This is a genomic window from Kitasatospora sp. NPDC008115 (assembly GCF_042957205.1).
In the GTDB taxonomy this organism is placed as follows: domain Bacteria; phylum Actinomycetota; class Actinomycetes; order Streptomycetales; family Streptomycetaceae; genus Kitasatospora.
Genome location: NZ_JBIBHU010000003.1, coordinates 320820 through 430466 on the forward strand (window position 1 = coordinate 320820; position 109647 = coordinate 430466).

At 73.7% G+C, this 109647-nt stretch carries 91 protein-coding genes, 3 tRNA genes and 2 pseudogenes; 52 read left to right on the forward strand and 44 right to left on the reverse strand.

Annotated elements, in window-relative coordinates; genetic code table 11:
- Window positions 1-221: 221 nt before the first annotated feature.
- The gene (locus ACFZBX_RS05820; protein WP_391531701.1) at window positions 222-1760 is read left to right on the forward strand and encodes a glycosyltransferase family 87 protein; all 1539 of its coding nucleotides are present in this window, start codon (window positions 222-224) and stop codon (window positions 1758-1760) included.
- 10 nt (window positions 1761-1770) lie between these two features.
- Here the strand turns inward: ACFZBX_RS05820 and ACFZBX_RS05825 are convergent, their stop codons facing one another.
- The 3 genes from ACFZBX_RS05825 to ACFZBX_RS05835 all read right to left on the reverse strand — a co-directional run bounded on the left by ACFZBX_RS05825 (window position 1771) and on the right by ACFZBX_RS05835 (window position 4447).
- A complete protein-coding gene (locus ACFZBX_RS05825) occupies window positions 1771-2805 on the reverse strand; it encodes an alanine racemase (protein ID WP_380756475.1) in 1035 nt (344 codons plus the stop codon).
- 57 nt (window positions 2806-2862) lie between these two features.
- Entirely contained in the window at window positions 2863-3981 is a 1119-nt protein-coding gene (locus ACFZBX_RS05830; protein WP_391531702.1) for a lipid II:glycine glycyltransferase FemX, read from the reverse strand.
- A gap of 166 nt (window positions 3982-4147) precedes the next feature.
- Window positions 4148-4447 carry a hypothetical protein gene (locus ACFZBX_RS05835; RefSeq protein ID WP_350543136.1) on the reverse strand — a complete coding sequence of 100 codons (300 nt, stop codon included), beginning with the start codon at window positions 4445-4447 and terminating at the stop codon, window positions 4148-4150.
- 297 nt (window positions 4448-4744) lie between these two features.
- On the opposite strand from ACFZBX_RS05835, the gene rpsF reads away from it, so the two are divergent.
- The 4 genes from rpsF to rplI all read left to right on the forward strand — a co-directional run bounded on the left by rpsF (window position 4745) and on the right by rplI (window position 6522).
- Window positions 4745-5035, forward strand: a complete 291-nt coding sequence (gene rpsF / locus ACFZBX_RS05840) for a 30S ribosomal protein S6 (protein WP_350570360.1) — start codon at window positions 4745-4747, stop codon at window positions 5033-5035.
- Between the two features lie 96 nt (window positions 5036-5131).
- Entirely contained in the window at window positions 5132-5743 is a 612-nt protein-coding gene (locus tag ACFZBX_RS05845) for a single-stranded DNA-binding protein (RefSeq protein ID WP_391531703.1), read from the forward strand.
- A 78-nt stretch (window positions 5744-5821) separates the two neighbouring features.
- On the forward strand, window positions 5822-6058 hold the full coding sequence (rpsR, locus tag ACFZBX_RS05850; RefSeq protein ID WP_030304537.1) for a 30S ribosomal protein S18: 237 nt from the start codon (window positions 5822-5824) through the stop codon (window positions 6056-6058).
- A 17-nt stretch (window positions 6059-6075) separates the two neighbouring features.
- Window positions 6076-6522: a 50S ribosomal protein L9 gene (rplI, locus tag ACFZBX_RS05855; protein WP_380294405.1), complete on the forward strand. Its 447-nt coding sequence runs from the start codon at window positions 6076-6078 to the stop codon at window positions 6520-6522.
- A 101-nt stretch (window positions 6523-6623) separates the two neighbouring features.
- Here the strand turns inward: rplI and ACFZBX_RS05860 are convergent, their stop codons facing one another.
- Window positions 6624-7949 (reverse strand): MATE family efflux transporter, encoded by a 1326-nt coding sequence (locus ACFZBX_RS05860; protein ID WP_391531704.1) that lies wholly within the window; start codon window positions 7947-7949, stop codon window positions 6624-6626.
- 591 nt (window positions 7950-8540) lie between these two features.
- Between ACFZBX_RS05860 and dnaB the strand changes: the two genes are divergently transcribed.
- Together dnaB and ACFZBX_RS05870 are read left to right on the forward strand one after the other, a co-directional pair.
- Entirely contained in the window at window positions 8541-10016 is a 1476-nt protein-coding gene (gene dnaB / locus ACFZBX_RS05865; protein ID WP_391531783.1) for a replicative DNA helicase, read from the forward strand.
- Between the two features lie 75 nt (window positions 10017-10091).
- A complete protein-coding gene (locus ACFZBX_RS05870) occupies window positions 10092-11519 on the forward strand; it encodes an acyltransferase family protein (protein WP_391531705.1) in 1428 nt (475 codons plus the stop codon).
- Here the strand turns inward: ACFZBX_RS05870 and manA are convergent.
- The gene (gene manA, locus ACFZBX_RS05875; protein WP_391531706.1) at window positions 11509-12705 is read right to left on the reverse strand and encodes a mannose-6-phosphate isomerase, class I; all 1197 of its coding nucleotides are present in this window, start codon (window positions 12703-12705) and stop codon (window positions 11509-11511) included. The two genes, ACFZBX_RS05870 and manA, sit on opposite strands and share 11 nt — an antisense overlap.
- Before the next feature lie 325 nt (window positions 12706-13030).
- On the opposite strand from manA, the gene ACFZBX_RS05880 reads away from it, so the two are divergent.
- The 11 genes and pseudogenes from ACFZBX_RS05880 to ACFZBX_RS05930 all read left to right on the forward strand — a co-directional run bounded on the left by ACFZBX_RS05880 (window position 13031) and on the right by ACFZBX_RS05930 (window position 25302).
- A complete protein-coding gene (locus ACFZBX_RS05880) occupies window positions 13031-13792 on the forward strand; it encodes a polyprenol monophosphomannose synthase (RefSeq protein WP_391531707.1) in 762 nt (253 codons plus the stop codon).
- Window positions 13793-13937: 145 nt separating this feature from the next.
- A complete protein-coding gene (locus ACFZBX_RS05885; RefSeq protein ID WP_391531708.1) occupies window positions 13938-15017 on the forward strand; it encodes an MBL fold metallo-hydrolase in 1080 nt (359 codons plus the stop codon).
- Between the two features lie 23 nt (window positions 15018-15040).
- Window positions 15041-16021: pseudogene (locus ACFZBX_RS05890) on the forward strand (NTP transferase domain-containing protein).
- A gap of 5 nt (window positions 16022-16026) precedes the next feature.
- Window positions 16027-17217: a molybdopterin molybdotransferase MoeA gene (locus ACFZBX_RS05895; protein ID WP_391531709.1), complete on the forward strand. Its 1191-nt coding sequence runs from the start codon at window positions 16027-16029 to the stop codon at window positions 17215-17217.
- Window positions 17218-17240: 23 nt separating this feature from the next.
- Window positions 17241-18284 carry a potassium channel family protein gene (locus ACFZBX_RS05900; RefSeq protein WP_391531784.1) on the forward strand — a complete coding sequence of 348 codons (1044 nt, stop codon included), beginning with the start codon at window positions 17241-17243 and terminating at the stop codon, window positions 18282-18284.
- A gap of 10 nt (window positions 18285-18294) precedes the next feature.
- Window positions 18295-18858: a YbaK/EbsC family protein gene (locus tag ACFZBX_RS05905; protein ID WP_391531710.1), complete on the forward strand. Its 564-nt coding sequence runs from the start codon at window positions 18295-18297 to the stop codon at window positions 18856-18858.
- A 51-nt stretch (window positions 18859-18909) separates the two neighbouring features.
- A complete protein-coding gene (locus ACFZBX_RS05910) occupies window positions 18910-19887 on the forward strand; it encodes an NAD(P)H-quinone oxidoreductase (protein ID WP_391531711.1) in 978 nt (325 codons plus the stop codon).
- Window positions 19888-20042: 155 nt separating this feature from the next.
- Window positions 20043-20891 carry a hypothetical protein gene (locus ACFZBX_RS05915; RefSeq protein WP_391531712.1) on the forward strand — a complete coding sequence of 283 codons (849 nt, stop codon included), beginning with the start codon at window positions 20043-20045 and terminating at the stop codon, window positions 20889-20891.
- 161 nt (window positions 20892-21052) lie between these two features.
- Entirely contained in the window at window positions 21053-21667 is a 615-nt protein-coding gene (locus ACFZBX_RS05920; RefSeq protein WP_380756448.1) for a bacterial proteasome activator family protein, read from the forward strand.
- Window positions 21668-21955: 288 nt separating this feature from the next.
- Window positions 21956-23353, forward strand: a complete 1398-nt coding sequence (locus ACFZBX_RS05925; protein WP_391531713.1) for a protein kinase — start codon at window positions 21956-21958, stop codon at window positions 23351-23353.
- A gap of 110 nt (window positions 23354-23463) precedes the next feature.
- Window positions 23464-25302: a protein kinase gene (locus tag ACFZBX_RS05930; RefSeq protein WP_391531714.1), complete on the forward strand. Its 1839-nt coding sequence runs from the start codon at window positions 23464-23466 to the stop codon at window positions 25300-25302.
- Between the two features lie 9 nt (window positions 25303-25311).
- On the opposite strand, the gene ACFZBX_RS05935 is transcribed toward ACFZBX_RS05930, so the two are convergent.
- On the reverse strand, window positions 25312-26400 hold the full coding sequence (locus tag ACFZBX_RS05935) for a phosphotransferase enzyme family protein (RefSeq protein WP_391531715.1): 1089 nt from the start codon (window positions 26398-26400) through the stop codon (window positions 25312-25314).
- A 62-nt stretch (window positions 26401-26462) separates the two neighbouring features.
- Window positions 26463-27125, reverse strand: coding sequence for a response regulator (locus ACFZBX_RS05940; RefSeq protein WP_391531716.1), 663 nt, complete (start codon window positions 27123-27125; stop codon window positions 26463-26465).
- A 380-nt stretch (window positions 27126-27505) separates the two neighbouring features.
- Between ACFZBX_RS05940 and pdhA the strand changes: the two genes are divergently transcribed.
- The 4 genes from pdhA to ACFZBX_RS05960 all read left to right on the forward strand — a co-directional run bounded on the left by pdhA (window position 27506) and on the right by ACFZBX_RS05960 (window position 32496).
- Window positions 27506-28660: a pyruvate dehydrogenase (acetyl-transferring) E1 component subunit alpha gene (gene pdhA / locus ACFZBX_RS05945; RefSeq protein ID WP_391531717.1), complete on the forward strand. Its 1155-nt coding sequence runs from the start codon at window positions 27506-27508 to the stop codon at window positions 28658-28660.
- Window positions 28660-29634 carry an alpha-ketoacid dehydrogenase subunit beta gene (locus ACFZBX_RS05950; RefSeq protein WP_391531718.1) on the forward strand — a complete coding sequence of 325 codons (975 nt, stop codon included), beginning with the start codon at window positions 28660-28662 and terminating at the stop codon, window positions 29632-29634. The genes pdhA and ACFZBX_RS05950 overlap by 1 nt, the downstream gene beginning before the upstream one ends.
- 12 nt (window positions 29635-29646) lie before the next feature.
- A complete protein-coding gene (locus ACFZBX_RS05955; protein ID WP_391531719.1) occupies window positions 29647-31074 on the forward strand; it encodes a dihydrolipoamide acetyltransferase family protein in 1428 nt (475 codons plus the stop codon).
- Window positions 31075-31335: 261 nt separating this feature from the next.
- Window positions 31336-32496, forward strand: a complete 1161-nt coding sequence (locus tag ACFZBX_RS05960) for an alkaline phosphatase PhoX (RefSeq protein ID WP_391531720.1) — start codon at window positions 31336-31338, stop codon at window positions 32494-32496.
- Window positions 32497-32561: 65 nt separating this feature from the next.
- On the opposite strand, the gene ACFZBX_RS05965 is transcribed toward ACFZBX_RS05960, so the two are convergent.
- Window positions 32562-33581, reverse strand: coding sequence for a hypothetical protein (locus ACFZBX_RS05965; RefSeq protein ID WP_391531721.1), 1020 nt, complete (start codon window positions 33579-33581; stop codon window positions 32562-32564).
- A gap of 380 nt (window positions 33582-33961) precedes the next feature.
- Here ACFZBX_RS05965 and ACFZBX_RS05970 point away from each other — a divergent pair, with 380 nt between their 5' ends.
- Both ACFZBX_RS05970 and ACFZBX_RS05975 read left to right on the forward strand, forming a co-directional pair.
- Window positions 33962-35197: a M64 family metallopeptidase gene (locus ACFZBX_RS05970; protein WP_391531722.1), complete on the forward strand. Its 1236-nt coding sequence runs from the start codon at window positions 33962-33964 to the stop codon at window positions 35195-35197.
- Between the two features lie 96 nt (window positions 35198-35293).
- Window positions 35294-36649 (forward strand): nitrate/nitrite transporter, encoded by a 1356-nt coding sequence (locus tag ACFZBX_RS05975; RefSeq protein ID WP_391531723.1) that lies wholly within the window; start codon window positions 35294-35296, stop codon window positions 36647-36649.
- A 63-nt stretch (window positions 36650-36712) separates the two neighbouring features.
- On the opposite strand, the gene ACFZBX_RS05980 is transcribed toward ACFZBX_RS05975, so the two are convergent.
- Together ACFZBX_RS05980 and ACFZBX_RS05985 are read right to left on the reverse strand one after the other, a co-directional pair.
- Complete coding sequence (locus ACFZBX_RS05980) at window positions 36713-37516, reverse strand: Bro-N domain-containing protein (RefSeq protein WP_391531724.1); 804 nt, start codon at window positions 37514-37516, stop codon at window positions 36713-36715.
- 147 nt (window positions 37517-37663) lie between these two features.
- The gene (locus ACFZBX_RS05985; protein ID WP_391531725.1) at window positions 37664-38485 is read right to left on the reverse strand and encodes a maleylpyruvate isomerase family mycothiol-dependent enzyme; all 822 of its coding nucleotides are present in this window, start codon (window positions 38483-38485) and stop codon (window positions 37664-37666) included.
- Between the two features lie 174 nt (window positions 38486-38659).
- Between ACFZBX_RS05985 and ACFZBX_RS05990 the strand changes: the two genes are divergently transcribed.
- The 3 genes from ACFZBX_RS05990 to ACFZBX_RS06000 all read left to right on the forward strand — a co-directional run bounded on the left by ACFZBX_RS05990 (window position 38660) and on the right by ACFZBX_RS06000 (window position 41484).
- Window positions 38660-39457: a carbon-nitrogen family hydrolase gene (locus ACFZBX_RS05990; RefSeq protein ID WP_380759876.1), complete on the forward strand. Its 798-nt coding sequence runs from the start codon at window positions 38660-38662 to the stop codon at window positions 39455-39457.
- A 191-nt stretch (window positions 39458-39648) separates the two neighbouring features.
- Window positions 39649-40719, forward strand: a complete 1071-nt coding sequence (locus ACFZBX_RS05995) for a GntR family transcriptional regulator (RefSeq protein WP_391531726.1) — start codon at window positions 39649-39651, stop codon at window positions 40717-40719.
- Between the two features lie 117 nt (window positions 40720-40836).
- A complete protein-coding gene (locus ACFZBX_RS06000; RefSeq protein WP_380759880.1) occupies window positions 40837-41484 on the forward strand; it encodes a hypothetical protein in 648 nt (215 codons plus the stop codon).
- A gap of 112 nt (window positions 41485-41596) precedes the next feature.
- Here the strand turns inward: ACFZBX_RS06000 and ACFZBX_RS06005 are convergent, their stop codons facing one another.
- Window positions 41597-42382, reverse strand: a complete 786-nt coding sequence (locus ACFZBX_RS06005; protein ID WP_391531727.1) for an SLATT domain-containing protein — start codon at window positions 42380-42382, stop codon at window positions 41597-41599.
- 481 nt (window positions 42383-42863) lie between these two features.
- Here ACFZBX_RS06005 and purD point away from each other — a divergent pair, with 481 nt between their 5' ends.
- The 4 genes from purD (at window position 42864) to ACFZBX_RS06025 (ending at window position 49092) form a co-directional block, all read left to right on the forward strand.
- On the forward strand, window positions 42864-44111 hold the full coding sequence (gene purD, locus ACFZBX_RS06010) for a phosphoribosylamine--glycine ligase (RefSeq protein WP_391531728.1): 1248 nt from the start codon (window positions 42864-42866) through the stop codon (window positions 44109-44111).
- A 625-nt stretch (window positions 44112-44736) separates the two neighbouring features.
- Window positions 44737-46317: a hypothetical protein gene (locus ACFZBX_RS06015; protein ID WP_391531729.1), complete on the forward strand. Its 1581-nt coding sequence runs from the start codon at window positions 44737-44739 to the stop codon at window positions 46315-46317.
- A 226-nt stretch (window positions 46318-46543) separates the two neighbouring features.
- The gene (locus tag ACFZBX_RS06020) at window positions 46544-48085 is read left to right on the forward strand and encodes a N,N-dimethylformamidase beta subunit family domain-containing protein (protein ID WP_391531730.1); all 1542 of its coding nucleotides are present in this window, start codon (window positions 46544-46546) and stop codon (window positions 48083-48085) included.
- 107 nt (window positions 48086-48192) lie between these two features.
- Window positions 48193-49092, forward strand: coding sequence for a phosphoribosylaminoimidazolesuccinocarboxamide synthase (locus tag ACFZBX_RS06025; protein ID WP_391531731.1), 900 nt, complete (start codon window positions 48193-48195; stop codon window positions 49090-49092).
- A 28-nt stretch (window positions 49093-49120) separates the two neighbouring features.
- On the opposite strand, the gene ACFZBX_RS06030 is transcribed toward ACFZBX_RS06025, so the two are convergent.
- The 7 genes from ACFZBX_RS06030 to ACFZBX_RS06060 form a co-directional block, all read right to left on the reverse strand.
- Window positions 49121-49741, reverse strand: a complete 621-nt coding sequence (locus ACFZBX_RS06030) for a response regulator (protein ID WP_391531732.1) — start codon at window positions 49739-49741, stop codon at window positions 49121-49123.
- A 26-nt stretch (window positions 49742-49767) separates the two neighbouring features.
- Window positions 49768-50994, reverse strand: a complete 1227-nt coding sequence (locus ACFZBX_RS06035; protein WP_391531733.1) for a sensor histidine kinase — start codon at window positions 50992-50994, stop codon at window positions 49768-49770.
- A 92-nt stretch (window positions 50995-51086) separates the two neighbouring features.
- Window positions 51087-51917, reverse strand: coding sequence for an ABC transporter permease (locus ACFZBX_RS06040; protein WP_391531734.1), 831 nt, complete (start codon window positions 51915-51917; stop codon window positions 51087-51089).
- On the reverse strand, window positions 51914-52918 hold the full coding sequence (locus tag ACFZBX_RS06045) for an ABC transporter ATP-binding protein (protein WP_391531735.1): 1005 nt from the start codon (window positions 52916-52918) through the stop codon (window positions 51914-51916). Before ACFZBX_RS06045 ends, ACFZBX_RS06040 begins: the two co-directional genes overlap by 4 nt.
- A 149-nt stretch (window positions 52919-53067) precedes the next feature.
- Window positions 53068-53143: transfer RNA gene (locus tag ACFZBX_RS06050), tRNA-Gly, on the reverse strand.
- A 40-nt stretch (window positions 53144-53183) separates the two neighbouring features.
- Window positions 53184-53256, reverse strand: a tRNA-Gly gene (locus ACFZBX_RS06055).
- Window positions 53257-53388: 132 nt separating this feature from the next.
- Window positions 53389-53706, reverse strand: a complete 318-nt coding sequence (locus ACFZBX_RS06060) for an Lsr2 family protein (RefSeq protein ID WP_030304494.1) — start codon at window positions 53704-53706, stop codon at window positions 53389-53391.
- A gap of 468 nt (window positions 53707-54174) precedes the next feature.
- On the opposite strand from ACFZBX_RS06060, the gene purS reads away from it, so the two are divergent.
- From purS to ACFZBX_RS06080, 4 genes are all read left to right on the forward strand, one after another.
- A complete protein-coding gene (purS, locus tag ACFZBX_RS06065) occupies window positions 54175-54429 on the forward strand; it encodes a phosphoribosylformylglycinamidine synthase subunit PurS (RefSeq protein ID WP_391531736.1) in 255 nt (84 codons plus the stop codon).
- Entirely contained in the window at window positions 54426-55103 is a 678-nt protein-coding gene (gene purQ, locus ACFZBX_RS06070; protein ID WP_391531737.1) for a phosphoribosylformylglycinamidine synthase subunit PurQ, read from the forward strand. Before purS ends, purQ begins: the two co-directional genes overlap by 4 nt.
- On the forward strand, window positions 55103-57358 hold the full coding sequence (purL, locus tag ACFZBX_RS06075; RefSeq protein WP_391531738.1) for a phosphoribosylformylglycinamidine synthase subunit PurL: 2256 nt from the start codon (window positions 55103-55105) through the stop codon (window positions 57356-57358). The genes purQ and purL overlap by 1 nt, the downstream gene beginning before the upstream one ends.
- A 68-nt stretch (window positions 57359-57426) precedes the next feature.
- Window positions 57427-58239 (forward strand): sterol carrier family protein, encoded by an 813-nt coding sequence (locus ACFZBX_RS06080; RefSeq protein ID WP_391531739.1) that lies wholly within the window; start codon window positions 57427-57429, stop codon window positions 58237-58239.
- Between the two features lie 26 nt (window positions 58240-58265).
- On the opposite strand, the gene ACFZBX_RS06085 is transcribed toward ACFZBX_RS06080, so the two are convergent.
- From ACFZBX_RS06085 to fbaA, 3 genes are all read right to left on the reverse strand, one after another.
- Window positions 58266-59087: a DUF3152 domain-containing protein gene (locus ACFZBX_RS06085; protein WP_391531740.1), complete on the reverse strand. Its 822-nt coding sequence runs from the start codon at window positions 59085-59087 to the stop codon at window positions 58266-58268.
- A 376-nt stretch (window positions 59088-59463) separates the two neighbouring features.
- Window positions 59464-59877, reverse strand: a complete 414-nt coding sequence (locus ACFZBX_RS06090; protein WP_376086751.1) for a DUF3151 domain-containing protein — start codon at window positions 59875-59877, stop codon at window positions 59464-59466.
- Between the two features lie 57 nt (window positions 59878-59934).
- On the reverse strand, window positions 59935-60957 hold the full coding sequence (fbaA, locus tag ACFZBX_RS06095) for a class II fructose-bisphosphate aldolase (protein ID WP_391531741.1): 1023 nt from the start codon (window positions 60955-60957) through the stop codon (window positions 59935-59937).
- 364 nt (window positions 60958-61321) lie between these two features.
- Between fbaA and ACFZBX_RS06100 the strand changes: the two genes are divergently transcribed.
- Window positions 61322-62044 (forward strand): DedA family protein, encoded by a 723-nt coding sequence (locus ACFZBX_RS06100; protein WP_380764373.1) that lies wholly within the window; start codon window positions 61322-61324, stop codon window positions 62042-62044.
- Between the two features lie 90 nt (window positions 62045-62134).
- On the opposite strand, the gene pyrE is transcribed toward ACFZBX_RS06100, so the two are convergent.
- The 8 genes from pyrE to ACFZBX_RS06140 all read right to left on the reverse strand — a co-directional run bounded on the left by pyrE (window position 62135) and on the right by ACFZBX_RS06140 (window position 72686).
- Complete coding sequence (gene pyrE, locus ACFZBX_RS06105) at window positions 62135-62671, reverse strand: orotate phosphoribosyltransferase (protein ID WP_380227786.1); 537 nt, start codon at window positions 62669-62671, stop codon at window positions 62135-62137.
- Between the two features lie 45 nt (window positions 62672-62716).
- On the reverse strand, window positions 62717-63781 hold the full coding sequence (locus ACFZBX_RS06110) for a hypothetical protein (protein WP_391531742.1): 1065 nt from the start codon (window positions 63779-63781) through the stop codon (window positions 62717-62719).
- Window positions 63782-64135: 354 nt separating this feature from the next.
- Entirely contained in the window at window positions 64136-65785 is a 1650-nt protein-coding gene (locus tag ACFZBX_RS06115) for a polyamine aminopropyltransferase (protein ID WP_391531743.1), read from the reverse strand.
- 136 nt (window positions 65786-65921) lie between these two features.
- Entirely contained in the window at window positions 65922-66449 is a 528-nt protein-coding gene (locus tag ACFZBX_RS06120; RefSeq protein WP_391531744.1) for a DUF2617 family protein, read from the reverse strand.
- Between the two features lie 476 nt (window positions 66450-66925).
- Window positions 66926-68095: a pyridoxal phosphate-dependent aminotransferase gene (locus ACFZBX_RS06125; protein WP_391531745.1), complete on the reverse strand. Its 1170-nt coding sequence runs from the start codon at window positions 68093-68095 to the stop codon at window positions 66926-66928.
- A gap of 119 nt (window positions 68096-68214) precedes the next feature.
- Window positions 68215-68781, reverse strand: a complete 567-nt coding sequence (locus tag ACFZBX_RS06130; RefSeq protein WP_380756271.1) for a YbjN domain-containing protein — start codon at window positions 68779-68781, stop codon at window positions 68215-68217.
- A 183-nt stretch (window positions 68782-68964) separates the two neighbouring features.
- Window positions 68965-71586 (reverse strand): ATP-dependent chaperone ClpB, encoded by a 2622-nt coding sequence (clpB, locus tag ACFZBX_RS06135; protein WP_391531746.1) that lies wholly within the window; start codon window positions 71584-71586, stop codon window positions 68965-68967.
- Window positions 71587-71657: 71 nt separating this feature from the next.
- On the reverse strand, window positions 71658-72686 hold the full coding sequence (locus ACFZBX_RS06140) for a LysR family transcriptional regulator (RefSeq protein ID WP_391531747.1): 1029 nt from the start codon (window positions 72684-72686) through the stop codon (window positions 71658-71660).
- 71 nt (window positions 72687-72757) lie between these two features.
- Between ACFZBX_RS06140 and ACFZBX_RS06145 the strand changes: the two genes are divergently transcribed.
- From ACFZBX_RS06145 to ACFZBX_RS06155, 3 genes are all read left to right on the forward strand, one after another.
- A complete protein-coding gene (locus ACFZBX_RS06145; RefSeq protein ID WP_391531748.1) occupies window positions 72758-73981 on the forward strand; it encodes a TDT family transporter in 1224 nt (407 codons plus the stop codon).
- A gap of 474 nt (window positions 73982-74455) precedes the next feature.
- A complete protein-coding gene (locus ACFZBX_RS06150) occupies window positions 74456-75475 on the forward strand; it encodes a LuxR C-terminal-related transcriptional regulator (protein WP_391531749.1) in 1020 nt (339 codons plus the stop codon).
- Window positions 75462-76385: a LuxR family transcriptional regulator gene (locus ACFZBX_RS06155; protein WP_391531750.1), complete on the forward strand. Its 924-nt coding sequence runs from the start codon at window positions 75462-75464 to the stop codon at window positions 76383-76385. Before ACFZBX_RS06150 ends, ACFZBX_RS06155 begins: the two co-directional genes overlap by 14 nt.
- A gap of 7 nt (window positions 76386-76392) precedes the next feature.
- Here the strand turns inward: ACFZBX_RS06155 and ACFZBX_RS06160 are convergent, their stop codons facing one another.
- The 6 genes from ACFZBX_RS06160 to dnaK form a co-directional block, all read right to left on the reverse strand.
- Window positions 76393-77019, reverse strand: a complete 627-nt coding sequence (locus ACFZBX_RS06160; RefSeq protein WP_391531751.1) for a hypothetical protein — start codon at window positions 77017-77019, stop codon at window positions 76393-76395.
- 546 nt (window positions 77020-77565) lie between these two features.
- Entirely contained in the window at window positions 77566-78576 is a 1011-nt protein-coding gene (locus tag ACFZBX_RS06165; RefSeq protein WP_391531752.1) for a LuxR family transcriptional regulator, read from the reverse strand.
- Window positions 78577-78773: 197 nt separating this feature from the next.
- Window positions 78774-79286, reverse strand: a complete 513-nt coding sequence (locus ACFZBX_RS06170; RefSeq protein WP_380756251.1) for a heat shock protein transcriptional repressor HspR — start codon at window positions 79284-79286, stop codon at window positions 78774-78776.
- A 7-nt stretch (window positions 79287-79293) separates the two neighbouring features.
- The gene (dnaJ, locus tag ACFZBX_RS06175; protein WP_391531753.1) at window positions 79294-80451 is read right to left on the reverse strand and encodes a molecular chaperone DnaJ; all 1158 of its coding nucleotides are present in this window, start codon (window positions 80449-80451) and stop codon (window positions 79294-79296) included.
- A 158-nt stretch (window positions 80452-80609) separates the two neighbouring features.
- Window positions 80610-81245 carry a nucleotide exchange factor GrpE gene (grpE, locus tag ACFZBX_RS06180; protein WP_391531754.1) on the reverse strand — a complete coding sequence of 212 codons (636 nt, stop codon included), beginning with the start codon at window positions 81243-81245 and terminating at the stop codon, window positions 80610-80612.
- Complete coding sequence (gene dnaK / locus ACFZBX_RS06185; RefSeq protein WP_391531755.1) at window positions 81242-83095, reverse strand: molecular chaperone DnaK; 1854 nt, start codon at window positions 83093-83095, stop codon at window positions 81242-81244. Before dnaK ends, grpE begins: the two co-directional genes overlap by 4 nt.
- 277 nt (window positions 83096-83372) lie before the next feature.
- Here dnaK and ACFZBX_RS06190 point away from each other — a divergent pair, with 277 nt between their 5' ends.
- The 4 genes and pseudogenes from ACFZBX_RS06190 (at window position 83373) to ACFZBX_RS06205 (ending at window position 89173) form a co-directional block, all read left to right on the forward strand.
- Complete coding sequence (locus ACFZBX_RS06190; protein WP_391531756.1) at window positions 83373-85595, forward strand: (Fe-S)-binding protein; 2223 nt, start codon at window positions 83373-83375, stop codon at window positions 85593-85595.
- 333 nt (window positions 85596-85928) lie between these two features.
- Window positions 85929-87002: pseudogene (locus ACFZBX_RS06195) on the forward strand (sugar phosphate nucleotidyltransferase); the annotation flags it as partial.
- A gap of 185 nt (window positions 87003-87187) precedes the next feature.
- Entirely contained in the window at window positions 87188-88153 is a 966-nt protein-coding gene (locus ACFZBX_RS06200) for a YIP1 family protein (RefSeq protein ID WP_391531757.1), read from the forward strand.
- Between the two features lie 129 nt (window positions 88154-88282).
- On the forward strand, window positions 88283-89173 hold the full coding sequence (locus ACFZBX_RS06205) for a metal-dependent hydrolase (RefSeq protein WP_391531758.1): 891 nt from the start codon (window positions 88283-88285) through the stop codon (window positions 89171-89173).
- An 82-nt stretch (window positions 89174-89255) separates the two neighbouring features.
- Here ACFZBX_RS06205 and dcd read toward each other — a convergent pair whose 3' ends face one another.
- Window positions 89256-89831, reverse strand: a complete 576-nt coding sequence (gene dcd / locus ACFZBX_RS06210; protein WP_391531759.1) for a dCTP deaminase — start codon at window positions 89829-89831, stop codon at window positions 89256-89258.
- A gap of 82 nt (window positions 89832-89913) precedes the next feature.
- Window positions 89914-90135: a hypothetical protein gene (locus tag ACFZBX_RS06215; protein WP_199839558.1), complete on the reverse strand. Its 222-nt coding sequence runs from the start codon at window positions 90133-90135 to the stop codon at window positions 89914-89916.
- A gap of 277 nt (window positions 90136-90412) precedes the next feature.
- On the opposite strand from ACFZBX_RS06215, the gene ACFZBX_RS06220 reads away from it, so the two are divergent.
- A tRNA-Gly gene (locus ACFZBX_RS06220) sits at window positions 90413-90486 on the forward strand.
- Between the two features lie 59 nt (window positions 90487-90545).
- Here the strand turns inward: ACFZBX_RS06220 and ACFZBX_RS06225 are convergent.
- The 7 genes from ACFZBX_RS06225 to ACFZBX_RS06255 all read right to left on the reverse strand — a co-directional run bounded on the left by ACFZBX_RS06225 (window position 90546) and on the right by ACFZBX_RS06255 (window position 101268).
- Window positions 90546-91769 carry a putative PEP-binding protein gene (locus tag ACFZBX_RS06225; RefSeq protein ID WP_391531760.1) on the reverse strand — a complete coding sequence of 408 codons (1224 nt, stop codon included), beginning with the start codon at window positions 91767-91769 and terminating at the stop codon, window positions 90546-90548.
- Complete coding sequence (locus tag ACFZBX_RS06230) at window positions 91770-93650, reverse strand: FAD/NAD(P)-binding protein (RefSeq protein WP_391531761.1); 1881 nt, start codon at window positions 93648-93650, stop codon at window positions 91770-91772.
- Window positions 93651-93842: 192 nt separating this feature from the next.
- Window positions 93843-95138, reverse strand: coding sequence for an MFS transporter (locus tag ACFZBX_RS06235; protein ID WP_391531762.1), 1296 nt, complete (start codon window positions 95136-95138; stop codon window positions 93843-93845).
- A gap of 80 nt (window positions 95139-95218) precedes the next feature.
- The gene (locus ACFZBX_RS06240; RefSeq protein ID WP_391531763.1) at window positions 95219-98569 is read right to left on the reverse strand and encodes a BTAD domain-containing putative transcriptional regulator; all 3351 of its coding nucleotides are present in this window, start codon (window positions 98567-98569) and stop codon (window positions 95219-95221) included.
- A 76-nt stretch (window positions 98570-98645) separates the two neighbouring features.
- Window positions 98646-98906: a TetR/AcrR family transcriptional regulator C-terminal domain-containing protein gene (locus ACFZBX_RS06245; RefSeq protein ID WP_391531764.1), complete on the reverse strand. Its 261-nt coding sequence runs from the start codon at window positions 98904-98906 to the stop codon at window positions 98646-98648.
- Between the two features lie 413 nt (window positions 98907-99319).
- Entirely contained in the window at window positions 99320-99967 is a 648-nt protein-coding gene (locus ACFZBX_RS06250; protein WP_391531765.1) for a response regulator, read from the reverse strand.
- Between the two features lie 26 nt (window positions 99968-99993).
- Window positions 99994-101268 (reverse strand): sensor histidine kinase, encoded by a 1275-nt coding sequence (locus ACFZBX_RS06255; RefSeq protein WP_391531766.1) that lies wholly within the window; start codon window positions 101266-101268, stop codon window positions 99994-99996.
- 202 nt (window positions 101269-101470) lie between these two features.
- Between ACFZBX_RS06255 and ACFZBX_RS06260 the strand changes: the two genes are divergently transcribed.
- The 8 genes from ACFZBX_RS06260 (at window position 101471) to ACFZBX_RS06295 (ending at window position 109515) form a co-directional block, all read left to right on the forward strand.
- Window positions 101471-102034 (forward strand): heme-binding protein, encoded by a 564-nt coding sequence (locus ACFZBX_RS06260; RefSeq protein WP_391531767.1) that lies wholly within the window; start codon window positions 101471-101473, stop codon window positions 102032-102034.
- Between the two features lie 226 nt (window positions 102035-102260).
- A complete protein-coding gene (locus tag ACFZBX_RS06265; RefSeq protein WP_391531768.1) occupies window positions 102261-102674 on the forward strand; it encodes a hypothetical protein in 414 nt (137 codons plus the stop codon).
- 12 nt (window positions 102675-102686) lie between these two features.
- A complete protein-coding gene (locus ACFZBX_RS06270; protein WP_391531785.1) occupies window positions 102687-103688 on the forward strand; it encodes an NAD(P)-dependent oxidoreductase in 1002 nt (333 codons plus the stop codon).
- Between the two features lie 311 nt (window positions 103689-103999).
- Window positions 104000-105352, forward strand: a complete 1353-nt coding sequence (locus ACFZBX_RS06275; protein ID WP_391531769.1) for an LPXTG cell wall anchor domain-containing protein — start codon at window positions 104000-104002, stop codon at window positions 105350-105352.
- Window positions 105300-105749, forward strand: coding sequence for a TipAS antibiotic-recognition domain-containing protein (locus tag ACFZBX_RS06280; RefSeq protein ID WP_391531770.1), 450 nt, complete (start codon window positions 105300-105302; stop codon window positions 105747-105749). Before ACFZBX_RS06275 ends, ACFZBX_RS06280 begins: the two co-directional genes overlap by 53 nt.
- A 239-nt stretch (window positions 105750-105988) precedes the next feature.
- Window positions 105989-107239, forward strand: coding sequence for a hypothetical protein (locus tag ACFZBX_RS06285; protein ID WP_391531771.1), 1251 nt, complete (start codon window positions 105989-105991; stop codon window positions 107237-107239).
- A 111-nt stretch (window positions 107240-107350) separates the two neighbouring features.
- Window positions 107351-108040: an RNA polymerase sigma factor gene (locus ACFZBX_RS06290; protein WP_391531772.1), complete on the forward strand. Its 690-nt coding sequence runs from the start codon at window positions 107351-107353 to the stop codon at window positions 108038-108040.
- Window positions 108037-109515, forward strand: coding sequence for a hypothetical protein (locus ACFZBX_RS06295; RefSeq protein ID WP_391531773.1), 1479 nt, complete (start codon window positions 108037-108039; stop codon window positions 109513-109515). The genes ACFZBX_RS06290 and ACFZBX_RS06295 overlap by 4 nt, the downstream gene beginning before the upstream one ends.
- Window positions 109516-109647 lie beyond the last annotated feature (132 nt).

Sequence of the window (109647 nt, forward strand, 5' to 3'; positions counted from 1 at the left end):
GCCCCCCGGGGGCCCCGGGGGGGGGGGGGGGGGGCGGGGGTGGGCGTTTCGCCCCCGGGGGGGGGGGGCGCCCCCCCGCCCCCCCCCACCGCCGTTTCGCCGTATTCGGAGCGATTCGTGCCGGTACCCCGGTGCCCCGCGGAGCGGTCACCGCCGTCCGGCCGGGAAAAGGGGCAGGGGCCTCCTCGTACGGGCGGCCGGGGTGCGGCAGGATGTCCGCCATGACGTCCAGCGTTCGTGACGAAGAGGCCCCGGCCGCACCGGCGGCAGGTCCGCAGGCCAACACCGTGGTGGTGCCGGCGGACGAGGATCCGGTCGCGGCGGCCGGCAGCGAGGTCATCGGCGGCCCGCCCGGACGGCGAGCGCTGCTCGGCGTCTCCTGGTGGATCCCGGCGCGCTTCCTGGCGCTGGTGGTGATCGCGGTCTCGGTGCTGGGCATGGCGCAGAAGCTGCCCTGCTACAACGCCGCCTGGTTCCAGCCCGGTTCGCCGCAGTACGTGCACGCCTGCTACAGCGACATCCCGCACCTGTTCTCCGGGCGCGGCTTCGCGGCGGGCCTGCACCCGTACGTGGATCGGATCCCGGGCACCACCGGGGACCTCCAGTTCCTCGAGTACCCGGTGCTGACCGGCCTGTTCATGCAGGTCGCGGCCTGGCTGACGCCCGGCGGCGGCTCCTTGCAGGACCAGGAGCGGTGGTTCTGGACCATCAACGCCGGCCTGCTGATGGCCTGCGCGGTGGTCGCCGTGGTCGCGCTCTCCCGCACCCACCGGCGCCGCCCCTGGGACGCGCTGATGTTCGCCCTGGCGCCGGTCCTGCTGCTGAACGCCACCGTCAACTGGGACCTGCTGGCCGTCGCGCTGGCGGCCGTCGCGCTGGCCTGGTGGTCCGGCTCGCGGCCGGTCTGGGCCGGGGTGTTCATCGGCCTGGCCACCGCGGCCAAGCTCTACCCGCTGCTGCTGCTCGGCCCGCTGCTGGTGCTCTGCTGGCGGGCCGGCCGCTGGCGCGACCTGCGGGCGCTGCTCGGCGGCGCGGTCGGCGCCTGGCTGCTCGTCAACCTGCCGATCATGGTCGCCAACTGGCAGGGCTGGTCGACCTTCTACGTCTTCAGCAAGCACCGCACCGAGGACTACGGCTCGCTGTGGCTGGTCCTCATGCAGAACCGGGGCGTGGGGCTGGCGAACCTGGACACCTTCATCGCCGTCCTGATGGTGCTGAGCTGCGCGGGGATAGCCTGGCTCGGCCTCTCGGCGCCCCGCCGGCCGCGGGTGGTCCAGCTGGCCTTCCTGGTGGTGGCCGCGTTCGTGCTGTTCAACAAGGTGTACTCGCCGCAGTACGTGCTCTGGCTGCTGCCGCTCGCGGTGCTGGCCCGGCCGCGCTGGCGGGACTTCCTGATCTGGCAGGCCTGCGAGGTGCTCTACACCCTGGGCATCTGGTCCCACCTGGGCTTCGTCACCGGGCCCAAGCAGCACGGCATCGGCGAGTCCTGGTACCACTTCGCGATCGTGCTGCACCTGCTCGGCACGCTCTACCTGGTCGGCATGGTGATCCGGGACATCCTGCTGCCGGACCGCGACCCGGTGCGCTGGGACGGCAGCGACGACCCGTCCGGCGGGGTGCTCGACGGCGCCCCGGACGTCTTCGTGCTCGGCACCGCCCGCCGGCTGCGCGAGGAGGAGAGCTACGCCGGATACGCGCCGGCCGGTCCCGAGGGGTGGCTGGAGGAGCCGCCCGCCGCGGAACCGGCCGGGAAGGACTGACCGGGAGGACTCAGCGGTCCACCACGCGGTCGAAGTGCGTGGTGGTGTGCCGCACCTGGAGGCCGAGCTCGTCGCCGACGGCCGGCGGCTCGGCCTCGCCGTCCAGGAGGAGCAGCGAGACCTGCATGTGCGGCGGCTCGGCGAACCAGAGCTGCTTGCCGGCCCAGTGGTAGGGCGACTTCGTCTTGTTGACGGTCGCCAGACCGGCCCGGGCGATGCCCTTGGCGCGCGAGGACATGCCCTGCACGTACTTGGGCGCCTCCAGGCCGATGCCGTGCGCGGTGCCGCCGGCGACCACCAGCAGGTGGCCGTCGGAGGGCGCCGGGTGCTGGCGGTAGCCGTAGCGGTCGCCCTTGCGCACCGGGGTGACGTCCAGCACCGTCGCCCGGACCTCCAGCGCGCCGTGGTCGCCCAGCCAGAGCCGGGTGCCGATCCGGGCCCGGAAGACGGTGTCCGGGAAGCGCTGGGCCAGCTGCTCCATGCCCGCCGCGCCGAGGTGGCTGACGAACACGGTGTGCACCGGGACGCCGGCGGCCCGGGCGGTCTCCACCCAGTACGCGACCTCCTCGACCGGGCTGGAGCCGTCCGGCCGGTCCATCGGCAGGTGCAGCGCGAGGCCCTCGAAGGCGACGCCGTCCAGCTCGGCGGCGACGGTCGTGAGGTCGGCCGCCGAGACGCCGTGCCGGCGCATGGTGGTCATGCACTCCAGCACCACCCGGGCGCCGTGCAGGGCCCGCAGGGCGTCCACGCTCGCCACCGTCCGGATCACCCGGGCGTGCGGCAGCGGCAGCGCCTCCTCGCCCAGCCGGTAGGGGGTGAGGACCAGCAGCTCGCCGCCGTACCACTCGGCCGCGTCGGCGGCCTCGTAGGCGGTGCCGACCGCCAGCACACCGGTGCCGAGGAGGGTCGCCTCCTCGGCCAGGCGGTGGTTGCCCAAGCCGTAGCCGTTGCCCTTCGCCACCGGCACCAGGCCGGGGAACTCGGCCAGGACGGAGCGCTGGTGGGTGCGCCAGCGTTCGGTGTCGAGGTAGAGCGACAGCGTCATCGGGTCATCTCCCAGAGGGTGTTGGGCACGGCTGCTCGGTGGCTCGGAGCGGGCTGCTCAGCGGCGCGACATGTAGAGGTCGAGGGCCTTGTGCAGCAGCTTGTTGAGCGGGAAGTCCCACTCGCCGAGGTACTCGGCGGCCTGGCCGCCGGTGCCGACCTTGAACTGGATCAGGCCGAACAGGTGGTCGTTCTCGTCCAGGGTGTCGGAGATGCCGCGCAGGTCGTACACCCCGCCGCCCAGGGCGTAGGAGTCGCGCATCATCCGCCACTGGATGGCGTTCGACGGCTTCACCTCGCGCTTGTGGTTGGCCGAGGCGCCGTAGGAGTACCAGACGTGCTCGCCGACGACCAGCATCGTGGTCGCGGCCAGCGGCTCGCCCTCGTGGTAGGCGATGTACAGCCGCATCCGGTTCGGGTCCTCGGCGGTGAGGGCCTTCCACATCCGCTGGAAGTAGGCCAGCGGGCGCGGGGTGAACTTGTCGCGCTCGGCGGTCACCAGGTAGAGCTGGTGGAAGACCGGCAGCTCGTCGTAGCCGCCCTGGACCACCTCGACGCCGCTCTTCTCGGCCTTCTTGATGTTGCGGCGCCAGAGCTGGTTGAAGCCCTTCTGGATGTCGTCCAGCGAGCGGTTGGCCAGCGGCACCTGGAAGACGTAGCGCGGCTGGACGTCGCCGAAGCCGGCGCCGCCCTCCTCGCCCTGCAGCCAGCCGGCCTTGCGCAGCCGGTCGGCGACCTCGAAGGCGCGCGGCTCGTACCAGTCGGCCTCGACGTCGCGCAGCCGCTTGGCCTGCTTGGCGGCGATGGCCTCCTTGATGGTCGGGGCGTTCCAGCGGCGGATGACCACCGGCGGGCCCATCTTCACCGAGAAGGCGCCCTGGGACTTCAGGTGCGACAGCATCGGCTGGAGCCAGCGGTCGAGGTCGCGGTCGAACCAGTCGATCACCGGGCCCTCGGGCAGGTAGGCCAGGTAGCGCTTGAGCTTGGGCAACTGCCGGTAGAGGACCAGGCCGGCGCCGACGAGCTGGTTGGCCTCGTCGAACCAGCCGATCGACTCGGAGCGCCACTCGGCCTTCACGTCGCCCCAGGACGGCACCTGCATGTGGCTCGCCGAGGCGCGGCTCCTGATGAAGGCGAGGTGCTCCTCGCGGGTGATCGTCCTCAGGCGCAGGCTCATGCTCGGTGCTCCTCGTCGGTCGGGCTGCGGTGGGCCCCGTCTTCTCGGGGTGACCCTATCGTCCGGGTTCCCGGCGGCGGCGGGCACGGCGGCGCCCCCGCCGCGTACCCGTCACCTGAAGACAAGTACGCCACGGGGGCGCCCGGGGTTCCTCGCGGAGGCGGGGCTAACCCCACAGACCGCCGCGTGCGATGCCGAGGTAGAAGCCGATCGCCGAGGCGCCGAGCGTGATCATCAGCACGAAGCGCTCGGCCGTGGTGACGGAGACGTACATCCCCAGCAGACCGGTGACGATCCCGAAGAGGCCGGTCCACGAGGTCAGCAGGTGCAGGTTGTGGAAGAACGACGTGATGAAGGAGATCGCGCCGAGGACGGCGGTGAGGCCGACCAGGGTGTTCTCCCGCGGGTGCGGGTGTCCGTCGGTGTTCAGGGTGAGGGCGGGCATGCGGTGGACGGTCTGGGCCATGAGTCCCACCTCCGGCGTGGAGACGAACGGGCGGGAAACCCGTTCCGTCCAGATTGCGGCGGTTGGGCGGGTCTCACAACCCCTATGCGTTTTGTTCGTCCGTCCGGGTGCGGGTAGGGTGTGTCGTCTGCACTGGTGTAGTTGTGCCCTCCTCTGCCCTCTTCCGAGTGAACGAGGACGGGCTGTCGTACCCGGCCGCTACGGTGGCCGTGTCGTCACTGCTCCGGTGCCGACGCTGCACAACCCTCCTGCCACGGAGAGACCGTGGCCGCTGAGTCCAAAGGAGGTGGGTTACTCATGCGTCACTACGAGGTGATGGTGATCCTCGACCCCTCGGTCGAGGAGCGCGCCGTTTCCCCCCTGATCGAGAGCTTCATGGCTGTCGTCCGCAACGCGGGTGGCAAGGTCGAGAAGATCGACACCTGGGGTCGCCGCCGTCTGGCCTACGAGATCAACAAGCAGTCCGAGGGCATCTACTCGGTCATCGACCTTCAGGCCACCCCTGAGGTCGTCAAGGAGCTCGACCGCCAGCTGGGCCTGAGCGAGTCGGTTCTGCGGACCAAGGTCCTGCGCCCGGACACCCACTGAGCCACCTCTGAGGCCTTCGGGTCTCGGGTAGCTCGCGACCGCTGTTTCACGTGAAACAGCGGTGAACGGACATCTTCCCGAGAGGTCATCACCACCATGGCAGGCGAGACCGTCATCACCCTCGTCGGCAATCTCGTCGACGACCCCGAGCTGCGCTTCACCCCGTCGGGTGCGGCGGTCGCGAAGTTCCGCATCGCGTCCACTCCCCGCACCTTCGACCGCCAGACCAACGAGTGGAAGGACGGCGAGAGCCTCTTCCTCACGTGCAACGTCTGGCGGCAGCCGGCGGAGAACGTCGCCGAGTCGCTCCAGCGCGGCATGCGCGTCATCGTGCAGGGCCGCCTGCGCCAGCGGTCTTACGAGACCAAGGAAGGCGAGAAGCGGACGGTCTTCGAGGTCGAGGTCGACGAGGTCGGTCCGAGCCTGCGCTCGGCGACCGCGAAGGTCACCCGTGCCAACCGGTCCGGCGGTCCCCAGGGCGGCGGCTTCGGCGGCGGCCCGCAGGGCGGCGGCCAGGGCGGTGGCTGGGGCGGTGGCCAGCAGGGCGGCGGCGGCCAGCAGGGCGGCGGCTGGGGTGGAAACTCCGGCGGCCAGTCCGGCCCCTCCGACGACCCCTGGGCGTCCAGCGCTCCCTCTGGTGGCAACCAGGGTGGCGGCGGCTGGGGTGCCCCGTCCGGTGGCGGCTTCTCGGAAGAGCCCCCGTTCTAAGAGCTGACAGATTTCGTGCGGCCTGGCCGCGGGCGTCGCGAGACGCCCGCCCGGCCGTGAACCCCAATGGAGCACACAATGGCGAAGCCGCCTGCTCGCAAGCCGAAGAAGAAGGTTTGCGTCTTCTGCAAGGACAAGGTCAACTACGTTGACTACAAGGACACGAACCTGCTGCGGAAGTTCATCTCCGACCGCGGCAAGATCCGTGCCCGCCGGGTCACCGGCAACTGCACCCAGCACCAGCGTGACGTCGCCACGGCCGTGAAGAACAGCCGTGAGATGGCGCTGCTGCCCTACACCAGCACCGCGCGCTAAGAGAGGGTGACCGAACAATGAAGATCATCCTCACCCACGAGGTGCCGGGCCTGGGCTCGGCCGGCGAGGTCGTCGAGGTCAAGGACGGCTACGCCCGCAACTACCTGGTCCCGCGTGGCTACGCCATCCGCTGGACCAAGGGCGGCCAGAAGGACGTCGACGCCATCCGTCGCGCCCGCAAGATCCACGAGATCCAGACCCTCGAGGCCGCCAACGAGGTCAAGGGCAAGCTGGAGGGCGTCCAGGTCAAGCTGGCCGTTCGTTCCGGCGAGGCCGGCCGTCTGTTCGGCTCGGTGACCCAGGCCGACGTCGTCGAGGCCATCAAGGCCGCCGGCGGCCCGGCGGTCGACAAGCGCGCCGTCGCGATCGCCTCGCCGATCAAGACCGTGGGCACCCACAAGGTCTCGGTCAAGCTGCACTCGGACGTCCAGGCCAACCTGGACGTCGCCGTCGTCGCCGCCTGAGCCACGACCACGCGTCGGTAGCGTCAGCTCCGTAGCAGTGGCCCGAGGGCCGGTCCCCTTCACGGGGGACCGGCCCTCGGTCGTTCCCGGGCCCGGGGAGTTCAGCTCCGTACGGCGCCGGTGACCAGCCACCTGCCGCCGCGGGCCCGCCAGGCCAGGAAGCCGCCGCGGACCAGCATGAAGAGGTTCATCGCCCACCAGAGCCCGGCGAGCCCGGTGCCGCTGGCGGGCACGGCCAGCGCGGCGGGCGCGAAGACCGCCAGCGTGGCGAGCATCGCCCAGGCCAGGAACGGGCCGTCCCCGGCGCCCATCAGGACCCCGTCCAGGACGTAGACCAGGCCGGAGACCGGCTGGCAGAGCGCGAGCAGCAGCAGGACGGTGTTCAGCTGGTGCTGCACCGCCGGGTCCGGGGTGAACAGCGGGACGTACAGCGGCCGGGCGAGCACCACCAGCAGGCCGAGCAGCACGCCGGAGCCGATGCCCCACTCGATCATCCGCCGGGTGGCGGCCCTGGTGCCCGGGACGTCCCCGGCGCCCAGGTAGCGGCCGATGATGGCCTGGCCGGCGATCGCGATGGCGTCCAGGGCGAAGGCGATGAACAGGAAGACCGTCATGGCGATCTGGTGCGCGGCGATCTCGTCGTCGCCGAGCCCGGCGGCCACCGCGGTGGCGATCATCAGGATGGCGCGCAGGCTCAGGGTGCGGACCATCAGCGGTCCGCCGGCCCGGGCACTGGCCCGTATCCCGGCCGGGTCCGGGCGCAGCGAGGCCCGCTCCCGGCGGGCGCCGCGGACCACCACGACCACGTAGACGGCCGCCATGCCGGTCTGGGCGATGACCGTGCCCCAGGCCGAGCCGGCCACCCCGAGCCCGGCGCCGTAGACCAGGCCGACGTTCAGCCCGAGGTTGGCGGCGAACCCGGCGACGGCCACGTACAGCGGCGTCCGGGTGTCCTGGAGGCCGCGCAGCACGCCGGTGGCGGCCATCACCAGGAGGATCGCCGGGATGCCGAGCGCGCTGATCCGCAGGTACGTCACGGCGTACGGCGCGGCCGTCGGCGAGGCGCCGAGCACGCCGGCCACCTGCGGGGCGAGCAGCAGGGTCAGCGCGACCACCGCGGCGGAGAGCGCCAGCGCCAGCCAGATGCCGTCGATGCCCTGCTGGATCGCGGCCCGGCGGTCCCCGGCGCCGATCCGGCGGGCGACCGCGGCGGTGGTGGCGTAGGCGAGGAAGACGAAGACCCCGGTGGCGGTGGTGAGCGCGGCCGAGGCGACGCCGACGCCGGCGAGCTGGGAGGTGCCGAGGTGGCCGACGATCGCCGAGTCGGCCATCAGGAAGAGCGGCTCGGCGACCAGGGCGCCGAAGGCGGGGACGGCGAGGGCGAGGATCTCCCGGTCGTGCCGGCGGCGGTCGGTGGTGAGGGTCATGGGAACCAGGCTACTCATCCACAGGTAAGTGACACCATGGCATTGGACCACTTACTCGTACGAGCGAACGACTGGGCCGTCCGTGTGTGTGTCCACCGCCACCCGGCTGTGTGTGAAGAATTTCTCATGCACAGGCCCGGGACGGGGGAAGCGCAGGTCAGCGCGTTGACGGTGGATCGATGGTCTGGTTATCCACAGGGCTTTCCACAGGGGCGTCCACAGGTTTGCGGCACTTCTCCACAGTCAGGGGCCGCTCGTCCACACCCCCTGTGGATAACCGCCTTGGCTGAAGGCCGTCCGGCGCCTTAGCGTGGGCCCTCCGTCCGACACTCCCATCCGCCCCGGCGTCCGATTTGTCGGTGCGGTGGCGTAGAAAATGCGGTGGCGCGGAGTCGGGTTCCGCACCGTCCCAGCCACCGGCAAGGCCCGCTCCAACTCGCACCACTCGCTGATCGGGGAACACGCGTGACCGGCCCCCAGTACGACGACCACGACGCCCCGCCGCCGGAGGACGACTGGCAGGGCGCCGACGACCCCTTCCCGGTCGGCGCCTTCGCCGACGGCCCGTTCCCGGACGGCCCCGGTGACCGGCTGCCGGTCTCCCGCGGCCGCGGCGACGGCCAGGGCGGCGGCTTCCAGAAGGGCGGCAAGGGCGGCCCGGGCGGTTCCGGCGGCTTCAAGCGGGACGGCGGCAAGCGCCGCCAGGACGGCGAGGACGAGCGCTCCGGGGGCGGTCTGGACGGCTTCGAGCGCGTCCCCCCGCAGGACCTCGCGGCCGAGCAGTCCGTCCTCGGCGGCATGCTGCTCTCCAAGGACGCCATCGCCGACGTGGTCGAGGTGCTCAAGCCGGCCGACTACTACCGGCCCGCGCACGAGCTGGTCCACGGCGCGATCCTCGACCTGTACGCGCGCGGCGAGCCGGCCGACCCGATCACCGTGGCCGGCGAGCTGACCAAGCGCGGCGAGCTCCAGCGGGTCGGCGGCCCCGGCTACCTGCACACCCTGGTCAACTCCGTCCCGACCGCGGCCAACGCCGAGTACTACGCGCAGATCGTGCACGAGCGCGCGGTGCTGCGCCGACTGGTCGAGGCCGGCACCCGGATCGCCGGCATGGGCTACGCCGCCGAGGGCGACGTCGACGAGATCGTCAACGCGGCCCAGGCGGAGATCTACGCCGTCACCGAGCAGCGCACCAACGAGGACTACGCGCCGCTCGCCGACATCATGGAGGGCGCCCTCGACGAGATCGAGTCGATCGGCTCCCGCAACGGCCAGATGTCCGGTGTCCCGACCGGCTTCGCCGACTTCGACGCGCTCACCAACGGGCTCCACCCCGGCCAGATGATCGTCATCGCGGCCCGTCCCGCGATGGGCAAGTCCACCCTGGCGCTGGACTTCGCCCGGGCCTGCTCGATCCACAACAAGCTGCCGAGCGTGATCTTCTCGCTCGAAATGGGCCGCAACGAGATCGCCATGCGTCTGCTCTCCGCCGAGGCCCGGGTGGCGCTGCACCACATGCGCTCCGGCTCCATGACGGACGACGACTGGACCAGGGTGGCCCGCCGGATGCCCGACGTCAGCGAGGCGCCGCTGTTCATCGACGACTCGCCGAACCTGTCGATGATGGAGATCCGCGCCAAGTGCCGCCGGCTCAAGCAGCGCAACGACATCAAGCTGGTCGTCATCGACTACCTCCAGCTGATGCAGTCCGGCGGCTCCCGCCGGGCCGAGAACCGCCAGCAGGAGGTCTCCGACATGTCGCGAAACCTGAAGCTGCTGGCCAAGGAGCTGGAGGTGCCGGTGATCGCGCTCTCCCAGCTGAACCGAGGCCCCGAACAGCGCACCGACAAGCGCCCGATGGTCTCCGACCTGCGAGAGTCCGGCTCCATCGAGCAGGACGCCGACATGGTCATCCTGCTGCACCGCGAGGACGCCTACGAGAAGGAGTCCCCGCGCGCGGGCGAGGCCGACCTCATCGTCGCCAAGCACCGTAACGGTCCGACCGCCACCATCACCGTGGCCTTCCAGGGCCACTACTCCCGCTTCGTCGACATGACCCGGGACTGACGGCCGGTCACCCCGGTCCGCCGCCGGGGGGCCGGTTTGCGGTGCGGACCGGGTGGGCGGCTAGGGTCCGCACCTGTGAGGATACGGAGAACACGCCCCGCAGCGGGCGACAAGGGCACGGCGGTCCGGGCGGCGGCCGGGAGCAGGCTGGGCTGGCTCGACGCGCTGCGCGGAATCGCCGCGCTGATGGTGGCCCTTCACCACTTCGAACTTGTCAACATCCTGCCGTCCCCGCTGGGCGGGCAGATCTGGTGGCACTTCGACTTCGGGCTCTACGGGGTCATGCTGTTCTTCATCGTGAGCGGCTACATCATCCCGGCCTCGCTCGAACGGCGCGGTGACGTCAGGGCGTTCTGGATCGGCCGGATCTTCCGGATCTATCCGGCGCTGATCCTCGGGATCGCGGTCTCGATGCTGATCCTGCCCGCGGGCGACGGCTCGGTGACGATCTTCCGCACCGGCCACAACCTGATCGCCCTGATCGCCAACGGGACGATGCTCCAGGACTTCCTGGGCGTGTACAACGGCCTGGCCGTGACCTGGACCCTCTGCTACGAGATGGTCTTCTACTTCGTGGTCACCGCGCTGTTCACCGTCAACTGGCACCGCAGGAGCGGTGCGATCGCGGTCGGCCTCGCCGCGGTGGCGCTGGTCTTCGGCACCTCGATCGCCAGCGCGCAGCTCACCGGGGGCATCGGCGAGATCCGCAACCTCGTCGCGGCGTCCGGCCTGATCGTGGTGATGGGCCTGGCCTGCATGCTCAGCGGCAACGCGGTGCTGGCCCGCACCGGTGCGCTCCTGCTGGCCGGCCTCGGTCTCGTCCTGGTGCTCCTCAACAGCCGGGCGCCCGCCTACGAGACCTGGATGATCTTCGCCACGATGTTCGCCGGCACCGTGGTCTACCGGGCCCAGCACGGGCAGATGGAGCGCCTCCCGGCCTGGTTCTGCATCGGCTTCGTGATCGTCGCGGGCGCGGCCGTCGGGTGGATGTACAACAAGAACGGCATGGAGAACAACACCTGGACGGCGAGCTGGATCGCCTGGACCGTCTCGTACCTGGGCGCCTGGCTCACCTTCGGGATCGGGATGGCGCTGCGCGAGCGCAGGTTCCCCAAGGTGCTGACCTGGCTCGGCGCGATCAGCTTCTCGGTCTACCTGCTGCACAACCCGATCCTGCACACCATCCGGCCCATCCTGGGCGTGCCCCCGCTGCCGACCGACACCCTCGGCAAGGTGCTCTGGACCGCGGAGTTCCTCGGTGCCACGGTGCTGGCGAGCTACCTGCTGTACCGGCTGGTCGAGATCCCGTTCCAGAAGCTGGGCCGCCGGGTGACCAAGGCGGTGGACGCCCGCTGGCCCGCGCAGCCGCTCGCGACGGCGGGCGGGACGGCGGTCCCGGCGGTCCCGTCCGACCGCGCGGCCGCTCCGGCGCCGGAACCGGCCCCCAAGGCCGAGCCCGAGCCCGAGCCGGCGGCGCCCGGGGGCGCCGGCGTCAGAGGGTGACGGTCGCCCGGAAGACGGTGGCGGCGCCGCTCAGCACGGTCGCGGCACCGGTGGCGGGGAGGTAGGCCGACTCGCCGCGCGCCAGGTCCAGGACGGAGCCGTCCGCCGAGGTCAGGCGGACGGCTCCGGCGGTGCAGAGCAGGATCTGCGGGGCGTCGCCGCCGACCGTCCGCTCCCGGCCGTCCAGGACGAACCGGGAGAGCCGGAACTCGTCGATCGGCACGGGGTAGAGCTCCTCGCCGGGCGTCCCCCCGACCGCGACCGGCAGCAGCGGGGACGGCGAGCACGAGGCGAACTCGACCACCCTGAGCAGTTCCGGCACGTCGATGTGCTTGGGGGTGAGCCCGGCCCGCAGCACGTTGTCCGAGTTGGCCTGGAGCTCGACGCAGACGCCGTGCAGGTACGCGTGCGGGACGCCGGCGCCCAGGTAGAGCGCCTCGCCGGCGCGCAGCAGGACGTGGTTGAGCAGCAGCCCGGCGATCAGCCCGACGTCCCCGGGGAAGTCCCGGGCGATCCGGGTGTACGGCGCGTACGGCCCGTCCGGGTCCTCGGCGGCGGCCTTGCCGATGGCCTCGGCGGTGTCCCGGACCGCCTCCGCGGCGGCCGGCCCCGACAGCGTGAGGACGGCGGCCAGCGCGCCGCTGAGCGCCTCGGACTCGTCCTCGGCGCTCAGCAGGGCGATCACCGGCGCCAGCGCGGGCACCCCGAGACCGGCCAGCAGCGCGGTCGCGTCGGCGGGCCGGCGGAAGCCGCAGAGGCCGTCGAAGTCGCCCAGCGCACAGATGAGTTCGGGCTTGTGGTTGGCGTCCCGGTAGTTCCGGTGCGGGGCGTCCAGCGGGATCCCCAGGGCGTTCTCGGCGGCGAACCCGGCGCGGGCCTGGTCGAGCGAGGGGTGGGCCTGGATGGAGATCGGGATGCCCGGGGCGAGGACCTTGAGCAGGAACGGCAGGGTGGGGCCGAACCGGGCCACCGAGGCGGCCCCCAGCTCGCCCTCCGGGTCGGCGGCGATCAGCTCGTCCAGCCGGCGCGGCCCGTCGCCCCGGTCCGCCCGGGAGGGGTCGCCGGGGTGGGCGCCCATCCACAGCTCGGCCTGCGGTTCGCCGGTCGGCTCCTGCCCGAGCAGCTCGGGGAGCGCGGTGACCGAACCCCAGGCGTACGGGCGGACGGTGTTGACGAGCTTGTCCATGGGCGCGGTCCTGCTCCTTGCTGCAGTGGCTGGCGGGCCTCGCCGCCGTCAGGCGGCCGCAGGCGGGGGGCGGACGGGTTCGGGCATCCGGGCAAAGGCCGGGCATCGACCCTAGCCGACCCGCACCTCCCCAGGGGAAACGGCGGGCGCGGGCCGGGAGTGCCTCGGGAGGAGGGTCGGCCCGAGGACGCGGTAGTAGGATGCCAGGACCCAGTGTTTTCCACGGTGTCGTCCGGGCCGGCGGGGTGCCGGCCGGGACTGTGTCTTCCGATGAGTGCGGGCAATGGTGACCGGCACGTCCCGCCACCGGCCGAGAGGTTAGTACGTGACCGTCAACCAGCAGGGTTTTGCCGATCTCGGCCGGGTGCTGGTGATCATCCCCACCTACAACGAGGCGGAGAACGTCGAGCGCATCGTCGGCCGGGTGCGCGCCGCGGTCCCCGAGGTGCACGTCCTCGTCGCCGACGACAACAGCCCGGACGGGACCGGCGAGCTGGCCGACAAGCTGGCCGCCGAGGACTCCCAGGTGCACGTGATGCACCGCAAGGGCAAGGAGGGGCTGGGCGCCGCCTACCTGGCCGGCTTCCGCTGGGGCATCGACGAGGGCTACGACGTGCTCGTCGAGATGGACGCCGACGGCTCCCACCGCCCCGAGGAGCTGGACCGGCTGCTCACCGCGCTGCGCGGCGCCGACCTGGTGCTGGGTTCCCGCTGGGTCCCCGGCGGCCGGGTGGTGAACTGGCCGAAGTCCCGGCTGCTGCTCTCGCGCGGCGGCTCGACCTACTCGCGGCTGATGCTGGGCGTGCCGATCCGGGACGTCACCGGCGGCTACCGGGCGTTCCGCAAGGAGACCCTGCTCGGCCTCGGCATGGACCAGGTCGCCTCGGCCGGCTACTGCTTCCAGGTCGACCTGGCCTGGCGGACGGTGAAGGCCGGCTTCAAGGTCGCCGAGGTGCCGATCACCTTCGTCGAGCGGGAGCTGGGCGCGTCCAAGATGAGCCGGAACATCGTCGTCGAGGCGCTCTGGCGGGTCACCTCCTGGGGCATCGCCGACCGCTTCGCCCGGCTGACCGGCCGCAAGGGCTGAGACGGGGGCCGACCTCCGCCGCGGAGGTCACCATCCGGACACATGATCGGGAAGGCGCGCCCCCGCCGGGCGCGCCTCCCGCGTTTTCCGCACGCCGTGCTCCCATGCTGTAGGGCGCGAACCGCCGAACCAGAGGGAGCAGCCAGTGACGTCGTCCCCGTCCGAGGAGTCCGAGGAGAACGCCGGCGCGGACCCGGTCGACGCGGCGTCCGCCGCCGGGGCGCCGGTCCGGCCGCTGGAGATCGACGTCTTCACCGGCCCCGAGTCGGCCTTCTTCGCCACCTCCACGCTGATCCTCGGCGAGCAGACGGCGATCCTGGTCGACGCCCAGCTCACCCGCAGCGCCGGCCGCGAGCTGGCCGAGTGGGTGGCGGGCAAGGGCCGCCGGCTGCTCGCCATCGTGATCACCCACCAGCACCCCGACCACTACTTCGGCGCCGAGGAGGTGCTGCGGCTCTTCCCCGAGGCGCGGCTGCTGGCCGCGCCGCCGGTCGTCGACGGCATCCTGCGCACCGCCGCCGCGAAGGTGGCCCAGTGGAAGCCGGTGTTCGGCGACGACATCCCGGACCACCCGCTGGTCCCGGCGCCGCTGCTGCCCCAGCCGCTGATGGTCGACCGGCAGGTGATCCCGGTGCTGCTGCTCGGGCAGGGCGACTGCGGCGGTTCCACGGTGGTGCACGTGCCCAGCGTCCGCACCGTGGTGGCCGGCGACTTCGCGTACAACGGCACCCACGTCTGGACCGCCGACACCACGCCGGAGCAGCGCACCGAGTGGGTCCGCAACCTGGGCCGGATCGGCGAGCTCGGCGCGGACCGGGTGATCGCCGGGCACCGGGCGCCCGACCAGGGCGACGACGCCGACCGGGTGCTGGCGTTCACCGGGGAGTACCTCCAGGACTTCGACCGGCTGCTGGCCGAGCACCCGGACGACGCGGAGGCGCTGGTGGCGGCGGTGAACCAGCGGTACGGGGAGCTGACCCTGCCGGTCGTGCTGGAGCTGAGCGCCGCCGCCAACACGGCCGCCCCGGCCGCCGAGGGCACCGAGGGCACCGACGGGGAGCCGGACGACGACGCCGAGCCGGAAAGCGCGCCCGAGCCGGACGAGCCGGACGCCGCGGACGCCGCGGACGCCGCGGACACTGCGGACACTGCGGACGAGGTGGACGAAGCGGCCGCCGAGCCGGCCGCCGAGCCGGAGCCCGGGAAGGACGGGACCGCCGGCTGAGCCCGCCGACGGATACTGGCGGCATGACGCCGTACGACGTGATCGTCCCGGCCGGGGGCGCCGCCCGGCGGCTCGGCGGGGCCGACAAACCCGGCCTGACCGTCGGCGGGACCACCCTGCTGGACCGGGTGCTCGCCGCCTGCGCGGACGCCCGGACCACGGTGGTGGTCGGCCCGCCCCGCCCCACCGCCCGCCCCGGGATCCGGTGGACCCGCGAGCGCCCGCCCGGCGGCGGGCCGGTGGCCGCCGTCGCCGCCGGCCTCGCGGAGGTGACCGCCGACCTGGTCCTGCTGTTCGCCGCCGACCTGCCGTTCCTGGACCGGCGGACCGTCCACCGGCTGGTCGCCGCCCTCGACGCGGCCGGACCGGACACCGCGGCGGCCGTCCTGGTCGACGCCGCCGGCCGCGACCAGCCGCTCGCCGCCGCCTACCGCACCGCCGCCCTGCGCGCCGCCCTGGCCGCCGCCGGCGACCCCGCCGGGCTGCCGCTGCGCCGGCTGACCGGAGCGCTGCCCACCCTCCGGCTGGCCGACACCGGGGACGCCGGCCGCGACTGCGACACCTGGGAGGACCTGGAGCGGGCCCGCGAGCGCGCCGGGGCCCGGGACTGACCCCGGGTCCGGACCGGCGGCCCGCTCACCGGGGCCGGCCGGCATCCGGACGTGAGCGAAACGACGCGCGCCGCTCACCGGACAAACATCCCGGGGAAACCGTCGATCGGGCAGCATGTTCGCATGGAGCGCACGCTGGATGACTGGATCGCCGAGGTCCGTGCCGAGCTGGACATCGACCTGGACGTCGATGTCCGCGGCCTGCTCGACCTGGCCCGGGTGGTCGCGCACGGGGTGGACCGGCCGGCCGCGCCGCTGACCGCCTTCCTGATCGGCTACGCCGCCGCGCGGCACGGCGGCGGCCCGGAGGCGGTCGCCGAGGCGTCCCGGCGCACCGCCGCGCTCGCCGAGCGCTGGGCCGCGGCCGGGGCCGACGACCCGGGGCAGCCGTGAGGGTGATGGAGGGACGCGCCGTGCCGGTCCCGGTCCGCCCGGTCGGCTGGGCGGCGGCCCGGGAGACCGCCCGCCGGGCCGGCCGCCCCGCGCTGGCGCCGCTGAGCCTGCCGCTGGACGACGCGCTCGGCCGCACCCTCGCCGAGCCGCTCACCGCGCTCACCGACCTGCCGGCCTTCGACACCTCGGCGATGGACGGCTGGGCGGTCGCCGGCCCAGGCCCCTGGCAGGTGACCGGCCGGCTGCTCGCCGGGCACCCCGCCGCCGGGCCGCTGGCCGACGGCGCCGCCGTCGAGATCGCCACCGGCGCCCAACTGCCGCCCGGTGCCACCGCCGTGCTCCGCCGTGAGCACGGCGAGCCGTGCGGGCCGCTGCTGTCCGAGCGCACCCCCGGCGCGCTGACCAGCGGCCAGGACGTCCGGCCGCGCGGCCAGGAGTGCCGGCGCGGCGAGGTGCTGCTGCCGGCCGGCACCCCGGTCGGCCCGGCGGTGCTCGGGCTGGCCGCCGCCTGCGGCCACGACCGGCTGGCCGTCCGCCGCGCCCCGGTGGCCGAGGTGCTGGTGCTCGGCGACGAACTGCTCTCCTCCGGCCTGCCCCGGCCCGGCCTGGTCCGGGACGCGCTCGGCCCGCTGCTGCCGCCGTGGCTGCGCGCGGCCGGCGCCGGGACGGGTGACCCGCGCGCCGTCCGCGACGACGCCGGGCTGCTCCGGGACGCCCTGCGGGACTCCGCCGCCGATGTGCTGGTCACCACCGGCGGGACGGCGGCCGGCCCGGTGGACTTCCTGCACCGGGCGCTCGCCGAGTGCGGCGCCCGGCTGCTGGTGGACGGCGTCGCCGTCCGCCCCGGCCACCCGATGGTGCTGGCCGCACTCCCCGGCGGGCGGTTCCTGGTCGGCCTGCCCGGCAACCCGCTGGCCGCGGTCGCCGGTATGGTGACGCTCGCCCTGCCGCTGCTGCACGCGCTGGCCGGGCGGAGCGCCGGCGAGCCGGTGCTGGCCACCGCCGTCGACCCGCTGCCGGGACACCCGGTGGACACCCGGCTGCTGCCGGTCCGCCGGACCGCCCGCGGCGTGGTCCACCTTCCGTACGACGGGCCGGCGATGCTCCGCGGCGTGGCCCTGGCCGAGGCGCTCGCGGTGGTGCCGCCGGGCGGTGCGGCGGCCGGTGACGAGATCGAACTGCTGGAGGCCCCGTGAGTGTCCGACGCGTCCGTGACCGGCTGTCCGGGCCGATCACGCCCGGCACCGAGCCCTGGGCGGACTCCGGGATCGTGCTGCCCGCCCGCCGCACCGCCCCGGCGGTGCGGCAGGTCGGCTCCCGGCTGCTGCTGGCGCTGGGCGTCCTGGTGGCCACCACGGTGATCGTCTGGCTGGACCGCGAGGGCTACAACGACAACGCCGGCGGCGGGCTGAGCTTCCTGGACTCGGCGTACTACGCCACCGTGACGCTCTCCACCACCGGGTACGGCGACATCACCCCGTTCAGCGACAGCGCCCGGCTCACCAACATCTTCGTGGTCACCCCGCTGCGGGTGATCTTCCTGATCATCCTGGTCGGCACCACCCTCGAAGTGCTCACCGAACGCACCCGTCAGCAGTGGCGGTTGAACCGCTGGAGGTCCACCGTGCGCGAGCACACCGTCGTGATCGGCTTCGGCACCAAGGGCCGCAGCGCCATCGACACCCTGCTCGGGCAGGGCGTGCGCAAGGACGAGATCGTGGTGGTCGACCCGCAGCGCAAGGTGATCGACCAGGCCGCCCAGCAGGGCCTGGTGGGCGTGGTCGGCGACGCCACCCGGACCGACACCCTGCTGCGCGCCGGACTGCCCACCGCCGCCCGGGTGGTGGTCGCGCCGGAGCGGGACGACACCGCCGCGCTGATCACCCTGACCGCCCGCCAGCTGACCCGCTCGGCGACCATCGTCGCGGCGGTGCGGGAGGACGAGAACGCCCCGCTGCTGCGGCAGAGCGGCGCCGACGTGGTGGTCACCAGCTCCAGCTCGGCGGGCCGGCTGCTGGGCATGTCGATGCTCAGCCCGCACGCCGGCGCGGTGATGGAGGACCTGCTCACCTACGGCAACGGCCTGGACGTGGTCGAGCGCCCGATCACCCGGGCCGAGGCCGGGCACAACCCGCGCGAACTCGACGACGTGGTGGTGGCGGTGGTGCGCGGCCGGCGGGTGATCAACTACACCGAGGCGGAGGCGCAGACGCTCCAGCTCACCGACCGGGTGATCGTCATCAAGTCCGCCGAGGGCGCGTAGGGTTCCCGTCATGACCGGTCAACCGCAGCTCCCGTTCGGCACGTTCGACTTCGCCGCCCCCGCACTGGAGGTGGTGGACCGGCTGGCCGTCCCAGTGGCGCAGGCGCTGAAGAACTGGGACGACCGGGAGGCCGCCCGATCCGTGCTGTACGTGGAGACCGATCCGGAGAAGGCCGACACCGCCGTCTTCTGCGAGACCTACGGCGTGCCGCTGGAGGCCTCGGCGAACTGCGTGGTGGTCGCCGCCAAGCGCGGCGGGGAGACCACCCTGGCCGCCTGTCTGGCGCTGGCGACCACCCGGGTCGACGTCAACCGGACGGTCCGCAGGCACCTGGAGGCCCGCAAGGCCTCGTTCGCGCCGATGGACACCGCCGTCGAGGCGACCGGCATGGAGTACGGCGGCATCACCCCGGTCGGCCTGCCGGCCGGCTGGCCGCTGCTGGTCGACGAGGCCGTGGCCGCGGCCCCCTTCGTGCTGGTCGGCAGCGGGCGGCGGCGGGGCAAGCTGATCCTGCCGGGCCGTGCGGTGGCGGCGCTGCCCGGCGCCGTGCCGCTGCCCGACCTGGCCGGCTGACGGCGCGGGTCGCCCGCCCGCCGGGGCCGCCGGCACCAGTAGCGTCGGGCCATGCATGCGATGACGATTCCTGAACCCGGCGGGCCCGAGGCACTGGTCTGGGCCGAGGTGCCGGATCCGGTCCCCGGGGAGGGCGAGGTCCTGGTCGAGGTGGCGGCCACCGCCGTCAACCGCGCCGACCTGTTGCAGCGGCAGGGCTTCTACGACCCGCCGCCCGGCAGCCCCCGCCACCCCGGTCTGGAGTGCGCGGGCCGGATCGCCGCGCTGGGCCCCGGGGTGTCCGGCTGGGCGGTCGGCGACGAGGTCTGCGCGCTGCTGGTCGGCGGCGGCTACGCGGAGCGGGTCGCGGTGCCGGTCGGCCAACTGCTGCCGGTGCCGCCGGGGCTGACCCCGGAGCAGGCCGCCGCGCTGCCGGAGGTGGTCTGCACGGTGTGGTCCAACGTCTTCCTCACCGCGCACCTGCGGCCGGGCGAGACGGTGCTGGTGCACGGCGGTGCCAGCGGCATCGGGACGATGGCGATCCAGCTGGCCAAGGCGGTCGGCGCCCGGGTGGCGGTGACGGCGGGCGGCCCGGAGAAGCTGGCCCGCTGCGCGGAGCTGGGCGCCGACGTGCTGATCGACTACCGCGCACAGGACTTCGTCGAGGTGCTCCGGGAGGCCACCGGCGGCGCCGGGGCGGACGTGATCCTCGACATCATGGGCGCCAAGTACCTCCCGCGGAACGTGGACGCGCTGGCGGTCAACGGGCGGCTGGTGATCATCGGGCTGCAGGGCGGGGTGAACGGCGAGCTGAACCTCAACACCCTGCTGCGCAAGCGCGGCGCCGTGATCGCGACCAATCTGCGCGGGCGGCCGCTGGCCGAGAAGGCGGCGATCGTGGCGGCGGTGCGCGAGCACGTCTGGCCGCTGGTCGCCTCCGGGGTGGTGAAGCCGGTGGTCGACCGGGTGCTGCCGCTGACCGAGGCCGCCGAGGCGCACCGGGTGGTGGAGGCCGGGGAGCAGGTCGGCAAGGTGGTGCTGCGGGCCTGAGCGGCCCGCCCCGCGGGCGGCGGCGGGGTGACGGCCGGGTGCCCGGTCCGGACCGTCCGACATGCCCGGAATGTCGGACTGTGTGACGCTGGACGGGAGCTGTCCCGCCGCCGACCCCGCCCCGCGCGGTCGGCCGTCGCGGAAGGACCTCGACCGTGTTCGCACCTTCGTCCGCGTTCCTCGGGCCGCTGCCCGCAGCACCGCCGCCGTCCTCCCCCCTCCGCCGTGCCGAGTGGCGTGCGCGGCTGCTGGTGGTGGCGGCGCTCGGCATCGCCGTTCCGCTGGCCCTCGGCCCGGTGGCGGCGGTGGCCGTGCCGACCGGGCCGGCCGGTGCGCCGTCCGCCTCGCCGTCCGTGGAGGCTTCCCCGGAGGCGTCTGCGGAGGCGTCTGCGGCGTCCCCTTCCCCCGGGGCGTCCGCCGAGGCCTCGGGGGCCGCCGGTGCGAACACCGCGTCCACCACGGCCGGTGCGACCGCCGAGACCACCGCGACCAGTACGTCCACCGCGACCAGTACGTCCAGCACGTCCAGCACGTCCACCACGACCAGCACCGTCAGCGCGTCCGCGCTGGTGCCGGCCGGTGCGCCCGACCGGCAGCGGGCCGGGTACCTGCGCCCCGGCGTCCCCTGGGCCGAGTGGGAGCAGCGCCGACAGCGCAACCACCCCGCCTCCGCCCCCGAGCGCACCCGTCGGGCACCCGAGCGGGCACCCGAGCGGGCCCCCGAGCGGGCCCCCGAGCGGACCGCCGAGCAGGCGCCGGAGCAGCCCGCCGGCACCGCGGCCGACCCCGCCGCGGACACCCCGGCCCCGGCCGAGCCCGCCGACGGCACCGGGAGCGAGACGCTGGCGCTCGGCCGGCCCGGGCAGCAGACCGTGGCGGTCGGCCCGGTCGTACTGCCCACCCGGTGGGACGACGCCTCCACCCGCCAGCTCCCGCTCGGCGCCGGCCTCGGCCTGATCGGCTGCGGACTGGGCCTGATCGGCCTGCGGCTGCGGCGCGGCTGACCGCGCGCCCGCTGCACGAGCCCCGCCGCCGCGCTCCGCCCCGGTACCCGGGCGGACTGAGTATCCGTACGGATACCGCCGCCCGCTCCCGGGGCGTAGCGTCGTGCCCGGTTGGCCGGGGGCCTCCACCCGGGCAATCCCAGTGAGGGAGAATGTGGTTCATGACGAATCCGATGAACGAGCGCTCGTCGCAGGAGTTCCACCAGGCCATGGGCGGGCAGCCGCAGGACGGCCAGAAGGTGCTGATCGTCGGACCGGACGGGCTGCCGGTGGGCCAGGGAACGGTCGGCATGGGCATGGGCGGGGGCGACGACGGGGACGGCCCGCGTGAGCTGCCGGTGACCGAGATGGTCGAGCAGCCCGCCAAGGTCATGCGGATCGGCAGCATGATCAAGCAGTTGCTGGAGGAGGTCAGGGCGGCCCCCCTCGACGAGGCCAGCCGGGCCCGGCTGAAGGACATCCACGCCAGCTCGATCAAGGAGCTGGAGCTCGGACTGGCCCCCGAGCTGGTCGCCGAGCTGGAGCGGCTGTCGCTGCCGTTCACCGAGGACTCGATCCCGACCGAGGCCGAGCTGCGGATCGCGCAGGCGCAGCTGGTGGGCTGGCTGGAGGGGCTGTTCCACGGCATCCAGACGGCGCTGTTCGCCCAGCAGATGGCGGCGCGGGCGCAACTGGAGCAGATGCGGCGGGCACTGCCGCCTGGCCTGCACGGCGGGGAGCCGGAGGGCGACGAGCCGGGCGAGGGCCGCGGCATCCGCTCCGGCCCGTACCTGTAGGCCGTACCCGTACCTCCACGGTCCCGCCGGGACCGTGGGGCACCGGGTGCGACGGGGCGTCCCGGTGCCGCACGCACGACCGGCCGGTACCGGGTCGCGACCTGGACACAGTGTCGGCCCTGGACCGGTCGGTGTCGTCGCGAGCCGATACCCTGGGCCCCTGTCGAGGGCCGGGCGAGCGCCACGACAGGGGCCGGGCAGGCCAGCGGGCCGGGCCCGCACACGCACGGACGAGACCGAACGTCACGGTCGCGGCGGCAGGGCCGCGCCGAGGGGGAGCAGAGGACCATGAGCGAGCACGGCAACGCGGCGGTCGAGGGCTACTCCCTGGGCAACGGGCGGTACGTGCTGCAGCGGGTGCTGGGCGAAGGCGGCATGGCCTCGGTGCACCTCGCGCACGACAGCGTGCTGGACCGGTCGGTGGCGCTCAAGAGCATGCACGCCGAGCTGGGCCGGGACGCCTCGTTCAAGGAGCGCTTCCGCCGCGAGGCGCAGGCCGTGGCCAAGCTGGAGCACGGCAACATCGTCCGCGTCTACGACAGCGGCGAGGACGTCGCGCCGGACGGCTCCAGCACGCCGTACATCGTGATGGAGCTGATCGACGGCAAGGGCCTGCGGGACGCGATCAACGAGGCGGCGGCCCAGCACGGCGCGATGCCGGCCGAGGAGGCGCTGCGGGTCACCGTCGGCGTGCTGAACGCGCTGGAGGCCTCCCACGACCGCGGTCTGGTGCACCGCGACATCAAGCCCGGCAACGTCATGTTCGACCGCAAGGGCGTCGTCAAGGTCATGGACTTCGGCATCGCCCGCGCGCTGGAGACCGGGGTCACCTCGATGACCCAGACCGGCATGGTGGTCGGCACCCCGCAGTACCTCTCGCCCGAGCAGGCGCTGGGCAAGCCGGTGGACGCCCGCTCCGACCTCTACTCGGTCGGCGTGATGCTCTTCGAGATGCTCACCGGGCAGCTGGTCTTCGACGGCGACTCGGCCTTCTCGATCGCCTACAAGCACGTCCAGGAGGAGCCGCCGGCGCCCTCCGCGCTCAACCCGCGGATCAGCCCGGCCCTCGACGGGTTCGTGGCCAGGGCGCTGCGCAAGGACCCGGCGCACCGCTTCCCGAGCGCGGCGGCGATGCGCGACGAGGCGGAGCGGCTGATCGACGCGGCCAAGGGCGGCGGCAGCCCGCTGGCGGCCAGCAACCCGCTGGTGATCACCGACGGGCCGCGTTCGGTGCACGCGGCACCGCAGGCCCCGCAGACGCCGCAGCCGTTCCCGCAGCCGCAGCCCTTCCAGACGCCGCCGGCCTTCCAGGCGCCGCAGACCCCGCAGCCGTTCGCCGCGCCGCAGCCGTTCCAGACCCCGCCGCCGGCCTTCCAGGCCCCGCACACCCCCCAGCCGCAGTTCCTGCACCAGCAGGGGCCGCAGCAGGCGCACACCCCGCCGCCGCACCCGATGCCCGCGCCGCCGTTCCAGCCGGCCCCGGCGTCCAACAGCGGCGGCTGCTCGACCGCGCTGGTGATCATCGGCATCATCGTCGGCGTGATCGTGCTGGCGGTCATCATCATCGCGATCGTGGTCAACCGGGCCGAGCGGGACACGACCTCCAACACCAACTCGCGGGTCTCGGGCGAGATCGCCACGGTGCTGCACCTGGACGGTCCGGCCGACCGGAATGGCCTGCTCTGACGCGTTCCGTCCGGATCGCGCCTGCTACAGGCGTCGGCCGGAGGCGGTAGCGTTCGGGGATACGAGCGACAGGGCACCGCGATCCGAGCGAAGGCCCGGGGCGAGGAGCGATGGCACAGACGCATCATCCGGACGACGACGGGGCCTGGGCGGCCGGTCCGTCCGGCGGGGCCCCGAGGACGCCCGAGCCCGGGAGCGACGCCGCCACCACCGCGTTCCCGCCGTACGGGGGCCCGGGTCCGCAGACGCCCGGCCGCGGCACCACGGCCCCGCTGGGCACGGTCGGCGACGGCCGCTACCGGCTGACCCACCGGCTCGGCCGGGGCGGCATGGCCGAGGTGCTGGCCGCCCAGGACGTCCGGCTCGGCCGGACCGTGGCGGTGAAGCTGCTCCGCGGTGAACTGGCGCAGGACGAGATCGCCCGGCTGCGCTTCACCAGGGAGGCGCACGCCGTCGCGGCGCTCAACCACCACGCGATCGTCTCGGTGTACGACACCGGCGAGGAGTTCGTCGGCGAGGAGTCGACGCCGTACATCGTGATGGAGCTGGTCGAGGGCCGGACCGTCCGCGAACTGCTGGTGGACGAGTCGGAGCCGCCGGTCGACCAGGCGCTGATCATCATCGCGGGCGTGCTGGAGGCGCTGTCCTACAGCCACCGGCACGGCATCGTGCACCGTGACATCAAGCCCGCCAACGTGATCATCACCAACAGCGGCGCGGTCAAGGTGATGGACTTCGGCATCGCCCGGGCGCTGACCGGCACGGCCTCGACGATGACCCAGACCGGCATGGTCATGGGCACCCCGCAGTACCTCTCGCCGGAGCAGGCGCTGGGCAAGCCGGTCGACCACCGCTCCGACCTGTACGCGGCCGGCTGCATGCTGTACGAACTGCTGACGCTGCGCCCGCCGTTCACCGGCGACACCCCGCTGTCGGTGGTCTACCAGCACGTGCAGGACAACCCGGTGCCGCCCTCGCAGGCCAATCCGCGGGTGCCGGCCGGGCTGGACCCGCTGGTGCTGCGCTCGCTGGCGAAGAACCCGGACGACCGGTTCCAGGACGCCGACGAGTTCCGCGCCCACATCGAGCACGCGCTGCGCGAGCTGACCGGCGGCACCGGCGGCTGGGTCATCGGCGCCCCGGTCGGCGCGGCCGGCGGGCCGGTCCACGGCGGCGGGCTGCCGGCGGTCGGCACGGACGAGACGGCGGTGCTCGGGGCCGGTGTCCCGGGCGATCCGACGGCGGTGCTGCCCTACCAGGTGCCGGGCGGACCGCACACGCCGTCCTCGCCCTACCCGGCGGCCGGCGGGCCGTACGGCGGCGGTGGCGACTCCGGCGACGGGCACGGCGGCGGGCACGGGCGCGGCTCCGGCGGGCGCGGCCCGTGGCGCTGGGTGGCCGGCATCGCTGCGGTGCTCGTCGCGGCCAGTACCGGCATCGCCCTGGCGCTCAGCGGCGGCGGCGACAGCCCCGACCCGAAGACGGGCGACACCAGTCCGTCCGCCGGGGTGGTGTCGACGGCGCCGGAGACCACCACTCCCAGCTCCGGTACGACCACGGCCCCGGGGCCGACCTCCCAGAGCCCCCGGCGTACCCAGCAGCCGACGGACAACAACAACGGCGGCGGCAACCAGAACCAGCAGCCGAGCCAGCAGACCGGCAAGCACAACACGCCGAGTCCGACGGCGCCGCCGACCACGGCCGACAGCAAGCCGCCGACGCCGTCCACGACGCCGACCGGGTCGGCCACCGCCCCGCCGACCACGGCCCCGACCACGGGGACGGGCGGCGGCGCGACGACGCCCCCGGCCACGTCTCCGGCGACCAACCCGCCGCCGGCCGGGGGCGGCGGCACCTCGCCGACGCAGCCGGCCGGCGGGGGTGCCAACTCGCCGAAGCCGCCGGTGCAGCCGACCGGCGGAGGCACCCAGCCACCGGCCGGGGGCTGAGCCGCCGGGTCAGTTGGCGAAGGCGTCCAGGACCTGCTCGTACTCCTGGCACCACCACGCCAACTGGCCCGCCGAGGCGGGGTAGAGCGGGTCGGCCCGGTGGTCGCCCCGCTGGTAGCGCCACTGGAGCATCCAGAAGTCGTTCAGCCGCTCCCACCAGACCCGGTGCGCGGCGGCGGCCAGGTGCTCGGCGGTGGCGGCGCCGGTGGCCCGGTAGGACTGCGACCAGTGCCGGACCCGGACGAGGTCGAGCACCCCGGTGACGCGGTCGTTGAACAGCAGGGTGGCCGCGCGGACGGCCTCCTCGGCGCGCGGCTGCGGCCCGAGCTTGTCCCAGTCCAGGACGGCCGCGATCGTCTCGCCCCGGTGCAGCAGGTTGAGCCCGTGGAAGTCGCCGTGCGTCCAGCCGGTGGGCGGGGCGGCCTGCGGGAGCGGGCGGCGGCGGGCGTGCTCGGCGAGCAGGTCCAGCCGTTCGGTCAGCCGGCGCTCGACCAGGGCGTCCAGCTCGCCGTGCGGTTGGTGCTCGCGGGCCCGGCGGCGCAGCTCGCGGGCGAGCGCGGAGCTGTCGAGCGGGTCGGCGCTGCGGTAACCGGAGGGTTGTGCGACGGGCGCGCAGACCTCGTCGAGCGCGCCGTGCAGCCGGCCGAGCAGCGTGCCCAGTTCGGCGCACCTCGGCAGGGCCAGTTCGGTGCCGTGCCGGTGCCGGCCCTCCACCCAGGGGAAGAGCGCGAACAGCCGGCCGCCGAACGCGGCGATGGTGCCGGACCGCCCGGAGAGGGGCAGCGGGGGAGCGACGGGCAGGCCCAGGGCGGCCAGCGCGGCCATCGCGCGGTGGTGGGCGGCGACGGCCTCGCGGCCGGCGGTCGCGGCGTCGACGTAGCACTTCAGGAAGTACCCGCCGGCCTCGGTGGTGACCCGGTAGCCGCGGTTCAGCAGGCCTTCGGCGACGGGTTCGGCGGTGAGCAGGCGGCCCACCCGGTAGCGGCGCAGGACCTCGGCGAGCGCGGCGTGGGGGACGGGCGGGCTGAGGGTTCCTATCGGGGGGGCGGTGAGGTCGGGACGGGCTGGTGCGAGGGCAAGGGTCTGGCTGAAAGTCACAGCCAGAGGTTAGGACCTCTCGGCGGGGGTCCTTGACAGTTCGTCAGTTCTGTGCATCCGCCCTATCCGTGCTGGTGGTCCGCCTGGTGCCGGGCGACGAAGGCGGCCGCCTGGGTGCGGCGCTCCATCCCCATCTTCGAGAGCAGACTGGAGACGTAGTTCTTCACCGTCTTTTCGGCGAGGTGCAGCTCGTTGCCGATCTGACGATTGGTCATCCCTTCGCCGATGAGGTCCAGGATGCGGCGCTCCTGCCTGGTGAGCTGGGAGAGCCGTTCGTCCTCCTTCTCGCCGCCGTCCCGCAGCCGGGCCAGCACCCGGCTGGTGGCGACCGGGTCGAGCAGCGAGCGGCCGGCCGCGACGTCCCGGACCGCGGTGATCAGGTCGGTGCCGCGGATCGCCTTCAGCACGTAGCCGGAGGCGCCCGCCATGATCGAGTCGAACAGCGCCTCGTCGTCCGAGAACGAGGTCAGCATCAGGCACTTGATCCCCGGCAGCCGGGAGCGGATCTCCCGGCAGACCTCCACCCCGTTGCCGTCCGGCAGCCGGACGTCCAGGACCGCGACGTCGGGGCCGACGGCCGGGATCCTGGTCAGCGCCTCGGCGGCGGTGCCGGCCTCCCCGACCACCTCGATGTCGTCCTCGACCGAGAGGAGTTCATGGACGCCCCGGCGGACCACCTCGTGGTCGTCGAGAAGGAATACCCTGATTTGTCCCTTATCAGTCACGCGCAAAGCCTCCCATATCACCCTACGAAAGACCTCTCGCCCGCACCGGACCGGGGTCACGATCCGGCCAGAGCGGTGGAAACCGATGCCGGTAACCCCCTTACGCGGGAGCCTCCGCCCGGATAACGTGCGCAGGTGTCCTGAAGGCGACCGAATTGAGAGCTGCGCCACATACGCGTTTGTAGGCCCCGAACAAGTAGGACGTCCTAGCGCAGACGCGCCAAGGGCGGACGCTGGGTAACGTTCTCGTGAGGGACGCCGTCGGAACAGGATCACCACCTGCCCCGCAGATGGGAGCGCACACCCACGCGCGCCCCGCGAGGCGGTGACCGGACCGGTCACCGGCGACCCCGGGCGGCCGGACAGACCGAGGAGTGAACGTGACCGTCAAAAGCACGGCGAGGGCTCGCAAGAAGGCGGCCCCCGGCGTCCCTGACACCCTCCGCGCCACGGGTAAGGACGCCCAGCCGGAGCTCGTGCAGCTGCTCACCCCGGAAGGCGAGCGGGTCGAGCACCCGGACTTCCCGCTCACCGTGGAGCCGGACGAGCTTCGAGCCCTCTACCGTGACCTGGTGCTGGTGCGCCGGTTCGACGCGGAGGCCACCTCCCTGCAGCGCCAGGGCGAACTGGGCCTGTGGGCCTCGCTGCTCGGCCAGGAGGCCGCCCAGGTCGGCTCCGGCCGCGCGCTGCGGCCCGGCGACTACGCCTTCCCCACCTACCGCGAGCACGGCGTCGCCTGGTGCCGCGACGTCGACCCGCTGAACCTGCTCGGCATGTTCCGCGGCGTGAACCACGGCGGCTGGGACCCGAACGAGAAGAACTTCCACCTCTACACCATCGTGATCGGCGCGCAGGCCCTGCACGCCACCGGCTACGCGATGGGCATCACCAAGGACGGCGCCGACGACGCGGTGATCGCGTACTTCGGCGACGGCGCGTCCAGCCAGGGCGACGTCAGCGAGGCCTTCACCTTCGCCTCGGTCTACAACGCCCCGGTGGTGTTCTTCTGCCAGAACAACCAGTGGGCGATCTCCGAGCCCACCACCACCCAGACCCGGATCCCGCTGTACCGCCGCGCCTCCGGCTTCGGCTTCCCGGGCGTGCGGGTCGACGGCAACGACGTGCTGGCCTGCCTCGCGGTGACCCGCTGGGCGCTGGAGCACGCCCGCAGCGGCAACGGCCCGGTGCTGGTCGAGGCGTTCACCTACCGGATGGGCGCGCACACCACCTCCGACGACCCGACCCGCTACCGGCCCGCCGAGGAGACCGAGGCCTGGAAGGCCAAGGACCCGATCGCCCGGCTGCGCACCCTCCTGGAGAAGGAGGGCCTGGCCGACGAGGCGTTCTTCGCCTCGGTCGACGCCGAGAGCGAGCGGCTCGGGCTGCGGGTGCGCGAGGGCGTGCGCGGCATGCCGGACCCGGACCCCACCCTGATCTTCGACCACGTCTACGCCGAGCCGCACGCGCTGGTCGATGAGGAACGGGCCGGGTACGTCGAGTACGCGGCCTCCTTCGAGGCGGGGGAGAACCTCTGATGGCCGGTCAGCTCAGCATCGCCAAGGCGCTCAACGGCGCCCTGCGCAAGTCGCTGGAGAGCGACCCGAAGACCGTCCTGATGGGCGAGGACATCGGCAAGCTCGGCGGCGTCTTCCGGATCACCGACGGCCTGCAGAAGGACTTCGGGGAGGACCGGGTGATCGACACCCCGCTCGCCGAGTCCGGCATCGTGGGCACCGCGATCGGCCTCGCGCTGCGCGGCTACCGCCCGGTCGTGGAGATCCAGTTCGACGGCTTCGTCTACCCGGCCTTCGACCAGATCGTCTCCCAGCTGGCCAAGATGCACGCCCGCGCGCTCGGCCACGTCAAGATGCCGGTCACCGTGCGCATCCCCTACGCCGGCGGCATCGGCGCGGTCGAGCACCACAGCGAGTCGCACGAGGCGTATTTCGCGCACACCGCCGGTCTGCGGGTGGTCAGCCCGTCCAACGCGCACGACGCGCACTGGATGCTGCGCCAGGCCATCGAGTCGGACGACCCGGTGATCTTCCTGGAGCCCAAGCGCCGCTACTGGGACAAGGGCGAGGTCGGCGACGCCGCCGACCTGGGCCTGCACGACGCGCGGATCGTGCGCCCCGGCGCCGACGCCACGCTGATCGCCTACGGCCCGATGGTCAAGGTCTGCCTGGAGGCCGCCGCGGCCGCCGAGGAGGACGGCCGCCGGCTGGAGGTCGTCGACCTGCGCTCGCTCACCCCGGTCGACTTCGCGGCCCTGGAGGAGTCCGTGAAGCGGACCGGGCGCGGCATCGTGGTGCACGAGGCGCCGGTGTTCCTCGGCATGGGCGCCGAACTGGCCGCCCGGCTCACCGAGCGGTGCTTCTACCACCTGGAGGCGCCGATCCTGCGGGTCGGCGGCTACTACGCGCCGTATCCGCCGTCGCGGGTCGAGGAGGCCTTCCTCCCCGACCTGGACCGCGTGCTCGACGCCGTCGACCGCGCCTTCGCGTACTGATTCCGGGGAGCGATGATGACCACCGAAGTTCGCTCGCTCCGCGAGTTCAAGATGCCCGACGTGGGCGAGGGCCTCACCGAGGCCGAGATCCTCAGCTGGTACGTCAAGCCCGGTGACACCGTCACCGACGGGCAGGTCGTCTGCGAGGTGGAGACCGCCAAGGCCGCCGTGGAGCTGCCGATCCCGTTCAACGGGGTCGTCGAGCAGCTGTTCTTCCCGGAGGGCGCGACGGTCGACGTCGGCACCGTGATCATCTCGGTCGCGGTGGCCGGCGAGGCGGGTGCGCCCGCGGCTCCGGCCGCCGCCCCGGCTCCGGCCACCGCTGCCGCTCCCGCCGCTGCGGAGGCCGCCGAGCCCGAGCGGCGCGAGGTGCTGGTCGGCTACGGGCCGCGGACCGGCGGCAGCCAGCGCCGGGCCCGGCGCAGCACGGCCGCCGCCCCGGCGCCCGCGCCCGTCGCGGCTCCGGCCCCCGCGCCGGTTGCCCTCCCCGTCGCCGCCCCGGCCCCCGCGCCGGTCGCGGCGGGCGGTGACCGGCCGCTGGCCAAGCCGCCGGTGCGCAAGCTCGCCAAGGACCTCGGGATCGACCTGCGGGCCGTCACCCCGACCGGTCCGGACGGCGTGATCACCCGCGAGGACCTGCACGCCCACGCGGCCGCCGCCGTCCCGGCCCCGGCCGAGGCCCCGGTCGTCGAGCAGGCCGTCGAGCCGGCCGCCGCCCCGGTGGCCGTCCCCGGCGCGGGCGACGTCCGGGTGCCGATCAAGGGCGTCCGCAAGGCGACCGCGCAGGCGATGGTGGCCTCGGCCTTCACCGCCCCGCACGTCACCGAGTTCGTCCAGGTCGACGTCACCCGGACGATGAAGTTCGTCCGCCGCCTCAAGGAGAGCGGCGAGCTGGGCCGGGACGTCCGGGTCAGCCCGCTGCTGCTGGTCGCCAAGGCACTGCTCACCGCGATCAAGCGCAACCCCGGGATCAACGCCCAGTGGGACGAGGCGGCCCAGGAGATCGTCATCAAGGGCCAGGTGAACCTCGGCATCGCCGCGGCCACCCCGCGCGGCCTGATCGTCCCCAACATCAAGGACGCGGGCGGGAAGACCCTCTCCGCCCTGGCGGTCTCGCTCGGCGAGCTGATCGACACCGCCCGGCAGGGGAGGACCGCGCCCGGCGACATGCAGGGCGGCACGGTCACGATCACCAACGTCGGCGTCTTCGGCGTCGACAGCGGCACCCCGATCCTCAACCCCGGCGAGGCGGCCATCCTCGCCTTCGGGGCGGTCCGGGAACTGCCGTGGGTGCACAAGGGCAAGGTCGTCCCGCGCCAGGTCACCACGCTGGCGCTCTCCTTCGACCACCGGCTGGTCGACGGCGAGCTGGGCTCCAAGGTGCTGGCCGACATCGCGGGCATCCTGGAGCACCCGAAGCGCCTGATCACCTGGGGCTGACTCCCGGCCGCTCCGACTCGCGCACAGGGCCCGCCCCGCCGGTACGTCCGGCGGGGCGGGCCCTTTCGGTGCCCACGCCGGCCTCGCGGTGACACTGCGTGGCCGCACCGTCGGTGGACGGTGAACAGCGCTGTTCCCGGGGGACGGGCGAGCCGTTCACCGCTCGTTGCCGGTACGGCCACCCCCGCTCCCTAGCCTTCGGGCGCGCGTCCCCGCCGTCCGACCGGGCGGCGGACCATACGCTTCCCCCCGGGAGTCAGCATGGAACGACGTACCTTCCTGCGCGGCGCCGTCGCCGGTGCCTCGGCCGCGGCCTTCGTCGGCACGCTGACGCAGGGTGCCGCCTACGCGGCCCCCGCGCAGAACGGGCCCGGCCCGTACGGGGCGCTCGGCGCCGCCGACGCCAATGGCATCCAGCTTCCCGCCGGCTTCACCAGCCGGGTCGTCGCCCGCTCCGGCCAGACGGTCACGGGCACCTCGTACGCCTGGCACAGCGCGCCGGACGGCGGTGCCTGTTTCGCCGACGGGACGGGCTGGATCTACGTCTCGAACTCGGAGATCAACCCCTCCGGAGGTGCGAGCGCCCTGCGGTTCAACTCCTCGGGTTCGGTCACCGGCGGGTACCGGATCCTGTCCGGCACCCGGCAGAACTGCGCGGGCGGTGCCACCCCGTGGAACACCTGGCTGTCCTGCGAGGAGGTCAGCCTCGGCTACGTCTACGAGACCGACCCGTTCGGCGTGAACGCCGCCGTCCGCCGTGACGCGATGGGCAGGTTCAAGCACGAGGCGGCCGCCGCCGACCCGGTCCGCCGGGTGGTCTACCTGACCGAGGACGAGAGCGACGGCTGCTTCTACCGGTTCGTCCCGACCACCTGGGGCAACCTGTCCGCCGGCACCTTGCAGGTCCTCAAGGCCGGCACCGCCACCTCCGGCACCTTCACCTGGGCCACCGTCCCCGACCCGGACGGCTCCCCGACCACCACCCGCAGCCAGGTCACCGGCGCGAAGCGCTTCAACGGCGGCGAGGGCTGTCACTACGCCAACGACACGGTCTGGTTCACCACCAAGGGCGACAACCGGGTGTGGCAGGTCAACCTGGCCGCCGGCACCTACGAGCTGGCCTACGACGACTCGCTGGTCAGCCCCGGCACCGCGCCGCTGACCGGCGTGGACAACGTCACCGGCTCCACCTTCGGCGACCTGTACGTCGCCGAGGACGGCGGCAACATGGAGATCTGCGTCATCACGCCGGACGACGTCGTCGCGCCCTTCCTGCGGATCACCGGCCAGTCCTCCTCGGAGATCACCGGCCCGGCGTTCTCCCCCGACGGCACCCGCCTGTACTTCTCCAGCCAGCGCGGCACCAGCGGCAGCTCCTCCGGCGGCATCACCTACGAGGTCACCGGTCCGTTCCGCCGCTGACCGGTGGGAAGGGGCCCTCCCCGCGCACCGCCGTGCGTGGTGAGGGCCCCTTCGTCCTCGGGCCGTCAGCTGCGGGCGCGCAGGCGGCGTGCGGCGACGACGGCGCCGGCGCCGGCGGCGGCGAGGGCGGCGGCGATGCCGGCGAGCAGGCCGTTCGGGGTGCCGGCGCCGGTCCGGGCGAGCTCCGGGGTGCCGGCCGGCGCCGTGGTGGCGGGGGCGGCGGTCGGGGTGCTCTTCGGCGTGGCCGGGGCGGCGGGGGCCGCCGGGGTGGCCGGGGCGGCCGGCTCGGCGGTGGCCGGCGCGTTGTCGGCGGCCGGTGCGGCGGGCTTCGCGGTGGTCGGCTTGGCCGGGGCGGGCTTCGCGGTCTGGGCGGGCTTCGCGGTCTGGGCGGGCTTGGCGGGCTTGGTGGGCTTCGTCGGGGTGGGCTCGGCGGTCGGGGCCGTCGCGGCCTTGCCGGGGGTGCCGGCGGCGCGGGAGACCGTCAGCGTCCGGGTGCTCTGCTTCCCGCTGGTGGACTCCGACCAGGCCGACAGGGTGACCGACACCTCGGAGACGGCGGACGGGGCCTTCGCCGACAGGCCGATCCGGAACATCAGGCGGCTCGCCCGGCCGTCCTTGAGGGGCTTGAGCAGCGGGGAGGTGTCGACCACGACGGTCCGCCCGTAGCAGTCGGTGCCGGTGGTGAGCTTCTTCCAGGCGCCGTCCACGAACGCCTCGACCGTCACGTCCTGCGGCCGCAGCCGCGCGCCCTTGCCGGAGATGGAGAGGCCCGGCGTGGCGATGTAGAAGTCGCCGCCGGTGAAGTTGGCGATCTGGGTGCCGATCTCGGCCTTCGGCCCGCCGGGGGTGATCCGGCCGGGGGAGGAGAGGAACGAGCTGGAGACGGCGCCCTTGTGCTTCACGTTCCAGGCGGCCGCCGGGACCTCGGGGTTGTACGCCTTGTCGGGGCCACCGCAGGCCGAGGAGGTCTCGGCGGTCAGCAGCTGGACGGAGCCGGCCAGCAGGAGGGTGGCGGCGACGGTGGCGATCCGGCGGCGGGTGGCGGTGGAGTTGTTCGCGAAAGCGGGCATGACGGACGTGCGCATGACAGAACCCCCCAGGGTCTGGTGCCGTGAACGAGTGAGTGGTTGTCGAAGGTGACCGGCCTGCTCCTGTCGAGCAGTTGCGCCCCCCGGCCTCGCCGGTCTCGCTTCCCGCTGCCTTCGTCCGTACAGACAGCGTTCGCTGCCGGAGGGTTCCCGCCGTTCCGAAGTTTCTTCCGAGTATTTTGCGTGACGCTTCGATCACTTTCGGTGGCGATCATTCATCTGATCGGATACGTCGGTATGACTGGTGAGATTCTTGTGGTTCGTCCAGATCGGTGACTTTTTCGCCGTTCGGTTCGGTCGACACGCCGGGCCGGGTACGTCTTCGCGTCCACCACCCGGGCGACGCCGGGTGACCGGAACGTCGAGGACACACCCGTATGCCGCCTGGCAACCCTGGCCGGATCGTCCGGAGTCTGGCCGCGCTCGTGCTGGTATCCACCGCCGTCCTCCCGGCCGCGCTCGAACTGGCCGGGCCCCCGCCGTTCGGGGTGATCGGACCGGGTGCCCCCGCCGACCGCGCGGTGCCGCCGCACACCGTGGTGCAGCACGCCGACCTGCACAGCGCCGGCGAGGCGCCGACCGTCGACATACGGCGCACCGGCGACCCGTCCAACCGGATCACCCTGGTCCTGCTCGGCGACGGCTACACCACGGGGGAGCAGGACCTCTTCCGCGCCCAGGCCGACCGGGCCTGGCGCTCGCTGATGGACATCGAGCCGTTCCGCAGCTACCAGGGGTTCTTCAACATAAAGCGGGTCGAGGTGGTCTCCCCGGTCTCCGGCATCGCCGAGACCGAGAACCGCGGCCGGCGCCCCGCCACCCCGCTGGGCATGCACTTCTGGTGCGAGGGCACCGCCCGGCTGCTCTGCGCCGACGAGGAGGCGACCGCCCGCTACGCCGGCCACGGCGACGGCCCGCAGTACCTCATCGCGCTCGCCAACTCCACCGAGTACGGCGGCGCCGGCGGCACCGGAGTGACTACCCTGGCCGGCGGCAGCCCGGACGCGGGGCGGATCATCCAGCACGAGATAGGGCACACCGTCGGGGACCTCGGCGACGAGTACGACAGCGCGCCGGACGACGCCGACTACCCCAACCTCGCCACCGACAACGCCGAGGAGATGCGCCGCAAGCAGACCAAGTGGTGGCGCTGGCTGGGCGCGGAGTCCCCGGACGGCGCCGGCGTGATCGGCGCCTACCGCAGCGCCAACGGCATCTACCGGCCCACCCAGGACTCGGTGATGCGCACCCTCGGCGGGGCGTACAACCTGCCCTCGCGGGAGGCGATCATCGAGGAGATCTACCGGCGCGTCAGGCCCACCGACAACCCCGTGCCGCCGCCCGGCGACGTCACCGGCCGGCCCCGGCTGGAGGTCCGGCCGGTCCCGCTGTCCGGTGCCCGGCAGCTGCGGGTGGACTGGACGGTGGACGGCGTCCCGGTCGAGCCGCAGGCGGCGGACCGCAGCCGGCTGGACACCGCGACGCTGCGGCTGGAGACCGGGCGCGCCGCGACCGTCACGGCGACTGTCCGGGACACCACCGACTGGGTCCGCGACGAGGCCTTCCGGGACCGCTACATGACGCGCTCGGTCTCCTGGACGGTGGTTGGCTGACAGCACGTCGGACCCGGGGTGGGGCGGGTGGTTCGTACCCGTCCTCCTGACCCCGCCCTAGGCGTTCAATGATGGGATGACTAATCTGGGGCCACTATGACCGTGGAGCCCGCCAGTTCAGCCCGTCCCCTGTCCGTCCCCGCTCCCCGGGCCGGCGCCGGCCCCACCACCGGCCCGGTCGCCGTCGCCGCCCACCACCCGCCCGGCGGCCGGGCCGCCTGGCTCGCCTGGTCCATCGGCGTCAGCGTCTACGTCCTGGCCGTCATCCACCGCACCAGCCTCGGCGTCGCCGGCCTGGACGCCGCCGACCGCTTCGGCATCGGCGCCTCCGCGCTCTCCACCTTCTCGATCCTCCAGGTCCTCGTCTACGCGGCCATGCAGGTACCCGTCGGCCTGCTGGTCGACCGGTTCGGGCCGCGCCGGGTGCTGCTGCTCGGCGTCGTGCTGCTCAGCACCGGCCAGCTCGCCTTCGCCTTCTCCGACTCCTTCGGCCCCGCGCTCGCCTCCCGGGCCGTGCTCGGCTGCGGCGACGCGATGACCTTCATCAGCGTGCTGCGGATCGCCGCCCGCTGGTTCCCCGCGGCCAAGAACCCGCTGGTCGCCCAGCTGACCGGGCTCGCCGGGATGAGCGGCAACCTGGTCACCACCGTCGTCCTCGCCCAGGCCCTGCACAGCGAGGGCTGGACGCCCACCTTCACCGCCATCGCCCTGCTCGGCGTCGCCGTCTTCGCCCTCGTCGCGCTCTTCCTCCGGGAGGCGCCCGACGGGCCCGCCGGGGAGGCGGCGCAGGCCGCGCAGCCGCGGCTCGGCGTCGCGCGGCAGGTCCGGGAGACCTGGCGGGAGCCGGGCACCCGGCTGGGGCTCTGGATCCACTTCACCACCCAGTTCCCGGGCAACGCCTTCGGCCTGCTCTGGGGCCTGCCCTACCTCGTCGAGGCCCAGGGCATGACCCGCGCCGCCGCCGGCGGGCTGCTCACCCTGCTGGTGCTCTCCAACATGAGCTTCGGCTTCCTCTTCGGCCGCGTCCTGTCCCGCACCGCCCGGGCCCGGATGCCCATCGTGCTCACCGTCATCGGCGCCACCGCGCTGCTGTGGGCGGTGACGCTCGCCTGGCCCGGCGGCCACCCGCCGCTCTGGCTGCTGGTCGCGGTGATCCTGGTGATGGGCAGCAACGGCCCCGCCTCGCTCGTCGGCCTCGACTACGCCCGCGCCCGCAACCCCGTCGAACGCCTCGGCACCGCCTCCGGCATCGTCAACATGGGCGGCTTCATCGGCACGATGATCACCCTCTTCGGGATCGGCGTCCTCCTGGACACCCTCACCCCGGGTGGCACCGACACCTACTCCGCGAGCGCCTTCCGCTGGGCGTTCTGCTGGCAGTACGCGCCCCTGGCGGTGGGCACCCTGATGATCCTGCGGCTCCGGAGGAAGCTCGCGGCGGTGGCTTCGTAGGGTTCCCGTCCTGTGGAAACGGGGGTCACCCTTGTCCAGGACAAGGGTGACCCCCGTTTCGAATCAGGCCCTGTACTCGCGCATGAACTCGGCGATCTGAGGGGGCGTCCCGAGGATCCGGGCACCGTGCATCTCCACGAGCAGGTTCTCGTGACCGCAGGTCGATGCCGCCCGGGCCTCGTCCCGCATCCGGATCAGGTCCACGATCCGCAGCTTCGGGCAGCCCGGGACCACCCGGCTGCCCCGGATTCCGACGCGCTCCTCGCTCGGGCACTCGAAGTACGGACCGAACGGTGGCCCGCTGTCGTCGGGGCCGGGTAGCCGGAGGACCATCTCGCCGTGCCGGCAGCCGACCGTGCCGTCGGAGTGGACGGTGAGGTCCGGCCAGTCCTCGTGCTCGATCCGCGCGACGACGTACACCTGCTGCCCGATCGCCTCGGTGAGCGTCTCCGCCATCCTCCGCTGCTGGGTGGGGATGTCGGTGTTCCCTCGGCGAACGGAGGGGAGCAACTCTTCCGTGACCCAGTCCTGGAACGGGCGGGCCGCGCTCTTGTCGGAACGCATGAGCAAGCCGTAGAGACCTGCTTCGCTCACCACGCCGAGTAGCGGGTTGCCTCGTCGATAGGGTTTCTGATCTGCGGAAACGCCGTAACCCTTGTTCCGAACAAGGGTTACCAGCCGCAGATCGACGGTTCGGTGCTGCCGTGAGTCCAGCACCTTCACGGCGTCGGTGGGGTTGCCGCGACCCAAGATCCGGCACACGTCCGCCGTGACGAACCACGGCTCGCCGTCGATCATCACGACCCTCATCGGCTCGTCCGTGACCGGGAAGCTCGACCGGACCAGCACCATCTGTTCGTCGTCCATGGGACGCCCCTCCTTCTTCCGGGTGACTGCCCGGAACAACGAGGCCGAACGGACGGGGGTACTGGTCCCAACGTGACGCACGGGAGCACGAGGCGCACTCGCCCGGCGTGCACGGTGCGTGTACGCCGGGCGGGTGATGAGCAGGGGCTACGGGGTGACGGAGAAGTTGGCCAGGACGCGGTCGGCGAGTTCCCGGTCGCCGTCGACGGTCACCCGGTCCGGGCGGCCGCGGCCGCAGGCGAGGCGGACGTAGGTCTCCCAGTCGAGGGTGAGCTGGACGTCGGGGGCGAGGCTGATGGACTCGTCGACGGTGCCGCGCCCGGCGGAGTCGACCCGCACGGTGCGCAGGAACTCGACGGGCCCGGTGACGTCGATGACCAGGGCGGTGCCGGCCGGGGCGCCGGCCTGGTGGGCGACCGCCTTCGGCAGGCCCTCCAGCAGGACGTCGCGGGTGATCAGGGCGGCGGGGGAGTCGAGGTTGCCGGGGGTGCCGAGGGCGCGCCGCAGGTCCTGCTCGTGCACCCAGACGTCGAAGGCGCGCAGCCGCAGCAGCCGGTGGTACGGGACGTCGTGGCTCTGCGGGCCGGCCGGCCAGCGGACCGGCTCGTTGGGCATCTGCTTGGCGTTCCGCAGCGCGCGGGCGCGGCGGATGATCGTGTACTCCAGCTCGCTGGTCATCTCCAGCGCGGTGTGGCAGCGGCGCTTGTCGACGGGCAGTTCGAGGTACCGGGCGGTCTCGGTGGTGACGTGGCGCAGGTCACGGGGGAGGGAGTGGATCGGGCGGGGGTCGCCGAGCAGTTCGGACTCGACGGCGATCACGTGCGAGACGATGTCGCGGACCGACCAGCCCGGGCACTCGGTGGCCCGGTTCCAGGATCCCTCGGGCAGGGGGGTCACCAGTTCGGATATCGCCTCGATGGACTGCGTCCACGCCTCGGTGTAAGCCTGCACGGTCTGGTTGTCCGTCACGGGTATCTCCGGCCCTCCGTCAGCTGCCTTGCCGCGCGTGCCCGCGGTCTCCTGGGTCGGCCGGGAATTCCGGCTTTCGGGCGCACACGCTAACCGCACGTTACGCTGCCGGGTGAGAGCAGGGCAGCGCTTTCGGGTGACGATCGTAGGACTCTTGCCGTGGACGGTGGTACTGTGCGCGCTTCATTGATCCAACTCGCGGTCTCCGACGCCGAGCCGCCGGCCGAGCGGCGAGCCCGCGCGGCCGCGCTGGTGCGGGCGCAACGGGGATCCGACCTGGTGGTACTGCCCGAGCTGTGGCCGCTCGGCGGGTTCGCCTACGACCTCTGGTCGGACGGCGCGGAGGCCCTGGACGGGCCGACCTCGGACGCGATGGCGGCTGCCGCCAGGGCGGCGGGCGTCTGGCTGCACGCCGGTTCGATCGTCGAACGGGACCCGGACGGGCCGATCTACAACACCTCGCTGCTGTTCGCCCCGGACGGCGAGCTGGTGCACACCTACCGCAAGATCCACCGCTTCGGCTTCGACAGCGGCGAGGCGGTGGTGATGGGCGCCGGGCAGGAGATCGTCACGGCGGCCACCGAGGTCGGCACGCTGGGCCTGGCGACCTGCTACGACCTGCGCTTCCCCGAGCTGTTCCGGGCGCTGCTGGACGCGGGGGCGCAGGTGCTGGTGGTGCCGGCGGCCTGGCCGGAGCGGCGGCGGGAGCACTGGACGCTGCTGGCCCGGGCGCGGGCGGTGGAGGAGCAGGCGTACGTGCTGGCCTGCAACACGGCGGGGACGCACGGCGGGGTCGAGCAGGCGGGCCACAGCATCGCGGTGGACCCGTGGGGCCGGGTGCTGGCCCAGGCGGGGGCGGGGGAGGAGGTGCTGACCGTGGAGTTCGATCCGGCGGAGGTCGCGAAGGCGCGCGCCGACTTCCCGGTGCACCGGGACCGGCTGCTGGGCATCCCGGCACCCGTGCAGCGCTGACGGGCCCGGTGGGACGCCCCCGGTTCGGGGCCGGTTCGACGGTTCCGGGCACGGGGGCGCGCCGGGGCGTATGGGGGGCTTGTACACGTCGGTGTCCTTTTTGAGAAGATGAGCCCTCGTCGTGTTACCAGCCCGTTCTTCGCCGGTCTGCCCCCGTCAGGCCGTCCCGCCCGCCCGAGGAGGTCGCGCGCATGTTCGGCACCGGCGCGGGCGACAGCCGTCCCGTCATCCAGCGCAACAGCCTGCGCGAGCAGATCGCCGGCGCGTTGCGCGAGGAGATGATGGCCGGCCGGCTGGCGGCCGGGCGGAACTTCACCGTCAAGGAGATCGCCGAGCTGTACGGGGTCTCGGCGACCCCGGCCCGGGAGGCGCTGGTCGACCTCTCCGCGCAGGGGCTGCTCCGGGCCGAGCACCACCGCGGCTTCACCGTTCCCGAGTTCGGCTGGGACGACTTCCGGGAGATCTTCGAGTCCCGGGTGCTGATCACCGACAGCTACTTCCGCCGGCTGGCGGCCGACCCCGGCCCGCGGGACGAGAGCCGGGTGACCTCGCTGCGCCGCCGGGCGGACGCGGCGGTGCGGGCGGCCCGGGCCGGGAACCTGGACGTGATGGTGGGCTGCGACCGCCGGTTCTGGCAGGAGGTCGGCGGGCTGCTGGGCAACCGCCGGATCGGCGACTACCTGGACTGGCTGCGGGTGCAGTCGTGGATGTTCGCCGCGCGCTACCTGCGGACGATGCCCCAGCTGGCCGGGGTCTGCTGGGACGGCCACCTCGACCTGGTGGAGGCGATCGAGGCGCGCGACGTGCCGCGTGCCCACCGGATCGTCTGCGAGTACAACCTCTTCACGGTCGGGCTGCTGGCCGAGCTGGCCGGCCAGCCGGTGGAGACGGTGGGGGTGCTGCCGCTGCTGACCGGGCGTCCGCTCGCCGCTCCGGGCGGCGAGGACGCCCCGGGAGCGCCGCCCGACGCCCCGGGGGACTCCTCGCCGGGGAAGACCGGGGCGGGCACCGGGCCGGGCGTCACCGAGGCGCCCGCGCCGGGGGAGCCCGCCCGACCGGCGGAACCGGGTAGCGCGACCGGCGCCCGGGGCCGGGAACGCGAGCTCGGCCGGGAGCTGGGCCGTGAACTGGGCCTGGGGCTCGGCCTGGTGCCGCAGCCGCGCGCGGTGCCGTACGGACGGTTCGGCCGCCGGCTGCCCGACCCGTCGTCGGACCAACTGCCCGGGGGACGGCCCGATCCGCATCGCTCGCCGGGCCGGTAGGGTGGGCGGTCGTCCGTCCCGGCCGCCCCTCGTACGGGCCGTCCGGGCGCCGACCCGCCCATCCGCCGTCCGCCGCCGCGCGGCCGGTTCCCCGCGTCCGGAGAGGAAGAGCCGGCCATGGCCTGCGACCTCTGGCTCGTCCCGCTGGTGGACGTGCTGAGCCACAGCCCCGACAACCCCTTCCGGGACGACCTCGCGCTCTACAACCAGGTGCTGGCCTCCCGGGGCCTGCCCGAGATGCCGGTCTACCGGTTCGTGCCGGGGCTCAGCGGGGCGGTCGAGCCGATAGCCGCGTTCGACTACGACTCGCTGCACTTCCTGCGCCGGGCCTATCTGCTGGGCCTGACCGGCCTGGACATCACGCCGGTGGACGCGCTCGGCGGCGACTACGAGCAGCTGCTGGAGATGTTCGAGAGCAGCGCCGAACAGTCCCACCTGGTCTGGCACTTCGACCACGCCGGCGCGTACGTGCCGATCGAGTTCGCCGCCCCGCTGGTGGAGGAGTCGCTGCTCGCCGCGGGCGGGCCGCTGGGCTCCAGTCACGGGCTGCTGCGCGAGTTGCAGGCCGTCGCCCCGGCGCTGGGCATCGACCCGTTCGACCCGCCGGCGCCGACCAGGCCGCTCGGCCCGACCGGCCTGGAGCAGCCGTTCGGCCCGCCGCTGGACGACCTGCACCCGTTCGCCCGGGAGCGGCACGCCTGGGCGGGCCTGTACGCGGCGGCGACCCGGAGCCTGCACCAGGGCTCGATGATCGTCTTCGCCTGAGCCCGAGCCCGAGCCCGAGCCACCGCCTGAGTCGCCGCCTGCGCCGCCGTCGGCGGCCGGACGGGCGCCGGACGCCCGGAGGCGGGTCCCGGGCCCGCCTCCGCGGCCCGGGCTACCGCAGCGGCCCCTCCGGCGGCCGCTGGCGCGGCATGGTGGGCCTGGTCCCCGGAGGCGGCAGCACCCGCACCTGGGCGCCGATGCCCGGCTCGGCGCGCCCGCCCCAGTTGCCGGCGGCCTGGGTGGGCAGCCGGGTCATCCCGGCCCGGAACTCCAGCATCCACTCCGAGGTTTCGGTGCGGACCATGTCCGAGACGTCCTCGCAGAACCGCCGCAGCACCCCGAGGCACCGCTCGGCGGCCTCGCCCGCGGTGCCCTCGGTGGGGCCGAGCACCTCCCGGACGCACTCCGAGGCCCAGTCGAACTGGAAGGCCTCCAGCCGGCGCTGCAGCGCCTGCGCGGTGGAGACGTCGCGCATCCAGCCGGAGGTCAGGCCGAACACCCGGTCCGCGCCGTAACAGGCGGCGGCCAGCGCCAGCCCGACGTAGCCCCAGTCGGAGCCGTGCGCGACGGTCCCGGTGAGGTCGACCAGCGGGGCGGCGACCCCGCCGACCGCGAAGCCGGCCGAGCCGAACCGCAGCAGCCGGGCCCAGCGGCGCTTCCAGACCCGGTCCCGGCGGTACCACTCGATGGCCTCGACCGCCCGCTCCTCGGACCAGCGGTACAGCTCCTCCAGCCGCTCGGCGGGCTCGCCCCAGTCCCCCAGGGGGAACTGGCGGGCGCTCAGATCGGACCGGCGGCGGGTCGAGGCGCGGCGCGCCACGGTCGTGGCGGGCTGGTCCTCCTCGCCGATCTCCTTGCCCCAGGCACTCTCCTCGGGCTGCATTTCCGGCTGGCTCACCTGTGGGGCTCCCTGTGGCGGGCGGACTGCTGGTCTGGCTGGTTCCGACTCTGCGCGGACCGCTGTTCCACCGGCCTGACGGCCGGTGGAACAGCGGACAACGCGGCGGCCACACCGCCGTTCCGGGGCGTGTGGCGGGTGCCCCGGGGCGGCGTCACCGACGGCGGCCGGTGGTGGTCCAACAGCACTTCTTACCGCCAAATGGCTTACCGTGTGGGCGCTTCGCCAATGATCGTTACCGGATTCGGCCGACGGATCCCGAGGTGGGCCCGAGGTGGGAGGGTTGCGGCGGTCGGCGGGATTTCACCCGTCCGAGCGAGGGTCCGGTGACCCGCTGTCCTGACCCGGACACCGCGTGATGATCATCGGACCGTTGAACTGGAGGATCCTCCAGGACTGTGCGTGTACCGGCTCCCCTGTCCGTCTCTTCCTACGGGACCGGAGAGCGGCCGGAACCGGCCACCGGCTACCCTTGCGCAGCGTGAAGGTCCTCGTCATCGGCGGCGGCGCCCGCGAACACGCCCTGTGCCGCTCTCTGTCCCAAGATCCCGCCGTGACCGAGCTGCACTGTGCCCCGGGCAACGCCGGGATCGCGCAGGTGGCGACGGTCCACCAGGTCGACCAGCTGGACGGCGCGCAGGTCACCGCGCTCGCCCGCGGGCTCGGCGCCGAGCTGGTCGTGGTCGGCCCGGAGGCCCCGCTGGTCGCGGGCGTCGCCGACGCCCTGCGCGCGGCCGGCGTCGCGGTGTTCGGCCCGTCCGCCGAAGCCGCCCGTCTCGAAGGCTCCAAGGCCTTCGCCAAGGACGTGATGGCCGCCGCCGGCGTGCCCACCGCCCGCTCCTACGTCTGCACCACCCCGGCCGAGGCCGCCGAGGCGCTGGACGCCTTCGGCGCCCCGTACGTGGTCAAGGACGACGGCCTGGCCGCCGGCAAGGGCGTCGTGGTCACCTCCGACCGTGACGAGGCGCTGGCCCACGCCGCCGCCTGCGGGCAGGTGGTGATCGAGGAGTACCTGGACGGCCCCGAGGTCTCGCTGTTCGCGATCACCGACGGCACCACCGTCCTGCCGCTCCAGCCGGCCCAGGACTTCAAGCGCGCCCTGGACGGCGACCAGGGCCCCAACACCGGCGGCATGGGTGCCTACTCGCCGCTGCCCTGGGCGCCCGAGGGCCTGGTCGAGGAGGTCCTGGAGACCGTCCTGCAGCCGACCGTGGACGAGCTGCGCCGGCGCGGCACCCCGTTCTCCGGCCTGCTCTACGCGGGCCTGGCGCTGACCTCGCGCGGCACCCGGGTGATCGAGTTCAACGCCCGCTTCGGCGACCCGGAGACCCAGGTCGTGCTGGCCCGGCTGCGCACCCCGCTGGCCGGCGTCCTGCACGCCTCGGCCACCGGCACGCTGGACCAGCTGGAGCCGCTGCGCTGGGACGAGGGCGCCGCGGTCACCGTGGTGATCGCCGCCGAGGGCTACCCGGCGGCGCCGCGCACCGGCGACCCGATCGAGGGCCTGGCCGAGGCGGAGGCCGCCGACGGCACCGCCTACGTGCTGCACGCCGGGACGAAGGCGGCCGAGGACGGCCGGGTGCTGAGCGCCGGCGGCCGGGTGCTGTCGGTCACCGCGACCGGGACCGGGCTCGCCGAGGCACGTGAGCGGGCCTACCGGGCGGTGGAGCGGATCTCGCTGGCCGGCGGCCAGCACCGCGGCGACATCGCGCTGAAGGCCGCGCAGTAGCGGCCGCGCACCCCCTCCTTCCCCCCGGACCCCCGGCGAGCGATCCGCGCGCCGGGGGTCCGGGCTTTCGCCGGACCGGGGCGGCGCCCGGCGCACCCCCGAGCACCCCCGCGGGGCCGGCGGGCAACCCCCATGGACGCAGCCGCGGCCCGGCGTTTCGGGCCCGGACGGGGCCGGAGCGGACTCCGGGCCCGGCGCACCGTTCGGCGGCCGGAATCCAGCCCATCGAGTGACAGCGGCCGCATCCGGCTGACGCAACCGGGCGCCCGGCCTTATGGTGCGCTGGACCACGGCGCCACAGGTCGGGCCGCTTCCGCCCGCCGCCGGGTAGCGGCGGTCGTGCGGGGGGATGCTGGACGGCGTCCGGCCGGACCGGACACGCCCGGGCCGTCCGACGCCGCCCCGGGCGGCCGTCCGGAATCCGGGCGGCGTCACCGGGACGAGTGGAAACCGGGGCGATCCGGAACACCCACCCGGACACGGGCGTCGAAAATGTCAGAAGCGCCACGCAGCATGAATCACCGGGGCTCGGCCGACACCGTTTCCCGGTCGGAACTGATCGTTTCGAATCGGCTCAGGGGCCCTCGCCGGGCACCCGAGGGCTCCGAAGGGGGTGCCGCACCGTATGGCCGCTGTCGACACCGCGCGCGCTCACGCCCAGGCGGTCCTGCGGATCCGAGGACTCGCCCTGGCCGCCGCCGCGCTGCCCGCCGCCGCTGCCGTGGTCCTGCTGGCCGGCCGGTTCACCGGCCGGATCGGCGCCCCCGGCTCCCCCGACGCCGCCGGCTGGGACATCGCCCGCTGGACGGTCTGCGCGGTGGCCGCGCTCACCCTGCTGGTGGCCGGCGCGGCCGCCCGCCGGTACCGCGGGGCCGTCCCGCCGCAGACCCCGGCCGTGCCGCTCGCCCGCGCCCAGGCGCCCGAGCTGTACCGGCTGATCGACGACCTGGCCGAGCGCCTGGAGGTCCCCGCGCCCTCCGCCGTCGCGCTCACCCCCGACTGCGACAGCTGGCTGGAGGACGTCCCCGCCGCCCGGCCCCGCCGCCGCGCCCGCGCCGCCGGCGAGGAGCCGCCCGCGCCGGTCCTGGTGATCGGCTCGCCCTTCCTGTGGTGGATGCGGGCCGGTGAGCTGCGCGCCCTGCTCGCCCCGGTGGTGGCCGGCACCGGGCCCGCCGCCGACCCCGAGATCGCCGCCGCCCGCCGCTTCCTGCGCGCCCTGGACGCCAGCCTGGACACCGGCGCCGCCCCCGGCCCGGTCGGCGCCTCCGGCACCGGGGCCGCCCGACCGCCCCGGCGCGGCCCGGCCGCGCTCACCGGCCGGACCACCGAGCGGATCACCCGCCGGCTGCTCGGCGCCTGCCGCGAGCACGCCGCCGAACTGGAGCGCTCCGTCGCCGGCTGGGCCTCCGAACAGGCCCGCGGCGTCGACTACGGCCTGCGGATCGCCGCCCAGGAGCAGGTCGGCCTCGCGTACGCCGGCTGGGACCGGCTGCTCACCCGGGTCGCCCTGCCCGCCTGGCGGCTCGGCCGACACCCCGCCCACCTCAACGCGGGCGTGGTCGCCGCGCTCACCGAACTGTCCCGGCGCGACCGGCTGGCCGACGGCTACGGCAGCCGGCTCGGCGACCGCCCGGCCTGCGACCTGCTGGAGGAGCCCGGCACGGTGGACGCCGCGGTCTCCCGGCTCGCCGCCGAACTGTTCTTCGGCGCGCCCGCCTCCGGCGGCTGGCGCGAGCTGGAGTGGGCCGACTACCCGGCCGAGGTGGTGGACGCCGGCTGGCGCGCCCGCGCCGCCGCCCTGCAGTCCGCCCTGGACCTGCTCGCCCCGCAGTCCCGCCCCGGCGCCCCGACGCTGACCCGGCTGCTGGGCCGGCTCGCCGACGGCGACGGCGAACGGCTGGCCGCCGCCCTCGCCGCCCAGTCGGTCCGCACCACCGCGCCCGCGCCGCTGCTCGAACCGGTCCGCACCGGACGGGACGTGCTGGTCGACCACGTCACCGCGATGGTCTGCTGCGCCGCCGTGGACACCGCCGGCGCCGTCCCCGGGCTGGACTGGCTGGACGGCCCGGTGCTGCTGCTCGGCGGGGTCCGCCGCACCGACCTCGCCGAACCGGTCGCCCAGGCCGTCGAGCAGGGCCAGGACGGCCCGCTGCGGGCCTGGCTGGACGCCGCCGACGTCCGGCTGGAGAAGCCCGTCCGGCTCTGACCGGCGCCCCCGGGGAGGGGCGCGAACCCCCTCCGTGAGCGCCCCCGGCCGCCCCGGCCGCCCCGGGTCTTCGCAGGCCGGAGGCCCTCCCTCCGCCGGGCCGGAAGATTCCCGCCACTAGTTGCTACCGTGGGGTGACGCAGCGCCAGCACTGTGTGGTGTATTAGTCCGCACGCACATCCGGGAGGCACATGCCAACCGGCGGAGGTGCACCTGGGAGGGGCGCGTGGGGACCGAACTCAACCGCCGCTGGGAGTCCGGGACGCACGCGCACAGCGTCTCCGACCCCTTCGGCCAGGGCCCGCTGCCCTGGCTGCGCAGCCCGGACCGGTACCTCGCCGGCACCGGGGGCGACGTTCCCTGGTACGTCTCGGTGGACGCCCCCGGGCAGCGCCCGCTCGCCGCGGCGGGGGTGCGCGGCAAGCCCCCGGTCGGCACCCCGCTGAGCGCCAACGACGAGGAACAGCAGATCAAGGGCTTCGCCTCGGCCGGCGTGGTCCGCCCCGGGGGCTCGGTGGACCTGCGGGTCACCGTCAACCCGCCCCGCGAGTTCACCGTCGACGTCTACCGGATCGGCCACTACGCGGGCGACGGCGCCCACCACATGACCTCCAGCCCGCTGATCGCCGGCATGGTCCAGCCCGCCCCGCTGGTGGCCGGCCGGACCGTCTCCTGCCACCACTGGTGGCACACCTGGCGGCTGCAGATCCCGCCGCACTGGCGCCCCGGCGCGTACGTCGCCGTGCTCACCACGGCCGACATGCTGCACCGCAGCCACATCCCCTTCACCGTCCGGGACTTCGAGGACCAGACCCGGGCCGCCGAACTGCTGCTGGTCGTCCCCGACGTCACCTGGCAGGCGTACAACCTCTTCCCGGAGGACGGCCGCAGCGGCGCCAGCCTCTACCACGCCTGGGACGGCGGCCTGCTGGTCGGCGAGACCGAGGCGGCCGTCACCGTCTCCTTCGACCGCCCGCACGCCACCGCCGGCCTCCCGCTGCACGTCGGCCACGCCTACGACTTCATCCGCTGGGCCGAGCGCTACGGCTACGACCTCTCCTACGCCACCGCCACCGACCTGCACGCCGGACTCGTCGACGCCTCCCGGCACCGGGCACTGGTCTTCCCCGGCCACGACGAGTACTGGTCCGAGCCGATGCGCCGTGCCGTCGAAGGGGCCAGGGACGGCGGCACCTCACTGGTCTTCCTCTCTGCCAACACCATGTACTGGCGGGTCGAGCTGAGCCCCGGGCCCTCCGGCGAGGCCAACCGGATGCTCAACTGCCGCAAGCGCCAGAAGGTCCGCCCCGACAACCCGGCCGCCGGGGCGCCCGGCGCCGCCAGCGCGCTGTGGCGCGACGCCGGCGAGCCGGAACAGCACCTGCTCGGCCTCCAGTACTCCGGCCGGGTCGCCGCCGCCGTCCCGCTCGTCGCCCGGCACACCGCGCACTGGTTCTGGGCCGGCACCGGCCTGCACGAGGGCGACGGGCTGCCCGGGCTGGTGGCCGGCGAGGCGGACCGCTACTACCCCAAGGTCGCCCTGCCCGGGCACACCGAACGGGTGCTGCTCGCCCACTCCCCGTACCAGGACCCGGCCGGGCGCACCCGCTACCAGGAGACCTCGCTCTACCGGGCGCCCAGCGGCGCGTACGTGTTCGCCTCCGGCACCTTCGCCTGGTCGCCCGCGCTGAACCGCCCCGGGCTCACCGACGAGCGGATCCAGCGCGCCACCGCCAACCTGCTGGACCGCCTCTGCAAGAACGGCTGAACGCCCCTCGGGCCGGCCCGCACGGGTGGTCATGACAGACTCGACCCCAGTGACCTCCCCTTTCGCGCCGCACCGCCCGCGAACGACCCCTGAGGACTGAGACGACCTTGAGTGGATTTGTCACCAAGCCCGAGCCGGTCCAGGTACCCGGCCTGGTCCACCTGCACACCGGCAAGGTGCGCGACCTGTACCGCACCGAGTCGGGTGACCTCGTGATGGTCGCCAGCGACCGCACCTCCGCCTACGACTGGGTGCTGCCCAACGAGATCCCCGACAAGGGCCGCATCCTCACCCAGCTCTCGCTGTGGTGGTTCGAGCGGATCGCGGACATCGTGCCCAACCACGTGATCTCCACCGAGGTCCCGGCCGGCGCCCCGGCCGACTGGAAGGGCCGCACCCTGGTCTGCCGCAGCCTGGACATGGTCCCGGTCGAGTGCGTGGCCCGCGGCTACCTGGCCGGCTCCGGCCTGGAGGAGTACCGCGACTCCCGCACCGTCTGCGGCATCGCCCTGCCCGAGGGCCTGGACGACGGCTCCGAGCTGCCCGCCCCGGTCTACACCCCGGCGCTCAAGGCCGAGGTCGGCGAGCACGACGAGAACGTCCCCTACGAGGAGACCGCCCGCCGGGTCGGCGCCGAGCTGGCCGCCCAGCTGCGCCAGACCACCCTGGCCGTCTACTCCCGCGCCCGGGACATCGCCCGCGACCGGGGCATCATCCTGGCCGACACCAAGTTCGAGTTCGGCCTGCTGGACGGCGAACTGGTGATCGGCGACGAGGTGCTGACCCCGGACTCCTCGCGGTTCTGGCCGGCCGACGCGTGGGAGCCGGGCCGCCCGCAGCCCTCCTTCGACAAGCAGATCGTCCGCGACTGGCTGACTTCCCCGGCCTCCGGCTGGGACCGCCGCGGCGAGCAGCCGCCGCCGAGCCTGCCCGCCGAGGTGGTCGAGAAGGTCCGCGCCAAGTACGTCGAGGCCTACGAGCGGCTGACCGGCCTCAGCTGGGCCTGAGCCCGGTGGACGCCCGCGGGCCCGGCGGTCAGATCCAGCCGTGCTCGCGGGCGATCCGCACCGCCGCGTGCCGGTTCTCCGCGCCCAGCTTGGCGGCGGCCGAGGACAGGTAGTTGCGGACGGTGCCCTGGGAGAGCGAGGCCCGTTCGGCGATCCCGGCGACCGAGGTGCCGTCCGCGGCGAGCTCCAGCACGTCCGTCTCGCGCGGGGTCAGCGGGCTCTCCCCGGCGGCGATCGCGTCCGCCGCCAGCTCCGGGTCCACGTACCGGCCGCCGGCCCGCACGGTCCGGATGATCCCGGCGAGGTCGGCCGCCGAGACCGTCTTCGGCAGGAAGCCCCGGACGCCCACCTCCAGCGCCCGCTTCAGGTAGCCGGGGCGGCCGTGGCCGGTGACGATCATGCAGCGGCAGTCCGGCAGCAGCGTGCGCAGGCTGGTGGCCACCTCGATGCCGTCCAGGCCGGGCATCTGGAGGTCGAGCACCGCGATGTCCGGCCGGTGGGCCTGGGCCATCGCCACCGCCTCCGGGCCGGAGGCGGCCTGGGCGACCACCGCGATGTCCTCCTCCAGCGAGAGCAGCGCGGCCAGCGCGCCGCGGATCAGGTGCTCGTCGTCGGCGAGCAGGACGCGGACGGGCGCGGTGTCGGTCATCGGCGGGGCCTTCCGTACGGCGGTTCTCAGAGCGGGACGCTGGCGAGCAGCCGGAAGCTGCCGGGTGCGGCCTCCGGGAGGGTCAGCTCGCCGTCGTGGGCGGCGAGCCGCTCGCGCAGTCCGCGCAGGCCGGTGCCGCCGCCCTGGGAGGGCAGTGGCACGGCCGGTACCCCGTCATTCTCCAGCTCCAGCACCGCCCGGCCGTCCTCCCGGCGGAGCCGGATCGCGCAGCGGCCCGCCTCGCTGTGCCGCAGGACGTTGGTGGTGGCCTCGCGGATCACCCAGCCGAGCACCGACTGGACCGGGGCCGGCAGCCGGTCGGCGTCCTCGCCGAGGTCGATCTCGCAGGCCACGTCGGCGGAGCGGAGCACCGCGCGGGCGCCGACCGCCTCCGCGTGCAGGTCCGCCGTGCGGTAGCCGCGGACCACGTCGCGGACCTCGCGCTGGGACTCCTGGGCGATCTGCTGGACCTCGGCCATCTGGTCGGCGGCCTCCGGGCGGCCGCGCCGGGCCAGCTGGACGGCCAGTTCGCTCTTGAGCGCGATGGTGGTGAGGTTGCGGCCCATCACGTCGTGCAGGTCGCGGGAGAACCGCAGCCGCTCCTCGGCGACGGCCAGCCGGGACTGGGCCTCACGGGCGGCGTCCAGCTCCCAGACCACCGACTGGAGCCAGGCGAAGCTGCGGCAGCTGGACCCGATGAAGAACATCACCAGCGCGCTGCCGGCCAGCAGCCCGAGGGAGGTCGCCAGGTCGGCGCCGGTCAGCAGCACCGGGGGGAGGACGGCCAGCAGGCCGACGGTCCCGGCGAGGGCCGCCCGGCGCGGGGCCAGTCCGACCGAGGCCGGGCCGAAGGCGGAGAACAGGATGGTGCTGGCGACCGGGAGGGTGAAGACCGCCTCCTCGGTACTGGAGGCCGCGCCGACCCGCGGGCCGAGCAGCAGCACCAGCCAGGCGCCGGCCACCGCGACGCCGCCGGTGAGGGCGAGCCAGCGCAGGTGGTCGGTGGGCCGCTTCAGGTAGTGGTCCAGCGAGGTGCGGTAGGCCCGCAGGGTGATCAGGGTCTGGGCGAACCCGAGCACCAGGGCGACCCTGGCGGCCGGGTGGGCGCGGTAGTCCGGGTCGGACGTGTTGATCAGCAGCGTGACCGGCAGCGGGGCGAGCGCCATCAGGTAGAGCGACCAGCGGAGGTAGAGCTCCGATCGCTGGGGCTTGGAGTAGCCCTTCCATGCGCGCACCGGATTCGCGACGCCCATCTGTTCTGCTCCCCGTTCGACCATGATCGTGCTGCTGCCTTCCTATCAGAGGTGGAGCGGGGAGCGGACCTTCGGTTGGAAGAGTTCCCAGGTCAGCGGCGCGGCTCCCAGCGGAAGTAGCGGACGGCGGCCCAGACCGCGAGGGCCAGCCAGATGCCGCCGGTGACCAGGTGCGGGGCGGCGGTGGCCCAGGTGCCGGCGAAGCCGGTCGGGGCGGCGGAGCCGTCGGTGCCGAACCAGCCGACCCGGACCAGCTGGAAGGCCGGGGTGGTGGGCAGCAGGCGGCAGATGTCGGCGAGGCGGTCCGGCATGACCTCCAGCGGGATGAACAGGCCGGAGCCGAACTGGGTGAGCAGCAGGACCGGCATGGTGGTGATGCCCGAGCTCTCCACGGTACGGGTGAAGGCGCTGGAGACGGCGGCCAGCGCCATCAGGGTCGCGACGACCAGGACCAGGCCGACGGCCAGCAGGACCGGGTTGGCCGGGGCGGTGAGGTCCAGCGCGGTGGCGCCGACGACACCGATCACGGTGCACATCACCAGGGCCAGGCCGACCGAGGGGACGGCGGTGCCGGCCAGGATCTCCAGGTCCCGGGCCTCGCCGGTGCGCAGCCGCTTGAGCACCAGCTCGCCGCGGCGGGCCACGTAGGCGGCGGTGAGGTTGTAGTAGACGACGAAGGCCAGCACCATCCCGACCGCGCCGTTGACCAGCAGCGAGTCGACGTCCAGGCCGGGGTTGGTCTCGGCCTGCTGGGCGAGCACGTTCTGCAGGCCGAAGATCAGGATCAGCGGCAGCAGCACCGCGGTGAACAGGGCGGTCCGGTTGCGCAGCAGCAGGATGCCTTCGGCCCGGCCGAGGGCGAGCAGCCGGCGGACGGAGGTGCTCTTCGGCCCGGCGGTGGCGGTGGTGACGGCGGTGGTCATCGGGCGAGTCCGATCAGCTTGCGGCGGGCGGGGGGAGTGGCGGGGGAGTCGGCCGGGGGCTGGTGGGCGGCCTCGGCGGCGATGGCCAGGAAGGCCTGCTCCAGCGAGGCGCTGCGGGCGTCCAGGGCGCCGAGGGCGATGCCCTGGTGGCCGGCCCAGCCGAGCAGGTCGGTCAGCGTCGCCTGGAGGTGCGGCGTCCGGACGGTGACCTTGCGGCCGTCGGCGGTGACGGTGGCGCCGGCCAGCGGCGGGATCGAGGCGCCGGCGAACTCGGGGAGTTCGAAGGAGATCTGCGACGGCCGCCCGGCGATCACCTCGGCCACTGTGCCGGAAGCGACGATCCGGCCGCCGTGCATGATCGCCAGCCGGTCGGCGAGCTCCTCGGCCTCCTCCAGGTAGTGCGTGGTGAGCAGCACCGTGGTGCCCTGGGCGCGCAGCTCGCGGACCAGCCGCCAGACGGCGGCGCGGGCCTCCGGGTCGAGGCCGGTGCTCGGCTCGTCCAGGAACAGCACCTCGGGCCGGCCGAGCAGGGCCATCGCCAGGTCGAGGCGGCGGCGCTCGCCGCCGGAGAGCTGCTTGACCCGGACGTTGCGGCGGTGGCCGAGGTCGACCAGCTCCAGCGCCTCGTCCAGCGGGCGGGCGTGGCTGGTGGCGCCGGCCCAGGACCGGCCGGTCTCGGCGACGGTGAGGTCGCCGGGGAAGCCGCCCTCCTGGAGCATGATGCCGATCCGGGGCCGGACGGCGGCGCGATCGCGGTACGGGTCGCGGCCGAGCACCCGGACCCGGCCCTCGGTCGGGGCGGCGAGGCCCTCGATCAGCTCCATGGTGGAGGTCTTGCCGGCCCCGTTGGTGCCCAGCAGGGCGAACAGCTCACCGCGGCCGACGGTCAGGTCGACGCCGCGGACGGCGTGGTAGCGGCTGCTGCCGGTGCCGTAGTGGCGGTGCAGGTCGGTGACCTCGATCACGTGATCGCCGGGGCGGTGGGGCTGGCTCGTTTCCATGCCTCAAGCCTCCCGTCGCCCGGCGGCCGAAGGCAGTGCGCGCCTTCATGAGAACCCGGTGCGGATCCACGGGTCGGCGATGACAAATGTCATGGGTGCCCGGGACGGAAACGCCGAAGGGCCCTCTCGACCGAGAGGACCCTTCGTACTGGAGCGGACGACGAGATTCGAACTCGCGACCCTCACCTTGGCAAGGTGATGCTCTACCAACTGAGCCACGTCCGCAGGATGGAACTATGCAATTGTGCTGTGCTCGCGCACTGCGAGCGGACGACGAGATTCGAACTCGCGACCCTCACCTTGGCAAGGTGATGCTCTACCAACTGAGCCACGTCCGCACGGTGCCTGGTGGGGCACCGGCCGCCGTTCCGGATCTCTCCGTTGCGGCGACGAGGAATACTCTACAGCATCCGAAGGGGTGGTCGTCCCGCCCCCGGGACGCGGGCGGGACGACCGGTGCCTGCGGTTGTTCAGTTCGCCTCGGCGAACGCCTCGTACACGTGCTTCGGGATCCGGCCGCGGGCCGGCAGCTCCATGCCGCGGGACTGGGCCCAGGCGCGCACGGCGGCCGGGTCGGGGGTGAGGGCGGTGCGGCGGAAGGACTTCCCGGTGCGGCTCTGGCGGCGGCCCGCGGCGACGAACGGGGCGAGGGCCTCCCGCAGCTTTTCCGCGTTGTCCACGGACAAATCGATCTCGTACGACTTCCCGTCCACGCCGAAGTGGACGGTTTCCGCGGCAGCGCCGCCGTCCAGGTCGTCGGAGAGCGTGACAACTACACGCTGAGCCATGGGTGTCAATCCTCTCGGGCAATTCGGCCGACAAGGGCGCGGGCGCGCCCCCGGGCCTGATGTGCACCTATCGCGCACGTGCATACGGGCAGGCCGGATGGCCGTGCCGGATACGCAGCACTCGCCGCGGCAGGTGGCCCTATTCTGCACCCGAAGCGGGGAGAAATCGAAGAGTCCGGCTTTCTTTTCCGGATATTCACGTGTCTTCGCCGGGATGCGGGATAGTCGGTGCACTCGGCTGGCCGATCTGTCCGGAGTGCCGGTATTCGGGTGCTCTTCGGCCGTTCCCCCGGGGGCCCGGGAATCCGGCGAAAAGGGGCGTGCGGCGGGGGGTCCGGGGCGGATCGGGGCCTTGCGGCGTAAGGGTCGTGGGTCTACGCGCGTCACCACGCCCGGCCAGCAATCCCGCCCGAAACCCCCGGTAGTCTGGAGTTCCCCCGCCTCACGAAGACACCACCGGGAGTGCCAGTGGCACGCGTCGTAGTCGACGTCATGCTCAAGCCGGAGATCCTCGACCCCCAGGGACAGGCGGTGCAGCGCGCACTGCCCCGTCTCGGATTCACCGGGATCGCCGACGTCCGCCAGGGCAAGCGTTTCGAGCTGGAGCTGGAGGGCCCGGTCGACGACGCCGCGCTCGCCCGTGTCCGCGAAGCCGCCGAGACCTTTCTCGCCAACACCGTGATCGAGGACTTCACGGTCCGCGTCGAGGAGGAGGGCAAGTGACCACCCGCGTCGGCGTCGTCACTTTCCCCGGCTCCCTCGACGACCGCGACGCCCGTCGCGCGGTCCGCCTCGCCGGCGCCGAGCCGGTCGCGCTCTGGCACCGTGACAAGGATCTCCACCAGGTCGACGCGGTCGTCCTGCCGGGCGGATTCAGTTACGGCGACTATCTGCGCTGCGGTGCGATCTCCCGCTTCTCGCCGGTGATGGAGACCGTCATCGAGCAGGCCAGGGCGGGAATGCCGGTTCTCGGTATCTGCAACGGCTTCCAGGTGCTGTGCGAATCGCACCTGCTGCCCGGCGCGCTCACCCGCAACGACTCGCTGCACTTCATCTGCCGCGACCAGAAGCTGCGGATCGAGAACAACGGCTCCGCCTGGACCCGCGATTACGCGGTCGGCCAGGAAATCGTCGTCCCGCTGAAGAACGGTGAGGGCCGCTTCGTCGCCGACGGGCGCGTCCTGGACGAGCTGGAGGCCGAGGGCCGGGTGGTCGCCCGTTACCTGGACGTCAACCCCAACGGTTCGTACCGCGACATCGCCGGCATCACCAACGCCGCCGGCAATGTCGTCGGCCTGATGCCGCACCCCGAGCACGCCGTGGAGCCGCTCACCGGTCCCACCACCGAGGGCCTGGGCTTCTTCACTTCCGTCCTGAAGCAGCTGGTGAACGCCTGATGAGCCTCGACACCGTCAAGAACGCCGAGCAGACCCCGGACGCCGCCCAGCCGTGGGCCGAGCTCGGCCTCAAGCAGGACGAGTACGCGCGCATCCGGGAGATTCTCGGCCGCCGCCCGACCGGCGCGGAACTCGCCATGTACTCGGTCATGTGGTCGGAGCACTGTTCGTACAAGAGCTCCAAGGTCCACCTGAAGCAGTTCGGCGAGAAGAAGCCCGAGACGGACGCGATGCTCGTCGGCATCGGCGAGAACGCCGGTGTGGTCGACGTCGGCCAGGGTTACGCGGTCACCTTCAAGGTCGAGTCGCACAACCACCCGTCGTACATCGAGCCCTACCAGGGCGCGGCCACCGGCATCGGCGGCATCGTCCGCGACATCCTGGCGATGGGCGCCCGTCCGGTCGCCGTGATGGACCCGCTGCGGTTCGGCGCGGCCGACCACCCGGACACCCGGCGCGTGCTGCCCGGGATCGTCGCGGGCATCGGCGGCTACGGCAACTGCCTGGGCCTGCCGAACATCGGCGGCGAGGTCGTCTTCGACTCCTGCTACCAGGGCAACCCGCTGGTCAACGCGCTGTGCGTGGGTGTCATGAAGCACGAGGACATCCACCTCGCGCAGGCCTCCGGCGCCGGCAACAAGGTCATCCTGTACGGCGCCCGCACCGGCGGCGACGGCATCGGCGGCGTCTCGGTGCTCGCCTCCGAGACCTTCGACGACACCAAGCCGACCAAGCGCCCGGCCGTCCAGGTCGGCGACCCGTTCCAGGAGAAGCTCCTCATCGAGTGCACCCTGGAGATCTTCGGCGAGAAGCTCGTCAAGGGCATCCAGGACCTCGGCGGCGCCGGCCTGTCCTGCGCCACCTCCGAGCTGGCCTCGGCCGGCTCCGGCGGCATGCGGATCGACCTCGACACCGTGCACCTGCGCGACCACACGCTCTCGCCCGAGGAGATCCTCATGAGCGAGTCGCAGGAGCGCATGTGCGCCATCGTCGAGCCCGACAAGGTCGCCCGCTTCCTGGAGATCTGCGAGAAGTGGGACGTCATCGCCAACGTCATCGGTGAGGTCACCGACGGCGAGCGGCTGGAGATCTACTGGCACGGCGACCTCGTCGTGGACGTGCCGCCGCGCACCGTCGCCCACGAGGGTCCGACCTACCAGCGCCCGTTCGCCCGCCCCGGCTGGCAGGACGCGCTGCAGGCCGACGCCCCGACCGCCGAGCGGCTGGCCCGCCCGGCCACCGGTGAGGGCCTCAAGGCCGACCTGCTGAAGGTCGCCTCGCACCCGAACCAGGCCTCCAAGTCCTGGATCACCGACCAGTACGACCGCTACGTGCTCGGCAACACCGTGCTCTCGCACGGCGAGGACTCGGGCATGATCCGGATCGACGACGAGACCAACCTCGGCGTCTCGGTCGCCACCGACGGCAACGGCCGCTACACCAAGCTGGACCCGTACACCGGTGCCCAGCTGGCCCTCGCCGAGGCGTACCGCAACGTCGCGGCTGGCGGTGCCAAGCCGCTCGCCGTCTCGGACTGCCTCAACTTCGGCTCCCCCGAGGACCCGGACGTGATGTGGCAGTTCGCCGAGGCCACCCGCGGTCTGGCCGACGCCTGCCTGACCCTGGGCACCCCGGTGACCGGCGGCAACGTCTCGCTGTACAACCAGACCGGCGAGGTCGCCATCCACCCGACCCCCGTGGTCGCGGTGCTCGGCGTCATCGACGACGTCACCCGCCGCACCCCGGTGGCCTTCGCCGAGGAGGGGCAGCTGCTCTACCTGCTCGGCGACACCGAGGACGAGCTGGGCGGCTCGGCCTGGTCGCAGGCGGTCCACGACCACCTGGGCGGTCTGCCGCCCAAGGTCGACCTGGAGCGCGAGCGGCTGCTCGGCGAGATCCTGATCTCCGGTTCGCGCGACGGCATGATCGACGCCGCGCACGACCTGTCCGACGGCGGCCTGGGCCAGGCCCTGGTGGAGAGCTGCCTCAAGGGCGGCCGTGGCGCCCGGGTCGTCGTGCCCGAGGGCCTGGACCCGTTCGTGTTCCTGTTCTCCGAGTCGGCCGGCCGCGCCGTCGTGGCGGTGCCGCGCAGCGAGGAGCTCCGGTTCAACGACATGTGCACCGCGCGGGGCCTGCCGGCCACCCGGATCGGTGTGGTCGACGGCGACAGCCTGGACGTCCAGGGCCAGTTCAGCGTCTCGCTGGCGGAGCTGAAGGACGCCCACACCGGCGTCATCGAGGCCCTGCTGGGCTGAGTCCCTCCAGTTCCGGGGGCGGGCGGTTCCGGTCGGAACCGCCCGCCCCCGGGCGTATGTTGGGGCCCATGCCTGCCAAGTCCCGTACGTACCGACCCGCCAAGGTGCACGCCGCGCTGGCGGCGCAGACCGAGGCCCTGCGCGCGGCCGTCCACCGGTTGACCGCCGACGACCTGGAGCGGCCGACCCGGCTCGGCTCCTGGCGGGTGCGCGAGCTGGTGGCCCATCTGAGCCTGGTGCTGGACCGGCTGCCCGAGCAGTTGACCGGTCCGGTGCCGGACGGGCCGCCGGTCACCCCGTCCCGGTTCACCGAGCTGACCGGGACGGTCGCCGAGGCGGTCGACACCGCGGTGACCGGGTTCGCGGCCGAGGAGTTCGCCGGCCCGCCCGGTGCGGTGGCCGCCCGGTTCGACCGTTCGGTGGACACCGCGCGGGCCGCGCTGGACGCCGTGGCGGACGACGCGCCCGCCCGGCCGGTGGCCATGCGGTTCGGCCCGATGCCGCTCACCGAGTTCCTGGTGACCAGGCTGGTCGAGACGGTGGTGCACGCCGACGACCTGGCCGCCGCGCTCGGTGCGGAGCCGTTCCCGCACGACAAGCAGGCGGTGGCCGCCGTCACCCGGCTGCTCGCCGACGCCTTCGCCGACCGGGTGCCCGGCGGCGCGGTCGAGCTGCGGGTGCCGCCGTACGCGGTGGTGCAGGCCGTCGAGGGTCCCCGGCACACCCGGGGCACCCCGCCGAACGTGGTGGAGACCGACCCGCTGACCTGGATCCGGCTGGCCACCGGCCGCACCGGCTGGGCGGAGGCGGTCGACGCCGCCGCAGTGTCCGCCGGCGGCGAGCGCAGCGACCTGCGGGCGTACCTGCCGCTGCTGGGCTGAGCGGCCCCGTCCCGGCACGGGCCGGTTCAGGGGACCGAGGGGCCGCTCAGGTAGCCGCCGTCGGCGCCGTACGGCCAGGCGTTGGGCGTGCAGCCCTTGAGCCCGTAGATCTGCTGCATCATCGCGGGCGCCGGCTTGCCGGGGCCGGGGCAGGTCTCGTGGCCGTGGCCGATCCGGTGGCCGACCTCGTGGTTGATCACCAGTGCCCGGTACTCGTCGATCGGGCCGTCGAACTGGGGTGAGCCGGTGGTCCAGCGCTTGACGTTGACCAGCACCTGGTTGCCGACGTTGCAGTTCACCTCGCCGTGGGTGTCGAGCCCGGCGGCGCCGCAGATCCTGTCCACGGTGGCGGGGGAGGCGATCTTCACGGTGAAGTCGTAGGCCCCTTCGGCGACCCGCTGGAAGCCGTTGCGCCGGTCGTTGGTCCACCCGCGCTTGTCGGCCAGGATGCCCTGGATCTGCGTGGCGGAGAGGGCCGCGTCGACGCCGATGCCGTCCTCGACCTCGACCCGGTAGCGGCGGATCCGGCCCTTGCCGACCGGGTCGGCGGAGCCCGGGACGACGGTGAAGGTGCCGGTGCCCTTGGCCGGGGGGCTCTCCGGCGCGCTCGGCTGCGCCGGGGTGGCGGTGGCGGTGGGGGTGGGGGCCTCCGGGGCAGGGGTCTCGGCCGGTGGCGGCGCCGTGGTGACGGCCGGTGCCGGGGCGGCGCCCGGCGGCGTCGTGGCGCCCTCGGGCGGGGCGACCCGGGCCTGGGCGGTCCGGTCGGCGCCGGGCAGCGCGTCGGGGCGGTTCAGGACGAAGAGGGTGCCGCCGAGGATGGCCACCGCGGCGACCAGGGCGGCGAGCATGCCGGGTCCGAGCCGGCGGCGCGGCGGGCGCCGGCGGCGGCGGGAGGCCGCCCGGGTGCCGGCGCGGGGGGCCGGTCCGGCGGGGGCCCGACGGCACGTTCCGCCGGTCGCGCGGCCGGACGGGCCGGGACGCGCTGCGGTACGGGATCGGCGGGCGGGGTTTGGTGCGGGCACGCTGGGGGCTCTCTGTCGACCGGTGGGGCCGCGAACCCTCGAACTGACGTGCGCTCCCCCTCGCGGGCCCACCCTGGCATGGCGAAGTGGTGAATGTCCACGGGCTTTGTGTGTACGTACCGAACGGAAACCGCCCCCACCGTCCGAATACGGGCGGTGGGGGCGGCGTCGGCGGATGGTCCGGTCTCCCGGCCGGGGGAGGTCAGCCCAGGGTGGCGGCGGCGGTCGGCGAGCTGTCCCGCAGGAACTGCGTGCAGCGCTCCGCCTCCTCCTTCTCCTCGATCGCGGCGGCGGCCCGGCCGAGCGCGTGCAGCGCCCGCAGGAAGCCGCGGTTCGGCTCGTGCTCCCACGGCACCGGGCCGTGGCCCTTCCAGCCGCTGCGCCGCAGCGCGTCCAGCCCGCGGTGGTAGCCGGTGCGGGCGTAGGCGTAGGACTCCACGACCCGGCCGGCCGCGTAGGCGTCGTCGGCGAGCTGGGCCCAGGCCAACGAGGAGGTCGGGAACTTCGCCGCGACCTCGGCCGGGGAGGCGCCGCCGGCCAGCAGCTCCAGCGGAGCGGGCTCGGCGGGCAGGTGCGTCGGGGGCGGGCCCCCGAGGAGGTTCTCGTGAATGGTCATGCCCCCCAGTGAACCACCGGGGGGCATGGACGCAGGACCGCGTGCGGGGCGCGGGGACTACTTCAGGCGGTTGCCGGCCGAGCGCAGCTGCTGGGCGGCCTCGGTCACCCGGGCGGCCATGCCGGCCTCGGCGAGCTTGCCCCAGGTGCGCGGGTCGTAGGTGTTCTTGCGGCCGACCTCGCCGTCGACCTTCAGCACGCCGTCGTAGTTCTGGAACATGTGCGCGGCGACCGGGCGGGTGAAGGCGTACTGGGTGTCGGTGTCCAGGTTCATCTTCACGACGCCGTTCTCCAGCGCGGTGGCGATCTCCTCGGCGCTGGAGCCGGAGCCGCCGTGGAAGACGAAGTCGAACGGGTCGGTCTTGCCGTACTGCTTGCCGATCGCGTCCTGGAGCTCGCGCAGCAGCTCCGGCTTCAGCACGACGTTGCCCGGCTTGTAGACGCCGTGCACGTTGCCGAAGGAGGCGGCCAGCAGGTAGCGGCCCTTCTCGCCGAGGCCCAGCGCCTCGGCGGTGCGGACGGCGTCGTTGACGGTGGTGTACAGCTCGTCGTTGATCTCGTGGGTGACGCCGTCCTCCTCGCCGCCGGTCGGGGTGATCTCGACCTCAAGGATGATCTTGGCGGCGGCGGCCTGGGCGAGCAGCTCCTGGGCGATCGCCAGGTTGTCGCTCAGGGTCTCGGCGGAGCCGTCCCACATGTGCGACTGGAAGAGCGGGTTCTGGCCCTTGGCCACGCGCTCGGCGGAGACCGCCAGCAGCGGGCGGACGTAGCCGTCCAGCTTGTCCTTGGGGCAGTGGTCGGTGTGCAGCGCGACGGTGATGTCGTACTTGGCGGCGACGATGTGCGCGAACTCGGCGAGCGCGACCGCGCCGGTCACCATGTCCTTGTTGTGCTGGCCGCCCAGGAACTCCGCGCCGCCGGTCGAGATCTGGATGATGCCGTCACTCTCGGCCTCGGCGAAGCCGCGGAGCGCGGCGTGCAGGGTCTGCGTCGAGGTCACGTTGATCGCCGGGTAGGCGAACTTGCCCGCCTTGGCCCGGTCCAGCATCTCGTTGTAGACCTCGGGAGTTGCGATGGCCATGCGAATCCGCTCCTGTGGGTTTGCGGCGTACGGACGGTGCAGTCCGACGCTGTGTACGCCTTTTGACGACTCCGGGGTACCGGGGCCGGTGCGCGGCTCTGCGGTGCGGCGGACCGGTACCAAGGTTCGAGGCAGCGGCCGCGGGGCGGCGATGAGGGTGTTCGCCGCTGCGGGCCGGACGCCGGTGCCATCTTCCCAGAATGCCCACCGGCTCCACCATGCGGCCCGCCAGTCGGGACGGCGGGCCCGGGGAGGTGGCGGGGGACGTCCGGTGGGGTGGAGGCGATGTGCGACGAAAGGATGACCGCCCGCTCGCCCCCTGGCGCGAAGCCCCGGCGAAGACGGGCCCGCTATCCTGCGCCGTGTGGACTACAACCAGCTGGCCGTCAATCTGCTCGACGCCAAATCACTGATCTCGTCCCTCGGTGCCATCGGGCTGATCGCGATCATCTTCGCGGAGACCGGCCTCCTGGTCGGGTTCTTCTTCCCGGGTGACTCGCTGCTCATCATCGCCGGCGTGGCCTCGTCGAGCGCCGCGTCGTCGGTCCTCGGCGACGGTGCGCGGCTGCCGCTCGCGACCCTGCTGATCGGGGCCCCGATCGCGGCGATCGTCGGTGCCCAGCTCGGGCACCAGATCGGCGTGAAGGTCGGACCGAGGATGTTCGACAAGCCCGAATCGAAGATCTTCAAGCGCGAGTACGTGCTGAAGGCCGAGGAGTACTTCAACCGCTTCGGCCCCGGCAAGGCCGTCGTGCTCGCCCGCTTCATGCCGATCGTCCGGACCTTCCTGAACCCGGTCGCGGGCACCCTGGAGATGCCGGCCAAGACCTTCTTCCTCTGGAACGTGGTCGGCGGCGTCCTGTGGACCGAGTCGATGCTGCTGATCGGCTACTTCTTCGGCGACGCGCTCGCCCCGGTGATCGACAAGTACCTGATCCCGGCGGTGCTGCTGATCGTGCTGCTCTCGATCTCGCCGATGATCTTCGAGGTGCTGCGCGAGCGCAAGAAGAAGAAGGCGGGCGGCGCGCAGGCCGCCGAGGGCGGCGAGGCCGTCCAGGCCGGCGGCGGACGCCACCGGCGCGACTGAGCCCCGCTCCCGTACGACGGCCGGGGCCGGTGTGTTTCACGTGAAACACACCGGCCCCGGCCGTTCGTCGTGCGGGCAGGAGGGACGGGCTCAGAGGCCCAGGTCCTCCAGGTTGTACGCGGTGACGTACGGCAGGCCCTCGGCCTCGACCGCGGCGGCGCCGCCGCGCTCGACGATCACCGCGACGCCGACCACCTCGGCGCCCGCCTCGCGCAGCGCCTCGACGGCGGTCAGCACCGAGCCGCCGGTGGTGGAGGTGTCCTCGACGGCCAGCACCCGGCGGCCCTTGACCTCCGGGCCCTCGATCCGGCGCTGGAGGCCGTGCGCCTTGCCGGCCTTGCGGACCACGAACGCGTCCAGCTCACGGCCGCGCGCGGCGGCGGCGTGCAGCATCGCGGCGGCGACCGGGTCGGCGCCCAGGGTCAGCCCGCCGACGGCGTCGTACTCCAGGTGGGCGGTGGCGTCCAGCATCACCCGGCCGACCAGCGGGGCGGCCTGGCCGTCCAGCGTGATCCGGCGCAGGTCGACGTAGTAGTCGGCCTCCTTGCCGGAGGAAAGGGTGACCTTGCCGTGGACGACGGCCTTGTCCTTGATCTGTGCCAGCAGGGCGTCGCGGTCGTTGCTCATGAGCGTCCAGTCTAGGCCCTGCGACGGCCGGCCCCGCGATCGGCGCTAGCGGCGCCGCAGCGCCCTGACCAGCACCACCGCGCCGCCCAGCAGGGCCACCCCGCCGCCGATCATCCACGGCACCGCGTTGCGGCCGCCGACGCCCGGCACCACGATGCCACCGGCGTCCCCGCCCCAGCGGGAGGCCGCCCGGGCCTTCGCGCTGCGGGCCGGCAGGGCCGGCGCGTACGGGCCGCGCGGCGGGGCGTGGTCGACCTCCTCGGCGGAGCGGCCGACGATGCTGCGGCGCACCGGGCCGCCGAGCACCGGCTCCTGCTCGTAGCCGAACGGCGGCTCCGCGGGGAGTTCGGCGGAGACCTCCTCCTCGGCGCCGACGGCGGGCTCTCCGGCCGCGGCGGGTCCGGCGGGCTCGTCGACGTCGTCGGCGTCCGCGCCGGCGTTCCCGAGCGGGAGGCCGAAGCGCTCGGCGTCGTCGTCGGAGAAGGCGATGAGGTCGGAGAGGTCGTCGTCGAGGTCGTCGCCGGGCTCGTCCTCGCGGTCCTCCTGGCGGTCCTCCAGGAACACCACGGTGGCCTCCTCGGCCGGCTTCTCCTCCTGCGCCGCCGCGTCGTCGCGCTCGTCCTCGGTGTCACCGTCGAGGTCGGCCTCGTCGGCCGGCGCCTCGTCCTCCGGGGAGGTCAGCGCGGCGGCGAAACGGTCCAGCAGCCGGCGGCCGGCGGCGGCGAGCGTCTCGCCGTCGAACTCGGCGAGCCGCCCGGTGGCGCTCAGGTCACCGGTGAAGCGGACCACCGCGGTCCCCTCCCCGGCGCCCTCGGCGACGCTGATCCGGACCGTCGCGGTCGCCTCGCCGCTGCCGCGCGCCTCCTGGCCCTCGGCGAACGCGGTCAGCACGCCCTCGCGGCCCTCGATCAGCGAGAGCACGCCCTTGTAGGTGATGGTGGAGGTGCCGACCCGCAGTTTCAGCCGCCCGCCGATCTCCTCCGCCCCGCCACTGCCGACGGCGGCGGGTTCGGTGCTCAGCCCCGGCACGGAACGCGCCAGCAGCGCCGGATCCTGTAGGGCCTGCCGGACCTGCCCGGCCGGCATCGGGACGACAACCTCATGCTCCATGCCACGGAGCCTACCGACCGAACCCCGCTCCCGGCCCCGCCCTGTCCTCGACCTGCCTGCGCGCCGCCGCCCCGCAGCTCCGCCGGACCCGCTCGCCGGGGGGCGTTCCACCCGCACGGGCCCGCTGCTCCCCGCCAGTCGTCGGGTCCGGCTTCCCGGGGGCCGCCCCCGCCGGGCCCGCTCGCCGGGGGCGTTCCGCAGGCCCGCACGGCGACGCCCCGGTGGCCGTCATCCGCAGGCCCGGGCGCGCCCCGGCCGCCCGCTCCGTTGCCCGGCCCCGCTCCGTGCGGCCGTCCCGGCGCGCCCGCTGCGGCCTGCGGCAGGCAGGCCGGCCGCCCTTCCCCTCCCACCCCGTCAGTGCGGGCCGAGGAGGGTGAGGGCGGCGGGCGGGTGGAGGGGGCGCAGGGCGGTGAGACGGGCGGCGGAGGTGCGCAGGGTGTCCGGAGTGAGGGCGCGCGGCGGCGGCGCGTCCGGCGCGAGGGTGAGCGGCGGCTGGGCGGCCGCAGCGAGCAGGAAGCTCTGGCTGCCCTCCGGCCCCGGGCGGCAGCTGGCCGTCGCGCTGCCCGCCACCGCGTACGGGACGGTCCGCAGCCCGGCGGCCCGCAGCCCCGACTCCGCCTGCCACAGCCCCTGCCACCCGTGCTGCTCGTCGCCGCCGCGGACGGCAAGCCGTCCGCCGGGGGCGAGCAGCCGGGTGGTGAGGCCGTAGAACTCCTGGGAGTGGAACGTCACCGGCCCGCCGTCGGCGGGTGCGGGCAGGTCGGCGAGCACGACGTCGAAGGACTCCCCGGGGCCGGGGCGGACGGTGCGCAGCCACTCCAGCGGGTCGGCCTGGGCGGTGCGCACCCGGGGATCGTCCAGCGAGCGGCCGGAGAGCGCGGCGAGGCCGGGGTCGGTGCGGGCCAGCCGGGGGAGCGCCGGGTCGCGGTCGACCACCAGCACCGAGCGCACGCCGCGGTGCCGCAGCACCTCCCGCAGGGCCAGCCCGTCCCCGCCGCCGAGCAGCAGCACCCGGGCGTCCGGCCCGGCGGCCATCGCGGGGTGGACCAGGCCCTCGTTGCCCCGGTACTCGTCGGGCCCGCAGACCGCGAGCCGGCCGTCGAGGTAGAGCCGCAGCGGCCCCTCGGCGGGGCCGGTGAGCACGATCTCCTGGTGGCGGCTCTGGCTGACCGAGCGGACCTGCCCGCCGTACAGGGCCTGCCGGGCGGCGCGTTCGACCGCGTCGGACCAGGCGGCGCCCGCGGCGAGCAGGGCCAGGACCAGCCCGCAGCCGCCCCAGAGCAGCAGCCGCACCCGCGGCGCGGGTTCCTCGCGGAAGAGCCAGAGCACCACGGCGGCCCCGGCGACGGCGTTGACCGCGCCGGTGACCAGCGCGCCGCTGCCGGGGCCGAGCACGGGCAGGATGAGAAACGGGAAGGCGAGCCCGCCGATCAGCGCGCCCACGTAGTCGGCGGCGAACAGGTCGGCGGCGGCGCGTCCGGCGTCCTCCCGGCGGATCCGCTGGACGAGCGTCATCAGCAGCGGGATCTCGGCGCCGATGAGGACGCCGATCAGGCAGGTCAGCCCGACCACGGCGGCCTGGTGGTGGCCGATCCAGGCCCAGCAGGAGTAGATCGCCAGGACGGACAGGCCGCCGGTCAGCGCGAGGGCGCACTCGACCAGGGCGAAGGCGGTGGCCGGCCGGCGGGTGAACCGTTTGGCGAGCAGCGAGCCGAGGCCCATCGCGAACACCATCACGGAGAGCACGACCGAGGTTTGGGTGACCGAGTCCCCGAGCAGATAGTCGCCGAGGGCCACGAGTTCCAGCTCGTAGACGAGCCCGCAGGCCGCACAGACGAACGCGGCCAGCAGGACGACCAGCCGGGCCAGCTCGGGGCGGGCGCGCAGCCGGGAGCGGCGGCGGGCGGGCAGCGGGGCCAGGCTCCGCCCGGGCCGGGGCGGGCTGCCGTCGTCGAGGTCGAGGCTCGGCTGTGCGGGCGGCGGACCGGCCGGATGATTGATCACGAACAAACGCTAGGCGACGTGCGGGACGGACGGCTGCGCCCATTCGACGGACAGCGTGACATGGCAGGTTGACGAATCGTTCCTGCGTGCGAATGAAAGCCGATGTGCCGGCCTATGAGCAGCTCGTCGGTGTCGCTCACCGGGGCACCACCAGCGAGGACCGGGTGCAGACCAGCTGCCCCTCCTGCGGATAGGCGTGCCAGGTGCGCCAGAGCAGCCGGTCCGCGCCGCCCTGGGCGACCAGCGCGGTGAAGGCGCTGGGATCGCCGGGGAAGACGCCGGCCAGCCCGCGCGGGTGCCCCTCGACCAGGGCCAGCAACTCCTGCGCGCGGGCCGCGAAGTCGTGCGGCGGCAGCGCCTCGATCCGGGCGGCGAACTCGTACTCCCAGCCGTCCACCTGCTTGGCCACCCGGGCGGGCAGCGGCGTGCGGCGGCCGGGCAGACAGGCGACGGTCTCCAGACAGTGGCCGGGACCGGCGGCGATCACCACCTGGTGGGAGGCGCCCAGCAGGCGCAGCTGGAGGGTGCCGGGCGGGCCGGGGTGGCCGGGGCCGTCGAGTCTCAGGTCGCGGACCGCGAGGGCGGGCAGCGGTTCGCCGCCCAGGCACCAGGCCAGGTCACCCGCGCGGGTGTCCGTGTAGGAGGTCTGCAAAGTGGTGAGCATGCTCGGCTCCGCGTTTCAGCTCCGTGCGCGCCCGCCGATCAGCAGCGAGTAGGCCCAGGCAAAGGCGAGGCTGTTCGTGGCTGTGCGGTCCAGGGCGCGGCCGACCGTGGAAGGAGGGATTCCGGCTGGAGATTCAGCAGCAGAGAAGCACGAATACGCCGGGTCCGTCGGTGATTTACCCAACTTTGTCAAGCATTCACCGTTTCGAGCACATCTGCTTCCATGCTCTGATCGACCCGGTGTACGACTATGCACCGCTCGCGCCCTTCACCCCGGCCCGCGCGCCGCGCACACCACCCACGCGCCGCCCATACGTCCCCTGCGCCCCACCCTTCCCCCTCCGCCCGCACAACCCCACCACCCCCACCCGCCGCTGCCTCCCGGGCAGCGCGAATTGCCCGATGGGCAGCGCAAAAGCGCGGCCCGCCGGGCGAATTGACGAATCGTCAGGGCGTGCGAGAGGTTCCGGCGACGGGTCAGGAGCGGGACAGCCGGGAGAGGCGGTCGACCGCTTCCTCCAGGACGGTGGTCTGCTTGCAGAAGGTGAAGCGGACCAGGGGACGGCCGGCTTCGACGTTGTCGTAGAAGACGGCGTTGGGGATGGCGACGACGCCGCAGCGTTCGGGCAGGGTGCGGCAGAAGGCGATGCCGTCGTTCTCGCCCAGGGGGGTGATGTCGGTGGTGATGAAGTAGGTGCCCTCGGGGCGGAAGACGCGGAAGCCGGCGGCGGTGAGGCCTTCGGCGAGCAGGTCGCGCTTGTGGCGGAGGTCGGCGCGGAAGGCGTCGAAGTAGGAGTCGGGCAGCCGCAGGGCCTCGGCGACGGCGTACTGGAAGGGGCCGGCGCTGACGTAGGTGAGGTACTGCTTGGCGGTGCGGACGGCGGCGACCAGTTCGGGGGTGCCGGTCACCCAGCCGACCTTCCAGCCGGTGAAGGAGAAGGTCTTGCCGGCCGAGGAGATGGAGACGGTGCGCTCGCGCATCCCGGGCAGGGCGGCGACGGGGTGGTGGGCGCCGTCGAAGACGAGGTGCTCGTAGACCTCGTCGGTGACCACCAGCAGGTCGCGTTCGACGGCGAGTTCGGCGATGGCGGTGAGCTCGTCGGGGGTGAGGACCAGGCCGGTCGGGTTGTGCGGGGAGTTGAGCAGCAGCAGCCGGGTGCGCGGGGTGACCAGGGCGCGCAGCTCGTCGAGGTCGGGGCGGAAGTCCGGGGCGCGCAGGGTGAGCGGGCGGCGGACGGCGCCGGCCATGGCGATGCAGGCGGCGTAGGAGTCGTAGAAGGGTTCGAGGGCGATCACCTCGTCGCCGGGCTCCAGCAGGGCGAGCAGGGCGGCGGCGATGGCCTCGGTGGCGCCGGCGGTGACCAGCACCTCGGTGTCCGGGTCGTAGCCGAGGCCGTAGCGGCGCTGCTGGTGCCCGGCGATCGCGGTGCGCAGTTCGGGGATGCCGGGGCCGGGCGGGTACTGGTTGCCGCGGCCCTCGCGCAGGGCCCGGACGGCGGCCTCGCGGACCTCCTCGGGGCCGTCCGTGTCCGGGAAGCCCTGGCCGAGGTTGATCGAGCCGGTGGCCGTGGCCAGCGCGGACATCTCGGCGAAGACGGTCGTGCCCATCCCGGCCAGTCGGCGGTTCAGCAGCGGCCTCGCACCCATCGTCGGCTCCTTACGACTCGTGGTCGGCCCATCCTCGGGGCAGAGGGCGTCCGGGGACAAGGACGGCCCGCCACCGGGTGCCGGTGGCGGGCCGTACGGGGGAGCCGGGGTCCCCGGGCTCAGCTCTCGTCGGTGCCGTCGGACGGCTTGTCCTCGCCGCCCTCGCCCTCGATCTCGTCCTGGAGGCCGAGGCGCTCGACGATCCACTGCTCGAAGCCGACGGCGGCCTGGGTCCAGTTGGCGGTGGTGGTGACGAAGTAGTCCAGGTTGACGCCGGTGCCGACGATCATCTGGGCCTCGCCGATCAGGCGGACCACGCCGTCCTCGTGGGTGTGGGTGTAGACCTTGGGCCAGAGGGTCTCACGGTTCCACTCGTCGATCAGGTCGAGGACCTCGCCCTTCTTCTCCAGCGGGTACGGGCGGTCGTAGAACGCCCGGACCGCGAAGAGCTCCTTCTGCTCGCCGCGGAACATGTAGTAGACGCGGAAGCCCTCCCAGGGGGCGGTGAGGTCGCCCTCCTCGTCGACGCCGTGCTTGAGCTGCATCTGGTCGAGGAGCTGGCCCACCAGGTTCTGGTCCGGGACGATGATCGGCGGCGGGCCGGCCGGACGCCCGCCCTGGCCTCCGGGCTGGCCGCCACCCTGGGGCATGCCGAACGACGGGATGGACGACGGGTCGATGCTCATGGGGTCCTCTTCCTCAGTGCACATGGTGGTCGGCAATGAGAGGCCGCCCTTCCGAGTCCATCCTGCCTCATCCCGGGCCCGCCTCACAGGGGTGGCCGCAACCCGGCGGGGCACGACCGGATCATGGCCCGCACCCCCGGAATCCGAGGGTGCGGGCCATGATCGTTCGGCGGTGACGCGGGGCTACTTCTCCAGCGGTCCGCGGGCACGGACGGTGAGGCGGTCGCCGTCCTCGTCCCGTTCGACCAGCACGGTGTCGCCGTCGTGCACCTGGCCCGACAGGATCGCCCGGGCCAGCTGGTCGCCGATCGCGGACTGCACCAGCCGGCGCAGCGGCCGGGCGCCGTACGCGGGGTCGTAGCCGGTGAGCGCCAGCCAGTCCCGGGCCGCCGCGGAGACCTCCAGGGTGAGCCGGCGCTCGCGCAGCCGGTCACCCAGCCGGGCCACCTGGAGGTCGACGATCCGGCTCAGCTCGGCGGTGCCCAGCGGGTCGAAGACGACGATGTCGTCGAGCCGGTTGAGGAACTCCGGCTTGAAGGCGGCCCGCACCGACTCCAGCACGAGGTCCTTCTTCCGCTCCTCCGGGGTGGCCGGGTCCACGAGGCTCGGTTCATTGAACGCGTGGCTGCCCAGGTTGGAGGTGAGGATCAGGATCGCGTTGCGGAAGTCCACCGTGCGGCCCTGGCCGTCGGTGAGCCGGCCGTCGTCGAGCACCTGCAGCAGCACGTCGAAGACCTCGGGGTGGGCCTTCTCCACCTCGTCCAGCAGCACCACGCTGTACGGGCGGCGGCGGACGGCCTCGGTGAGCTGGCCGCCCTCCTCGTAGCCGACGTACCCGGGCGGGGCGCCGACCAGGCGGGAGACCGAGTGCTTCTCGCCGTACTCGCTCATGTCGATGCGGACCATCGCCCGCTCGTCGTCGAAGAGGAAGTCGGCCAGCGCCTTGGCGAGTTCGGTCTTGCCGACGCCGGTCGGGCCGAGGAAGAGGAAGGAGCCGGTCGGGCGGTCCGGGTCGGCGATGCCCGAGCGGGTGCGCCGCACGGCGTCCGAGACGGCCTGCACGGCCTCCGCCTGGCCGATCAGGCGCCGGCCCAACTCGTCCTCCATGCGAAGGAGTTTGGCGCTCTCGCCCTCCATCAGCCGGCCGGCCGGGATGCCCGTCCAGGAGGCCACCACGTCCGCCACGTCGTCCGGGCCGACCTCCTCCTTGACCATCGAGGCGGAGGCGTCCTCGCCGGCGGCGCGCTCCTGGGCGTCGGTGAGCTCCTTCTCGGCGGCCGGGATCTCGGCGTACATCAGCTTGGACGCGCGCTCGAAGTCGCCGTCCCGTTGGGCGCGTTCGAGTGCGCCGTGCAGGTCGTCCAGCCGCTCCTTGAGCTCGCCGACCCGGTTCAGGCTCTTCTTCTCCTGCTCCCAGCGGGCCGTGAGCACGCTCAACTGCTCGTTCTTGTCGGCGAGGTCGCGGCGCAGCCGGGCCAGCCGGTCGACCGAGGCCGGGTCCGACTCCTTCTCCAGGGCCAGTTCCTCCATCCGCAACCGGTCGACGGCGCGCTGGAGTTCGTCGATCTCGACCGGGGAGGAGTCGATCTCCATCCGCAGCCGGGAGGCCGCCTCGTCGACCAGGTCGATCGCCTTGTCGGGCAGGAAGCGGGAGGTGATGTACCGGTTGGAGAGGGTGGCCGCGGCGACCAGGGCGGCGTCCGCGATCTGCACCTTGTGGTGCGCCTCGTAGCGGCCCTTGAGGCCGCGCAGGATGGCGATGGAGTCCTCGACGCTGGGCTCGCCGACCAGCACCTGCTGGAAGCGGCGCTCCAGGGCCGGGTCCTTCTCGATCCGCTCGCGGTACTCGTCCAGGGTGGTGGCGCCGACCATCCGCAGCTCGCCACGGGCCAGCATCGGCTTGAGCATGTTGCCGGCGTCCATCGCGGAGTCGCCGCCGGCGCCCGCGCCGACCATGGTGTGCAGCTCGTCGATGAAGGTGACGACCTGGCCGTCGCTCTGCTTGATGTCGTTGAGGACGGCCTTCAGCCGCTCCTCGAACTCGCCGCGGTACTTGGCGCCGGCGACCATCGCGCCGAGGTCCAGGGCGACCAGGCGCTTGCCGCGCAGCGACTCCGGCACGTCGCCGGCCACGATCCGCTGGGCCAGGCCCTCGACGACGGCGGTCTTGCCGACGCCGGGCTCGCCGATGAGCACCGGGTTGTTCTTGGTCCGGCGGGAGAGCACCTGGACCACCCGGCGGATCTCCTGGTCCCGGCCGATCACCGGGTCGAGCTTGCCGTCCCGGGCGGCCTGGGTGAGGTCGGTGCCGTACTTCTCCAGCGCCTTGTAGGTGCCCTCGGGGTCCGGCGAGGTGACCCGGGCGCTGCCGCGGACGTCCTTGAACGCGGCGAGCAGGGCCTTCGGGGTGGCGCCCTGCTGCACCAGCAGCTCGGCGACCGGCCCGCCCTCGGCGGCCAGGCCCACCAGCAGGTGCTCGGTGGAGACGTACTGGTCGTCGAGGTCGTCGGCGCGCTTGCCGGCCTCGGTCAGCACGGCCAGGGTGTCGCGGGCCAGCTGCGGCGCGGAGACGGTGGCGCCGGAGGCGCTGGGCAGTGCGGTGAGCCGGCGGCGGGCCTCGGCGTCGATCCGGGACACGTCCGCGCCGACCGCCTCCAGCAGCGGTCTGGCGATGCCCTCGGGCTGCTCCAGCAGGGCGATCAGGATGTGCACCGGCTTGACGTCCGGGTTGCCGACGGCGCCGGCCTGCCGGATCGCGGCGGACAGGGCGTCCTGCGTCTTGGTGGTGAACTTGCTGGCGTCCACTGCTGGGGGGTCCTCCTCGTCGTGCGTGATGTCTGCTGTCTACAGCATGCACTAAGTTGAGTCTATTCCACTCAACTTTTGGATGAACGGTCGGGGCGAACCCGCAGCGCGGGACGCTCGGGCGAGGCGGCGGGCCGGCGGGCGGCCTTCGGCGGCAGCGCCCGCGCCTGCGCCATCCGCGCCTGGTGGGTCCCCGCCGTCCGCCGGGTCAGCGCCAGCAGCTCCCTGGCCGGCCCGGTCGGCCGCTGCCCGGCCGGCCAGACCGCCCGCAGCGGCCGCCGCAGGTCCAGCTCCTCCGCCAGCCGCACCGCCACCAGCCGCCGGGTCGCCAGCTCCTCCACCACCGCCAGCTCGCTCAGGCAGACCGGGCCGGCCCCGGTCATCGCCGCCGCCTTCAGCGCCGTCGAGGAGGCCAGTTCCAGCCGCGGCGGCGCGGTGCCCCCGTACGGCGCCAGCGCCATCTCCAGTACCTCCCGGGTGCCCGAGCCCGGCTCGCGCAGCACCAGCGGGGTGGCCGCCAGCTCCCGGCCGGACAGCGGCGAGCGGCGCCGCGCCCACGGGTGGTCCGGCGCCACCACGACCACCAGCCGGTCGGCCGCCACCACCGCGCCCGCCAGCCCCGCCGGGGGCAGCGGCCCCTCGACGAAGCCGAGGTCGGCGTCCCCGGCCAGCACATGGCCGGCCACGTCCGCCGAGTTGGCGGTGCGCAGCGTCACCGCGGTGCCCGGGCTGACCGCGTGCAGCGCCAGCAGCCAGCCCGGCATCAGGTACTCGGCGACGGTCAGGCTGGCCACCACGGTCAGCCGGGCGTCCCGGCGCTCGCGCAACGCGTCGATCCCGGCGTCCAGCGCCTGCGCGGCCTCCACCACCTGGCGCGCCCACTCGACCACCAGCCGCCCCGCCTCGGTGGGCCGGGAGCCGCGCGGGGAGCGCTCCAGCAGCGATACGCCGATCTGCCGCTCCATGCCCTTGATCCGGGCGCTCGCGGTCGGCTGGCTCACCCCGAGCTCGGCGGCCGCCCGCCCGACGCTGCCGAGCCGGGCCACCGCGAGCAGCAGCTCCAGCGCACCGAGTTCGGGGACGCGCGGGGAGAGGGCCATAGGTTCAGGCTATGTCCTCATAGAGCGGGCGGCGCTACCGGCGCCCATCGTCCCGGGTGACGGTGGATGCCATGGCCACCCTGCTCAGCCCCACCCCCAGCCCCGTTCCCACCCCTGCCGCGTCCGTTCGCGTCCGCCGCCCCGACCTCGCCCAGCTCAGCCCCAACTGGTACGCGGTGGTCATGGGGACGGCCATCGTGGCCAACGGCGCGGCCGCGCTGCCCGTCCGGTGGCCCGGGCTGACCGGCTTCGCCGAGCTGATGTGGGCGCTCGGGCTGGCCGGCCTGCTGGTGCTCGCCGCCGCCCGGGCCGTCCACCTCACCCGGCACCGCGCGGCCGCCCGCGCCCACCTGCTGGACGAGCCGGCCACCGCCGTCTTCTACGGCTGCCCGCCGATGGCGCTGCTCTCGGTCGGCCTCGGCACCCTGACCGTCGGCTCCCGGGTCATCGGCACCGGACCGGCCGTCGCGCTGGACCTCGTGCTCTGGACGGCCGGCACGCTCTACGCGCTCGCCGTCGCGGGCGGCATCCCGTACCTGATGATCACCCGGCACACCGTCTCTCCGCTCACCGCCAACCCGACCTGGCTGCTGCCCGTGGTCGCCCCGCTGGTCGCCGCCACCTGCGGCCCCGCGCTGATCCCGCACCTGCCCGGGGGCACCGCCCGGCAGGCGCTGCTGTACGGATGCGCGGGGCTGTTCGGGATCGGCCTGCTGGCCACCCTGGCGGTGCTGCCGGTGGTGCTCACCGGCCTGGTGCACAACGGGCTGCCGGCCCTGGCGCTCACCCCGACGCTCTTCCTGGTGCTCGGCCCGCTCGGCCAGTCCACCACCGCCGTCCACCAGCTGGCCGACGCCGCCGGCCCGGTCCTCCCCGGCGTGGCCCCCGCGGCGGGCGTCCTCGCCGAGCTGTTCGGGGTGGCGGTGCTCGGGGCCGCGCTGCTCTGGCTGCCGCTCGCCGTCGCCGCGAACCTGCGCGCCCGGCGGGCCGGCATGGGGTTCGCGATGACCTGGTGGGCGTTCACCTTCCCGGTGGGCACCTGCGTCACGGGGGCGGCCGCGCTCGCCCGGCACACCGGCTTCCCCGGCTTCACGGCGCTCGCCGCCGGCCTGTTCGTCCTGCTGCTGGCCGGCTGGACCCTCGCGGCGGGCGGCACGGCCGCCGCACTGGCCGGCGGCCGGCTGCTGGCCCGCCGAGCGGCCGGCGGGGCTCCCGGCGACCGGCCGGGTTCCGGAACACGCGACTCCGCCACCGACCGGCCGGACGGTTGGAAAAACTCCAACCCACTGCGCTGACCTGCGCGTTCGCAGCAACCGGAAGCCGTTCACGGCAGTACGCGCCGGACCGCCGGTGCAGGTTCCTGCAATTGCGAGAACATGCAGCAGGGTGGCACTTGTTCACCGGCCGTCACGCTGTGAGGGTGGAGTCACGCCAGGTCGTCCGGGCAACCGCAGCCCGAGGACGGCGACTTGCTCTTCATTGCTGGATGCGACCGGCACGTCCGCACGTGCCTGCATATCGGGGGGAAGAGCGCCGGCCGGGACGCCATGTGTGGTGATGGCCCCCGGGACCGGAGCCGGCGAGGCGTTGCTGCTCCGCCTCGACGGAAGCGCTGGGACCGGCGTACACCGGCGGCCCCTGGACCCGGGTGCGACGGCACCCGGGGTCCGGGGGACCGTCGGCCACCAGTACCGTGATCACCGCCGACCCCACCGCGCGCGGCGCGCGCAGCACCACCCACCCGAGAGCACCGGCAGGGAGCGTTCGACGTGACGTTCGAGGCGACGGCGGACCCCATGACCGGCCGGGCCGACGGCGCGGCCGGCTCCGCCACGAGCACCGGTGAACCCGACGAGGCCGCGCGCCGGCTCTACCTCGCGATCCTCGCCGACGGCGGCCGGGTGCGCGTCGCCGACGTCCCCGAGGCCGACCAGGCCCCGGTGCGCCAACTCGTCGCCATCGGCCTGCTGATGACCAATCCGATGGACGCCTGCTACACCGCCGTCAGCCCGCGCGCGGTCAGCGACCGCCTCGGCGCGGAACTGCGCAGCGAGGCCACCCGGCTGCTGGTCCGCGCCGAGAACCTGCCTGGCGTCCTGGACTCGCTCACCCGGGCCTACGACGCGATGCCCCGTCCGCCGGAGCGCTCCGGCGGCGCGGTCTACATCGAGGGCCAGATCCACATCCGGCAGCGGATCTCCCAACTGGTCGCCGACTGCCGCACCGAGGTCCTCACCGCCCAGCCGGGCGCCCGCCCGGCCGACGCCCTCAAGATCGCCATCCAGCAGGACGTGCAGCTCCTCCAGCGCGGCTGCTCGCTGCGCACCATCTACCAGCCCGTCGCGATCGCCGATCCGCCCGCCCTCGCCTACGTCGAGGAGGTCACCCGGCGCGGCTCGTTGATCCGGATCCTGGACGAGCCCTTCGAACGGCTGATGGTCTTCGACCGCTCGGTCGCGGTGATCTCCGCCTCCGACGACCACAGCACCGCCGCGTTCATCACCGACCCGGCCGCGATCGCCTTCATCGTCAACGCCTTCGAACGCGACTGGGCCCGCGCCGACGCCACCGACTGGTCCGCCGTCCTCAGCCAGGGCCCCGCCCACAGCGCCCCCGACCGGGTCGGCCGGCTGCTCGCCCGCGGCCTCACCCAGCGCGCCGTCGCCACCCGCCTGGGCCTGAGCGAACGCACCGTCGCGGCCCACATCTCCCGGCTGCGGGACCGCTACGGCGCGCAGACCCTGTTCCAGCTGGGCTGGCTGATGAGGGGCGGCCGTGACGACGGATGAGCCCACGCCCGCCGAGCAGGACCTCTACCTGAGCGCCCTGGCCAACGGCGGCCGCCTCGCCCCGCCGTCGCCCGCGGCCGACCGGGCGGCACTCGCCGGCCTGGTCGCCCGCGGCCTGCTCCATCCCGCCGCCGGCGGGTACACGGCCGTCAGCCCGCGCACCGCCGGGGACCGTCTCGCCTCCGGTCTGCGCACCGACGCCACCGGCCTGCTGCTCCGCGCCGAGGGTCTCCCGGGCACCCTCGCCCCGCTCGCCGCGGCCTTCGACGCGACCCGGCAGCCGGCCCCGGAGTCGCCCCGTGTCGAGGGCCCGGAGGCCATCCGGCACCGGCTCTCGATGCTGGTCGCGGAGTGCCGGGAGGAGCTCCTGACGGCCCAGCCCGGGCTGCGCCAACGCGCCACCCTCAGACTGTCCGTCACCCAGGACGTGCCGCTGCTGATGACCGGGCGGCGGATCCGGACCATCTACCAGCCCGTGGTGCGCCGTCAGCCCGAAGTGGTCGAGTACGCGAACGCGGTGGTCCCGCACGGTTCGCAGATCCGCCTGCTGGACGAGCCCTTCGACCGGATGATCATCGTCGACCGGGCCACGGCGGTCGTCTCCGCCCGGGCCGACCACGGCGCCGCCGCGTTCATCACCGACCGGGCCACGGTGGACGCGCTGGTCGCCACCTTCGAACGGGACTGGGCCCGCGCCACCGTCGTCGACTGGTCAGCCACCGTCTCGCACCCGACGTCCACCCGGATCTGCCGGCTGCTGGCCCGCGGCCTCACCCAACGCGCGATCGCCACCCGCCTCGGCCTGAGCGAACGCTCGGTGGCCGCCCACATCGCCCGGCTGCGCGATCGCCACGGCGCCCTGACACTGTTCCAACTCGGCTGGCGGATGCGGGGTGAGCAGGATGCCTGATCCGCGGTCAGCCGGCGGCGGCGCCGGTGGGCCAGTAGCCGGAAGGGCCGACGGCGGGGGGCTGCTGGCGGGGGACGGTGAACTGCTCGCCGGGGGCGGTCCAGAAGCCCTCGCGCAGGGAGAGCGCCATGCCGGCCCAGTCGAGGGCGGTCTCCACGGTGTGGTGGAGGGCCTCCTGGGACCAGGTGTCGTCGAAGACCAGCGGCAGGACGGGGGCGACCTGCTCGATGGTGGCGATCAGCGGGTTGTGGGTGATGGCCTCGTCGACCAGCAGGACGATCGGCTTGCGCAGTGCGGACGCCCAGCCCAGCTCCAGGCTGACGCCGGCCGAGAGCGGCGCGCCGACGTAGGCGAAGACCAGGTCCGCGGACTGCAGCGCGCGGAAGTCCGACGGAACCCGGGGCTCGGGGGCGCGCCCGGCGACGGTCCAGGCGTCACTGTGGTGGGCGCTGTACACGGCGGCGCCGCTGCGGAGGAGCGTGGTGCGAAGGGTCGTCAGCCGCGTCCGGCTGGCGAGGGTCACCACGCTGTCCGCCGGCCCGGTCAACCGCATCAGCGGCGCGGCCAGGAACACGCGTGCACGCCGGCCCTCATGGGCCTGGCTGTCGTGGTGACGCAGGTAGGGCTCGGTCATGTCGACTCCGGGGATAGGTGCCAACTAGGCTGGTTCGCCCCGTTGGGTGGTGACCATCGGAATGCTGCTGCGTATTCGATGCCGTCGAACTGAGTTGTCGTGCTCATGTTTGACTTTGTTCTCCCCGCGTTCTTCTCGGCTGACTCTCCGGGGAGTGCACTGATCGTCTCTGTCGACCGTGACCATCGTCCACAGACCTGCGGTGTCATCTCGATGCCTGGCAGAGAGATGACGCACTGGCTGGTCCTGCCCTCTGGTCCTGCGGTGCGCCCGTGCGGCATTATGTGGCAGGTTGTTCGAAAACAATGGGCTGGAGACCCGCGAAAAGCCCTGCATTGGAGAGAGGACATCATGTCTCGTATACGTCGAGTGGTTCGGTTTGTCCTGGTCCCACTCGCCGTTGGGGCGGCGATTCTCATTGGCGGTGCCGGATCGGCGGATGACACGATCTGGAACATCCAGGTGGGTAACGGGGCGCCCGCGGAGAAGACCGTCGCGCTGGCGACGGACACGATCTGGAACTGAACCCGAGGACCGGGTGACCGGTCACCCGAACAGTTCGGGGAGCTCGCCGGTGCTGTTGTGGCGGGCCAGGGCGTAACCGAGCTGGAACAGTGACTCCACGTTGTGCTCGTCCCGCATCTCGGCGAGGTGGCGAGCAAGGGTGCGTTCGCTGATACCCAGTCGGCGGGCGATCACCCGGTGGTTCACGCCTTCCAGCATCAAGTCGATGATCGTCTGCCGCATCCCGGAGACGACCTGTTGTGGAACGCCGCGCGCGCCGTCGAAGTCCAGCGCATGGCTCCAGTTCCGCTCGAAGACCTCGCTGATCAGATAGCTGATGACGGCTTGATCGTGAATGAACGCGGCGAGGTTGAGGTCTTCTGCGATGGGGATCACCGCGATGCGGCGGTCGATCACGATCAGGCGGGTGTACGGCTCGTCGAGCGTCCGGACCCTCCCGCCCGCCTGCGTGATGGCGGCCACGTAGTCCCTGGTGGGCGCGTGGTAACGGGTACTCGGATGGTAGATCGTTCTGAGGGTGATCCCCAGCCGCAGGGCTGCGAGGTCCCGTTCGAGGATGCCCGCCAGGGCGTCGGAGGGCCGGGGCCCGCCGGGCTGGGCCGCGAGTATCTCCTCGGCGGCACCGGAGACGATCTGCTGGACCCGTTGATTGATCAGGACCTTGCCGCGGACGTACTCGATGGTGCCGCCGTCCTGTTCCGGCGAGTGGTACGCGGCCGTGAGATCGTGCAGGTCGTTGCTGAGCGCGGACGCGCGGGTGAGCAGGTCCAGGGCCTGGCGCTGCCAGCGCGCACTGAGGGTGTCGGAGAGCTGTCGGGGATCGACCGCGACCAGGATGTCGGGCTCGTCGGTGTCGGGGACGAGGAGGCCGAGGCCCACCAGCTCGTCCCGGGTCGCGTCGTCGTACGGGAGTTCCGAATCCTTGGGGAGCCGCCCGTTCTCCTCGATGATGGCCAGATACAGCGCACGCGCCCCTTGGGACAGGACGCTCGTCCCGCCCGTGGTGGCACTGAGCTGCTCTCGTCCACTCATCTGAGGCTCCTTGCCGTGGCCGTGCTTACCGGTACTGCCAGGTATCCAAGCAGGAATCGCCGTGCAGCATGCCAGATCGGGCCGCGCCGGTGGGGAAGCCCGATCCGGTCCTTCGTACCCTCTCACCAACGCCGCGCCGCCGGCACCCCCCCGGCCAGGGGGGAAACCGGCGGCGGTGCGCGGGTGCGGAAGGGCCGTCAGCGCTTGGGGCGCCAGACGACGAGGGCGCTGGAGTGCGGGGTGGGCGGCTGGTAGGGGACGAGGTCGCGGCGGTAGGAGGCGTGGATGGTGGCCTCGCGCTGCTGGAGCGCGGTGGCGGCCCCCTCCAGGGAGTCGGCCAGTTCGGCGATCCGGGACTGGAGCGCGGCGACCTGGTTCTCCAGCTCGATGATCCGCTTGATTCCGGCCAGGTTGATGCCCTCGTCCTGGGAGAGCCGCTGGACCTCGCGCAGCTGCTGGATGTCGCGCGCGGAGTAGCGCCGGCCCCGTCCGGCGGTGCGGTCGGGGCAGACCAGGCCGAGCCGGTCGTACTGGCGGAGGGTCTGCGGGTGCAGGCCGGAGAGCTCGGCGGCCACCGAGATCACGTAGACCGGGGTCTCCTCGGTGAGCACGTACTGGGGCTGCGGGGCGGTCCGGCGGGTGGTGCGGCGGGCGCCGCCTCCGGGGAGGCCTTCGCCGAGGCCGGGGCCGATGGGGTCGTCGGGGGTCATCTGGTCGTCACGCTCCCTTCGCCGCCCGGAAGAGGGCGGCTCGCGGGTCGTCGGAGGCGGTCGCCTCGCGGTACTGCTCCAGAGCGGTCAGCGCGTCGCCGGTGACGTGCTGGGGGACCACGACCTCCACGGTGACCAGCAGGTCGCCGCGGGTGCCGTCCTTGCGGGTGGCGCCCTTGCCGCGGGCCCGCAGGGTGAGGCCGTTGGCGCTGCCCGGGGGCAGCTTGAGCTTCACCGAAGGGCCGTTCAGGGTCGGCACCTCGATGGTGCCGCCGAGCGCGGCCTCGGGGAAGGACACCGGGACGGTCACGGTCAGGTTGTCGGCCTTGCGCCCGAAGACCGGGTGCGGGTCGACGTGGACGGTGACGTACAGGTCGCCGGGCTGGCCGCCGCGCTCGCCCTGGGCGCCCTTGCCCTTGAGGCGGATCCGCTGGGCGTCCTGGACGCCGGCCGGGATCCGGACCTGCATGGTGCGGGCGGAGCTGGCGCGGCCGCTGCCGTGGCAGTCGGGGCACGGGTCGTCGACGATCATGCCGCGGCCGCGGCAGTCCCGGCAGGGCTCGGAGAGCGCGAAGGCGCCCTGGCCGCGGCTGACCGTGCCGGAGCCGACGCAGGTCGGACAGACCCGCGGGGTGGTGCCGGACTTGGCGCCGGTGCCGTTGCAGAGCCGGCAGGGGGCCTGACTGGTCATCCGCAGCGGGACGGTGGCGCCGTCGACGGCCTCCTCGAAGGAGAGCGTCACCTCGGTCTCGACGTCGGCGCCGCGCCGCGGCTGGGCCTGCCGGCCACCGCGGTTGAACAGGCCGCCGAAGACGTCGCCGAGCCCGCCGCCGGCGGCGCCGCCGCCCTGGCTGCCGCTGAAGAGGTCGCCGAAGTCGAAGCTGTAGCTCCCGGTGCCGCCCGGGCCGCCGGGCCGGAAGCCGCCGTTGGCGAAGAGGCTGCGGGCCTCGTCGTACTCCTTGCGGCGCTTCTCGTCGGAGAGGACGTCGTACGCCTCGGAGATGTCCTTGAACCGCTCCTCGGCCTTGGTGTCGCCCTTGTTGGCGTCGGGGTGGAACTCGCGCGCCAGCTTGCGGTAGGTCTTCTTGATCTCTGTGGCGCTGGCGTCCTTGGGCACGCCGAGGACCTTGTAGTAGTCCTTCTCCACGTAGTCCTTGCCGCTCATGGCCGGCGCCACCTCCCGAGGTCCATCGTCACAGTGCTGTCAACGGGCCGGGCACGGCGGTCCGTGCCCGGGCACGCCGACAACGCGCTGCGGAGCCGGCCGCCGTACTGGCCGGCGTACGACTCCGCAGCGCAGGGGTTGTCAGCTGTCACCGGTGGTCAGTTGTCCGAGCCACCGTCGGCCTGGTCCTTCTTCTCCCCGCCCTTGGCGGCGTCGGCGTCCGGGCCGGACGCGGTCTGGGTGCCCGGCTGGGGCTCCGCGACCGCGACCATCGCCGGGCGGATGATCCGCTCGCCGATCCGGTAGCCGGGCTGGAGGATCTGGACGCAGGTGTCCTCGGTGACCTCCGAGGAGTAGCTGTGCATCAGCGCCTCGTGCATGGTCGGGTCGAAGGGCTCGCCCTCCTTGCCGAACTGCTGCAGGCCCAGCTTGGCGACGACCGTCTCCAGCGACTCCGCGACGGACTTGAAGCCGCCCGTCACCTCGCCGTGGTCGCGGGCGCGGCCGATGTCGTCCAGCACCGGGATCAGCGACTCCAGGATGTTGGAGACGGCGATCTCGCGGACGGTCAGCCGGTCGCGCTCGACCCGCTTGCGGTAGTTCTGGTACTCGGCCTGGAGACGCTGGAGGTCGGCCGTGCGCTCGGCCAGCTCCCGCTTGGCCGCGGCGACCTCGTCGGCACCGGAGGCGGAGCCCTCGGCCCCGGCCGCGGCGGCCTCCTCGGCCGCCTTGATCACGGCCTCCTCGGCGGCGGAGTCGTCGCCGGGCTCGGCACCCTGCGGCTTCTCCGTCATGCCGCACCGCCCTTGGGCTTCTCGTCGTCGACGATCTCGGCGTCGACGACGTCGTCGTCCTTCGCGCCCGCGTCACCGGCGTCGCCGGCCGCGCCCGCACCGGCCGCACTGGGGGCGTCGGCGTTGGCGTACAGCGCCTGGCCGAGCTTCTGGGCGGTGGTGGAGACCTTCTCCGAGGCCTCGCGGATCTTCGCGATGTCCTCGCCCTTCAGGGACTCCTTGAGCTCGCCGATCGCGGTCTCGACCTCGGTCTTGACGTCGGCCGGCAGCTTGTCGGCGTTGTCGGCGATGAACTTCTCGGTGGAGTAGACGAGCTGCTCGGCCTGGTTGCGGGTCTCCACGGCCTCGCGGCGCTTGTGGTCCTCCTCCGCGTACTGCTCGGCCTCGCGCATCATGCGCTCGATGTCGTCCTTCGGCAGCGCGGAGCCGCCGGTGACGGTCATCTTCTGCTCCTTGCCGGTGCCGAGGTCCTTGGCGCCGACGTGCATGATGCCGTTGGCGTCGATGTCGAAGGTGACCTCGATCTGGGGCAGGCCGCGCGGGGCCGGCGGCAGGCCGGTCAGCTCGAACATGCCGAGCTTCTTGTTGTACGCGGCGATCTCGCGCTCGCCCTGGTAGACCTGGATCTGCACGGACGGCTGGTTGTCCTCGGCCGTGGTGAAGATCTCCGAGCGCTTGGTCGGGATCGTGGTGTTGCGCTCGATCAGCTTGGTCATGATGCCGCCCTTGGTCTCGATGCCGAGGGACAGCGGGGTGACGTCGAGCAGCAGGACGTCCTTGACCTCGCCCTTGAGGACACCGGCCTGGAGCGCGGCGCCGATGGCGACGACCTCGTCCGGGTTGACGCCCTTGTTGGCGTCCTTGCCGCCGGTCAGCTCGCGGACGAGCTCGGCGACGGCCGGCATGCGGGTGGAGCCGCCGACGAGGACGACGTGGTCGATCTCGGAGAGGGCGATGCCCGCGTCCTTGATCACGTTGTGGAACGGGATCTTGCAGCGCTCCAGCAGGTCCGAGGTGAGCTGCTGGAACTGGGCGCGGGTGAGCTTCTCGTCCAGGTGCAGCGGGCCCTCGGCGGAGGCCGTGATGTAGGGCAGGTTGATCGAGGTCTCGGAGGACGAGGACAGCTCGATCTTGGCCTTCTCGGCGGCCTCGCGCAGACGCTGCAGGGCCATCTTGTCCTTGGACAGGTCGACGCCGTGGCCGGCCTGGAAGACCTTGACCAGGTGGTCGACGATCTTCTGGTCCCAGTCGTCGCCGCCGAGGTGGTTGTCACCGTTGGTGGCCTTCACCTCGACGACCCCGTCGCCGATCTCCAGCAGGGAGACGTCGAAGGTGCCGCCGCCGAGGTCGAAGACCAGGATGGTCTGGTCGTCCTTGTCCAGGCCGTAGGCCAGCGCGGCCGCGGTCGGCTCGTTGACGATGCGCAGGACGTTGAGGCCCGCGATCTCACCGGCCTCCTTGGTGGCCTGGCGCTCGGAGTCGGAGAAGTACGCCGGAACGGTGATGACGGCGTCGGTGACCTGCTCACCCAGGTAGGCCTCGGCGTCGCGCTTCAGCTTCTGCAGCACGAAGGCGCTGATCTGCTGCGGGTTGAAGTCCTTGCCGTCCAGCCCGATCTTCCAGCTGGTGCCCATGTGCCGCTTGACCGAGCGGATGGTGCGGTCGACGTTGGTGACCGCCTGGCGCTTGGCCACCTCGCCGACGAGCACCTCGCCGTTCTTCGCGAAGGCGACGACGGACGGCGTGGTCCGCGCGCCCTCGGCGTTCGTGATGACGGTGGGCTCGCCACCCTCCAGAACGCTGACGACCGAGTTCGTCGTGCCGAGGTCGATGCCGACCGCGCGTGCCATCGTAGATACCTCCACGGAAGAGTTGAGCTTTACGGGCTCAAGGATGCATGACGACGGCAGGGGCGTCAACAGCCATGAGTCGGAGTCGCTCAACTTTGCTGAGTTCGGCCCCCCGGGAGTGCGGTTACGTGACTGCCGCCATACCTTGAGCATCTTCAGGAGAAGTGTTGGCGAACGGTAATGTCCGGCCCGTCGGCCCAGGAAGTTACCGACGAGTACACTGCCCCCGGAGACACTGAACACCGGCAACACGCAAGCCGCAGGAGACGGAGAGCCGATGCAGCTAGCAGCGATCGTCATCTCGCTGGTCACCTTTGTGATCGGCACCGCGCTCGCCGCTCGTGCGGCGCTGTACATCTACCGGGTGGTGCGCACCGGCCAGCCGGACCCCACCCGCTTCGGGCAGCCCGCGCAGCGGGTGAAGACCGTGGCCGTGGAGTTCGTCGGCCACACCCGGATGAACCGCTGGGGGATCGTGGGCATCGCCCACTGGTTCGTCGCGGTCGGCTTCTTCACCCTGGGCCTGACCCTGCTGACCGCGTTCTTCCAGCTGTTCGACGCCGAGTTCGTGCTGCCGGTGCTCGGCGGCTGGCTGCCGTACGAGCTGTTCACCGAACTGGTCGGCACCCTCACCACGCTGGGCATCGCGACGCTGATCGTGATCCGCCTGCTCAGCCTGCCCGGCCGGGCGGGCCGCAAATCCCGCTTCGCCGGCTCGATCGCCTGGCAGGCCTTCTACGTCGAGTACACGATCCTCGGCATCGGCCTGTGCATCATGGTCCTGCGCGGCCTGGAGGGCGCGCTGGAGCACGTCGGCTCCTACGAGGCGAAGTACCTGATCTCCTACCCGCTGGTGGCGGCCTTCCGCGGCCTGTCCCACGGCACCCTGGAGAACCTGGTCTACCTCTTCGCGATGCTGAAGATCTGCATCTCCTTCGCCTGGGCGATCACCATCGGCGTCAACCCCTCGATGGGCGTCGCCTGGCACCGCTTCCTGGGCTTCTTCAACATCTACTTCAAGCGCGAGGAGGACGGCTCCACCGCGCTCGGCGAACTGCGCCCGATGACCAGCGGCGGCGAGCCGATCGACTTCGAGGACCCGGCCGACGACGCCGTCTTCGGCGTCTCCCAGGTCGAGCACTTCTCCTGGAAGGGCATCCTCGACTTCTCCACCTGCACCGAGTGCGGCCGCTGCCAGTCGCAGTGCCCGGCCTGGAACACCGGCAAGCCGCTCTCCCCGAAGCTGCTGATCATGGGCCTGCGCGAGCACGCCTTCGGCAAGGCCCCCTACCTGCTCGCCGGCGGCGGCAAGGACATGGAGGGCACCGAGAAGGCCACCGCCGAGCAGCTCAAGGACGTCCCCGCGGCCGCCCTGGCCGAGGCCGAGCGCCCGCTGATCGGCACCGCCGAGGAGAACGGCGTCATCGACCCCGACGTGCTGTGGTCCTGCACCACCTGCGGCGCCTGCGTCGAGCAGTGCCCCGTCGACATCGAGCACATCGACCACATCGTCGACATGCGCCGCTACCAGGTGATGATCGAGTCCTCGTTCCCCACCGAGGCCGGCACCATGCTCAAGAACCTGGAGAACAAGGGCAACCCCTGGGGCATGGCCACCAAGGCCCGCCTGGCCTGGGTCAAGGAGCTCAAGAAGGAGACCGGCATCGAGGTGCCGGTGATCGGCGAGGACATCGACCCCGCCGAGGTCGAGTACCTGTACTGGGTAGGCTGCGCCGGCGCCCTGGAGGACCGCGCCAAGAAGACCACCAAGGCCTTCGCCGAACTGCTGCACACCGCCGGCGTGCGCTTCGCGATCCTCGGCAAGGAGGAGTCCTGCACCGGTGACTCCGCCCGCCGCCTGGGCAACGAGTTCCTCTTCCAGATGCTCGGCGCGCAGAACGTCGAGACCCTGAACGCGGCCCTGGAGGACGCCCCGGTCAAGCGGATCGTGGCGACCTGCCCGCACTGCTTCAACACCATCGCCAACGAGTACCCGCAGCTGGGCGGACACTTCGAGGTCATCCACCACACCCAGCTGCTCCAGCACCTCATCGACGAGGGCAGGCTGGTGCCGGTCAACCCGGTCGAGGGCCTGATCACCTACCACGACCCCTGCTACCTGGGCCGCCACAACAAGGTCTACAGCCCGCCGCGCGAGATCATGGACAAGGTCCCCGGGCTGCGCCAGCAGGAGATGCACCGCCACAAGGAGCGCGGCTTCTGCTGCGGCGCCGGCGGCGCGCGGATGTGGATGGAGGAGCGCATCGGCAAGCGCATCAACACCGAGCGCGTCGACGAGGCGCTGTCCCTGAACCCGGACATCGTCTCCACCGCCTGCCCGTTCTGCCTGGTCATGCTCTCCGACTCGGTCAACGGCAAGAAGAACGAGGGCGCGGCCAAGGAGCACCTGAAGGTCGTCGACGTCGCCCAGCTGCTGCTCGACTCGGTCAAGGCGATCCCGCCGGCCGACGCCGAGGAGCCGCAGACCGTCGACGCCTGAGACGCGTCCGGCGCAGCGACGGGGCCGTGAACCGGCCCGGTTGTTCGACAGTTCTGCAACAACCGCCCGGCCCGGGGGGTGCCCACCGGCGCCCGCCCGGGCCGGGCTTTTCCGCTCCGCGGCCCGCGCCGCGGACGGTGGATCGTGCGGTGGAGCGGCGGCCGGGCACCGGGCCGCCGGGGGGCCCGGCCGTCGGAAGGAAATACAGTAGGCGCCGGACCGGCCGCGCGCCGGTCGATCCGTTCCGGCCCCCGGAACGGCGTACAGCACACCGACGGAGGTATCGGCCCGCCGGGCCGGGCCGCAGAGACCACAAGGGGAACAGCGCAGACCATGACCGAGGCGATCATGCTGGTCGGTGGTAAGGGCACGCGACTGCGTCCGCTGACCACCCACACCCCCAAGCCCATGCTGCCGGTGGCGGGCGTCCCGTTCATCGCGCACCAGCTGGCCCGTGCGGCGGCCGCCGGGGTCACCCGCGTGGTGCTCGCCACCTCCTACCTCGCCGAGGTCTTCGAGGACCACTTCCAGGACGGCACGCCCTACGGCATCGAGCTGGTCTACCTGACGGAGCGCGAGCCGCTCGGCACCGGCGGCGCCATCCGCAACGCCGCCACCGGGCTCACCTGCGGTCCCGACGAGCCGGTCCTGGTGTTCAACGGCGACATCCTCTCCGGGGTCGACATCGCCGCCCTGCGCGACGGCCACGTGGCCGCCGGGGCCGACGTCACCCTGCACCTCACCCGGGTCGAGGACCCGCGCGCCTTCGGGCTGGTCCCCACCGACGCCGACGGACGGGTACTGGAGTTCCTGGAGAAGCCGGAGACGCCGGAGCAGATCGTCACCGACCAGATCAACGCCGGCTGCTACGTCTTCACCCGCTCGGTCATCGACCGCATCCCGGCCGGCCGCGAGGTCTCCGTGGAGCGCGAGACCTTCCCCGAGCTGCTGGCCACCGGCGCTCTGCTGCGCGGCGTCGTCGACACCTCGTACTGGCTCGACCTCGGCACCCCGGCCGCCTTCGTGCGCGGCTCGGCCGACCTGGTGCTCGGCAAGGTCGACTCGCCCGCCGTCCCCGGCCCGACCGGTGACGCCCTGCTGCTGCCCGGCTCGACCGTGCGGCACGGCGCGGTGCTCAGCGGCGGCACCGTGGTCTCCGAGGGCGCGGTGGTCGAGGCCGGCGCGATCGTCGAGGGCAGCGTGATCCTGCCCGGCGCCGTCATCGGCCCCGACACCCTGGTCAAGGACTCGATCGTGGGCGCCTTCGCGACCGTCGGCGACCGCTCCGTGCTGGACGGCGCGGTGATCGGCGACGGCGCGATCGTCGAGTCCGACAACGAACTGCCGAACGGCGTGCGGATCGCCTGCGGCACGCTGCTGCCGGTCGGCGCGGTGCGCACCTCGGCCGGCCCGGGCGGGTGCCCGGCCGGCACCAGCGCGGCGGCGGCGGTGCACGGGCCGAAGGTCGGCGCGGCGCAGTAGCGCCCGCCCGGCGGGGCCGGTGCCCGCCGCGGCGTCACAGGCTCGCTGCAAACCGGCCCCGGTCCGGTTCCCGTCCACCGCGGTGCCCGCCGGGCGGGTACCTTCGGAACGTGGCTGGCAATCGATACGACAGCGGTCAGGGCGCCGACCCCCGTGGCGGGTGGTCGGCGCCCCCGCAGCAGCAGGCGGCGCCCGGGGGGTACGGGCCGACGGACGGGCCGGAGTACTTCTCCGGCCCGCAGCAGGGGCAGCAGGACCCGTACCACGCGTACGACCCGTACGGCCCGCGCGCCCCGCAGGCCCCCTACCCGGCGCCGCAGTCCCCGCAGTCCCCGCAGGCCCCGCACCGGGACCCGTACGCGGCCGACAGCCCGGGCCACACCCGGGCCTTCCCGGTCGGCGCCGACCCGTACGCGGGCGAGCCGTCCTCCTACGGCCAGGAGCAGCTGGCCTACCCGTACGCGGACGGGTACGGCGAGGACAACGTCGCCGTCTACCGGGCCGGCGGCCAGTCCGCGCCGCAGGTCACCGGCCCCCGGCCGACCTGGCGCGAGCTGCTGACCGGGCTGTTCCGCAACCCCACCGCGATCTTCGACCGCACCCGCGACCACCAGGTCTGGCTCCCCGCCGTCACCGTCTCGCTGCTGTACGGCGCCCTCGCCGTGCTCGGCATCGGCCTGACCCGCGACGACGTGGTCAACTCGACCTTCACGGTGGCGCTCACCGCGATGCTCGCCGCCGCGATCGGCTTCACGCTGGCCGGCGCCATGCTCGGCGCCGTCACGTACGGGCTGGCGCGGCAGTTCGGCGGCGACGGCCCGTGGCAGTCCACGGTCGGCCTCGCCGTGCTGATCGGCTGGGTCACCGACGCGCCGCGACTGCTGCTGGCGCTGGTGCTGCCCGCCGACAACCTGGTCGTCCAGGTGGTCGGCTGGGCCACCTGGCTGCTCTGCGGCTACCTGCTGGCCGGGATGGTCCGCCGGGTGCACGACCTGCCCTGGGGCAAGGCGGCCGGCGCGGCCGCGCTGCAACTGCTGGCGCTGCTGGTGCTGATCAAGCTGCCGACCCTGGGCTGACCGCCGGCGCCACCGGGGCCGGGTGCCCTCCGGTGTTCCCGGCACCCTCGGCGACAATGGACGACGGGCCTCGCCTCGCGGGGCCCGCTTCCGTTTGTCCCGTCCACCCTCACCCGCACGGAGCCAGGCATGACCCTCCCCACCACCCACGTCAGCTTCCCGGCCGGGGCGGTGACCGGCGAGTCGACGGTGCTCGCGGTGCACCCGCTGGCCGACGGCCGCTACGCCGTGGTCACCGGGGCGACCCCGTTCCACCCGCTCGACCACACCTGGCCCGACCAGCCGGCCGACCTCGGCACGCTCACCGTGGACGGCGTCGAACTGGCCGTCGTCGACTGCCTCACCGGCGCGGTGGGCCCGGACGGCGGCGCCCCGCTGGCCGGCGCCGACATCCCGGTCCGGCGCGGCGACGAGGAGTGGTCCTGGCTGGTCCTGCACGTCCTCGCGGCCGACCCGGGCGACCTCGTCGGCCGCAGCGCCGTCCTCACCGTCGACGCCGGGCGCCGCGCCGCGCTCAGCGCCTCGCACAGCGGCTGCCACCTGCTCGCCCTCGCCCTCAACGAGGCGCTCGCGCCGCGCTGGCGCAAGGACCCGGGCCGCGCCGACGCCTTCGGCCACCCGGACTTCGACAGCCTCGCCATGGCGAGCTCGGTGATGGACACCGAGGCGAGCACCGACACCTACCGGCTCGGCAAGTCGCTGCGCAAGAAGGGCTTCACCACCGAGGCCACCGAGGAGCTCCCGGCCCTCGCCGACGCCCTCCCCGCGCTCACCGAGGCCGTCAACCGCCGGCTGGCCGCCTGGGTGGCCGCCGACGCCCCGGTGCGCATCGACGTCCCCGGCCCGGAGCTGACCGCCCGCCGCCAGTGGCACTGCGAGCTGCCCGAGGGCGCGGCGCGGATCTTCTGCGGCGGCACCCACCTGCACCACCTGGGCGAGCTGGCCGAGCTCCGCACCGAGCTGCGGCTCTCCGAGGACGGCAGCGAGCTGGTCGCCGTCACCCGCCCGAAGCGGGCCTGACACGCCGGCGGGCGGTCACCCCTTTCCCAGGGGTGACCGCCCGCACCGTGCCGCTCTCGTCCGGCTCAGGCGTTCGCCCGGCTCAGACCTCGGTCCGGTGGAAGTTCAGGAAGGACCGCGACGGCGTCGGACCGCGCTGCCCCTGGTAGCGGGAGCCGTACCGCTCCGAGCCGTACGGGTGCTCCGAGGGCGAGGAGAGCCGGAACAGGCAGAGCTGCCCGATCTTCATCCCCGGGTAGAGCTTGATCGGCAGGGTCGCGACGTTCGACAGCTCCAGCGTGACGTGCCCGCTGAAGCCCGGGTCGATGAAGCCCGCCGTGGAGTGCGTCAGCAGCCCGAGCCGGCCCAGGCTGGACTTGCCCTCCAGCCGCGAGGCGACGTCGTCCGGCAGCGTGATGACCTCGTAGGTCGACGCCAGCACGAACTCGCCCGGGTGCAGGATGAACGCCTCGTCGCCCTCCGGCTCGACCAGCCGGGTCAGGTCCGGCTGCTCCTCGGAGGGGTCGATGTGCGGATAGCGGTGGTTCTCGAAGACCCGGAAGAAGCGGTCCAGGCGCACGTCGATGCTCGACGGCTGGACCATCGCGGGGTCGAACGGATCGATCACCACCCGGCCGTTGTCGATCTCGGTCCGGATGTCCTTGTCAGAGAGCAGCACGCTTCGAGGTTACGTGCACGACGCGGCCCCGGACGAATCGCCCGGGGCCGCGGCTGTCACTTCTCTCCCGTGTCCGCCCTCGTCAGGCGAGGAACTCCGCGGCCTCCAGCCGCAGTGCCCGGGCCAGTTGCGGCTCGGACAGCTCCCGCACATCGGCCAGCACCGAGCTCCGCAGCCGTCCGCACTGCGGACACCTGATCAGCCGCCCGGGCCCCAGCCGGCCGGGTCCGAGGTTCTGCATCGGGAACGTGGTGGTGCTGAACAGGTGCCCCTCGGCACAACGAACGACGGCGCGCTGCTCCATCGGTCCCCTTCCCATCCTTACCCCAGTACTCACCCGTACTCATCGCCCCGAACGGCGGAGCCCCCGGGACCAGCGTCACATTAGGGGATGTACCGGACATTCCACACCAAGGCTCGCCGCCCCGCCCCCACCCGCCGGGGCACTCTCACGCGGCCCACACAGTACGCCCCCGCCCGCCCCCTCCGCCCCTCCGCCACAACCCCGCCCACCTGTGCGGCCGCGGTCACGGATGGGGTACAGTGAGGGACAGATCGAGCGGTCTCTGACGGCTCATCAGGCGGGCGTAGTTTAATGGTAGAACATGAGCTTCCCAAGCTTAGAGCGCGAGTTCGATTCTCGTCGCCCGCTCCATATCGAGAAGCCGCAGGTCAGCGACCTGCGGCTTCTCTGTTGTCCGGGGCGGTACCGGATCAGGGCTGGGACTGGAGCATCACCTGACGGAGTTCGGCGGTGCACATCATGTAGCCGTCCGGGGTCGGTACGCGTTCCAGGTAGTGGGCGAGGTCCGCGCCCAGGGAGAACACCCGTACCGGGGTGTCCGCGGCGCGTGCGGACTCCACCACGCGCTGTACTCCGTCCAGGACGGCGGGGTGGCGGGTCTGGTAGGAGTCGGCCACCAGGTGGTTGGTCCGGTCGGCGGCCAGGTAGAACTGCACCAGGTCCTTCGTGCCGACGAACAGCTCGCTGGCGCCCGCGGCGCAGAGTGCCCGGGTGGCGTGCACGGCCGCGGGCGTTTCGATGAACGCGGCCACGGGCACGCCGGCGGGTAACTCCAGATGCGCCATGAGCCGGGTGAACTCCTTCGCGTCGTTGAGGAACGGGATCGAGAGGTGCACGCGGCCCGCGTCATCGCCGAGCCGCGCGCGCAGGGAGCCGAGGACGGCGTGCAGGGCGTCCCGGTAGGCGGCCGAGCCGAGCAGCCAGCGGGCGCCGTGCAGGCCCAGCTCGGGGTTCGGTTCGACCGCTACCGGGGCCTGTTCGGTGACGCCGGCGGCGTGGTCGGAGCGCAGGTCGAGAAGCCTCAGGACCAGCCGCTGGTCGGGCAGGAGCGCCTCGACGAAGGTGCACAGCCGGTCCGCGACGGCCAGCCCGTAGGCCGCGATGTCGGCGGGGCTGCCGTGCAGGGCGTCGAGCGGGCGCAGGCCCGCCGCCAGGCAGAGGAACTCCTCGCGGATGAAGAAGGACTCGACCCGCTTCGCCTTCGGCCCGCACGAGTTGATCGTCTGGATGTCCTGGAGGTCCGCGATGACCGCGCACGCCGAGCCGAGGTCCTCCAGGGAAGGACTCCCGGCCCCCGCGCCCGCGGCCCCGGCGCCCGCGTCGGAGCCGAGGAAGACGGTCTGGCTCGCCAGGTTCAGGGTCACCTCGCCGACCAGGTCGGCGAGGTCCGCCTGGTCGACGCGGAGCACCGGAATGCCTCTGCCCCGGCAGAGGGACTGCATGTGGCCGGTCAGCCCGCCGGAACCGCAGATGACCGCGCGCGATGCCACTATCGCGTCGTACAGACCCGCATCGAGGGAAGGGGCGACGAGAATGGATCCGTCGAGTGGACCTCTTGTGCGGTTACAGGTGCCTTGCAGAACACTCTGTGTGCCACCGGTCAGTAGGAATCCCTGAATCCGTCGCCCGTTCAACTAGCCCTCCAGATGCTCGGTGTCCGAAATCCCGAGTTGTCGACGCAACTGCCGTGGCGTCACGGAGACGTCAGTGAGTCGTTCGACGGCGGCTCGGTTGACGACCGCCCTCATCAGGCGGTCGTGCCGGTGAGCAGCCATCGGGAGGGACGGAAGTTCGCCCATGGACCGGATGCAGGCGTCCAACCGGGAACCGAGCAGTTCTCGCTCACTTCGGGCCCGGGTGGCCAACCTCCCCACCTCCAGGACAACAGCCTCCTCGAATCCGTCCGGGGTCGCTTCCTCCGTGTTGCTGACGCAGCCACGGTAATGAGCCAAATCCCGTGCCAAGTCGCCTTCACGCAGTTCCAGCTGCTCGATCACCCGCGCGGCGACCGCGATTGAATGGTTCTTGATGGCGGCGAGATTGAAGGCGAACGCGCCGGTCCGGCCGCGCCGCACGATCTCGTCGCCCTCTCTCAGCACGCCTACCGCGGAGATCGGGCCGGCCGGTTCCCCGCCCTGGTTCAGCAGCGTTCCGTGTTCGTCGACCTCCAGGCCGCGCGCGGTGCGTTCATGGGGGACCGCGAGCCCCTTCCGGAGGAGATTGCGCCAGAGCGACCGGTCGACCCTGCTGTAGTCCGACTCGCGGCCGAAGTTGGACACCACGAGGTCGGCCTCGATGGCGTGTTTCTCCTCCGTGGCCGTGACCGAGACGACCAGCCGCCCCGAATCCGCGGGCGAGATCGCCTCCACATTTCCGACGACCAGCTTCACCGTCCCGTCCACCGGGTGGATCGCGCGTTCGATGACGGCCATCGTGTACTCCACGGCGCCGACCCGGAGTGCGGCTATCGCGGTACCGAACTCGTCCAGCAGGCGCCGCAGTTCCGCGGAGGGAATGCGTTCGATGACCTTGGGGAGATGCGGCTCCCACGCCTTGGTCACCCGTTCCGCGATCACCGTCGGGTCGATTCCGGGGTGTTCCCGGACGACCGTCGCGTTCGCCGTCTCCCACTCGGAGCGGATCCGGGCGAGGAACTCCTCGCGGTTGCGGTAGGGCTCCAGCAGCGTCTTCGGGCAGGGCAGTTGCAGGACCGCGTGCTCGTGCCCGCCGGGGTACGTGCGGAACATCGTCCCGGTCTTGGAGATCAGATGGATCCTTCCGGTGTGACCCTGGCGCAGCAGCAGGCCCGCCGAGTCGTACGCGCTCAGCACGGATCCGACGATCGCGACGGTCGCCTCGGGCGGGAGCGCCACGAGCCTGCGGACGCCGTCCGCGGAGTACGGGTTCCTGACGAAGGACGGGTGCTCGACGACGCCGGCGGCGAAGGGCGGATCCCTGAGTTCGAGGCCGGTCGCCAGGACGACGTGCTCGGCGAACAGGGTGGTCGCTTCCGCGTCCGGCCCGGCCTCGCCGTCCGTGGCAGGGCGACGCACCGTCACCTCGACGCCGGTGGGGCGTACGTCGATGTCGACCGCCTCGCCGTCCGCTTCGACGAGCACGACGCCGGGACACGCCTCCCGGGCGGCCTCGGCCAGCCGGTCGATCAGGTAGTCATGGAAGATCCGCCGGGGCGCCGGGCCCTGCTCGACGAACTCGAACCCGTCCCAGGGCGCCGGCCAGTCCCGGCGGTCGGCTTCGGCGTTGGCCCAGCGGACGAAGTCGAGGACGTCCTCCCGGAACACCGACATCCGGCCCGCCTGGATGTTGAACACATGGTCCCAGGGGTTGCCGTCCCGGTGGTAGGCGACACCGGCGGACCGGTAGTCGGAGCGCCGTTCGAGCAGGACGATTTCGAGCGGCCCGCGCGCGAAGCGGAGCAGTCGGATCGCCGTGGCGGTGCCGGCCAGGCCCGCCCCGACTATGAGAACTCTTGGACACGTGCCTGTGCGGCTCATGGTGAAGCCTTCCGTTCGAGCGACGGCACCCGGCTCTGTGGTCTCGCGCCGGGTGCCAGGGGCTGCTGATGGAGTGTGACTTCGTGCTCCGGCCGGTGATCCTGAGGAGATCGCGTCCGGAGTTGGTTCATGAGCCCAGAATGGCCTGAGAACAGTTCGCCTGTCGGGCTTTTGGCGCTGCCGGGGGCGAGGTCAGACGCGGGCGAGGGTGCGGATGGGGCGGGCGGTCAGGAGGGCGGTGGTGGTGAGGAGGGCGACGACCGCGCCGAGGAGGAGGACGCTGTCGGTGCCGAAGGCGTGGGCGGCGGGGCCGGCGAGGGCGCTGCCGATGGGGTACATGCCGACGGAGCCGGCCACCTCGTAGGCGTGGACGCGGTTGAGCACCTCGCCGGGGACCTGGGTCTGGACGCTGGTGGCCCACATGACGCCCCAGACGCCGGTGCCGGCGCCGACCGCGACCTGGGCGCCGGCGAGCAGCCAGAGCGGCCAGCCGAGGACGATGCCGAGCGGGTAGAGGGGGAAGGCCAGCATCGCCACGGCTCCGGCGGCGAGCGGGCGGGCCGGCTTGTAGCGGATCGCCAGCAGGCCGCCGGCCACCGTGCCCGCGCCCAGGGCGCAGTTGAGCAGGCCGAAGGCGGTGGCGCCGTGCTCGGGGACGATGACGCCGGCGGCCACCGACAGTTGCGGGCCCCAGGAGAGCACCGCGAAGACCATCCAGATCGCGATCACGCCCCAGAGCCAGCTGCGGGCGCGGAACTCCCGCCAGCCGACCGCCAGGTTGTGCCAGAGGCCGCCGCCGGCCGGCGGGGCGGGCACCGTCCCGAGCCGGAGCGCGAACAGGCAGACGGCGCTGGTCCCGTAGGCGACGGCGGAGATCACCATCACCCAGGCGGTGTCGCCGAGCCCGACCAGGACGCCGGCCAGCGCCGGGCCGCCCAGCCCGGTGAGCGCCTCGGAGGTGCGCAGCACGCCGTTGGCGCCCTGGACGTCGCGGGCGACCAGCGGGACGGTCGAGCCGGCGCCCGGCTGGAACATCGCGTTGGCGGTGCCGGCCACCACCAGCAGCGCGTACAACTGCCAGAGCCGGTCGACGCCGTGGAGGAACAGCAGGGCGAGCAGGACGTGCGCGGTGAGGTTGGCCAGGTCGGCGGCGATCATCATCCGGCGGGCGGTGAACCGGTCGGCGAGTACGCCGCCGAACAGCACCAGGCCGGCGAACGGGCCCACCAGGAAGGCCATCGCGTACCCGGCGGTGTCCAGGCCGTGGCCGCCGCTGAGCAGGCCGGCCGAGACGGCGACCGGCAGCATCGCCCAGCTGAGCAGGCCGGCGCTGCGGGCGGTGAAGTAGTACCGGAAGTTGCGGGACCAGATGGCGGGTTGCGGGGTCGGGGGCGCTTCGGCCAGGGGCGCTTCGGTCGGGGGTGCGTCGGTCGCAGGTGTTCCGGTCGCAGGTGTTTCGCAGGGGCGGTGGGTCAGGAGGTCGTCCATGCGGCCACCGTAGGGAGGCGGACCGGTGGGCCTCCGGTAGCCGGACCGGAGGCCGGCAGGCGCCGGACGCCTCGGCCGTACTAGCGCCGACCTGCGGTTTCGTCGCAGGTCCTGCGCTCCGGCGGCCGGACCGGAAGAACCGGGGAAACTGCCGGGGCGGCAGTTCCGCCGACGGCCATCGCCCGGGAGAGCCGCCGTGACTCGCGCCAGTGGCCGAACGCCCGGCTCCGCGCGCCGAGGGCCGCCTGCGCGTGGCCGAGCGCCAGGTGGCTGCGCGCCTCGCCGGGCCGGTGGCCGGTCTCGCGGTGCACGGCGAGGGCGGCGCGTCCGCTCTCCAGGGCGGTCCGCGACTCGCCCAGCCGCACCCGGACGCTGGCCAGCGCGTCGAGCGCGCAGCCTTCGAGCATCCGGAACCGCGCCTCGCGGGAGAACTCGACGGCGTGCTCGGCGGTGCGCAGGGCGGCCCGCGGGTCCAGCCGGGCCTGGACCGTCGCGAGTCCGACGAGCGCGGCGGCCTGCGGGAACCGGTCGTTCACCGACTCGGCCAGGCGCAGCGCCTCCCGGTAGCTGTCGGCCGCGTCGGCGGGCTGGTGGGCGCGCTCCTGCGCGGCGCCGAGCGCCAGGTGGGCGTTGGCCTCCAGCGCCCGGTTGCGCAGCGTCCGCGCGGCGGCGAGCGCGGCGTGGGCCAGCAGCCGGCCGGTGACGGTGTCGCCCAGGTCGGTGTAGGCGCCGGAGAGGCCGTTCAGGGCGACCGTCTCGCTGAACCTGTTGCCGTCGCGCAGATGGAGCGGGAGGGTGTCGCCGAGGACCCGGATCGCGTCGCCGGGGCGTCCCAGCGCCCGGTGGACGACGCCCAGGTTGGTGTGCGAGACCGCCTCGGCCCGGGCCGCGTCGAGGTCGTGGAAGTGCCGGGCCACCTGGGTGAAGTGCTCGGCGGCCTCGTGCAGCCGGCCGAGCTTCCAGCAGACCAGGCCGAGGGTGGCGAGGTCGTCGTCGGCGCCCTCCCGGCGGCCGGGCCCGGGGCGGCGCGGCCGGGCGGCGGCGGCCTCGGAGCAGTCGCCGCTGTGCATGCCGGTCGACAGACAGCCGTGCAGGTTCCCGGCCAGTCGGCCGGCGACGGCGCCGAAGCCGGAGCGGGAGGCCTCCAGGACGGCGCCGGCCAGGTTCTCGCGCTCGTGCTCCAGCCACTCCGCGGCCCGGCCGTGGTCCGCGAACGGTGGCGGAGACAGCGGTGCCGAGCCGGTGTCCTCGACGGGCGTGACGGGGAGCAGCAGCCGGGCTGCCGCGTCGGTGCGGTGCAGGTACCAGTCGAAGAGCCGCCGGCGGGCGGCGTGCGCCTCGGTGGCACCGGCCAGGTCGCGGGCGTAGCAGCGCAGCAGGTCGTGCAGCCCGAACCGGCCGGCCGCCCGTTCCCGCACCAGGTGGGCGTCGGCCAGGCCCGCCAGCAGCGCGGACGCCGCGGCCGGGGTCACCCCGGCCAGTGCGGCGGCGCCGTCCGCGGTGAGGTCCGGGCCGGGCGTCAGGCCGAGGAGCCGGAACATCCGCCGGGACGCGGCCGGGAGCGCGCGGTAGGAGAGGTCGAACGCGGCCCGCACGGTCGAGCGCAGGTCCCCTTCGACGCTCAGCCGGCCGAGCACGTCGCCGTCCGCCAACTCGGCGCAGTACTCGGCGATCCCGGTGCCGCGGGAGACCAGGTTGGCGCCGGCGATCCGGAGGGCCAGCGGCAGGCCGCCGCAGAGCCGGACGAGTTCGCCTGCCGCCTCCGGCTCGGCCGCGACCCGGCACGCGCCGACGGTGCCGCCCAGCAGTTGACGGGCCTCGTCCGGGCCGAGCACGTCCAGTCCGAGCCGGCGGGCGCCGTCTCCGGCCACCAGCCCGGCGAGCCGGCCGCGGCTGGTGATCAGCACGGCGCAGCCCGGGGCGCCCGGGATCAGCGGCCTGACCTGCTCGGCGTCGCGCGCGTCGTCCAGCACGATCAGCATCCGCCGGCCGGCGAGCAGCGTGCGGTACAGCGCCGCGGCCTCGTCCTGGTCCGTGGGCAGCCGGTCGGGCCGCACGCCCAGCGCCCGGAGGAACTGTGCCAGGACGTCGCCGGGGCGCAGCGCCGGGAGCCGGCTGTGGCCGCGCAGGTCGGCGAACAGCTGTCCGTCCGCGAAGTGCCGGCGTTGCGCGTGCGCCCAGTGCGAGACGAGCGCGGTCTTGCCGACGCCGGGCGGGCCGACCACCGTCACCAGGTGCGGTCGCCGCGCCGGGCCGGGGGCGACGAGGGCGTCCAGCTCCGCCAGTTGCCGCTTCCGCCCGACGTGGAGGCCGGTCGCGGCGGGCAGTTGGGCCGGGACCGGGGCGGGGGTGGAGGCGGTGGGCGCCGGGCCGACGGCCGGAGCGACGGCCGGGGCGAGGGGCGGCTGCCGGCGCAGCACCCGCAGACGGGCGTCGTGGACCTCCGGGCCGGGCGCGATGCCCAACTCCTCGTCGAGCCGGTCGCGCAGGCGGCCGAACACGGCGAGTGCGGCGGCCTGTTCCCCGCAGCTCGCGAGGGCGAGGATCAGCCGGGCGTGCAGGCCCTCGTGCAGCGGCTCGGCGGCCACCAGGTCCGACAGCAGCGGGACGGCCTGCTCGGACCGGCGCAGCCGCAGCGCTGCGTCCGCGTGCAACAGGGCGGCCCTGACCCGCCGTTCGTCGGCCGCCACCGCGGCCGGGTGCCGGCGCAGCACCGGGTCGGCGTCCGCGAGCACCGGGCCCCGCCAGCACCGCAGGGCCCGCGTCAGCGACTCGAACGCGCTCGCTTCGGCGCCGGCGGGGCCCGGTTCGCGGAACCGGTGCCGGGCCCGGTCCAGCAGTTCGTCGAACCGGCCGAGGTCGATGTCGCCCGGGGGCGCGTCCAGCCGGTAGCCGGTGGGCGTGCGGACGACGGTGGGCGGCGGGGCGCTCCGCGGGCCGTCGGGGTCCAGCAGCCGGCGGACCTGGCTGACGTAGCCGTGGACGAGGCTCTGGTGGGAGCCGGGCGGTCCGGACGGCCAGAGGGTGTCGGTGATCTCCTGCCGGGTGGCGGGCCCGGGGTGCTTGAGCGCCAGCAGGCCGAGCAGGCGGCGCACCATCGGGCCGGTGACCGGGACCGGGGTGCGGCCGTGCTGGAGGACGAGCGGGCCGAGGACCAGCAGCCTCGGCCGCCCGGCGCCGCGCGCCGGTTCGGTGCGGGCGGCGGTCAGCAGGTCCGCCAGCTCGCCGCCGGTCAGCTCCAGCACCTCGGCAAGCCGGCGCAGGGTGTCCGTCCGGGGCCGCCGGACCCGCCCGTGCTCGATGTCGCGCAGCGCCCTGGTGCTGATCCCGGCGCGCTCCGCGGCCGTCTGCTGGCTCAGCCCGGCCCGCCCGCGGAGCGCCTGGAGCCGTCCGCCGAACGCCTCGGGCCCGTCCGCCGTCCCTTCCGCCATGGCGTCCCCCTCGTCCGATGATCAGTGTGGACTGGACCAATCCGCCGGACAAGGGCCGTCGGGGGTGCCCGGGGGGTCAGGGACGGGGGTAGCGGCGGAGGAAGGCGCGGACGCCGGTGGTGACGGTGGTGCGGAGGGCGGCGTCGGAGAGCGGGACGGCGCCGTGGAAGGACTGGTCGGCCGCGCCGCTGAAGGTCAGGAGGGTGAAGTGGGTGGCGGCCTGGTCGGGGTCGTCGACGGTGATCAGGCCCTGGGCGGCGAGCCAGGCGGCGAGGACGTCGGGCGGGAGGTTGCCGTGCTCATCCGGGCGGGCGATGGCCCGGCGCTTCTCCGGCATGCGGCGTGGATGGGAAACGGGGTGCGGAAAGCAGGGAGGCGCGGAGCGAGTCCCCCCGGACTCGCTCCGCGCCGCGTCGACGCGCGGCTCTTCGCCGCTCCCCCCGATCGCCCCGGACTCCCGCCGTCCCCCCTGGCGACACTCTCCGGCGAGAGCGCTCCGCACAGGCCCGGCAAGCCCCCTTGAGGTGGGGCGTCGTTGATCATTACGGTAACAAACCGCATGGTTGGTTTGTCAATGCCCGAACCATGAACCACCAACGATCGGCGATGGTGCTCGGGATGGCAAGGGGTGGCCCGGTGGGCCGGGAGAAAAGGCCGGTGAGAGCCGGTTTCCGGGGGAGGGTGGGCGGCCGGGGCCGATGGGACCGGGACGTATGTTCGGAATCGGATAATCCGAACGGAATGTCGGTATCAGCGGAGCAGCCGGCGTTCCTTGGCGACGGCCACCGCACCCGCCCGGGTGTCGACGCCCAACTTGTCGTAGATCCGGCCCAGGTGGGTCTTGACGGTCGCCTCGCTGATGAACAGCGCACGGGCGATCTCCCGGTTGCCGAGCCCCTGGGCGAGCTGGGCGAGGATGTCCGTCTCCCGCTCGGTGAGCTGCGGCGCCGGGGCCCGCATCTGCGCCATCACCCGGGAGGCGACCGGCGGCGAGAGCACGGTGCGCCCCTGCGCGGCCGAGTGCACCGCGGCGAACAGCTCCTCCGGGCGCTCGGCCTTCAGCAGGTAGCCGGTCGCGCCCGCGCCGATCGCCCGGGTGATGTCGGCGTCGGTGTCGTACGTGGTCAGCACCAGGACGTGCGGGGCGTCCGGGGCGGCGGTGATCCGCCGGGTGGCCTCCACACCGTCGATGCCGTCGCCGAGCTGGAGGTCCATCAGCACCACCTGCGGGGCCAGCCGGGCAGCCAGCCCGACCGCCTCCTCTCCGCTGCTCGCCTCGCCGACCACCTCGATGTCGCCGGCGCTGGCCAGCAGGGCGAGCAGACCGGCCCGGACCACGGCGTGGTCGTCGCAGACCAGCAGCCGGACCGGGGACGGGGCGGGGGCGGAGGAGTTCATCGGACGGCTCCAGGTACTGGCGGGTGCTATCGGCGGTCGGGGGTGAGCGGGACGGCCGCGGAGACCACGGTGCCCTCGCCGGGCGCGCTCTCCACGGTCAGGGTGCCGCCCAGCTGGCGCAGCCGGGCGCGCATGGCCGGCAGGCCGTGGCCGCGGCCGGTGGCGGAGGAGGGGGCGGAGGAAGCGGCGGAGGAGGAGGCGGACGGCGGAGCGGAGGGGGTGAAGCCGCGGCCGTCGTCGGCGATGTCCAGGACGGCCTGGTCGCCGAGGAAGGAGAGGGTCAGCGCGGCGGCCGAGGCCCCGGCGTGCTCCCGGACGTTGGCCAGCGCCCCCTGGGCGATCCGCAGCAGCGCCGACTGCGCGGCGGCCGGCAGCGGCACCGGCGCGCCGTCCAGGTGGAAGCGGACCGGCAGCCCGCTCTCGGCGGACTCCCGCCCGGCGAGCGAGCGCAGCGCCTGGTCCAGGGTGCGGCCGTCGGCGAGCTCGGCGGGCGCGAGGTCGTGGACGAAGCGGCGGGCCTCGGCGAGGTTCCTGGCGGCCACCTCGGCGGCGGTGCGGACATGGCCCCGGGCGGTGGCCTGGTCGCCGTCCCAGGTGCGGTCGGCGGCCTGGAGCAGCATCTGCTGGCTGGACAGGCCCTGGGCGAGGGTGTCGTGGATCTCCATCGCCAGCCGTTCCCGCTCGGCCAGCGTGCCCTCCCGCCGCTCGGTGGCGGCGAGTTCGCGCCGGGTGCGGACCAGGTCGGCGATCAGCGCGCGCTGCCGTCCGGCCTGCCGCTCCATGTACAGGAAGACGCCGGTGGCCAGCGCGGCGACGGCGGGCGGCAGCAGCAGGAGGTTGGCGTCCACCGGGCCCGGCAGCCGGGCCTCGCCGACGACCACCAGCAGGGTGAGCGCCGCGACCAGCGGGACCGCCGCGGGCGTGGGCAGCGTCCGCAGGGCCGTGTAGACCAGCGGGACGGCGCACCAGGCGAAGCTCGGCGCCAGCAGCACCAGGACCACCCAGAGCACGGTCACCACGGCCAGCGGCCAGGGGCGGCGGCGCTGCCCGGGGGCGGGCGGGCGGCGGTGGGCGAGCCAGGAGCCGACCGGCTGGACGACGGCCAGCGCGGCGCTCAGCGCGAGCACCCAGGGGACGCGCGGGTTGTCCGGGTGGTGGGTGAGGTAGCGGCTGAGCGAGGTGGCGAGCAGGAGGAGGAACGCGGAGTCGAGCAGCACGGCCAGCCGGCCGGCGTCCGGGTCGAGGGCGGCGGGCGGGGCGGGCCGGGCGGGCGGGGAGGAGAGGGGGCCGGGGTGGTGCACGGGGCCGCTCCTCGCTCTCTCCGGGCCGGGGTGATCCTTCGATGGTGACCCGTCCGGCCGGGTGCCGCATCGACCGATCGGCTGACGGGTCCGTCGTCCATCATGCCCGGGCGCGGTGTCCGGACCGCCGATGTGGCGCGGGGGGCCTGGAACGAAGGATCGAATCCGTTCCCCCCACCGCCATCCGACGAGGAGCCGGACCATGAAGAAGACCTCCGTTCGAGCCAAGGTGCTGACCGGCACCGTCGCCGCCGCCGCGCTGGCCGCCGCCACCGTCGGCGCCGTCTCGGCGAGCGCCGAGGCCACCGACACCCCGGCCGTCGCAGCGGCCGCGGTCAGGACCGACGCCCAGAACAAGAACCTCGCCCAGACCACCGGCCTGACCATCGAGGCCGCCACCAGGGCCGCCCAGGCCACCCTGGACGCGGCCGCCAAGGCGGGCCAGCGCGTCTCGGTGGCGGTCGTCGACCGCGACGGCGTCACCAGGGTGCTGCTCAAGGGCGACGGCGCCGGCCCGCAGTCGCCGGAGTCGGCGGTCCGCAAGGCGTACACGGCGGTCTCCTGGAACGCGCCCACCTCGGAGCTGACCAAGCGCCTCGCGCAGGCGCCGAACCTCAAGGACATCCCGAACACGCTGTTCCTGGCCGGCGGCGCCCCGGTGCAGTCCAAGGGCGCGCCGGTGGCGGGCATCGGTGTCGCGGGCGCGCCGAGCGGCGACCTGGACGAGCAGTTCGCGCAGGCGGGCGTCGAGGCGCTCACCAAGTAGCACCGAACGGGCACCGGCCGACGGGACCGGCCGACCGGGCACCGGCCGTCGCCGAGGGCGCGCGGCCGGCCCGCGCGCCGGGGCGGACCCCCGACCGCCCCGGCGCGCCCCACCGCCCCCGGCGTGCTCCCCGTACGGGTGAAGGTCGCCCGGGTCGCCGCAGAACACGGGGTCGCCGGCGGAAAAGCCGCTGCCGCTGTCGGTGCCGCGTGGCAGGCTTCCCGCTATGACGGCGTGGACCCTCAACGACATCGAACGTGCGATCCGCTCATCCTGGGGTGTCGACACCTGCGCGCCCGAGGACCAGGCCCACTGGCGTCCCGACAATCCCGCCCACGGCCAGTGCCGGGCGACCGCCCTGGTGGTGCACGACCTGCTCGGCGGCGAGCTGATGATGGGCGAGGTGTACACCGGCGGGGTCCGCACCGACCTGCACTGGTGGAACCGGTCCGCGGCCGGCGCCGAGGTCGACATGGCCCGCTCGCGCTTCGGCCCGGACGAGCGGGTCGGCCCCGGCCGGCCGGTCGCCCGCCCGCAGCGCCCGGGCCGGCTGCAGGCCCAGTACCAGCTGCTGCGCCACCGGGTCGTCGCGCACCTGGAGGCCGGCTCGGCGGACGGGCGGCACGCTGCCGCGGCCTGACCGCCCGGCGGCCTGAGCGTACGGCGGCCCGGGCCACCCGGCACCCGGGCGGCCCGGCGAGCTGACGTACAGTCGGCTGATCGTGGCCGGACGACCGCTCCGGCCGCCGGACGACAGCGGGAGTGCGCGATGAGCGGGATGACGGTCGGCTTCGTCGGACTGGGCGCGATGGGCCAGGGCATGGCCGCCAACCTGGTGAAGGCCGGGCACACCGTCCGGGTCTGGAACCGCTCGCCCGGAGCGGTGGCCGCCATGGTCGGCAGGGGCGCGCTGGCCGCCGACGGACCGGCCGACGCCTTCGCCGCCGACGTGGTCGTCTCGATGCTCGCCAACGACGCCGCCGTGGAGCGCCTGCTGCTCGACCCCGCCCTGCTGGAGGCCGCCACGGCCCGCGTGCACGTCAACATGGCCACCGTCTCGGTCGCCCTGGCCGAGCGTGCCGAGGCCCTGCACGCCGAGTACGGCATCGGGTACGTCGCCGCGCCGGTGCTCGGCCGCCCGCCAGTGGCCGAGGCGGGGGAGCTCAACATCCTGGCCGCCGGGAGCGCGGAGTCGCTGGCGGCGGTCGAGCCGCTGTTCGCCGCGATGGGCCGGCGCGTCTGGCACTTCGGTGAGCGCCCGGGCCAGGCCAACACCGCCAAGATCAGCACCAACTTCCTGCTGGCCTGTGCGATCGAGTCGATGGCCGAGGCGTGCAGCCTGGCCGAGGCCAACGGGGTCCGGCCGACCGATCTGATCGAGATGCTCAGCGGGACGCTCTTCCCGGGGCCGATCTACTCCGGGTACGGCTCGATGGTCGCCGAACGCCGTTACGAGCCCGCCGGGTTCAAGCTGCCGCTCGGGCTCAAGGACGTCGATCTCGCGCTCTCCGCCGGTGCGGCGACGCATGTGCCGCTGCCGTTCGGCAGCGTGCTTCGGGACGCGTTCCTGGACGCGCTGGCGCACGGGGACGGCGAGAAGGACTGGGCCGCGGTCGCGGCCGTCGCGCGGCGGCGGGCCGGGCTCCCGGAGTAGCGCGGCCGGGAAGGGCCGGGAAGGGCCGGGACAGGGCGCGGCGAGGGGGCCGGCGGGGGCGGCGCGGGCTCGCGGGGCTTCGCCGGAGCATCGGGCGAGGCAGAACAAAACCCCTGTCACGGGGCAGAGTTGGGCCAATCGGGCAGAGCGGGCCGGCGATCGGGCGGAAACCGGCACCCGCCTTCCGGAGCCGCCGGAGGCTTCGGTAGTCTCCGTCGGACTTTCAGCTTCGCGGGGGGATCGCGGCTCGGACTGCCGCCTGGTCCTTTCGCGCCCCCGGGCCGCGCCCGGACACTCTCGTGAGGTCTCCCTTGTCCATCTCCGTACCTCGCAGTCTCGCCCTGGCCGGCGCCGCCGCGCTGGCCGCCTCGATGGCGCTGGCCGGCGCCCAGGGCGCGGTGGCCGCCGCCACCACCGGATCGTCGCCCGCCGCTGCCGCTGCGCCGCAGGCCGACAAGGCGAGCGCCCGCGCGCTCGACCTGTCGCTGGACGGGGTGCCGCGCACCTTCGTGGCCGGCGGTGACACCAAGCTGTTCAACTTCACCGTCGACAACAACACCAAGCACGACTTCGTCTACTACCCGCTGCTCAAGTTCAAGAACCCCAAGGGCTCGCTGCGCGGCGAGCACCTCAAGGTCGAGTACCAGTTGCCCGACGGGCTGGACAAGACGAAGGCCTGGCTGCCGGCCAAGCCCGCGCCGGGCGGTGGCGAGAGCGACGACGACGGCGTGCTGTTCCTGCTCGCCAAGCTCATCGACGGGAGCCTGCCCGACTACAAGAACTCGCTGCTCGCGGTCAACAAGGGCAGCAGCCTCACCGTCACCGTGCGGGTCTCGGTCACCAAGGACGCGCCGCTCGGCACGGCCGGCGTCGTTCCGGTGGTCTTCGCCGCGAAGGCGGAGGGCAACAAGCCGTCCGGGCAGGGCGAGTTCCTCGGTGACGGCTCGTGCGGCGACCGCTTCAAGATCGTGGCCGGGGGCGGTCCGAAGCCGAGCCCCACCGCGACGCCGACCACCGCCAAGCCGACCACCCCGAGCGCGAGCCCGACCGGCAAGCCGACCACCTCGCCGTCGGCGACCACGACGCCGTCCGCCACTGCGACCCCGACCCCGACCGGCAGCCCGAGCGCCACGACCACGGCCACGGCCACGCCGAGCACGAGCACCAGCCCGTCGGCGACCGGCACCCCGTCGGCCACCGCCACGCCGTCCGCGACCGCGACGCCGACCGCCACGTCGAGCACGACGCCGAGCGCCACCCCGAGCGGTACGCCGACCGAGACCACGACGCCGTCGGGCAGCGCCTCGCCGAGCGCGTCGCCGAGCGCGTCGCCGAGCACCTCGCCGACCTCGGGCACGAGCGCCTCGCCGACCGCCCCCACCGCCGCCCCGACGACCCCGGCCGCCCCCGGCGACACCGAGGGCGACGACGAGACCGGTGCCCGTCAGCCGATCGACTTCCCGGTGAAGGTCCCGGCCATCGCGCCGATGCCGATCACTCCGGAGGCCGTCGTCCAGGCCCGGTCCAACGCGGACAAGGCCCTGGCCGTCACCGGTGGCGGTGACGACACCACCGGCATCGCGATCGCCGGCGGCGCCGTCCTCGCGGCCGGTGTCGGCACCCTGGTGGTGCTCCGCCGCCGTCGCACCGCGCAGCAGGGCTGACCCCCGCCGCCGCGCCACGACGCACCAAGCCCGCCCGTGTCCCCGGTCCGCCGGGGGCACGGGCGGTTCCGTTCCCGGCCGCGCCGGAATCGGACTTGACCCTGACGACAAGGCCGACCGGGAGCGGATCAAGGCCGAGACGGACGCGCTCAACGCCCGCCTGGCCGAGCTCTTCACCGACGGCGGCGCCGCCACGGACGCCGCCGAGGCCCACCGGCAGCACATCCGCGAGAACCTCCACGACGGCACCTTCGAGATCCACCGCGGCATCGCCGGGATGTACCTGGCCGACCCGCGCTTCACGAAGGTCTACGAGGACCTCGCCCCGGGCCTCGCCCAGTGGCGGCACGACGCCATGCCCGCCAACGCGGACCTGTGCGGTGGCGGGCAGGAGTAACGGCCGGCGGGCAGGCGTGGCGGACGGCGGCCGGCGGGCGGCGCGCCGCCGTCCCGACCGGAACGATCGGAGTCGGTGGGACACCGATCGTTCCGGACAGTGCGAAATTTTCTTCGAACGCCCCGCAACCCCGGCGGCACTTGGACGTCTGAAAGGGTGAGGGCCGATCCGGCGCGGCTGCGACCGGGCCGGAGCCGGGCCTCGTCCAGGCCGAGTCCGACTACCACGGGGAACCCACCATGCGCCCGTCCACTGTCCGGCGTCTCGTCAGCACCGTTCCGCTGGCGGCCGTCGTCGCCGGTGCGGCCGGCTACGCGCTGCTCCCGGCCGAGACCGGGGTCAGCATCGCCCCGGTACCCGCGGAGGCGGCGCCGGGCGGGGCGGCGTCGATGCGCTCGACGATGGTCGCGCCGGTGCCCGAGGCGTCCGCGCCGGTGTTCGCCGCGGTGTTCGCGGCCGGGCCCGCCGCTCCCGCGCCGCCCGGGGCCGCCCCGGTTCCGGTGCCGGGCCCGGGCGGCGCTCCGGCGGGCGGGTTCCTCCCCGCCGCCGGCGCCCCGACCTGGCCGGGGGAGCTGCCCAACGGGGCCGCCGAGCAGGTCGACGTCGCGATCCGCCCGCTCTCCGGCGGCTGGGAGACCCGCGCCGACGGCAGCTACCTCGACTTCCAGGTGACCTGGACCAACACCACCGGGCAGCGCTACGACGAGGTCGTCCCGGTGGTCCGGGTGCTCCCGTACGACCATCCGACCGCCGCCGCCCGCCCGGGGGCGCCGGTCAAGGGGACGCTGGACCGCAAGGACCTCGACGAGTGGCGCGAGGTGAAGCTCAACCAGCCGGGCGTGGGCAGCGGCCCCCAGCAGGGCGCCTTCGCGCTCGACCCGGGGGAGAGCCGGACGGTCCGCTACCGGCTGACCCTGGTCGACGGCGCCCTGGCGGGCCGGCTGCCGATCACGGCCGAGGGCTGGGTCCGCCGCGGTGCCAGGACGGTCAGGGCCGGCGGCGCCGACGTCCGGGTGAACGTGACGGTGGCCCGGCCGGTCCGGCTGGCGATGACGAAGCCGACCGACATGGTCGTCGGCCGGGTGGCGTCCGAGCTGACGCTGGAGCTGACCAACCTGGACGCGTCCGGCGACCGCGCGGTCGCCCCGGCCCTCGTGGTGACCGACCCGGTCGGTCCGGGCCTCCGGCACGGCCTGGTGCCGGAGGACCTGATCGCCGAGGTGCTGGCGGACGGCGAATGGCGCCGCCTCCCGGGCACTCTCGACGCGGACGGCCTGGTCGAGCTGGACACCACGGGCCTGACCCGGGCGCTGGCGCCGGGGGAGACCATCGCGTACCCGTTCCGGTTCAACCTGCCGAAGGGCTGGACCGCGGGCAACGGCCTGGAGATCGAGGTGGGCGGAACGTTCGACGGCGAGGCCCTCCCGGCGCGGAAGTTCAAGCCGCGGATGACCTGGATGCCGGAGGACATGCCGAAGGTGCCGTTCTAGCCGGGGCGGCGACCCGGCCGGCCGGCTCCCCGCGGGGGACCGGCCACCCCATGACGAGTCCTGACGCACCGGCGCCCCGCCGGCCCACCGTCGGGGGGAAAGCGATGACGGATGTCCATGGCCATCGGGCCGGCCGAGCGGGCCGCCCAGGGGCGGGTGCGGACCCTGCGCGGGCTGGTGCGGCTGCTGTTCGGCGCCAGGGAGGCGCAGGGCGCGGGCGGCGAGGTGCTCGACGTCCCGGTCCCCGCGCGGTCGGCCGGACAGCGCCGCGCCGGGTTCCGTCTGCTGCCCGGCGGCGGCCGGGCGGGCGAGGCCGGGCCGACGCTGACCGACCTCTACCTCACCCACCGGCTCAGCCTGGTCCGCCTCGCGGTGCTGCTGGTCGACCACCAGGACCAGGCGGAGGACGTCGTGCAGGAGGCCTTCGCCAAGCTCTACCAGCGGCACGGCGAACAGCTGGAGGACCTGGAGAACGCGCTGGCCTACCTGCGCACCGCCGTGGTCAACGGCGCCAGGTCGGTGCTGCGCCGCCGCCGCACGGCCCGTGAGTACGTGCCGCCCCACGAGGCGGACGCGCCGTCGGCGGAGGACCACGCGGTGCTCCACGACGAGCACCGTCGGGTGCTGGTCGCCCTGCAGTTGCTGCCCCCGCGCCAGCGCGAGGTGCTGGTGCTGCGCTACTGGTCCGACCTGTCGGAGTCGGAGATCGCGGAGATCCTCGGGGTCTCCCGGGGCACCGTGAAGTCCACCGCCAGCCGGGCCCTGGACGCCCTGGAGAAGAAGCTGGAGGACGCCCGATGAGCGACGAGCGGCGCCCCACGGCCGACGGGGAGCACGGCGACGGCCGTCCGGGCCCGAGCGGCGAGTCCCCCGTGGAGCGGCTGCTCCGGGAGGCCATGGCGGCCCGCGTCGCCGGGATCACCAGCCAGAACCTGCGCCCGGCCGCCCCGCCCCGGGGGCCGCGCTCGCGCCGCCGGCCCGCCTATCTGGTGGGCCTGCCGTTGATGGGGCTGGTCGCGGCGACGGTCATCGGCGTGCTGACCGTTCCCTCCGACACCCTCGCCGACAAGGGCGACGACGCGCCGGCGGCGACGATGAGCGGCAGCCCCGACCCGACCCTGGGGACGGACGCGTCGCCGACCGCGCAGCACCCCGGCGAGGCCGGCCGTCCGGCCGGGACGCCGGGCGAGGGCCTGGCCCCGGGGGCGGCCGGTACGGACGCGGCGGCCGCCCCCGGGGGTGCGGGCGGAGCCGGCGGCGCGGGGGGCTCCGGCGGTGCGGGGGACGCCCGGCCGGGGGGCGCGGGGACGGCCGCCCCGCAGCAGGGCGGGACGGCGGGCGGCGCGCCGCCCGGCGGCGAGCCGTCCACCGCCGCGGGCGCGGGGCAGGACCGCCCGTCCCAGGGCATCGCGCTGAGCTTCGACGGACTGGCGGGCAGGGACGCGATCGTCGGCGCCGGCTGGGTGACGTTCTCGGTGACCTGGCAGAACACCACCCAGCAGGCGTACACGACGGTGGCGCCGGTGGTGTCGGTCCGGGCGCTGACCGACCCGGTCGGCGCCGACCGCACGGTGCGCGCCCAGTTGCAGCGCGAGGACGAGGGCGGCTGGACGGAGGTCCCGCTGACCGAGGCGTCCGGCGCCTACCTGGCCTCGGGCGACGCAGTGGCGTTCGCGCTGGCCCCGGGGGCCTCCCGGACGGTCCGCTACCGGCTGGACCCCTGGATCGACAGCGCGGAGGGGACCCTGCTGATCGAGGCCCTGGCCCTGCTGCCGTCGGTGCCGCAGCGCACCGAGGAGGCGTCGGCGCTGACCGCCGTCCGGCTGACCAGCGCCCCCGCCGCCGGCCGGAGGGCGCCGGAGGTCACGATCACCGCCCAGCCGGGCGCCGCCGGGACGGCCGGCCGGGACCAGGTGCCGTTCACCATGAACGTCCGCAATCCGGGGACGGCGCCGCTGGCCTCGGTGGTCCCGACGCTGGTGATGAGCGGACCGGAGGTGCTGGGAAGGATCGTGGTCCAGGCCCAGTACGGCGCGGAGGGGGCGCGCACGCTGCCGGTCGTCCCGAACGGGCAGGGGACGTGGACGGTCGACACCTCCCTGCTGGAGCGGCTGGTCCGTCCCCAGGAGTCGACGTCCTTCTCGTTCCGGCTCAGCGCGCCGGACGACTGGCCGCACGACCTCTACCGGTTCGACCTGATGGTGGGGGCCAAGGGGGACGGCCAGGCCGCCAAGCCGGTGGTCATCCGCCCGGGGTTCACCTCCTCGGCCCGGTGACCGCGCCTCCCTGAGCGCCGACGGCGGTCCGGACACGCGGGGCCGTGCTGGCGCGCCCGTGGGCACCGGACAGCGAGGGCATCCACCGCTCGACCTCCTCGGCGCCCACCCGCAGGCCGGCCGAGAGGTACA

Bases quoted from the DNA above. Each gene is read 5' to 3' on its own strand.
- grpE (WP_391531754.1), bottom strand. From the start codon at position 81,245: ATGACGGAGAAGCCGCAGGGTGCCGAGCCCGGCGACGACTCCGCCGCC.
- ACFZBX_RS06085 (WP_391531740.1), bottom strand. From the start codon at position 59,087: ATGCTCGCCGCCCTGGTCGCCGCGGTGGCCATCCTCGGCGGCACCCTC.
- ACFZBX_RS06235 (WP_391531762.1), bottom strand. From the start codon at position 95,138: ATGGACGACCTCCTGACCCACCGCCCCTGCGAAACACCTGCGACCGGA.
- ACFZBX_RS05830 (WP_391531702.1), bottom strand. From the start codon at position 3,981: ATGAGCCTGCGCCTGAGGACGATCACCCGCGAGGAGCACCTCGCCTTC.
- rpsR (WP_030304537.1), top strand. From the start codon at position 5,822: ATGGCGAAGCCGCCTGCTCGCAAGCCGAAGAAGAAGGTTTGCGTCTTC.
- ACFZBX_RS06090 (WP_376086751.1), bottom strand. From the start codon at position 59,877: ATGACCATTCACGAGAACCTCCTCGGGGGCCCGCCCCCGACGCACCTG.
- ACFZBX_RS05905 (WP_391531710.1), top strand. From the start codon at position 18,295: ATGACCGGTCAACCGCAGCTCCCGTTCGGCACGTTCGACTTCGCCGCC.
- ACFZBX_RS06295 (WP_391531773.1), top strand. From the start codon at position 108,037: ATGAGCGACGAGCGGCGCCCCACGGCCGACGGGGAGCACGGCGACGGC.
- manA (WP_391531706.1), bottom strand. From the start codon at position 12,705: ATGGACAAGCTCGTCAACACCGTCCGCCCGTACGCCTGGGGTTCGGTC.
- ACFZBX_RS06245 (WP_391531764.1), bottom strand. From the start codon at position 98,906: ATGCCGGAGAAGCGCCGGGCCATCGCCCGCCCGGATGAGCACGGCAAC.
- ACFZBX_RS05960 (WP_391531720.1), top strand. From the start codon at position 31,336: ATGGAACGACGTACCTTCCTGCGCGGCGCCGTCGCCGGTGCCTCGGCC.
- ACFZBX_RS06080 (WP_391531739.1), top strand. From the start codon at position 57,427: ATGCCTGCCAAGTCCCGTACGTACCGACCCGCCAAGGTGCACGCCGCG.
- ACFZBX_RS05895 (WP_391531709.1), top strand. From the start codon at position 16,027: ATGGAGGGACGCGCCGTGCCGGTCCCGGTCCGCCCGGTCGGCTGGGCG.
- fbaA (WP_391531741.1), bottom strand. From the start codon at position 60,957: ATGGCCATCGCAACTCCCGAGGTCTACAACGAGATGCTGGACCGGGCC.
- ACFZBX_RS06120 (WP_391531744.1), bottom strand. From the start codon at position 66,449: ATGCTCACCACTTTGCAGACCTCCTACACGGACACCCGCGCGGGTGAC.
- ACFZBX_RS05980 (WP_391531724.1), bottom strand. From the start codon at position 37,516: ATGGACGACGAACAGATGGTGCTGGTCCGGTCGAGCTTCCCGGTCACG.
- ACFZBX_RS06030 (WP_391531732.1), bottom strand. From the start codon at position 49,741: ATGACCGACACCGCGCCCGTCCGCGTCCTGCTCGCCGACGACGAGCAC.
- ACFZBX_RS06285 (WP_391531771.1), top strand. From the start codon at position 105,989: ATGCGCCCGTCCACTGTCCGGCGTCTCGTCAGCACCGTTCCGCTGGCG.
- ACFZBX_RS06190 (WP_391531756.1), top strand. From the start codon at position 83,373: ATGCAGCTAGCAGCGATCGTCATCTCGCTGGTCACCTTTGTGATCGGC.
- ACFZBX_RS05995 (WP_391531726.1), top strand. From the start codon at position 39,649: ATGTTCGGCACCGGCGCGGGCGACAGCCGTCCCGTCATCCAGCGCAAC.
- ACFZBX_RS06015 (WP_391531729.1), top strand. From the start codon at position 44,737: ATGGCCGCTGTCGACACCGCGCGCGCTCACGCCCAGGCGGTCCTGCGG.
- ACFZBX_RS06215 (WP_199839558.1), bottom strand. From the start codon at position 90,135: ATGGAGCAGCGCGCCGTCGTTCGTTGTGCCGAGGGGCACCTGTTCAGC.
- rpsF (WP_350570360.1), top strand. From the start codon at position 4,745: ATGCGTCACTACGAGGTGATGGTGATCCTCGACCCCTCGGTCGAGGAG.
- ACFZBX_RS06160 (WP_391531751.1), bottom strand. From the start codon at position 77,019: ATGACCGAGCCCTACCTGCGTCACCACGACAGCCAGGCCCATGAGGGC.
- ACFZBX_RS06035 (WP_391531733.1), bottom strand. From the start codon at position 50,994: ATGGGCGTCGCGAATCCGGTGCGCGCATGGAAGGGCTACTCCAAGCCC.
- ACFZBX_RS06240 (WP_391531763.1), bottom strand. From the start codon at position 98,569: ATGGCGGAAGGGACGGCGGACGGGCCCGAGGCGTTCGGCGGACGGCTC.
- ACFZBX_RS06260 (WP_391531767.1), top strand. From the start codon at position 101,471: ATGAAGAAGACCTCCGTTCGAGCCAAGGTGCTGACCGGCACCGTCGCC.
- ACFZBX_RS06040 (WP_391531734.1), bottom strand. From the start codon at position 51,917: ATGACCACCGCCGTCACCACCGCCACCGCCGGGCCGAAGAGCACCTCC.
- ACFZBX_RS05825 (WP_380756475.1), bottom strand. From the start codon at position 2,805: ATGACGCTGTCGCTCTACCTCGACACCGAACGCTGGCGCACCCACCAG.
- ACFZBX_RS06250 (WP_391531765.1), bottom strand. From the start codon at position 99,967: ATGAACTCCTCCGCCCCCGCCCCGTCCCCGGTCCGGCTGCTGGTCTGC.
- ACFZBX_RS05845 (WP_391531703.1), top strand. From the start codon at position 5,132: ATGGCAGGCGAGACCGTCATCACCCTCGTCGGCAATCTCGTCGACGAC.
- ACFZBX_RS06230 (WP_391531761.1), bottom strand. From the start codon at position 93,650: ATGAGCCGCACAGGCACGTGTCCAAGAGTTCTCATAGTCGGGGCGGGC.
- ACFZBX_RS05820 (WP_391531701.1), top strand. From the start codon at position 222: ATGACGTCCAGCGTTCGTGACGAAGAGGCCCCGGCCGCACCGGCGGCA.
- ACFZBX_RS06130 (WP_380756271.1), bottom strand. From the start codon at position 68,781: ATGAGCATCGACCCGTCGTCCATCCCGTCGTTCGGCATGCCCCAGGGT.
- ACFZBX_RS06060 (WP_030304494.1), bottom strand. From the start codon at position 53,706: ATGGCTCAGCGTGTAGTTGTCACGCTCTCCGACGACCTGGACGGCGGC.
- ACFZBX_RS05950 (WP_391531718.1), top strand. From the start codon at position 28,660: ATGGCCGGTCAGCTCAGCATCGCCAAGGCGCTCAACGGCGCCCTGCGC.
- ACFZBX_RS06170 (WP_380756251.1), bottom strand. From the start codon at position 79,286: ATGACCCCCGACGACCCCATCGGCCCCGGCCTCGGCGAAGGCCTCCCC.
- ACFZBX_RS05970 (WP_391531722.1), top strand. From the start codon at position 33,962: ATGCCGCCTGGCAACCCTGGCCGGATCGTCCGGAGTCTGGCCGCGCTC.
- ACFZBX_RS06205 (WP_391531758.1), top strand. From the start codon at position 88,283: ATGACCCTCCCCACCACCCACGTCAGCTTCCCGGCCGGGGCGGTGACC.
- ACFZBX_RS06265 (WP_391531768.1), top strand. From the start codon at position 102,261: ATGACGGCGTGGACCCTCAACGACATCGAACGTGCGATCCGCTCATCC.
- ACFZBX_RS05975 (WP_391531723.1), top strand. From the start codon at position 35,294: ATGACCGTGGAGCCCGCCAGTTCAGCCCGTCCCCTGTCCGTCCCCGCT.
- ACFZBX_RS05835 (WP_350543136.1), bottom strand. From the start codon at position 4,447: ATGGCCCAGACCGTCCACCGCATGCCCGCCCTCACCCTGAACACCGAC.
- ACFZBX_RS05860 (WP_391531704.1), bottom strand. From the start codon at position 7,949: ATGACCCTCACCACCGACCGCCGCCGGCACGACCGGGAGATCCTCGCC.
- rplI (WP_380294405.1), top strand. From the start codon at position 6,076: ATGAAGATCATCCTCACCCACGAGGTGCCGGGCCTGGGCTCGGCCGGC.
- ACFZBX_RS06045 (WP_391531735.1), bottom strand. From the start codon at position 52,918: ATGGAAACGAGCCAGCCCCACCGCCCCGGCGATCACGTGATCGAGGTC.
- ACFZBX_RS05925 (WP_391531713.1), top strand. From the start codon at position 21,956: ATGAGCGAGCACGGCAACGCGGCGGTCGAGGGCTACTCCCTGGGCAAC.
- dnaK (WP_391531755.1), bottom strand. From the start codon at position 83,095: ATGGCACGCGCGGTCGGCATCGACCTCGGCACGACGAACTCGGTCGTC.
- ACFZBX_RS05910 (WP_391531711.1), top strand. From the start codon at position 18,910: ATGCATGCGATGACGATTCCTGAACCCGGCGGGCCCGAGGCACTGGTC.
- ACFZBX_RS06110 (WP_391531742.1), bottom strand. From the start codon at position 63,781: ATGGAGCATGAGGTTGTCGTCCCGATGCCGGCCGGGCAGGTCCGGCAG.
- dnaJ (WP_391531753.1), bottom strand. From the start codon at position 80,451: ATGAGCGGCAAGGACTACGTGGAGAAGGACTACTACAAGGTCCTCGGC.
- purL (WP_391531738.1), top strand. From the start codon at position 55,103: ATGAGCCTCGACACCGTCAAGAACGCCGAGCAGACCCCGGACGCCGCC.
- ACFZBX_RS06290 (WP_391531772.1), top strand. From the start codon at position 107,351: ATGTCCATGGCCATCGGGCCGGCCGAGCGGGCCGCCCAGGGGCGGGTG.
- ACFZBX_RS06165 (WP_391531752.1), bottom strand. From the start codon at position 78,576: ATGAGTGGACGAGAGCAGCTCAGTGCCACCACGGGCGGGACGAGCGTC.
- pyrE (WP_380227786.1), bottom strand. From the start codon at position 62,671: ATGAGCAACGACCGCGACGCCCTGCTGGCACAGATCAAGGACAAGGCC.
- ACFZBX_RS05955 (WP_391531719.1), top strand. From the start codon at position 29,647: ATGATGACCACCGAAGTTCGCTCGCTCCGCGAGTTCAAGATGCCCGAC.
- ACFZBX_RS05965 (WP_391531721.1), bottom strand. From the start codon at position 33,581: ATGCGCACGTCCGTCATGCCCGCTTTCGCGAACAACTCCACCGCCACC.
- ACFZBX_RS06140 (WP_391531747.1), bottom strand. From the start codon at position 72,686: ATGGCCCTCTCCCCGCGCGTCCCCGAACTCGGTGCGCTGGAGCTGCTG.
- ACFZBX_RS05930 (WP_391531714.1), top strand. From the start codon at position 23,464: ATGGCACAGACGCATCATCCGGACGACGACGGGGCCTGGGCGGCCGGT.
- ACFZBX_RS06125 (WP_391531745.1), bottom strand. From the start codon at position 68,095: ATGGGTGCGAGGCCGCTGCTGAACCGCCGACTGGCCGGGATGGGCACG.
- ACFZBX_RS06145 (WP_391531748.1), top strand. From the start codon at position 72,758: ATGGCCACCCTGCTCAGCCCCACCCCCAGCCCCGTTCCCACCCCTGCC.
- ACFZBX_RS06000 (WP_380759880.1), top strand. From the start codon at position 40,837: ATGGCCTGCGACCTCTGGCTCGTCCCGCTGGTGGACGTGCTGAGCCAC.
- ACFZBX_RS05920 (WP_380756448.1), top strand. From the start codon at position 21,053: ATGACGAATCCGATGAACGAGCGCTCGTCGCAGGAGTTCCACCAGGCC.